Origin of the sequence: Reichenbachiella sp. 5M10, from assembly GCF_002742335.1 — a bacterium.
Classification (GTDB): Bacteria; Bacteroidota; Bacteroidia; order Cytophagales; family Cyclobacteriaceae; genus Reichenbachiella.
Genome location: NZ_MDGR01000007.1, coordinates 346,028 through 461,370, shown reverse-complemented (window position 1 = coordinate 461,370; position 115,343 = coordinate 346,028). Strand labels below are relative to the sequence as shown.

The following is a 115,343-nucleotide window of genomic DNA, read 5'->3' as shown; positions in this document are numbered from 1 at the left end:
CCAATTCAAAAACTTTTTCATACCAGCAGGTCCCCTGCCACATGTCGTTGACGACCAACGGCTCGATTCGTGCTGTATGAGGGAGTTGGACTTTGGCCCAGCCTTGTTGTCCGGTGCTATCACTAGTGAATGTCCAATTTGAATTAAAATCTGTCACACGTCGAGTAGTGATCTCCGGTGAGGAACACTGTACAAGTAGGAGAACCGCTAGTGCCGAAATTGCCGTTGTTAGTCTTTTCATCTTTTCAAAAAAATAGTAATCGTATCGAACACAATGATCTCTCATTATGCAGGGACGGAATTGTACTAATCCACCAAAAAACGACAATTCTATTACATCTCTCCATCCATGTATCAGAAACAGCGAATAAACAACCTGTCTCTCTCGATCCAAGACTGAGCTCATCACAATAAACGTACAGCAAACGTTTATGATATTTTGTGTAGTTTTGGCCTTGAATTATGAATGCAGCACAATCCCCTACCCATTCGGAATCTTATCAAGAAGCTACCCCCATCTTGGTCGCAGTAGACAATGTCATCTTTGGATTTGACCCAGACGAAGAGAAACTGAAAGTACTGCTCTTCAAAAGGCAAGTCGCTCCTCAAGCAGGGACCTGGTCGTTGATCGGGAGTTTCATCCAACCCCAAGAATCGGGCGTACAGGCTGCAGCACGTATTCTTCAAAAATTCACAGGGCTTGATGAAGTCTATCTCGAGCAGTTTCACGCCTACACACAGCCTAGCCGTGACCCAGGGGCACGTGTCATCTCTATCACCTACTACAGCCTAATTCGGATCAATGAGCAAAATGACGAGCTCGTCAATACCTACCAAGCCCGATGGTTTGACCTGACAGACATCCCCCCACTCGTCGTAGATCACAACCACATGGTACAAGATGCACTGACACATCTACAGGGCAAGATCAAGCGCAAACCGATTGGTTTCAACCTCCTTCCTGATGAGTTTACCCTACCCAAGCTGCTCAAACTCTATATGGAGATTTACCAAGCTCCCATAGACGACAGAAACTTCCGAAAGAAAATACTCTCTACAGGAATACTGGATCGCTTGGACAAAAAAGACAAGAGTGCTTCCAAGAAGGGTGCGTTTCTCTATCAGTTCAACGAAGAGAAGTACTTTTCTCTGGTCGACGATGGGTATGATATCGCATTTCTATGAAGCCTCCTACCTCCCAAGCGCACATTGAAACGCTAGGCTGTCCACCCCCTCTTCCTGTCAATCTCTGACACCACTCCCTCTCTCTGACACTAGACACTCACTCGTCCCCTATACTACGGGCCCTCTTTCCCTTCCAAAAACAAGCCTATACAGCGCCCAATGAGTGATTGTACGATTTTGTACCCCATTCTGAATTTCTAGATTTTTGATTCTCACTAACTATGAGTCAGAAAACTAAATATTCATACTATGTATAAAATTTTATCAAAAAACGTAAAAATCAAGAGTACTTGGGCGGCAGGAGCCCTCATACTATTCGCTTCCGTATTCGTCTCATGTAGTGAAGACGAAGGCGACACTACAGCCCCCATCCCTACGATCACAGCTATCAGTGTAGAAAGCGGAGAGCCAGGTGACGCGATCACGATTACTGGTACAGATCTCGACGATGCAGAGTCGGTGACATTCGGCGGTGTCCCCGCTACAATCACCTCCAATAGCACTACAGAAATCGTCACTTCCGTACCTGAAGATGGTGTGACAGGCAAAATCAGAGTCACTACACCTGGAGGAGTAGCAGAGACTCAAGTGGATTTCAGTGTGATCGTCGTAGGAGCGGCTGTCGTGTCAGAAATCAGCCCCAAATCTGCACAAATAGGTGAACAAATCACCATCACGGGTACAGACATGCTGACCGTCACCTCTGTCAAAATAGGTGAAGTAGAAGCCACCGTGGCAAGCACGACAGAAACTACCGCAATCGTCACTATCGCAGAGGGATCAGCCCTTGGTCTCAGCACCCTCACGATCGTCAATGACGGAGGGACAGCGACTACCTCGACAGAGATGCACAAATTCTATGTGATCAAAATGATTGACGAGATCTACCAGGAGACTTTCGACAGTGAAGATCCAAACGTGATCGGTATGACTGGTAGTGCAGACGTAGAAGAATCAACCGTGCATGGGCTCAGCATAGATGTATCCGAAGACGCTACGGATCTACCACCAGCGATCGACGGGACGTTCTTTCACATGGAAGGATACAGCAGCACAGAGATCAGTACCAGCTACATGGCACAACTTGGATTGCGTACGCAGGACGTGGGTACATTTGCGGACTTCTTTGGTGACAACCTCGATGCAAAAGATGTGTATTTCAACATCCAAATCAACTTTGGCGAGTTGCCAGAGGGCTACACCGAGTCCGAAGGCGCTGTAGTCGCTGGTTTGAGATTCAGGTTCGAAGGCGATGATTACGAATGGCAACCTACCCTCCAAGAGATACACGACATGGGCTATGAAGCGGATGAAAATGGCTGGTACAGCCTCTCTGTCCCTGCCACGGCTTTCGATGACGATGCAGCAATTGGCACTTTCGATTTCAAAGACATGACCAGGTATGCAGTCGCCCAAAGAAGAAACTACGGCACGGGTACTGCCTTGCCTCTAGGACCAGACACTGGATCTATCTTAGCGACTTTGAGCTTCGATAACGTGAGCATCTCAATTGGTGGTCCATTGAGCTACTAAGTTCAGCTTCGAAAACACAATAAGTTGGTTTAACTCTATGCCGGGAAGATTACTTCTCGGCATTTTTTATACCTCGTAGCAAAAGCCCATCACAAAATTAGGAATCAAGGATTGCAGGCCAAAACCGCAGGCCTGCTACCTACAAAGAATCTCTGTACCAACAGCGACGGGTGTATGGATGGTAATCCCTAGACATATGAGCTCTTTCCCTCTCTCCGTCCCCATATGAAAGAAAGAATACCTCCATCTCTCCTCCGTCCTATCCTTTGGGTCATCGAGCATACTCCTAAAAATCTATCCCATAAAAAAAGGTTGTTGATCTTTCGACCAACAACCTTGAAATAATACACTGAATAAAACGTAGCTATTTCGTGCGCTGCTGCAGCTGGTATGTATACAAAGAGGGTACAGTAATCATTTCTTCGTTGGTCTCCTCTATGTACGGATTGGGCTGGTAGTCAAGCACTATCTCACGGTTGGCATGTATACCAATCAAACGTACCGAGGGTCCATCCTTCATACCATCGAGCAAGACAGGTTGCGGATCATCCATTCGGTTTTGAAACCGCACATCGATGTTCCAAAAGGTCGTGTAGGCTCCATGCGAAGGTTTCCAATACCCTGCTCCACCTCCAGCGAACAATGGGTATTTCTCTCCATCCAAATCGACATAGACTCGGATATCATCAAACAAGTTTTGGTGATTGGCTCCTGAGTGCTGATCCAGTATCGGATCTCGATACACGGTACATTGAGTGTAGACACTCTTGGTAGCATGCGTATTGAAACTCAACGGATGAATCACCCGATTGTGTACGCTGAGATCACGCACGAGGACGTTGTGCACCGAACCCATCGCCACGCTATAGTGCGCTTTCTTGTCACCGATCGTTGTGATCTCCTCGATGGTCACATTGGAAATTTGTTCGGTGAGGATACCGCTGTCCGCATTTTTGATCTTGACATCCCTCACCCACCCATTGAACAGGTTGGTGAGGTAGATGGCATTGTAGCCATCCTCGACGTGGTGTGCGATGTTGGGCGCCATCGGAAACTCAATGTTGAAATGCTCTATACCCACTTCCTCCAAATGCTGCCACTCTACCATCTGTGGCTGCCATGCCTCTTGGATGTCGTGGAGCAGAGGGTCTTTGATCGATACTTTGTTCCCTTCGATGGTCGTGATTTGCACCTGCTGCATCACAAGCGCATGACTGGGGTACTTCCAGTGATGCGACCCGATCTTGACATCTGCTGAATCGTACATCGATTGGATCAGCGAACCATCCTTTCCTTCTTTGTTGTACCACTCGAGCTGCACCACATCACCTACGTGTAACTTACTCGCTGATGCGACAGTAATCTCATGCTCTCCTCTCTTGCCCTGCAGCAATTTGGCAAGTACTTTGGGCTTCTTGTCGTACTTGTCGAGATAGGATTTGACCCGTGCGCCAGGCACAGCGACCCAGATCATCCCGCCAGACCAGGCATATTGCGAAAACGGCAAATCCAAATTGTTTTGTGGCTCACGCTGGCGCTTGTCCAGTGCCACCAAGTACTCTCTCAATTCCGTCAAGGGCTCTGGGTCCTCAAAGTAACTCATCGGACGTGGGTAGTACAGCGTCGTACCTGCTACTCCACTGCCTGCTCCACGTAGGACGATATCACTACGAGTGAGGTAGAGGATGTCGCTCAGAATGAACCGACCACTCGGAAACTGCAGCTGTACCTTACCCTCCACGTCATTGGCTTTCGCCAAAGCAGAAAAAATAGCCTGGGTATCATCGAGTCCATCGTCTGGTACTGCCCCAAAATCCAATACATGAATCACTGTAGATTCTGTCTGTGTTGGGATCTTCTCCTCACCAAAACGATACCCTGCATAAGAGTAATCTGGAAGATAATTATGAGCTTGTACCTTGGGGTCGGATAGGATTGCGGGTAGGTTTTGAGCCATCGCTGCACACGAAAGCGCCAACAACCCTACCCCCATGAGTAAATATGCCAATATTCTTTTCATCCGCTGTTGCTATTGTTTGATCAATTTAACAATTTGAAAATCAGCGCTATGGGTCCAGATTCTCAAAAGGTAAATGCCCTGTGGGAGTTGCGAGGTTTCTACGGATGCTAAGTACTGCCCCTCAGGGTAACTACTCAACCGTCGCTCCTGTCCCATCAGGTTGACCAAGGATATACGAGATATGGGAGCAACTGACTCAATCGACAAATGGTCCCCAAATGGATTGGGATAAACCATCACCTGCAACTCAGGCTCCACCTCCAGCACCTCTTCTATAACGATGCTCAGCATACTGGTAGACTCACTCCCTAGGTCGTCGATCGCTGTGACTCTGATCGTGTATGCTCCAGGATCCATACCAAACAAATCTGGGTCCAAATCACTCCGCTCTCCCCAACTGTAGGGCACGGACGTTTCTTTGCGCTGCAAGTCTTCGTTGAGATACAACAGTACCTCAACGATACTTCCATCTGCATCTGTCGCCACAGCATCCACCTGTACATCACTCCCGACCGCAAAGTGCTGATTCGCGGTGGGACTAGTGATGCTCAACTGAGGAAAATCATTGACCAACAACGTGTGTTCGATCGTAGTGGACAATTGATCATTGTCTATCGCTTCGAGTGTCAGTACATAAGTCCCACTCACGAGTGCGTCGAGCTCAGAGAGTCCTTCCCACCGATAGGGTGGCTCGATCAGCGTACTGACCTCCTGCCCATCGAGCGTCAGCGTCACCGAAGCAATCGTGCCGTCCTCGTCACTCGCGATTGCTTCGACAATCAGCGGTGTCCCGCTTTGATGAACCACCTCATCCAAAGGCTGCTCAAACGCCACCGTAGGCGCCTGTCCTACATAGATGAGAATCGAGTCCACAGCCACATTCCCGTCATTGTCCGTCGCTTTGATTTTCAAGGGATAGGTACCTCCTGGCAAATCAAACAACACGGGATCAAGTACTTCTTCTTCTCCCCAATTGTAAGGTGCCGCATTGATCTCCCGCTGGATCACCCCGTCAAAGTAGAAAATCACTTCGTCGACCGTCCCATCTGGATCAGCAACTGCTACTTTGACTTGCAGATCATCTCCGATTTCCAACTGCCCCCCATAGGCTGGACTGAGCCAAGCAATCGTTGGTTTGGAAGCTTCGTCTGCTTGTCGAAGCGCCAATTGTGCTTCGAACAATGACGCAGGAGACACGCGTTGTCCCTCCATCTGGTGGATCCCCATATCTATTTGGTTGACTACATCATTGGCCTGAAAACCGATAAAATGTGGGTGCGCATAGGTATTACCGTTTCGGTTTGTGGCATTCCAATAGTCATAAGTCTTCGGCCCAGAGGCTTTGTGGACATAGTTCCAAAAAGTAAAATCCTGTCCATGGTGCGGGTAACTTTCATATGGTCCTCCATTTTTGTCCATCACTCCTCCATCTACATCATCCATGAGTGTCGCATAAGGTTGTCCACTATGGCTATCGATAGACTGATCGGTGAGCATCTTGTGTCTGAGGTAGACCGTATTGACGCCTGAGTAGCCAGTCCCTGGGCCGTGGTGCTGTCCGACTTGGTCATCACAGTCTTTGACCAACAAACCGTACCCACGCCTCGTCAAAAATGACGCGTGCCCTTTCTTGCCTGAGAGGACCACATTCTCTACAGTCACACCAATCGATTCACGGACATCCATGACTTGGTTCCAATGCCTGAACTCACAATTCCTCAACCAAGCGTTGCGCACATGGCTAAACTGTACAGCATTCCAAGCATAGTCGTGAATGTCGTCCTTGTGATGGTAGAAATCCTCGGGATAGTTTTCCCAATCGCTAGTAAACAAAATGTCTTCGACTCCCACCTCCTCAATCAACGAATAATGTGCCACGGTGTACTTCGAACTCAACAACGGCAATCCCGTCTGGACTGGGTTTTTAAAAGTAATTTTGGAGCCATTGATCTCACTGATCTCATGCAGCTCGTAGAGGCTCATTCCTCCTCCATATCCAAACAAGCGTGTCCAACTCTCGTCCAACTCGAGTTCGCCAAAATGTGCCTCCGCAAAAGCTGTACTCTTGTGTGAGATCAGTACCACTTCCCCTACTACGAACCCACTCGCATCCTCCACTATGACGGAGTGAGCTCCCTCAGGTACGGGTTCGGTGATGAAGGTATTGCCACTGACAGCACTGGTATTTGTCTCAAAGAGAAACTGCCAGTGGCCGTTCTGGACACGACTCTGGTCCATGAATATCTCCGTCCCCCCCTCTGCAGAGCCCGATCCTTTGAGTACGATGCTGTCCCGGCTCACCAGGATTTTTTTGTTGGTATCATGGTCTTCACTCACGATGAATTTCCCCACAGGGAAAAACACCACCGCGGGTCCATCACTCGCTTGTGCTGCATCGATGGCCTGCTGTATCGCTGCATCGTCGTACAACTCGTCATCTGCTACTGCACCATAGTCTGTGACATCAAAATACGTCCAATCGGACACGTCTGGGATTTCCTTTTCGGAAAAATGATACCCCGCATACGAATAATCCGTCAATTCAGGAATGACTCCCTGGGCCCTGTCCTCTTGATAATCTATCCAAATCTGGGGGGTCTGTGCTGTTGCGACTACACACCAGCCCATGACCACCACCATGCTGCTCCAATATTTCATACTCATGCTGTTTAATTCTTTCTCCATTATCCGTACAGACGGATAGGTATCACTTCTTGATTTCCAAGTAGGTCCCCTTGAAGTTTTGGTTGTACACTCCCATCACCAATTTCTCGCTTTTGGGATGAGGCACCACCTCGATCGCTGCTCGTCCATTGGCCATATTGATCACCTCACTACCTGTAGGTGTCCCCTGATCCTTGATCAGTTCGCCTCCTGCGAGGCACTGAAAATAGGCCCTGTCCTCATAATCCAAACACCGCAGTCCCTTGGCGTCTACCGCCTTGGCTGTCACGAGGTAGTTGCCATTGTCTAGCAACTCGGCCGATAGCACGATCTGATCTGGCGCACCTGCCTGTTCAAAGCTGTAATTGACTATCAGCGAATCGACCGATACGACTTTCTTGCCTTGGTACCCAATCGCCTCGAAGGTGTTTTCGCCTGCTTGAAACTGCACATCCCAGTTGAGTCCGCAAGCAGGATACTGACTCATGTCTCTGGTTTTCTTGCCGAGGCTCTGCCCATTCACAATCAATTCTACGGTCTCGTTGTTGCTGAATACAGAGATGTTTTTGGCCTTGCCCTCTGGACCAGATCGCTCTGTCCACGTGTGTGACTCGATATAGACGAAGGGCTCATCTGACCAGTAGCTCTTAAACACATAATAAGCATCTTTGGGTTTGCCCGAGCGATCTGCCAGCCCTTTTTCGTTGAGATACGGGATGTCATTCTCAGGACGTAGTGGCGTGCCAAAATCCTTGAACGCCCACTGAGCAGAACCTGCAAATTGCTCGTGAGACTCAGAAATCGACAGATACCAGTCAAACAAGTCCACGATGTAGTTTTCGCTCCAATCTCCATCGTTGGCGATGTTGTGGTATTCTACCTGATTGATGGGCTCTTCCCAATCTCCAGCACTGATCTCTCCATCGCCGGTGATGGGGTTTTCGCTGTGGCGACCGACCATACTCGACCCTCCATACTCCATGTGCAGGAAGTGATCGTACTTCGCCAGTGATTTTTCGAGCGCATTCTTATATCCCTTGTAGGTCCCTGAGTACCATCCCGACCAGATCGACGGACTGAATACATCGACGATATCTGCTCCCGCGTAGTACTTGCGAATAGACGTCTTTCGACTTGGATCTAGTGCATGGGACAGGTCGTTGAGCTCAGTGAGGAAGGCATTGAGCTCCTGCTCGTCATCGCCGTTTTCAAAATCCGGCAACCAATAGATTTCATTGCCAAGTGACCAGAGGATGATGCTCGGGTGATTGTAATTTTGGTCAATCATCTCGGTGAGCAGGTTTTTGGTATTGGTCTTCCATGTCTCGTCTCCGACTCCTCCTCTGCACCATGGCAATTCGTCCCAGACAAGAATACCTAATTCGTCACAGGCCTTGTATATCTCCGGGTCCTGGGGATAGTGCGCTAGTCGGACAAAATTGGCTCCCATGCCTTTGATCATCTCCATATCCTGACGGTGCATCTCATTGGGGAGGGCAGCACCGATCCCTGCAGACTCCTCGTGACGGTGCGTACCACGCAGCAGCAGACGTTTGCCGTTGAGATAGAACGGACCATTCTGTGCAAACTCAAACCATCGGTAGCCATAAGTGTCTTCTACTTGATCGACAACTTTGCCGTTTTGCAAGAGTTGTATCTTTACATTGTACAGCTGCGGATTAGCCACGTCCCACAATCTTGGCTTGGTGATTTGAAAATTGGTCACTGTCTGTCTTTGTGTGGCTGATTTTTGATCGTAGACGACTCGCCCCCTTGGGTCGATCACTTGGATACGGGTCTGGTAGCCCTCCGTGAGGTTTCCTTCTAGGTCTACAGTGATGCCGGTAGTGGCCCTTTTGGCACTGACCTCTGGTGTCGCGATACTCACATCTGTGATTCGCAAGGCATTCGTCTTGACCAACCACACGTCTCTCGTGATCCCTCCGTAGATGAAAAAATCTGACTTTTGTGAAGGAATGACCTGTGGATCATAGCCATTGTCTACACGCACCATGACCGTATTGGCGCCCTGGACAAGGTATTCAGTCATCTCCGCTTCGAACCCGATGTAGCCTCCGATGTGCTTGGTGACGAAGTGCCCGTTGACATAGACATCCGTCGTGATATTGGCACCCTCGAAGTACAGAAAACACCTCTCGCCTTCGCTCAAATCACCTAGATCAAAAGTCTTGCGATACCAGCTCGCATCCCTACGGTAGCCAGGTGTTTGATCCATCACATCGGTGGCGTTCCAGGTGTGGGGCAGATCTAGTGTCACCCATCCGGTCTCTTGATTCGCCTCTGCAGTACTTGGAGCTGCCTGCTCCAAATACTCCCACGAAGCATTAAAATTGCTCTTCTCTCTCTCCAACGCCAAGCTGCTCTGTGCAAACAGTATGCCCAGCAAAATCCATATTGATCTCTTCATATCCATTACTTTATCCACCTAGAGCAGGTTTCCCCACCCGATTCGTTCTTTACTTTTGACCCGAAGGAGTCGATCGGTATAGCGCCTCCAAAAAATAATAATCTGCATAAGCAATCGGTTCGTCTATTTCATCATCCTTAGGATAGTTGCCCGTGCTGTGTCCTAGCAAAAACGGCACAGTCATCTCAGTCGGCAAGATATAAGCCTCTGAGTCCAGTGACTCCATGATCTGTTGGGCGAATGTCGCATATCGCTCATCCGTCGTGTACTCATCCAGTTCGAACAAGCCCGAAGCAATCACCGCGGCAGCCGAGGCATCTCGTGGAGCATTGGGGATGTTGGGATCTTTCATATCCCAATAGAATATTTTGTCCTCTGGCAAGTTGTCCTGCGTCATGATGAAATTGGCGATCTTCTCGGCTTGCGCCAAAAATATAGGGTCCTGTGTGTAGCGATAGACCATCGTAAAACCATATAGTCCCCAGCCCTGACCTCTCGACCATACAGACTCATCATGAATCCCTTGGTGGGTGATCTTCTGTACAGGCTGTCCCGTCTCCACATCATAGTCTACGACATGGTAACTACTGTAATCGGGACGAAAATGATTGCGCATCGTTTGTGTTGCATGAGAGACGGCCGCTTGATGGTAGCTGCTATCACCTGTCAAACGTGTCGCTTGAAAGAATAGCTCTAAGTTGAGCATGTTGTCAATGATGACGGGAAATTGCCATTTGTCCTGACCAAAATCCCAAGACTTGGTACAGCCTATCACTGGATTGTAGCGGGTCATCAAGGTGTTGGCGCTTTGGATGAGCACCTCTTCGTAGTGTCGCTCTGGAGTAATCTCGTTGACTTTGCCAACACTCGAGTAGACTTTGAACCCCATATCGTGAGTACGCCCGTTCCATTGTTCTTTTTCCATATATGGCACCCATGCTTTGGCTCGAGCCAAATACTTGTCCTCACCGGTCAATAGGTAGAGGTATGTGAGCGAACCCGGGAAAAAACCGCTGGTCCAATCTGAGGAAGGGACTCCTCGTACTTCTTTGTTCTTTTCCAAACTTCGAGGAAATGCCGTAGAGTCTACCGCGTAATTGAGTAAGTAATCAAACCGAGCACTGAGGCTCGGTTTGATTGGTAAAGAATTTGTGTTTCCGTCTTCATTACTCCCACTCTTGTCCGCTGCCTCTTCGCAACCCAAGCAAAGTGACAAAGCCAGTACAGCTAAAATTCTTAAATTCATCATCAGTAATTATCGTTTTGATACAAGTTTTCGTTTCTATCTACGTCTGCCTGATACTTGGGAAACAAGTAATCCTTGGCAGGGTTGAAGTTTTGAGGTTCTCTTCCACTCGCCGCGAAAACGATGTCTCCCAGCTTCCTTCTTTTGACGTCATACCAGCGGACACCTTCGAAGGCCAACTCCAAACGTCTCTCGTCCAATGCCACATCTCGAAAAGCATCTTGTGACAAGCCCGCGCTCACATTGGCAGGCACGGGACTATCATTGGCAGCATCACCATCCAGCTCTCTACGTGCTCTACGGCGTACCTCGTTGATGTAGCCTTCTGCCTCTGCATTCGGTCCAGCATTCATTTCGTTGAGTGCTTCGGCAGCTATCAGTAATACCTCTGCATAGCGCATCACCGGAAAATCCACATCAGAGTCTCTGCTATTGTTGGCCGCTAGCGTACCCGCTTCGCCTGTAGCTCTAAAATACTTCGCAATATGTGGACGTGCAACATTATTGGCAATACTACCCCAATCTGTATAGGGTGTCTCAACCCCCAAATAGATGATCGAAGTATCGAAACTCACCGCACGGCGATAGTCCTGAGCATCCCACGAATCATACACGTCCAATAACGGTACGGCAACACTCCAGCCTTCGCCTGTCTCGTAGCGCTCGTCTCCTCTAGGTCCAGTCACTGACGCGATATAATCCGTCGCTGCATTGCCCCCCCCAAGTGAACTCGGGTTACCGGCAGCATCGTTTCCTTGGAAATCGATTTCGAAAATCACCTCGTTGGATGCTCCCGCTAAAGAAGAGTTGTAGAGATCCGCATAGTCTGCCTCAAGGTTGTACATGAACTTGCCGCTGTTGTCAATCACATATTTGGCTTCAGCATACGCGGCATCCCAATCCTCTATCGTCAAGTACACAGAAGCTAAAAAACTCGCAGCGGTACCCTTGCTTGGTCTGGCCCTTCTGAGCGCCACATCCGGGAGCCACATCTTGGCATACTCTAGATCCTCTATAATCCCCGCATACACTTCATCCACAGGAGTCTGAGGTAGTGTATATGCCAATTCTGCATCTGCAAAGGCAAAATCAATGTAAGGAATCTCGCCAAACAATCGAACAAAGTTGTAGTGAATGTATGCGCGCAAAAAACGTCCCTCAGCAATCACAGGATTGATTTGATCTTCGTCTGCTTGGACACTCTCTCCGCCCTCGATCGCGTAATTGACAGCTGCCAATATCTGGTAACCCATCGGCCAAAAACTAGCCACCATCCCGTTGTTGGCACTCATGGACATCTGATCCACCTCGATGCGACGAGAAGAAGTCGTCGCGTCACCTATAGAAATCATGTCGCCTCTCAACATCAACGAAAGTGAGAGTTTTCTGCCCATGAAATTTTCGTGGGCGAGCAAGGAGTAGCCTCCATTGATGCCGTTGGCGACATCTGACGGAGTCTTGTAGGTTGCCTCTGGAGACAGCAGCCCCACGGGCTCCTCCTCCAAGGTGCCGCATGAATAGGCACCCATCATGAGTAGCGACAGACATGCGATCAATGTATATTTCAAATTTTTCATTTTCTTCAATTTTAAAGTCCTAAGTTGATTCCAAAAGTGTAGGCACGAACGTTTGGATAACTCGCATAATCCAAACCTATGTTTCGGTTGCCGTCAGCCCCGCTACCTCCGTTCTGGTACCCTACTTCTGGATCCAGTCCTGGGTAATCCGTCACCGTCAACAAGTTCTGCCCACTCACATACAGTCTCAATGAGCGAATGAAAGTTTTGTCTAACACTGTCTTAGGAAAAGTATAGCCCAGCGTCACGTTTTTCAATCTCATGTAACTCGCGTCATAGATATACTTGGACGATACACGGTACGCACGTGACGAAGAAGCCTTCGCGATATTGGTATTGGGATTACTTGGTGTCCATCGGTCCACTGCAGATGCCGCAGCGTTGCTCTTGCCAGACATCGTCTCTAGCTCCATATTGGTGAAACTCAACATGTCATTGCCATGCACACCTTGTATGAAAATATTGAGATCGAAGTTTTTGTAGCCAAAACTATTGTTGAATGACCACACGAAATCTGGGTGCGGATTGCCTATGATTTTTCGATCATCGGCACTGAGCACACCATCAGGTGTACCGTCTGGTCCAGAGATATCTGCATATTGCTCACCTCCAGCCTCTTGTTCGAACCCTGATCCAGGAGTGAAAGCATCTCCCGTCTGGTAGATTCCTTCATATTCATATCCGTAAAACACCCCCACAGGCTGTCCTTCCAGCAACAACTGTGACGAACCATCCAGCAAAAAATGACCAGGCTCCTGCCCATAAAACTCTACCGAATCTGGCAATTCCATCACCTTGTTTCGGTTGGCCGAAATGATAAAGTCCGAATTCCAAGTAAATTCTCCGACGAGATTTTTGGTACTCAACATGAACTCAAAGCCTTTGTTGCTGACCTTGCCGATATTTTGCAACTGAGTAGGTGGGCCTACATACGAAGGCAACTGCCTCTGAAACAACAAGTCATGCGTGACTTTTTGATAATAATCCATCACGATATTGACTCGGCCTTCGAAGAGTCCAATATCCAATCCTATGTCTGCCTGTGTCGTAGTCTCCCATGTCAAGTTAGAATTGGCCAATGACCCCACTACAAGTGCATTGTCTCCTGGCACGATCGAGTAGGTCGGCTCTAGACTCGCCAAAGACTGGTAAGGGCTAATGGCTTGATTTCCTGTCAAACCATAGCTACCTCTGAGTTTGAACTGAGTCAAGAAAGCAAGGTCATCCATGAAGCTCTCTCCCTTGATGTCCCAAGCCACCGCCCCTGAAGGAAAGAAGGCCCACTTGTTGTTTGCTGCAAAGTTGGATGCTCCGTCGTATCGTCCCGTGAAAGTCAACACGTATTTGTTTTGCAACGAATAGTTGGCTCTTGAATAGAATGACTTAATCGTAGACTCTGTCAAACTAGAAGTCGGTACATTGGCATTGGCTCCTTGATCGAGTGCCCAAAACCTCCCTGCATCAGTGATGTACCCTTGGCTAGAAGCATACCATGATTCAGACGTATTTTTCTGGTATGAATACCCCGTCACCCACGTCAAGTGATGCACGCCAAATTCCTTGTCAATGGTGAAGTAGTTCTCCGAAATGACAGACGACTGCTTTCGAGATTCGATCCCTCCTAGTCCACCAGCACCCTCTCCACGAATCAACGCGGTAGGCCAATATTCACCATCTCTCCAGTTGGTCGTCCCAAGCCCGAGAGTTGTCTTGAAACTCAACCATTCGGTAATTTTCAAATCCGCGAAGACATTGCTCTGAAAGCGATCTGTCACACGCTCTCTATCATATTCGGTAGCCATCGCTACGGGGTTGTCGAGTTGGTCACCGACCGTCGATCGCGTATACATTCCGTTGACATCATAGACACCTAGGTCTGGATTGAATCTCAAAGCCGAACTTGTCACACCTGCTTGTCCAGTGCCTCCAGATCCCTCTTGGGTACGTACACCGATGCTCGTACCTCGTCGACCATACATGCTCATGCCGACTTTGAGGTAATCGGTCGCATCGACACTCACGTTTCCGTTGAGAGAGTAGCGCTTGTACTCCGAACCTACGACTACTCCTTCTTGATCAAAGTAGGTGCCAGACAGGTAATACCTGACATTGTCTGCTCCACCACTCACCGAGATTTGGTTGTTAGAAATGAGCCCTGTTTGGTAGATTTTGTCTTGCCAATTGGTGTCAGAACCTAGATTCGTATAGGGCCCAAACTCATTCATGTAGTCTACGAACTCGTCAGCATTGAGCAAATCCAACTGCTTGGTCGGCGTCTGAGAACTATACGAAGAATTGATGTCGATTTTTATTCTTCCTTTGGATCCTTTTTTGGTGGTCACCATGATGACTCCATTGGCACCTCTTGATCCATAGATCGCAGTAGCCGAAGCATCTTTGAGCACTTCGATCGACGCAATATCTTCTGGTGGAGGCATCTCTCCACCGACAAACCCATCCACTACCGTGATCGGATCACTGCTGGCGTTGATGGAAGTCCCTCCTCTGATTTTGACATTGAAACTGGCCCCTGGCTGGCCGCCATTGTTAGAACTGATCTGTACACCTGCCGCTCTACCTTGCAAGGTCTGAGTAGCGGACAGAGCAGGATATGCAGCGATGTCTGCGGACTTGACTGACGATACCGACCCAGACAAATCACTCTTTTTGACTGTACCATAGCCTACTACCACGACTTCTTCGAGTGCGGTGAAATCTTCCTCCATCGCTACGTCAAATTTCGTTTGATTTTTGACTGCCAACTTGACCGTCTTGAACCCCACAAATGAAATGACCAGCACGTCTTCTGGTGCTGCGGTCAATGAAAATGCACCGTCAAAGTCTGTGACGGTTCCGTTGCTCGTCCCTTCGATCAATACGGCGGCTCCTGGTACGGGAGACCCATCGCTCATCGAGGTGACTACCCCTTGTACTGTGTTGCTCTGTGCTTGTGCTGCGGTGGTGACCGCTACCATCACGAAGACGGCTAGACCAAGCTTCAAGCGCTGTAGTAAATCTTCTTTCATAAGATTGTTTTTTTGTTAAATGAAATAAATAATGACAAGGGACATCATCACGATGAAGGCGCCCAATATCCATTCTTGCCAATGCTTTTTTAGATTCATGCTTTCTAAAAATTTACAAGGACAATTCTATACTTATTGCAGTCACCAAAAATTCAGAAACGGTACACTATCGTACAATTCCATCGGTTGAATCGTCATTCAGCCTATTTTTACTGCCTTCTTATGATTTCAATTTGAACTTATCAGCATATTGAGTGGGGGTGCATCCGTGGTATTTTTGGAAGCATTTGCTGAAGTACTTGGGATTTTTGAAGCCTACTTTGAAACTAATCTGACTTACGGTGATTTTGGCTTGCTCCAGTAAGCTCGCTGCACGTTTCATGCGCATCGAGTGGATAAATTCGTTGGGGGTGAGATTAGTCCAAGCCTTCACTTTGGTAAACAACATCGTCCGACTCACACCGAGCTCAGTACAAAACAGAGCCACATCGAAAAACTGGTTTTCTATGTTCTGATCCACGATCTCAATGGCTCGTTTGAGCATTTCTTCGTCTAGCGACGAGATGGTCAATTCGCTCGGAGCAATCTCGGCATTGGACTGAAAACGTCCCTTGAGGTTGTCCACAAAACGCAGCATATTTCTTACTTTGAGGTGGAGTTCTTTGGTATTGAAGGGTTTATTGATGTACTCATCTGCACCAGACTCCAAACCCTCGTACTTGAAGATCAGGGAAGTTCTTGCCGTCAGCAAGATAAACGGGGTATGGCTAATTTTGAGATTGGATTTCGCTTGTGCACAAAATTCGATTCCGTCCATCTCTGGCATCATCACGTCACTGATGATCAGGTCCGGCACCTCTCGCACGGCCACTTCCAATCCCTTTCGGCCATTTTCTGCCTCTAGGATGTTGTAATCTGCCGCCAAAATATCTCGGATGAATCGACGTACCTCCGCATTATCCTCTACCACCAGTATAGTCTTAGCGGATGGGTCTTTGGGCTGTACGATCGCATCTTGAATCACGTCCGACCAATCAGTCGTGACCTCTGGCTGATAGTGATCCAATGACTCACTGTCCTTAAAATCCTCCATGATCTCATTGGGCTGCAAATGCTCCTTCCCCAACAAGAGCCTTACACAAAAGGTACTACCCTTCCCGAGCTGACTCTCCACCTCAATCTCCCCATGATGTAGATCAACTATGCTCTTGGTCAGCGCCAAACCAATCCCAGTCCCTCGCTGGGATTGGCTCTGCGACGTATGAGCTGGCAACTGAAAAAACCGATCGAATATTTTGTCTTGCGTATCCTGCGGAATCCCCTGACCACTGTCGAGGACACGTATCTCCACGGCCCTCTCCAATCGCTCCACAGTCACGGTCACCTGTCCTCCTTCTTCGGTATATTTGAAGGCGTTGGACAAGAGATTGTAAATGACTCGCTCCAATTTGTCACGGTCAAAATACACGCGAATATCCTCTTCTGAGGATCGAAAAGTATAATCATACTTGCCGTTGCGGGCATAGGTATTGAAAGACAAACAGACTTCTCGTACGAACTTGACCAAATTACCCTCAGCCGTCTCCAGTGGTGCTTGTTTGTTTTCCATCTTGCGAAAGTCCATCAACTGATTGATGAGTTTGAGCAACTGCCCTGCATTGTGCTGCATGACTTTCATCTGTTTGTAAATCGTACTACTCCCCTGATAGTCTCGCAGAATCTGCTCCAAAGGCCCCAAAATCAAGGTCAACGGTGTTCTAAATTCGTGCGAAATATTGGTAAAAAACTGCAGCTTACTATCCGTCAGTTCCTGCTCCTTTTTGTGCAGTTCCAATTCTAGATTCAAGTCATACTTGAGCTGAGCACGAGATCTTGTGATCCGAAAAAACAAGAACAATGCTCCTACAATCACCAATGCATAGAGCACAAAAGCCCACGTAGAGCGCCATGGCGCTGGGTTTACTCGGATATGCAGTTCTGTCCATTCCTCCGACCACAACCCATCACTATTGGCCCCTCGTATCTGAAACACATAGTCTCCTGGATTCTGAATCGTATAACTGGCCGAATTAACCATCGTATGCTTCCACTCTGACTCCAACCCATCCATTCGATACTGAAACTTGTTTTTCTTCGAATTGACATAACTCGGCAGAGCATACTCTATGGAAAAATTGGACTGGTCATAATCCAGCTCAATCTCCTGGGTCATCGCCAGGGTCTCCCCCAATATCTGCGTCGTATCTCCTGGGTGCACGACAGCATTGTTGACGGTGAGGCGATTGAGCACAACGGCCGTGGCAAATTGATTTTGCTTGAGTTCTGCTGGGTCAAACCATGTGATCCCTTTGGGCGAACCAAAAAACATCATGCCATCCTGTGTCACCAAGGAAGACTTGTTGTTGAACTCATTTGAATTGAGCCCATCCGATTCGGTAAACAGTTTCACTTGTCCACTCTTCGGATCGAGGCGTGCAATTCCATTGTTGGAACTAACCCAAAGGTAGCCTTCCTCATCCTCTTCGATCGAGTGTATGATCTGACTCGGGTTGGACAATTCACCAAACAAGTCCACCCATTCAAAATGTCCTTCTACCAGACGGTACAGTCCTTTTTCTTTGGTAGCCGTCCAAATCGTGCCGTCCTTGGATTGATAGATAAAGAGGACGTCTTGTCCATTTTGCAGTTCGGTATCATAAAAGTAGTACGCAAACGAAGCATATGGATCCGCTGCCTCAGCAGTGGAAAAGTTGAGTCCATTTTGGGTAGCTACCCAGAGGTTCTGATCTCTATCTACAAGCAATGACCGCACCTGGTTGTCAGACAACCCGTGCGGCTGACTGTCATCCTGTTGTACCCATCTGACATTGTTGGTTTCAGGATCATAGACATTGAGACCTCCACCGAAAGTTCCTATGGCCCATCTACCATGACGATCTTGTGCCATGTCGTAGACGCTGTTGTGACTGAGACCAGTCTCTGTCGAAAGCATGAGCAGCTTGCGTCTCATATGCAAATCCCAAAGTGTCACTCCCGCATCGAAAGTGCAGATCCAAATCGATTCCCCCTGACGATCCCAACGGAGGTACTTGACATTGTCGCTAGCTAGATCTCCTTGTACTGTATTGATATACGAAAAATCTCCTGTAGATCGGTCGTAGAGGTTGACCCCTCCTCCCTCGGTCCCGATGATGAATCTCTGCCCCTCTTGCAAGATGGCACTCACGACATTGTTGCTCAATCCACCGCCATCCGGATTCTGACTCAGCGCATTGAAATTGAAGTTGACCTCATGCCACATGTTGAGCCCTCCAAAATACGTGCCTACCCAAATGGCACCGTTGCTGCTACAGTACACTTTTTTGACTTTGTTTTCGGAGAGGCCGTCTACATCCAATGGGTCGGCCAAACTCGATTGCATCTGACCATCAGGCATCAGGCGATTGAGTCCATGGTAGGTTCCGATCCAGAGAGACTCATCGGCACCTACCGCCAGAGAACGGACGTTATCATGTACGAGTGCGGGGGTCGTTTGCGTACTGAGATACCCCAACAGCTCCCCCGACGAATCTATCTGGTAGAGTCCAAAGTCCCGTGTCCCCACCCACAAATCACCTTTCTCATCTTCGATGATTTCTTGGACAAAGATCGGATCCTTCGATCCCTGTCGCAGTGCAACCGCACTAAAAACAGGGGATTCGTCCAGTGGATTTCTCGTGACACAAAGTCCTTGGTCAGTTGCTACCCACACATCGCCACGACTATCGCGGTAGATATCCAAGATATAGTCACCTGGTATAGTCTGACTCACTCCTGATATATGACGAATGGTTTTGATCTCTTGGGTACTGGTATGTAGGAGATTGAGCCCCTCCTGTGTACCTACCCATACCCAATCGTCGGTCACTAGCTCGAGGGTTCGAATGGTATTGTTGGAGAGCACATGGTCTTCCTCGCTGGACAAGTAGCGGTCAAAACGCTCCTCTCTCTGTAGGTAGCGGTTGAGGCCGTTGTATGTACCGATCCAGAGGTCCCCTTTGGAATCTACTTTGATATCCAAGATGTCATTGTTGGAGATACTCGTGGAGTCTGATGGATCGTAGCGATAGACCTGAAAGCTCCGACCATCGTATCGGTTGAGCCCATCTCGCGTACCCAACCATAGCAGACCAAAATGGTCCTGAGCGATGGCAATCACTCCGCTTTGGGACAGTCCTTCCGCCGAATGAAAATGTTTGAAAGCGAGCTTACCTTCTCCAGCCATACACCCCCAGGTGTACAGCATGAGTACCCACACGGCTATGCATTCCTTCATTCCTCTCACGCTTACTTAGCTCTCATTAGTCTCCTAGAATAAAAAAGGCGACTGCATCACGGGAAAGCAGTCGCCATTCCAAGCCTAAAATTGGCGAAGATTGAGGTAAATACCGTACGATTTAGGGGGTAATTCCGTACAAAAATCCTCCCAAACCTCTATTTTGGATTACTCTGCTACAACAGAATGGTTATAAACCATTGCTTGCTGTGCGACTACCTCTGCAAACCCTTCAGCAGTTTGAAACTCCGTCGTAGTAGGCTCCCATCCTGCCACGAAGAAATACTTCGGTGTATCGACAGACTGGAAAGACACATAGTAGGTTTCCGTGACACCTTCTCCTTCGTTGGCTGTTTCGGCAGCTGACACAAAAGATGTCTTCGGTACAATCACAGCCATACCCAAGTTATCCTTGTTCTCAGATTGTTGGTCAAATGTATAGATGTAATTGTTGGTCTCGGACTCTCCTTTGATCATCTCATCCGAGTGTTTGTTGACGATACCGGTCACCCAAGTGATGTCCTTTTGATCACAGAGTATCTCTTCTTGGTAACCATACTGTCCAGCCCAGATCGTGATACGCTCCGTGACTGCTAGACTTCCTACTGGCGTATCCCACCCCTGATGTCGTACATCAAAAATCGTTCGTACTGGTCCCTCGATGAGCACTTGATACTCACCACTTGCGGTATTGGCCAATCGCACTAGCGAATCCTCATACATCATGGCGACAGCTCCTGCTCCAAGGCTATTGCCCACCTTGAGCACATCCATACCCCAGGCATCCTGCTCGTGGTAGTTTTGACCCTTTGTCCCAGCCACATGCAATGTCATATCTTCGGTAGTTTTGCCATATATATCCTTGCCGTTTCTGGAGTCAAAGTACAAGCGAAAGCCTACTTTATCGTTTTCCCAAGCGGGGCCTTCCATCTGATACATCATCGGGTACTTCATCGCGATATTGTCTGGGTGTCTCTCCTCTTGATCCTTCTCTACAAATGCATCCGAACGGTTGTAGTCTACCCCTAGATACACACTTGTACGTGTCGCAAAATTCGGGTACTCTTGGGTTGTGACCAAGTCCAACACCAAGTCTGTACTAGCCTTTGTAGACACCAACAGAGCAATCTGATCCCAGTTGCCGTCCTGATCCAGATCATCCAATTGCTGAGGTACAACCACTCCATGATCCGCCAGCAATGGGAATACACCTTCATCCAGTGCACCCAACTTTTGCTCGATCAGCGCTCTCTCGATCACGACAGGCATTTCCTTGACATCTTCAGACAAGGTGTTTTTGAGCGTCACAGTCACCACTGGAGACTGACATGCTGCCAACCCCAGTAGTGCTAGTGTTATGATTCCTATATACTTCATTAGTCTTCGTTGCTTGGTTTGCCGATCGTCGCGAGGATCCCCCCATCGACATAGATCACTTGTCCATTGACAAAATCACTCGCCTTGGAACTCAAAAAGATCGCTGCGCCCTCCAAATCAGACGGGTCTCCCCATTTGCCAGCAGGCGTACGTCCCACGATGAAGTCATTGAACGGGTGTCCATCGACTCGAATAGGAGCAGTTTGGCTCGTCGCAAAATACCCAGGCCCGATTCCGTTGGTCTGGATATTGTGTTTGGCCCACTCTGTCGCCATGTTTTGCGTCAGCATTTTCAGACCACCTTTGGCAGCTGCATAGGCACCTACGGTATTTCTACCGAGCTCACTCATCATCGAGCAGATGTTGATGATTTTACCGCTCTTGCGAGCGATCATACCTTTCACCACATGCTTGGATACGATGAATGGGCTTACCAAATCCACCTTGATGACCTGCTCAAACTCCGCTACTTCCATCTCTTCGAGCGGCACGCGCTTGATGATCCCAGCATTGTTGACCAAGATATCAATGTCCCCTACTTCCGACTGGATTTTAGCGACAGCTGCTTTGACAGCTGCTTCGTCCGTCACGTCAAACTTATAACCGCTGACCTTGATACCTTCCTTTTCGTATTCTTTGATCGCATTGTCGATCTTTTCTTGCGATGAGTTGCCGTTGATCACGACCGTCGCTCCTGCTTTGCCAAGTCCCATCGCCATGGCCATCCCTAGACCATGTGTAGCACCCGTCACGAGTGCTACTTTTCCCTTTAAATTGAATAAATCCATGCTTCTTATCTTAATTCATTGATTGGACAAACATCCATATCTGTGTAGTCAAGATTCTCTCCTGCCATACCCCAGATGAATGTATAGTTAGATGTACCTGCACCTGAATGGATCGACCATGGAGGAGAGATCACCGCTTGCTCGTTTTGCATCCAGATGTGTCTTGTCTCGTCAGTCTGCCCCATGAAGTGACACACAGACTGCTCTGGAGGTACTTCGATATACATATACACCTCCATACGACGATCGTGCACGTGAGAGGGTAGGGTGTTCCATACACTACCTGTCTTGAGCTCGGTCATCCCCATCTGTAGTTGGCATGTATCTACCACACCGCCTATGAGCATTTGGTTTACTGTTCTCGCATTGGCGGTTTCGAGCGTGCCTAGCTCTAGCTTTTTCGCCTCTGCTTTGGTGACCTTCTTGTTGGGGAATGCATGATGTGCGGGTGCTGAGTTCAAGTAGAACTTCGCTGGGGCAGATGCGTCTTTGCTTTCGAAGATCACTTCTTTGGCTCCCATACCTACGTATAGTGCATCCTTATAGGTCAATTCGAAGGCCTCTCCATCTACGTATACCGTACCGTCCCCTCCGACATTGATCACACCGAGCTCTCTCCTTGCTAGGAAAGTCTCCGACTTCAACGGATCGATGGTTTCCAAGGTCAATTTCTTAGAAGCAGGCACTGCAGATCCAGCGATGTATCGGTCATAGTGTGTATAGACCAAAACAACCTCATCCGGCTTCATTAGATTGTCGATCAAGAACTCATTTCTTAGTTCTTTGGTGTCCAATTTTTTTACCGCATCTGGACTCGATGCATATCTTACTTCGTACGAAACACTCATGAGCTATTTCTTTTTGATTTTAAATTCCTTTGCACCAAAGGTAAATATTAAAAATACAATCGATTGTATTTTGTGTTGCTTTTTTATTTTATCTTCGCAACACCAATGAAAAAGAAGGCCACCATACACGACATAGCCCGTGAACTCAACATCAATGCCAGCACGGTCTCTCGGGCTCTAGCCGGTAGTCCACGGGTCAAAGAAAAGACCAAGAAGCTCATTCGAGACAAGGCTGCAGAAATGGGCTATGCACGCAATCATCTGGCCTCAAACCTTCGCACCCAAAAGACCACCACTATAGGTGTGATCGTACCCAACATCTCTCGGCACTTCTTCTCCACTGCCATCGGAGGTATGGAAGCCGTCGTCTCTGAGCAAGGCTACAACCTCATGATCTGTCAGTCACACGACAGCCCAGAGCGCGAAGCACAACTCGTCGATACACTCCTCGCCAATCAAGTCGATGGCATCATCTTGTCGATCGCTACCGAGCAGAGCGACGGGAGTCACATACAACGCATCGAAGCAAATGGGAAGCCGGTGGTGTTTTTTGACCGTGAATGCAAAACCATCTCAGGACACAACGTGCTCATAGACGACTTTTCGAGAGCCTATGAAGTAACCGAAAGCCTGATCCAAAATGGCTGCCGCCATATCATACACTTGGGAGGCAACAGTGAGGCCAGTATTTATCAAGAAAGGTTAAGAGGGTATAAAGAGGCGCTGAAAAAAAATAACATCAAATTTCAGGAGGATTGGGTCTTCAAAAGCCGCCTCAAACAACAAGACGGTCAAGAGATCGCCCAGCAACTGCTGACTAAGGGACAAATGCCTGATGCTATCTTCTCTGCCAACGACGTAGCAGCCATCGCAGCGATGGAAGTCCTTCAGAAAGCAGGCATCCGAATACCCCAAGAAATCAAGGTCTTTGGATTCAGTGGCGAACCCATCTCAGCCTACACCTCCCCCGCACTGAGTACTGTCAACCAAAACCCTAACCTCATGGGACAAAAAACAGCAGCACTCCTCCTCGATCAAATCAATGGAAAGGAGCTACCCGCCAACCAAACCATCATTCCCTCTGAGATCATCGTCAGACAATCCTCATTAAAAACAAGCTAACAACGTCTAGGTTCTTGGTTCTGAAAGTCTAAGTCTAGTATCTAACACTAATGTTCACAGTACATCAGATTCTCCTTGGTGATGATATCCAACGGCAAGCGCTGCTCGGGATCTACCTCCATGTTGAGTAGCAGGTGTTGATGCAGCGTCTGAATCGCTCGAAACCCCTGTTGCTTTGGTTGCTGATGGATCAAATAATTGATCGTCCCCTTCATCAGATAGTTCTTATTTTCCTCGATCAGGTCATAACCGACCATGCGTAATTTCAACTGCTGCTGCACCAGACCTAGCGAACGAGCCAACAGGTATGCTCTCGAATTGGGTACAAAAACCCGTACCGGCTTGTCACTCGCCTTCATATGATCTACCGCATCTGCCAAAGATAGCCCATCCTTTTCGAGATTGATCATGATGACATCTGGCCCATTTTCGACTTCTGTCAAGAAATCTTTCAGGCCTTGAATACGTGCCATGATGGTTTGATTGTGCAAATCTGCTTTGTGAAAAGTCGTCACATACAAGGCATAGTCCTCGGTATAGCCCTCGTGCAAAAGCCCCGCAGACATCCTCCCACTCTGGTAGGCATCCTGGCCTATGCGCGAAATACAATTGGGTAGCTGGATTTTGGAATCGACCAAAACCACCGGAACCTGACTCTCATGGAGCAATTGGATCACCGCACTGTCCTGTCCGAGAAATATAGGAGCCAGCACGATCCCGTCTGGTTCCTGTGCAAGTACTTCGCGCACCAACTGCTCTATGCGTACAGGTGAGTCTTCCTCCAAACTATAGTCATGCAAGGTCACCTGCAAAAAGTCGTGCTCTCCGACTGCCTTCTCTACCCCCTGACGGTGTTTGATCCAATACGGGTTTTGCTCCGGCAAGATCACCGCCAAATGATAGGTCTTGTTGAGCTTGAGGTTTCGAGCATACACATTTGACGAGTAGTTCCCCTCCTTGGCAATTTGTAGCACTCTTTCCTTGGTTTCTTCCGAGACACGTCCCCGATCGTGTAGCACCCGATCCACTGTCCCTATGGATACCTCCGCCTGTTTGGCAATCTCCTTAATAGTAATTCTCGGTTTCATATGAGAGCTAAAATGAACAAAATTATTTTGAATTCCAGTGCAATATAGTACATTTGTCAAAACCATGTTAACGTACACGCAATCACAACACTCTTCACCGAGTGTTTTTTAACTCTAGATTGCGGTAACGTACACACAAAAGAAAACATCATGAATACAATAGAGCATAAAGTAGTCGTCATCACCGGTGGAGGTGGAGTACTCTGCAGCACCATGGCGAGCCAACTCGCAGGCCTTGGAGCCAAAGTTGCGATCCTAGACCTGAAAAAAGAGAATGCAGAGCAGGTTGCCAAAGCTATCCGCCAAAAAGGTGGACAAGCCATCGGTGTAGAAGCCAATGTATTGGACAAAAAAAGTCTCCTAGCCGCACATGCTGAAGTAAACACACAGCTCGGTCCTTGCGACATCTTGGTCAATGGAGCAGGCGGCAATCACCCCAAAGGCACTACCTCCAAACCTTACTTTGATCCCAATGACCTAGAGTCTACCGAAGAATTGACAACTTTTTTCGATCTCGATCCAGAGGGAATCAAGTTCGTGTTTGACCTCAATTTCATCGGGACCCTCCTGCCCTGTCAGATTTTCGCCCAAGATATGGTCACCCGTCAAGCTGGCATCATCGTCAACATCTCATCGATGAACGCCTTCACACCACTCACTAAGATTCCAGCCTATAGTGGAGCGAAAGCCGCCATTTCTAATTTTACGCAATGGCTCGCCGTGCACTTCTCCAAAGTCGGCATCCGTGTCAATGCCATGGCGCCTGGTTTTTTCCTCACGGAGCAAAACCGCAGACTCCTCACCGAAGAAAGTGGTGACCTCACGGCACGTGGCAACACCATCATCGATCACACGCCGATGTCTCGCTTTGGGACACCTGAGGATTTATTAGGAACTTTGGAATGGCTCTGTGGGGATGGGTCCGCCTTCGTGACGGGTGTGACTATTCCTATTGATGGAGGCTTCAGTGCATTTAGTGGTGTGTAACAATGAAAAAGACTACAATGAAACTAGAACAAACCTGGAGATGGTATGGTCCCAATGATGGCGTCAGCCTCTCCGATATCCGACAAGCCGGTGCGACAGGCATCGTCTCAGCACTACATCACATCCCCAACGGAGAAGTATGGACAATCACTGAGATTCAAAAACGAAAAGAAGAGATAGAAGATGCAGGGCTCACTTGGAGCGTGGCAGAAAGTGTCCCGGTACACGAAGACATCAAAAAACGCAGCGGCAATTTCGAGAACTATATCGAGAACTACCGACAGTCCCTAATCAACCTCGGCCAATGCGGTATCGATACCGTATGCTACAACTTCATGCCCGTACTCGACTGGACACGTACCGATCTAGAGTATGCCTTCGGAGATGGCTCTACAGCACTGCGCTTTGACGTGACGGCCTTTGCGGCCTTTGAGCTGTTCTTGCTCAAACGACCCGGTGCAGAAGCGGCCTACACTCCTGACCAAATAGCGAAAGCCAAGACCTACCACGAGGCAATGAGCGAAGCGGACAAAACGAAACTCGTCGGCAACATCATCGCGGGGCTACCCGGCGCTGAAGAAGGCTACACCCTCGATCAGTTCCAAGCCGTGCTATCCTCCTACGATCACATCGATGCAGCGACTTTGAAAGCCAATCTATTTCAATTCCTGGCAGCCATAGTACCTGCTGCTGAGTCAGCGGGCGTACTGCTATGCATCCATCCTGATGATCCCCCATTCCCAATTTTGGGGCTCCCGAGAGTGATGAGTACGGAGCAAGATGTACATGACCTCTATGCAGCGGTAGACAGCCCGCACAATGGCCTCACCTACTGTACTGGGTCCTTCGGAGTGCGCGCGGACAATGATCTCGTGGGCATGGTCGAGCGCCTCGGGCATCGGATACACTTCATCCATCTGCGTGCCACCAAACGCGACGCGGAAGGCAACTTCCATGAAGCGGATCACTTGGACGGAGACGTAGACATGTATACTGTGATGAAAGCGCTCGTCGACGAACAAGACAAACGTACGGCACAAGGCCGCAAGGATCTACGCATGCCATTCAGGCCAGATCATGGGCACAAAATGCTAGATGACCTGACCAAGCAAACCAATCCGGGCTACTCCGCCATCGGCAGACTCCGAGGACTCGCCGAACTGAGAGGACTAGAACTCGGAATCAGACGTAGCAAGGACCAGTAAGTCCTTGCTACATTAGTACCTCAAACCATTTATAAAAGTACAATGTGATGAAAAAATTCTTAGGCTCAGACTTCCTGCTCACCAACGACGTAGCAGCCGAACTCTACCACAACTATGCGGCAAAGATGCCGATCATTGACTACCACAACCACCTCTCTCCCAAAGATATCGCCCACGACAGGCACTACCTAAACATCACCGAAGCATGGCTCGAAGGAGACCACTACAAGTGGAGAGCCATGCGTGCCAATGGGATCAACGAAAACTTCATTACAGGTACCGCGGATCCAAAAGAGAAATTCTCCAAGTGGGCAGAGACCGTCCCCTACACCCTGCGCAACCCGCTCTACCACTGGACACATCTGGAGCTACAGCGCTATTTTGGCGAAAGCCAACTGCTCAACCCACAATCCGCTGATGCGATCTACGAGTCCACTTCGAGCCAACTGCAGCAAGCAGACATGGGCTGTCAAGGTCTACTGATCGGGCAACAAGTCAAGGTGGTTTGCACCACAGACGATCCTACCGATAGTCTCGAGCATCACCGAGCCATCGCTGCAGCCAACATTCCACTGAAAGTGCTACCGACTTTCAGACCAGACAAAGCACTCAACGTCTCTGACCCCAAAAGCTACAACGCCTACTTGGACCAACTCGCCGAAGTATCTGGTTCATCGATCCAATCCCTCAGCGACTTGCTGCTTGCCCTTCAAAACCGCGTGGACTACTTCGACAGTCTAGGTTGCAAACTGTCGGATCTGGGATTCAATACCATCCCGATGTACAACAAGAAAGAAACGAGCTACGAGGGCTACTTCGAAACGGTCAGAGCAGGGCAATCTCTGTCCATCGAGAAAGCAGAAGCCCTACAGGCCTACATCCTCCTCGAACTCTGCAAGATGTACCACACCAAAGGCTGGGCACAACAGTTTCACCTAGGCGCACTCCGCAACAACAACGCCCGTGCACTCCGCGAACTCGGACCTGACACTGGTTATGATTCGATGGGGGATTTCAAACAAGCCGAATCGCTATCGACATTCCTCAACAAACTAGATGACACCAATCAGCTCGCCAAAACCATCCTATACAACCTCAACCCGAGCGACAATGAACTCTTCGCTACCATGGTCGGCAACTTCAACGACGGCCAGATCATCGGCAAGATGCAGTTCGGTACCGGATGGTGGTTTTTGGATCAAAAGACAGGGATGATCAATCAGATGAATGCCCTCTCCAACATGGGACTGCTCAGCCGATTCATCGGGATGCTCACGGACTCTCGAAGCTTCCTCTCGTTCCCTAGGCACGAGTACTTCCGCCGCATCCTTTGCCAACTCATCGGACAGGATGTAGCCAATGGTGAGATTCCACATGACATGGATCTACTCGGACAGATGGTCGAAAACATCTCGTACCACAATGCCAATGCCTACTTTGGTTTTGACAAAAAATAGCAAGAAAACCCTATATTCATTGACTGATCACCTCAGTGTATCGGTCAATGAATAGAAGTTGTGAAAAAGTGAAAACAATAAAATACAATCGATTGTATTTTCGATTGTATTTAGCATAAATTGCACCATACAGCTAAAGTCGGCGCAAGGAAAAGCAGGAATAAACAGGCCTTCGCCTCCTTTTACCCTTGTCATCAAGACAAAAACGATGCTCACTGTGAGCATAAAAAGAAGAAGCATGATTGTCAAACGAAACATAGACTGAGTGAACATGAAGATCAAGAATCACTGGTGGATAATACTGAGTGCGTGCCTACTGATGGCCTGCACCAAACAAAGCGACACACGCAACCTAAAATTGGCGCACAGTCTCAATGCCCAACACCCAGTACATCTGGGCATGGTCGAAATGGGCCGCATCCTAAAGGAAATCTCGGATGGCAAAATGACTATGGAGATCTACGCCAACGGCCAACTCGGACAGGAACGTGACCTACTCGAACTCCTACAGATCGGTAGTCTCGATATGACCAAGGTATCCGTCGGGGCCTTGGAAAATTTCGTCCCTGAGATGAAGGTCCTCACTCTCCCATATATATTTAGAGACTCAGCCCATAGATGGAGTGTACTCCAAGGCCCTATCGGCAAGCAACTCCTCGAAAAAGGCAGCAAGTACTGGCTCAGAGGACTATGCTTCTACGATGCAGGCAGTCGTAGTTTCTACTCCAAAACCAAACCCATCCTATCTCCGGATGACCTAGCAGGAATGAAAGTTCGCGTGATGAATAGCCAGTCGGCCTTTGACATGGTCCATGCTCTCGGTGGTTCTCCTACCCCGGTATCCTTCGGCGAACTCTATACAGCACTGCAACAAGGTGTCGTAGATGGCGCAGAAAACAACGCGCCGAGCTTTTTCACCTCCCGCCACTACGAGGTATGCAAGTACTACTCGATAGACGAGCATTCTACTATCCCCGATGCACTCATCGTGAGCACCTACCTATGGGAGAGCCTCTCTGAGCAAGAACGCTCTTGGTTACAAGAAGCCGCTGACCGATCTGTCAACTATCAAAAGAAAGTCTGGGCTGCCTCTGTACAAGAGTCCCTGACCAAAGTACAGGCAGCAGGTGTAGAGATTTTTCATCCCGAAAAATCCCCCTTTGAAGCCAAAGTACAAGGGCTCTACCAAGCCTTTGAGACAGATCCAGAGCTCAAGCAACTCATAGAAGAAATTCAAAATCTAGGCAAATAAGAATACGAGCATGACGATAAGACAAAAACTTGATTCATACTTAGAGATAGTCCTCAGCCTATTGCTAGGCTTGATGGTGCTCAATGTACTGTGGCAAGTCGCCTCACGGTTTCTACTCAACGACCCCAGTGCTTTCACTGACGAACTCGCCCGCTACCTGCTGATATGGGTAGGCTTACTCGGAGCAGCCTATGCCACAGGCAAACGCATGCACGTGTCGATAGACCTCATCACCCGCAAGCTCAACGAAAAACAACAAGTCGTACATTTTCGACTGATCCGATTCATCATCCTGTGCTTTGCAGTGTTTGTATTGATTCTAGGAGGGACTCGACTGGTGTACATCACCTTCATCCTCGGACAGACCTCCTCTGCCATGCAGGTATCACTGGGCTATATCTATCTGGCCTTGCCACTGAGTGGCCTGTTGATCTGCTATTATACGATTTGTGACCTTTTGAACATCGACTAAGCCATGGAGCATTTAGAAATATACACGCTTGTTATCAGTTTCATTCTTTTCCTCCTACTCGGTGTGCCCGTCGCATACAGTGTAGGACTCTCATCGCTACTGACCATCTTGGTCAACATCGACACCATGCCGGCCTTCACAACCATCGCACAGCGCATGGGGACTGGCCTAGATAGCTTTTCACTTTTGGCTATCCCCTTTTTCATCCTTGCCGGACAGATCATGAACCAAGGAGGGATTGCTCAGCGTCTCATTGCATTCGCGAAAGCGCTCGTCGGGTCACTCCCTGGAGGACTAGCCTATGTCAACATCATCGGCGCGATGCTCTTCGGCGCGATCTCTGGGTCTGCCATGGCAGCCGTATCCGCCATCGGCGGGACTCTCGGGCCACAGATGGAGAAAGAAGGCTATGAAAAATCATACGGCGCGGCAGTCAACATCGTCTCATCGACGACTGGACTCGTCATCCCTCCCTCCAACATCCTGATCGTCTACTCACTCGCCAGTGGCGGAGTATCGATCGCCGCACTGTTTCTAGCAGGCTATGTGCCGGGCATACTGATGGGACTGACCCTGATGATCATTGCAGCGGTCTATGCCAAAATCAAGAACTATCCGCGAGGTGCAAAATCATCGATAGGCAATGTCCTACGTACCTTCGTCGATGCACTGCCTAGCCTCATGATGCTGGTCGTCGTGATCGGTGGTATCGTCGTAGGGATATTCACCGCGACCGAAGCGTCTGGGATCGCAGTACTCTATACCTTCGTGCTCTCGCTGATCTACCGAGAACTCTCCATGGACAAAATCCGTCAGATCGCCATCAGCTCTGTGAGTACCACCGCAGTGGTGACCCTACTGATCGCCTGCTCGATGAGTATGTCATGGATCATGGCCTACCAAAACATCCCACAGGCCGTCACCGATGGGATCCTCAGCGTCTCTGACAACCCCATCGTCATCCTGCTGCTGATCAACATCATCTTGCTCGCCGTAGGAATATTCATGGACATGACCCCAGCGGTATTGATCTTTACACCGATCTTCCTACCCGTAGTAGAGACCATCGGGATCGATCCAGTCCACTTTGGGATCATCATGGTTATGAACCTCTGTATCGGGCTATGTACCCCACCTGTAGGCTCGGTACTCTTCGTCGGCATAGGCGTAGCAGGCATCCCACTAGAGAAAGTCATCAAACCGCTGATCCCGCTTTTCATCGCAATGATCGCCGTACTGATGCTCATCACCTTCTTTCCGAGCATCACGATGTTCTTGCCCAACTGGATGGGCTAACCCTCCGCAGATACAAAATCAAAAGTCCCCCACCAAGACAGCCATGTTTAGATGCGGGGACTTTTTTGTGCATTACTTTCTGATTCAGAGTGGTTTTGGTCGGGACAAAACCAGGTTGACTCAGGAAGCTACTTTACAAAAACCCAACGGCTAGGGCTAACCATACCCAATTCAAACCACCCATAAATCAATCTATTACAAACTTTACCTAACGGAAACTTTCTTCCCCCTACATCGCATATTTTGTGAGATCATCATAGAATAAAAACTCGAACTAGTGGGAGTTTGACATGGTAGTCAAATGGATTAGATTTGGATGAAACATGATGGACCTGCTACGCTTTGTACATCTGTCACTCCTCTAATATGCATACAACTCTCAGGTACTTTCTATACGGGCTATCCTTTGTGATCCTGACTGTTTTCACGCAAATCGGAGGCATTGCTCTGCTCGTAGGAGTATTTGCATGCAAACACATCAAATTTCGTTTCAACCGATTGGTACTTCCCTTAGCTGCATATGCCATATTTACTTTTGTCATTACTCCGATCGTAGCTCCTCTATGTGGACGAGAACGAGTGAAAAACTCAGACAAAATAAAGCCCACATCGTTTGCTACCATTTTGCTCAACAGAAACTATGTAAAGCCAGCACTCAACACCTTACTTTTCAATACTGCAGAACAACTACCCTCTGATTTTGAGCTCAAATACTTAGACGCCAACTTTCCGTTTATAAACAAGTTTCCTCTTTTGCCACACCTAAGTCACAGCGATGGGAAGAAAATTGACATCAGCTTGATGTACCAGTCTTCGGACGGACAACAAACGAACCGCAAGCCAAGCCGCACAGGGTACGGTGTTTTCGTAGAACCCACTGCTTCCGAATACAATCAAACCCTAGAGTGCAAACGAATGGGCTACTATCAATATGATTTTCCCAAATATCTGACATTGGGAACCGTCAACTCCGACATTCGATTCTCTACACAGTATACCAAAACCCTCATCGAAGCACTGCTAAAGTCTAGCCAACTTCAAAAGCTCTTTGTTGAAAAACACCTTACAAGTAGAATGGACCTGTCCGACTCAAGAATAAGGTTTCAAGGGTGTCGAGCAGTCCGACACGACGATCATATTCATATCCAAATCAAGTAAAAAGAGATGTCTCGCACGGATCAAATGGTGCTGTTTCTTTAGTCAATGCATACTCTCTACACCGCACTACCCTTAGGTATAACGCAGCGATCCTGAGACGCAAAATTTAAGTTGACTTTTCGGGTGGTTTCAATATAAATTTACTCTCTGGGTTGTTCGTATCGCTTTTCGATAAGAGCTACGAGCAAGCCCTTCCATCATAAAATCCTAAACAACCCTATGAAAAAACAATCGACCCTCGCCATCCTTTCGGGATTTCTCATTCTATCTGCCTGTCAACCCAACAAACAAGCCCCGGAAACCGATACTGCATCCGAAAGCCTCGACATGATCGATGAAGTCGACGATTTGGCTCAACATACAGCCGATGACACCCCAGTAGAAAGCAACTGTATCTTCGACGATGACTACTACGGACTGACGACCGAGTGGGCCGAGCAATCAGGCCTCACCAACTACCGATGGGATAGCCTCGACCAACGACTATTGATCCCCTACGAAGGAGACACTCTCCTGATCACCAAAGGAGGCTGTGACCACTTTGGCATATCTGTCCAGCTCAGACTCTACCAAGACACAACTTCCATGACTCAGCCCAATACCTGGGTCATACGGTCTATGGAGCTCGCCCAACTGCTCAATTATGTCCAATACACCCAGGTATTGTCAGGGATAAACGACCCAGCTTTGTACGAAGAGTCTGGTGTCTACTTCATAGACATCCCTGATGACAACACAGAAGACAACCAGTACTACACAGGGATCAAAATCGAATCCTTTGACGAATATACCGCGCTATCCTTTGGCTCGTACATCAACTAGTACAAGAGATACAGACACAAAAAAGGGCTATCAACAATTGATAGCCCTTTTTTGTGTCTTGCTATTGCAAATAGCTATTGATACGGCTCTTTTTCAAGATATTTCACATATTCTGATGTTATCTTTTGATCTGCATCCACATTGTTGATCAGTTCCAAAGCCTCTATTTTTCCTTCCATTCCCTTGCGCTTGGCATACGCTCCGAGTGTTTCGTTGGGAGCCTTCTCATATCTCAATCTCTTGTTGAAGACACGAGCCCTCTCCTCTTCGGTGATCGTCCTGAACGTTCTGATGGAGGTATTCATGGTGTCCAAAGCAGCCTCATCCTTTCCAGAACCAGTAAACTGCAACACCCCTTCGGCACCTTCCATTTTCAACCACACCAAGACCGTCTTCTCTTCTCGTCCGTCGTAGTGCTCTACAGTCAATTCGATTCCTTCCATCCCATTGACTATCAACTTCTTGTCCACAATCAACCCGAGTCCTTTCTTGTTCAGGTCCTTTGTGTAAGCCTTGTAAGCCTCCTTGGGTGTCTGGTGCTCTCCGTCAAAGGTCAGCACCAAAGCAGCACCCTCCTTGCTATTGGAAGCTGTCAAAGAAGCCGGAGTGTTTTTTGTACTCCACTTCGCAGGCAACTGGTAGGAAAAATTCATGTCCGGATGCAAGAACAAGTTGTCCTCAAGTACCACACCGTTTTTAGGGTTTTGACCAACCAATAGCCCATCAAGTTCAGGCAGCAAGGAACGCTGTACGAGTGTAGAATCAAAGTCCATTTCTCCAAGTGTCTCGTGTAGGTTTTCGACACGCTTGGCCGTGACCGGGTGATCATCAAACAAGTGCATGCCATGATCGACCGAATCAAGTGTCATAACAAAGTGATCCAATTTGGTCAAAGCAGAAACCAGTGCCGTCGGGTCATACCCAGCATCTGCTGCCAGTTTCACTCCTCCTTTGTCAGCTTGATTTTCTTGTCCTCTGTCAAAAGCTGCACCGACCACTTCCGAAGAAAATTTAATCGGATTGTTCATCAATTCTCCGAGTGTCTTGCTCAACAAACTCCCCACCAAGTTGCCAGGTAGTTCCAAGACAACAGGCACCATACTACGTCCTAGCTTCTTCTCACTGTGTTTGAGCAGTACGTGGTTGAACTCATGGCCGAGCACGCCCGCCAACTCATCCTCGGTATCGATGATGGCCAACAATCCACGCGTCACGAAGACATATCCACCCGCTGTAGCGAATGCATTGGGTTCTTCTACATCAACGAGATAATATTTGAAATCATAATCGTTTTTGGGCATAGCAGCCTCTAGCTTCTTGCCTACACTCTTGACGAAAGTCAACAACTCTTCGTCTTCGTAGATCCCCATGGTACTTTTGACCTGTTCGAAAGTCATCTTCCCGATCTTGTCCCCAAGAGAATGACTCTCTTGTGCGACAGCTCCCAACGAAAAAAGAATGCAAAGGCTTAAAATGGTGCGTCTCATGAAATTAAGTTATGTAGATGAATGATTCAGAAAGCAAGATATGACAAAATCAGAAAGAGCACTCAGCAGTCTCCTACTTTTTCCTACAAAGTGAGGATTGCCTCTCAAAATTGGTGGACAAAATGCAAAGCTCCATCCACCTGTGGCCACTGTAGCTCATGCCCCTTGGCAAACAAGCCGTAAATCGACGAGCCACTTCCCGACAAGGAAGCGTAGTGTGCTCCTTGGCGGTAAAACTCCTCTTTGATCTCTGCCAACACAGGATGCATCGCAAATACGGGTGTTTCGAAATCATTGACCAAGACCTCTCTCCACTGCTCTATAGGACCAGAGAGAATATCACGCGGGAGCTCTGCGGGAATTCGTGGGGTGATCCCACCAAATGCCTGCCCTGTATGTATGTGTACCGGAGGGTAAAGTACCGCAAGTTGATAGGCACTCAGATCGACAGCAATCTCCTCCATCACATCACCAATGCCACTGACAAGCTGTGTCTTGTTCTCCACAAAAAAGGGGCAATCTGCTCCCAATTTTTTGGCATAAGCCTGTAGTCTATCGACATCCAAATCCAGCACAAACAGATCGTTGAGAAGCCGTAGTGCAAATGCCCCATCGGATGATCCTCCCCCCAGTCCCGCTCCCATAGGGATGACCTTGTGGAGATGAAAATGCACTGGGGACAAGTCAAAATCAGCTCGTAACAATTCGTAGGCTTGCACGACCAAGTTGCCAGATGCATCCCCCGGAATGTCTAAGCCAGAAGAAGTAAACGCAAAGGAATCCGAAAGAATGACCTCCAAGGCATCCGACCAATCGATGGGTACAAAACACGAAGTGAGGTTGTGATAGCCATCGGGTCTCTTGGATAGGATATTGAGACCGAGATTGATTTTGGCGTTGGGAAAGGCTATCATCTGAGGCTAAATTCAATAGCCGATAGACTCGCGTCTATCGGCTAAAGCTTGACTTATTTTTTCAATTGCTCGACTAGTCGGTCTGTAATTCCCGATGTAGAGAATCCACCATCATGCATCAAGTTTTGCATGGTGACCATTCTGGTCAAATCCGAGAACATCGACACGCAATAGTCCGCACATGCATCTGCCGAAGCATTGCCTAGTGGGGACATCTTGTCCGCATAGTCCATGAACACGTCAAAACCACCCACACCAGATCCAGCAGTCGTCATCGTAGGAGACTGAGAGATGGTATTGACTCTGACTTTCTTCAATCGAGCAAATCGCTCTCCATAGCTCCGAGCAATAGACTCTAACATAGCCTTGGCCTGTGCCATGTCCGAATAGTCTGGGAAGGTACGTTGTGCTGCGATATACGATAGCGCAAGGATTGAGCCCCACTCGTTCATCGCGTCTTGCTTCTCAGCGACAGCCATCATTTTGTGAAACGAAATCGCAGAGATGTCCATAGACTTAAGCATCCAATCGTAGTTGAGATCACCGTAGTCTTTGCCTTTTCGCACGTTGGGACTCATCCCGATTGAGTGCAATACAAAATCCAATTTGCCTCCCAAAACTTCAGTAGATTTAGAAAACAGGTTTTCGACATCCTCTACAGACGTGGCATCCGCAGGGATGATTTCTGCACCACACTGCTCAGCGAGCTGGTTGATTGCGCCCATTCTCAACGCGATCGGTGCGTTGGTCAAGACGAAAGAAGCGCCTTGCTCCTTGGCTTTGAGAGCTACTTTCCAAGCGATTGAGTTTTCGTCCAATGCGCCAGATATGATTCCTCTTTTTCCTTCTAAAAGATTGTTAGCCATTTGATTGATATTTTATAAAATTGATTGTTCGTTTAAAGCGTTTTGCGTCGCAAAGATATTAGATTCTTTGACTTGACGTCTAATTCTGTGCGATCAACTCCCGCGCACTGCTACGTGCCGTATCCGATGGATTGTCTCCGCCTATCATCTTGGCGATCTCCTCCAATCGAGCTACCTCATCGAGCACCTTGATTGCACTTTGTGTTTTATCGGATTGGTTGTCTTTGTAGACAAAATAATGTTGATCTCCCTTGGCCGCTACTTGTGGCAAATGGCTGATAGCAATCAGCTGATGACTCTTCGCCATTTTCTTCATCATTTGTGCCAGCTTGATTGCAATTTCTCCTGACACTCCGGTATCGATCTCGTCAAAAATCACGGTAGGCATGGCTGTTTTGCTGGCCAGTACATACTTGACACAAAACATGAGTCGCGAAAATTCTCCCCCAGAAGCCACCTTGCCTAGAGGCTCTGGTGAGATGCCCTTATTAGCAGTAAACAAGAACTCTACCTCGTCTATCCCCATCCTCCACGGCTCGACGCGCTTGTATGCAATCTCCACATAGCCGTCTGGCATACCGAGCTCTTTGAGCATTTCTGTCAGTTCACCACAGAACACATCGATGTGCTCACACCGCGCCTCGGACAATTCCTCTGCAGCGAGATGCATGGCCCTCTTCTGCTCCTCTACCTTGGTTTTGAGCTGGGCGATTTCTTCATCTAGGTTCAGTACTTGGCTGGCTTGCTCTTCGAGTTTGGCCTGGATTTCCAGCAAGCCTTCGACCGAATTGACATGGTGCTTGGTCTGCAACTGAAAGATCAAATCCAGACGCTGCTGCACCTGTACGATACGCTCAGGGTTGTGCTCGACTCCTTCTTGTACCGTACTGAGCTCCGTGATCACATCGATGATCTCGGTAGCTGCCGAATCTAAGCGCTCACTCAGCTGCTCCAACCCACTGCTGTACGAGGACAACTTGCGCAAGGTGCTCACCGTATTTTTGAGGCGATCATTGATCGAGAACTCCTGTTGATCGTACTCATTGGCAATTTGCGAAAGTTGCAGTTTGATCTCTTCGGCATTTTCCAACAAGGAAAGCTCCGCCTCTAGCTCTGTTTGCTCGCTAGCCTGCAACTCTGCCTTCACCAATTCATCTAAGAGAAACTGTTTGTAATCCGAATCCTCTTTGGCATGCGCCGATCGTGACAACACATCCTCTAGCTTAGTCTTGGTTTGATTGTATTGGGCAAACCAAGACTCGTAGCGCTTGAGCAGGGGCTTGCATTGTGCATAGTCGTCAATGACTTGCAATTTCACTTCCTTTTTGCTGAGCTGAATGCTCTCGTTTTGGGAATGAATATCTATAAGCCTCAGCCCCACTGCTTTGAGCACATCGAGCGTGACGGGTAGGTCATTGATGAAAGCCCTCGACTTGCCTTTGGGACTGATCTCGCGACGAATGATCGTATGCTCTTCATAATCCAAGTCGTGCTCTTCAAACCACTCTTCCAATCCGAGTGCCCGAATATCAAACTCTGCCTCGACTATGCATTTGGTCTCTTGATCCAAAAGAGACTTGACATCTGCACGATTTCCCAACAAAAGCCCCACTGCTCCAAGCATGATAGACTTACCTGCACCTGTCTCTCCAGTGATCATATTGAGCCCCTGGTGTGGCGCAATATTCAACTCACGTATCAGTGCATAGTTGCTAATGGATAGAGTAGAAATCATGAATAGTTATGGATGAAAAGGACGATAATATTAAGTAGCGAATCTAAAAAATAATTGCCTCTAGTTGGTCAATATCTTCTTGAATTCCTCTGTTCGTGCCGGGTCGATGGTCTTGAGCACGTCGTATGCTTCACGGCGTACACTCATATTGCCCTCCGAAAATGCACTAATCAACTCTTCGGATTTGGTATCCAAAAAAGAAATCACCATAATTGATCGTGGCTTGGATTTATTGACTTGATTGATTTTTTTGAGTGCCTCCAGCATATTGGTTCGTGCCTCCTCAGGCTTCTCTGCCAAGATATCCAACCCATGCCGATGATAGAGGTACATCGCTTCTCGAAAATCCTTGATCACTTGATCGATGGAGTTTTCGGCCCACCAGTATCGGTTTCGTACGTTGCTAAACTGATCCCAACCCCCGTATCCACTCTGCTGTGCAGCGTTGACAATCTGCCAGGCCATCTCAAACTGACGATCTCCTCCCCACTTCTCAAACGAATCATTGTCATAGCCCAAAATCATGTAAGCATAGTAAGCTAGCATCGAAGTGATGTTGGTCGTATAGGTGTTCTCGGTATAGTTGAGCGGTTGAGACTGTGTGTATTCGAAATCAAACTGCCGGTCTGCAAAATTGATCATCGATGTTTCGTAACTCGTACCATATACAGGACGCACCGAGATGACCTGCACACTAGCCTTGAAGTTGGCCACATCCGGCTGACTTTCCATGTTGATCATGAGGGCACACTTGACTTTCTCTTCGTTGCTGTATTCACTATCAGTCCATTTGCGATCGTTGATGAATCGGGCAAACTCCGTCTCCATTTCTTCGAACACTCGTCTTTCGGTGGTCTGAAGTTGCTTGGCATTGACAATCACACGACAATCCAACTCCTGAGCCACAGCACTCATTCCTATCCCTACGGATACTACAAATATCATGTATTTAACCCAGCTCATAGATCGCATTTACAATATCCTTGGCAACTTCCGTTTTGGATTTGACCTCAAACTTGAGGCTATCACCGCTGGGTTTGAAGATAGTGATTTTGTTGGTATCATGCGAAAACCCCGCCCCTTTGTCGTTGAGAGAATTGAGCACGATCATGTCAAAATTCTTTTTACTAAGCTTTTGCTGAGCATGGGTACTTTCATTTTCTGTCTCCAGCGCAAACCCCACATTGAGTTGATTTACTTGCTTTTGCAGGCCCATTTCCGCAGCTATGTCACGGTTTTTGACGAGTTCGATCATCATGGTCTCGCCTGATTTCTTGATTTTTTGATCTGCCACCGTTGCAGGCTTGTAGTCCGCTACCGCTGCAGCAAAGATCGCTACGTCACACTCAGCATACCTCTCTGCTACTGCCTCGTACATTTCATCTGCCGTCTGGACAGCTGTCATAGCGATGCGATCGGACAATATGGAGTACTTGCCTGGTCCGGCAACCAGATCTACTTGAGCCCCTTCGCCTGCTAGTTGATGCGCTAGCGCCAAGCCCATCTTTCCTGATGAGTGGTTGCCAATGAAACGCACTGGATCTATTTTTTCGTAAGTAGGACCTGCGGTAATGAGTACTCGTTTACCTTCGAACCTTTTCTCTGTGGAAAAATGACTCTCTACAAAATCAAAAATGTGCTCTGGTTCGGCCATACGACCTGTCCCCACTAGTCCACTGGCGAGTTCGCCGTGCTCAGCCTCAATGATGGAAATCCCCATCCGCTGCAGCTTTGTCATGTTCTCCTGCGTCGTAGGGTGCTGATACATGTCAAGATCCATAGCTGGAGCTACCGCTACAGGACATTTGGCTGACAGGTAAGTGGCGGTCAGCAGATTGTCACAAAGACCGTATGCAAATTTGGAAAGGGTGTGAGCGCTAGCAGGTGCGACGAGGATGAGGTCGGCCCATAGGCCCAATTCGACGTGATTTTCCCATTCACCTGCTGCATTTTTGACAAACTCTGTCGCTACAGGATGTTTGGATAACGTCGATAAAGTAAGTGGCGTGATGAAAGACTGGGCAGATTGAGTCATGATGACCCGTACTTCCGCACCTGCCTTGACCAGTAGTCTGACGAGGAGTGCGGATTTGTATGCGGCGATACTGCCGCATACTCCTACCAAAATCTTCTTTCCCTCCATGAGGGGCAATTATATATTGATGCCGCCTTCTTCGCTATCAGCGTCTCTGAACATAATCTTCTCTTCCAGAAACTCTTCAATGGCTACTTTGCTTGGCTTTGGCATTCTTTCGTAAAACTTAGAGATTTCGATTTGCTCTCTGTTTTCGAAAATCTCTTCCAAGTTGTCCACATTGGAAGCGAACTCGGCAAGCTTGCCGTTCAATTCTTCTTTTACATTCGAAGAAATTTGTCTCGCTCTTTTAGAAATCACTGCGATCGTTTTGTACACGTTTTCTGTACCTTTTGATAGTGCAGCTACATCTCTAGTTTCGATTGAAGGATTTATTGCCATGTTATGATCTGTTTGATAATTTTTCTATTTGATTGACCGAATCTATATAATACTTTTCGGCCTGCTTGATAAATTTGCTATTGGGGTAACTATCCAATAGGTCCTGATACAACTCGATAGTCGTTCGGAATCTTTCGATTTGCTTGGCACGAATACTCTGCTTTGCATAACTATACTCCGCATCTACGGCGAGGTATTTCACTTCTTCGTTGAGTTTAGAGTCTGGAAACTCATCCTCAAATGTCTCAAAGGCTACTCTAGCCGCTTCCCAGCGCTCCAACTTGTGGTAGTGCTTGGCGTTTTCAAAAGCCTTTTTCTCCAATTTGACCTGCATCTCATTGATCATGTCGTTGGCTTTCTGGGTATAGTCTGTGTACGGATTGCGATTCAAAAATATCTGAAAAGCATCCACCGCACGGTAGGTACTCGTCTGATCCAAGTTGTAATCTGGCGACTGTAGATAGAGTGAATAGGCCTCCATATACGAAGACTCGATCGCCCAATCACTCCGCGAATAGACTCTAGCAAACTCCCCAAAATAACTCGCACTCAAAATGTATTGTTTCTGATGATAGTAAGAGTATGCACGGTAAAAACTGGCTTTCTCCCCATCTACGGTACCCTTGATGATCGGCAAAACCTGGTCCAAGAGCACACTAGCTTTGTAATACTCCCCTACTTCATAGTATGCGAGAGCAGCTTCATATTTTCCTTGCCAGTCTGTGCTTTTTTGGAGTTTGCGAAATTCGCTACAAGATGTAACCAAAACCAACCCCAATAATGCCACAAAAACCCCTGAAATCCCTATTTTCCGCATAAGCCTGCAAATATAGTATGCTTTAAAACAATATCCTCAATTAATTCGGACCGAAAGGCTGTCGCTTTCTAGCCTACCAATGCAATTATCGTTCAGGGCGTTGCACATTATTTCTTTGTAGGGCCTTCTTTTGTTCTGGCGACAGCCGCTTGTCTACTTCCCTTTTGACGGTTTCAACCATTTCATCACTGACAGGTACTCCCTCCATCTGACTCGATGTCTTCTTTTCGAGGTTGCGAGTGAGGACATCCTGCTTGGTCGGCTTCTCGTCTACGCGCCAAGTGAAGCCTTCGAGATGATGCTGCGACTTGAGCAGTTCTAGTGGTGGAATGAACTTCGCCTCTGGCTGGTTGTAAAAGGTTATGTTCTGCATCTGGTTGTTTTCAAATAGAATTTTCATCCTACTACAAAAGATCTTGTTCATCCCTATAAACAAACTATCGCCCTCCAGCACAAAATAATGACTCTCGCCATTGCCCTCTACATCCATCGATTCGATATGACCCTCGTCATCAAAATTGCCCACCATACGCCGTCCTTTGATCTGATTGTACTGCCCCATCGTATCCAGAGACGCCATGAAAGACTGTCTACGGAGCTTCATTTTGTATAGTAGGTCATTGCGAAAGGTCAAATCAATCGAGTCAGCCATCATCTGACTTTTTTCGTTCCACAGGACTGGGTCGCGGTACATGTGTATGGTCGAATCGGAGAGAAAATAAGCCACCGAGTCGCACTTACCTTGTAGCGCTTCTTGGTAAATCAATATCCCATGGTAGCCCAGCACCCTTTCTTTGTCTTTGTCCACGTTTTCGATGGCCACCAGGGTGTCCGCCGACATGAAGAGAGTGTCTTGATCTTGCATGATTTTCTTCATGACGGGCTTTCCATACACCTTACTGACACCTTTTTCTTTGTCATAGACAGCCTCATCGCCATAGATGACGATATCATCCTTCTTGGATGTCATCACTACATCGCCTTTGGCCGTATAGTATTTTTTCATCTCGTCGATGAAGATGTCGTTTCCTACAAGGATATAATTGCGCGTTTCGATGGTGCCTTTGGCAAAGGTGGTTTGTTCCCGTTGGGTACGGTAGGTTCCGCCCTTGGAGTCGACAGTCGTTCCTTTGCGATCATCGATGTACGTTGGTCCCTTGGATACTGCGACTTTGCTCCGCGAGAAGTATTCCAAACTATCCGTCCGCAAGTTGAAGTCTGGAGACACCAAGAGCACGTCATTGTAAAAATACGCCATTTCTGTCCGCGAATAATAGATTCCGTAACTGCTCGTCAGAGTGTTGTGTTCATCTACCAACTTGCCGTCATTTTTAAACTCCGCTACTTCGGTAGTCATATGATAGTCCAAAAAATCCGTATAGAGGCGCTTTCGTCCTCGACGATAGACCACATCCTCCCTCAGCAGGGCCGTTTCATCGTCTCCTTCGTAGATGAGTTTTCGGGCTGTGATCGTCACGGAGTCTCCGTCCTTGATACGTACACGCCCGTAGGCTTCCATTATATTTTCCTTAGTATAAAAGTAGGCTGAGTCACAATACACAATGGTTTCATTTTGTGTAAAAACCACCTTACCAATGAGCTTTTTAAACTTCTTACCCTCTACTTTCGCATTGGTCAATTTATCAGCTTTGTATCGGATTTTATCTTTCTTTTGGGCGTGCACCGTCTGTGTACCGAGTAGTATACCCACCCCCAGAAGAAGAAGTTTTATTTTGTGCATATTCATGTCAAATAGATCGCAAAGCTAATTCGTAACACTAACGAAAAAAACCTAAGTTTGATCTAAAAATAACTCTCGTGGTGGATCTCCCCGAAAAATTCGAAGCATTTGTAACCAAACACGCCCTGTTTGGCAAGAAAAACAAACTACTGGTAGCCGTCAGCGGAGGCATAGACTCTGTCGTACTCTGCTACCTACTGCATGACTTGCATTATGATTTTGCGATTGCACATTGCAACTTCGGTCTACGGGGTCAGTCCTCCGATGAGGACGAGACTTTCGTCAAAAATTTGGCCCAAAGCCTAAACACCCCCTACTACACCGAAACCTTCGATACTCTACAGCATGCCTCGCGCGAAGGCGTATCCACTCAGATGGCAGCTCGTGATTTGCGCTATGCATGGTTTGAACAGCTACGCAAGACAGCGCACTACGACTACCTCCTCACCGCTCACCATGCCAACGACCTGCTCGAAACCAGCTTGTTCAACTTTACCAAAGGCACGAGCATTGCTGGCCTACGCAGCATCCGCCGCAAACACAAAGAAATTGTGCGCCCACTTTCCTTTGCTCGCAAAGAGGATATACACGACTATGCCAGACACTATCAGCTCGTATGGAGAGAGGACAGCTCCAACGAAAGCAACAAATACCACCGCAACAAAATTCGAAACATCGTCATCCCTGAGCTCAAAAAGATCAACCCCGCTCTCGAGAAAACTTTCCTCCACAACCAGGAGCGCTTCGAATCATTGGAGCTCTTGCTCAAAGCCAAAGCGAAAAAAATCCTCAAAAAATTCTACAGCACCTCTCCAGAAGGAGTCGAGCTGCTCGGCATGAGCTGGTTCGATGTGAAAAATGGCGGGTTCGTTATCCTTGAAGACATCTTACGTCCCTACGGGTTCAACATTGACCAATGTCGCGCCATCATCGTGGCCCTGCGCAGCAGCATCCCAGGCAAACGCTTCACTTCGGACCAAGCGGTCTTGGTCGTCGACAGAGACCAGTTGGTGATCACTCCAATAGAAGAACCAGAACTTCCCGCCCTGCAAGCTACTATCACGATGGATCAAAAGGAGCTCGTCGTGGGTGAAGAGCGCTACACCTTTGCCTATCGAGAAACTCCCCTTGAAATCAGCCGAGAATCTAAGCTTGCCTATCTAGACGCAGATCTGCTCTCCTACCCCCTCAAGGCACGATATTGGCAAGAAGGAGACCGCTTTGTCCCACTCGGAATGAAGTCTCAAAAAAAGGTAAGTGATTTTATGATTGATGAGAAAATTCCCGTAAACTTGAAAACAAGGGTGGTGCTCTTCGAATCCAACCAAGACATCATCTGGATCTCTGGCATGAGGATCGACGACCGCTACAAAATCACAAAAAACACGAAACGAGTATTCATTATAACGCAAGAAAGAAATGTATAATCCCTTCAAAAAAAGGTATAATTCGGACGAACTCGCACTCTTTAAATTTCTTTCGGACATCAAGCAATTCGAACACCTCAACGAAGACGAGCTCTCCCTATTCACTCCCTACATGTATTTGAGAAAATACAAGCAAAACGAAGTAGTGTTCTTCAGCGGGGACCCCAGTCATGCCCTATACATCGTCAAAAAAGGTACCGTCTCACTCTCGATCAGCATCAAGGACGAGTTTGAAGAGCTCGCACAAGTCGATTCAGGACACTGTTTTGGAGACAATTCATTCATCGATGGAGCCACACGCATCTACAACTCCCTCGTAATCTCCGAACAGGCCGAAATCTACGTCATCCCACAGATCAACCTAATGGACATCTTGGAAAACCACCTAGAAATCAAAGCCAAAGTCATGGCCTCCATCGTCGCTCTATACAACGACTACAATCGCAACATCTTTAAAGAGTACAAATCAAACCTCGGATTTTTCCAACTAGGAAACGTCTACCGACACAATCCATAATTATCCTTATAAATGCCTCATTTACTCTTTAAACGGTCTTTTTTTGACTACTTTCGCCACGAGGGCATTCAAACGAGATTCTATTAATTTATAAATAAACATCAAAATGAAAGTAACCGTAGTAGGAGCTGGTAATGTAGGTGCCAGCGTAGCTGAATACTGTGCCATGAAAGAATTGGCGGACGAAGTAGTACTTCTTGACATCAAAGAAGGATTTGCCGAAGGAAAAGCAATGGATTTGAACCAGTGCGCGACGTTGAACGGATTCAATACCAAGGTAACTGGTACCACTGGAGACTACAGCAAAACTGCCGGTTCGAAAGTAGTTGTCATCACATCGGGTATCCCAAGAAAACCAGGTATGACTCGTGAGGAACTGATCGGTACCAACGCAGGTATTGTCAAAACAGTCACTGAGAACCTCATCAAGCATTCTCCTGATGCGATCCTCATCGTAATCTCTAATCCTATGGATACTATGACGTATCTATCTGCTAAATCAAGCGGCCTACCGAAAAATAGAGTAATCGGAATGGGCGGTATGCTCGATAGCGCACGATTCAGATACAGACTATCTGAAGCACTAGAATGCAACCCCAACGACATTCAAGGTGTAGTGATTGGCGGACATGGTGACACCACGATGATCCCATTGACTAGACTTGCCACTTACAACTCTACTCCAGTATCTAACTACCTCTCTGAGGAGAAACTAGAAGAAGTAGCGAAAGCAACTATGGTAGGCGGTGCAACCTTGACTGGCCTACTCGGCACCTCTGCATGGTATGCGCCTGGCGCTGCGGGTGCAGCGATGGTAGAAGCGATCGTCAGAGACCAAAAGAAACTGATGACTGCCTCTGTGTACCTCGAAGGTGAGTACGGACAAAACGACATTTGTGTCGGCGTACCTGTGATCGTAGGCAAAGACGGATGGGAAGAAGTTGTAGACTACAAACTCAACGACGAAGAAAAAGCCAAGTTCGAAGCAAGTGCGGCAGCTGTAAGAAAAATGAACGACGCATTGGAACTTTAAGCCTTCCAATCACACTATAATCCAAAGCGTCAAGGACAGCCTTGACGCTTTTTTTATGCACCCATCACGACATGTGCAATATCTGCACTGCTTCTGACATTCTCCAATCAAAAATCCTCAAACAAGCCCCCCTGAAGCGACAGAACTCTTTCCATGATTATTTTGCCTTCTGTAGAATCAGCTATTTTCTGATTCTGTTTGTTGTCAGATATAACTTCTGTTCTAAAATTAATTTGTCTGCACTTGTCACTATAAGGTGAATGTGTAGTAAGCTGACGCCCCAATGAATCGTGTACTAAAGTAAAACCTCCAATCCCTGTTTTAGATTGATAGGCCATGGAAAACCCTCCATCTATGACAATAAGCTTTGAATTACCTTTGATGGGGTTTTCACCAGTCCTAACAGACACAGGCATATGCCCATTGATGACAACAGATTCTTCGCATTTCAGACCAAATTCTCCAAGAATTCTCCTGCAAAAGTCTTCCTCTTCTCTAAAAGAAAAGTACGCGTTGGTCCGCTCTTGATGTGTCTGTTTTACTTTGAGAAAATATCTCTCAAAAGTGGCCATTTTGGCTTTCCCAAACAGAGGAGAAAAAGGCCCCGCCCATAAGTACCACATCAGGTCTTTGGCGTAAGCATGATCAGGATCTGCTTTTTTTGACCATGCCTCTTTTACATTCTCATCGAAAAAATCAAACAACGCCTTCCCTCTCAAAGACCCTTCCCCTAAATCCACACTCAATAATTCGCCACTTGAATCAACGGGGACACAGCCATGAAAAAAGAGATTATTGTTGGACACTTTGTACAAAGAACCGCTATTGAATAAAAAACGAGCATGTGACCTCAACCTTATACTCCCCAAAAAAGACTGTTTCAACTGATGCAACAATTCCTCTTCATCTGCATTGAGTTGGTAAGGCTGTTGTGGATCCACAGTAGGGAAATAGCTATCCTCTAATGGATATTCTTGTCCATCGACTCGCAAGATCCCTCTGTCCAGGTCCAAAGCATCCAACAAGAGCCTAGAAGACATCGAAAACTCTTCTCTTCGCTTGATCAATGCCCCCTCCAGTTTGAATTGAATGATAGCGATTGCCTTATGCATGATTTTATTAAGAGCAAATTCGGCAGAACCTAAAACTTCGCCACTTTCAAGTCTTGGCTCAAAGGTATAAGCCGAATCTCCATTATAATATTTCATTGCGAATGTTGCCAAAGGAATCAGGTGAATCCCATATCGATTGAGGGTCTCAATATTCCCATACCTCAGCGAGACCCTCAGCACATTGGCTATACAAGCATCAGAGCCACATGCTGCCCCCATCCATACTATGTCATGATTGCCCCATTGCACGTCACAATCTTGATAATCAATCAATTGATCAAGTATCAGATCAGCACCAGGTCCGCGATCGTAAATATCACCTACTACGTGAAGTTTTTGCACGCAGACACGCCTTATTAACCCCACCAACTCACTGATAATTTTTCCGTCCAGAGACAATTCAATAATGGACTCTACGAGATAGGTTACGTATTTTTCGTCAGACTCCACTCGTAGGACCATATCTATGATCATGTCCTGAATATCTATTGACAATTCGGATCTGATTTTGGCAATGGGATACACGGCAAGTTGTACTTTCAGAACCTTGAGCAAATTACACATGACAAGCACCAAACGTACCTGCCTCTCCTCCTTGTTGTTTTTAACATCATTGAGAGCTTCATTGGGGGCGTAGATCATCCCCAACAGATCGTTTCGTTCACGATCAGCAAGCATGCCCAAATTCTCCCTTACGATTTTCTCAATCGTTCCAAAGCCATTTTTCAATAAGTAGTCAAAGGTCTCATTGGCTCCATGCAGATCACTGACAAAAACCTCTGTCCCTTTATTGAGTCCAAGAATTGACTTTAACCTAAGAATTTCTACTTTCTTCTTCCCTAAACCTACGGCTTCCCCTTCCAGAAATCGAAATGGAGTTTTTAAGTCTACTGACATCTTCATCTAAAAAGAATAAAGGGAACTACCCATAGGTAATTCCCTTTAAACACGATATAAACAATTTAATTTTAAGGATTTTGATCCACTTCAATATTATTAGTCAACTCATTGAGTGGAATATAAAAGATGTTACGATTGTCACTCCACGGGATCACTTGATCGGTTTCTCCATTCAACAAATGAACACCTGGGTAACTTCTATCAATGTCCATTTTATTTCTCACCAAATCCTGTGTTCTAAAACCTTCCCAAGCCAATTCCAGTCTTCTTTCATTCAAAACCACTTCCAAAATATTCGTAAACCCTTTAAAATCAGCTGAAGTATAAAGATCAGTCCCCGTGAGGCCCGCACGTTGGCGAATGGTATTGACATCAGTCAAAGCCTTATCGATATCGCCCTGATGCGCATAGGCCTCTGCACGGTTTAGGTATACTTCACCCAACCGAATCATTTGTGGAGAGTTTAGAGTCACCACGTCATCTTGATAAGAAAACTTAGTAATGAAGTATTTTGGATAACCATTTCTTTCTTTGACGGTCACCCCGTCGTCCTCATAGTCAGGTTTAATAAAATCGTTCCTTACGTCTTGAGGATACTGACCCAATAAGTCTCGTAGAGATTCTGAAGGGTATATCTCTCCCCATCCCAACCCTTGATCAGTAAGGTACATAGAACCAACTGCCGCTAACGTCTTGTCATCCTGCAGTAACTGAGCGACATACCAAATTGCCTCTGTGGAGGAAGCACTATTGTAAAAAGCATTGACATAATTGCTCTTTGGCTCCAATTCAAATGCTCCATTGGCAATCACTTCGTCAGCATAGTCAATAGCGTCTTGCCATCTTTCCATGTGTAGATACACCCTACTGAGCAAGGCTTGAGCTGCTACCGCTGAGCCAAAAGCACTACCCCTACTAGCTCCCATTAGGTCTACTGCAAGGAGTAGATCTGCCTCAATTTGATCATAACATTCTCCTACGGTAGACCTAGCCATCAGTGGCGAATCTTCTACGGATGTTTTTAGGATCACGCCATCATTGTCACGACCATGCGAGTACGGCATAGCAAACAACTTCAGCAACTCTAGATGCATAAAGGCACGAAGAAAATAGTTTTCCCCTAGCAATTGTTTTGAATCTTCGTCCTCAGGATCACTCAATGCTGCGATGATCTGATTTGCGCCATTGATGATTCTGTAAGAAGAAAACCAGAGATAACTTGTATTGTTCATAGAGGCAAAATGTTCTCTAGTAAACACATAATACAATGGGTCAGTAGTAGATCCACTTAGCATTACATTGTCACTGGCATACTCAGACAAATGATGATAGTGACGTATCCAATAGTTAGCAGTATTGTCTGCACCATAATAAGTGATCACATCTTTCATCATGGCATAATTGCCATCTGTAGCGGCCAACAGCCCCTCATAATTGTTGGACAAAGATTCCGCCACTATACCTTCACTCGGCAGCTGGTCCAAATCACAAGAGACAGCAAATAGGGCCATTAAACATATTATTAGTATTCTTTTCATCTTTCTTGCGATTAAAATTTAGCAGTCAGTTTGACTAGATACTGTTTACTGATAGGATACTTGAAGTCCTGAAAACCAGGCAACTCATATTCCGATGCAGATATTCTGGTTTCTGGATCTAAACCTGAAAATTTAGTCCAAGTAAATAGGTTATCTGCGCTCAACGAGATATTCAAGGACTGTAGTCTGAGCGCTGAAATCATGTCTCTAGGAAAAGAATACCCAAGAGATACGTTTCTCAAGCGGATGTAATCTCCGTCCTCCAAATACCGGGAAGACACTGCATTGGACTGCTGATTCCCTCCTCTGACTGGCAATGGATGTGTAGCTTCATCTCCAGGCTTTTCCCACCTACTCCAGTCATCTTGAAGATTCATCAAATTGTACTCTGGATAAGCCCCATCGCTATCGAAAAGTTGTCGAGAACTGTGATACACCTTGTTTCCAAACTGATAAGAAATCAGCACATTCAGCGAAATCCCTTTGTACCCAAAGCTGTTGGTCCAACCACCATAGAATTTAGGAAGCACATCTCCTACAGCCTGGTACTCCGCTTCAGAGTAAACACTAGTCGCTTCTCTTGATACCACATTGCCATCCGCATCTCGATTCACCTTTTCCCACAGTGGACTACCATCATCTGGGTTCACCCCAAGCCATTTAGGAAGGTACCACTGTCTGAGAGAGTTGCCCACTTCAGACACCTGCTGGGCCCCTGTACCAAAGAATAGCTCCCGATCATCTCCCAAATCCATTATCTCACTTTGATTCCAAGATACGTTGAACCCGGAATTCCAAGAAAACTCACGAGATGGATTGATGATATCAGCACTAACAGCAAACTCAACCCCTTGATTTTTCACTTCTCCAGCATTCCTTAATTGTTCTTCATAGCCAATCGACAAGGGCAATTGAACTCTAAGTAGCATGTCTTTTGTGGAGTTACGATAATAATCCAAAGTGAAATTCACTCTATCCAAAAGGACCAAATCTACACCTACATTTCTAGAAATGACCGTTTCCCAAGTGATCTGTCTATCTGCCAAGAGCGGAATTGTACCTGCTGGACTTCCGTTGTAGTTTGTTGATAAATCATAATAAGACAAATAAGGAAAATAAGTACTCCCCACATTATCGTTACCTACTTCTCCATAGCTCGCTCTTAGCTTCATGAACGTGATTACATCTTTCGAGAATATGCTTTCCTCACTAATCACCCAGGAAGCCGAAACACCTGGAAAATACCCCCATCGCGTACTAGGAGCAAATTTTGAGGAGGCATCTGTTCGGAAAACACCCGTCAAAAAATATTTACCTGCATATGAATAACTCAACTCCGAAAGAAATGATACTCTCGTACTCGTCACATTGGACCCGCCTGTACTTACAGGTTCCGCTGCTGCATCCAACACATTCAACCCAATAGGGATATTTCTAGCAGACGCATTGAGTGATTCTGCATAATAGCTAGCACCCTCTACTCCAACAAAACCTCCAAAGGAATGTTTTCCAAAGTCCTTGCTGGCCCTAAATATTAGGGTAGAAATGGCATCCCTCGATTCATTATCCGAACTCGTAAGTGTTCCCTGACTTGCCTTTCCGTCTTTTGATCGAGGATCCAAGAATGTCTCATATCCCGAATTATAGATGGACACCATCGTTCTAGATTCCATAGTCAACCAATCTGTAAAATCAATAGTCAAAAAAGCATTCCCAGTTAAAGCTAGAGATTTACTTTTGTTGTAGTTATACTGAGCCGTGTGCAGCACGTTTCTCTTGTCTCTACCGTACCACTCTAGAGAGGTAGTGTTATCTATATATTTGATAGACCCATCATCCGCATAAGGGTCATCCCATGGCAAATTCAAAAATGGGTCATAACGCCAATCCCAAAAATCCTGATTGCCTTCGCTCTGAACTACAGAAAAATTGGTTTTTAGATTAATATTTTCTTTGAGTTGAAAACCGAGATTAGAACGAAAACTGATGCGTTCATAACCTGTATTCACTAAAGTTCCGTCTTCATTGTAATAATCCAATGACACAGCGTAATTGGTTTTTTCTCCACCGCCTCTAGCCGCTACGTAATAATTCTGAAGTACTCCTGGTTTATACACTTCATCAACCCAATCAAAATTTCGATCTTCTAGATAATTTGGTCTTTGATTGAGAAAACCTGCAGTATTATCTCCCCACATAATCCTTTGAAGTTCATACAAATCAGCTCCATTCATCACAGAGAAATTCCCCGTAGTAATTCTTTTTTGCCCCACAGTAGCCGAAAACTCAATTTGAGCATCCTCTTTAGAACCTGTTTTGGTTGTCACGATCATCACTCCACCAGAGGCCAGCGATCCATACAGTGCTGTAGCTGCAGCATCCTTCAATATCGTTACTGATTGGACATCATTGGGTTGATATGTACCTCCTATCATGCCATCAACGACCACCAAGGGGGCACGGTCTGCGGTCAATGAATTGACCCCTCGAATTCTTATCTCTGCTGCTTGTCCCGGTGCACCAGAAGAGGTAGTCACACTCACCCCCGCTACTTTGCCTTGCAGCATACTTTCAACATTAGAGGCAGTTACGTTCTGTAGTTCAGTATCATCCAGAGTACTGGCCGAGGCAGAAACCTCCTGTCTCGACTTTACAGAATACCCCATAATCACTACTTCTGACAACTCCGAAACATCAGAAGGTAAAGAAACATCGATTACCGATCGACCATTTATTTCTTCTCTCTGAGTGACAAACCCGACAAATGAAAAGATAAGCACATCGCTATCATTTGCTGCTATAGAGTAGTTTCCATCTAGATCTGCCACTGTCCCCACAGCGGACCCTTCCACTACGATCATTGCCCCTGGCAAGCCCTCTCCATCTTCGTCCGATCTCACTTGCCCAGTGACCAATGACTGAGCTCTCAAGTCCGTCACGAAAGCAAGCAGACAAAGGATCAATATACCTTTTGTAAATGTTTGCATCATACAATTAGTTACGTTTAACTTTCACTTCCTTTTATTTTTGAATCACCAAATTAAATAATATTTATTTAACTTTCAATTTCTTTCTTAAATAAAATACTACTTTGCCTTTTCTTATTAATTAATCATTAACAGACTCCTTATAATATATAGTAGTTATGAACATTATCAAATCTTCGTCTGGCTGGCTAGTATATGCTTTCGCTACGACTGTTTCTTGGGGCATCTGGGGAGCACTAATAGAATCTCCAGAAAAAAATGGATTCCCTGCGACCATGGGATACATCGCATGGGCACTCACTATGATCCCCTGCGCAATCGTTGGTCTCAAAATCACCAATTGGAAACTGGAAACTTCTCCGAAAGCAATCGTTTTAGGTATGGCAGCAGGACTCACAGGTGCTGGAGGGCAAATTATATTGTTTCAAGCATTAAGAGAAGGGCCAGCCTACATTATTTTCCCCATCATATCACTCTACCCCATCGTCACTATCGCCCTATCCACCACCCTCCTCAAGGAATCAGCAACCCGAAGACAGGCATTCGGAATCTGCCTAGCCCTGATCGCTATTTACCTATTATCCTATAGCAATGGTGAAAAAAAACTCACAGAAGGACACACCTGGCTAATACTTTCCGCATTGGTATTTTTAGCATGGGGACTCCAAGCCTACGTTATGAAGTTTGCCAACCAATCCATGAAAGCCGAAAGCATCTTTTTCTACATGACAATTTCAGGCCTAACCCTAATCCCTATAGCCTATTATATGACAGACACATCGCAAGAAATCAACTATGGCTGGGACGGGGCATACGCCGCATTTTTCATTCATTTGCTCAACTCTTTTGGTGCACTAGCACTCGTCTACGCACTTAGACACGGCAAAGCCATCATCGTCGTCCCCCTTACCGGCTTATCCCCACTAATCACCATCACTCTCTCCCTCATACTGTACAACGTATGGCCCAGCCCTACCCTGCTCGCAGGAATGCTAGTTGCCCTAGTAGCCATGTATCTATTCTCCAAATAAGCCTGCGTTTTCACAGCTTTGATACAGTTATTTTAACCAGCAAGACAACAACTTTAAATAATTATTAATTTTCGTTTGCTTTCTTTTTAAAAGTTAATAACTTTCGAAATCTAATTATAAGGTTTACCAAAGAAAACCTTGACATACTAAATCTTAAATTCAAAATCACATGAAAAATCTTAACTTTAAAGGATTATTGACCCTCAGCTTGGCACTAACTAGCTGTATCCTCTTCTCTTGCAGTGAAGATGAAGACAAACTCCCTGCACCAGAAGCAGGCTTCACTACAGAAATCTCTGGCAAGACAGTAACTTTCACTAACACTACAGCAGGAGAAGAAACTTCCTACGCATGGGACTTTGGAGATGGCGATACCTCTACTGAAGAATCCCCGTCACACACCTACGAAGCAAACGGTAGCTACGTAATCACCATGACCGCCACCAACGAAAGCGGATCAGATGAATCACAAGCTGCTGTAGACATCATAAACATCACCATCGATGGAGACGTGAGCGAATGGGCTGATATACCTGCTTTAGATTTTGAAGGAGATGGAACATTTGTACAAGTAAAAATGGAAAACTTGGGCAACCAAAAACTATACGTCTATGTAGAAGCCACTTCTGAACACACCTCATTCATAGACTTCTGGATCAACACCGACTACCAAGCAACAACTGACTTAGAGCAAGATTCAACTGGATTTTACTCCCTTAAATACCCTGGCTCTACCAAAGGTCTTGACTATCTATTTGAAGGCTTCTTTGGAACAGCAGACGGAAGAGAATTCCATGAAGGAACTGTAGACGCAGCAAGCCTTGGTCTTTACACTCTATACATGTACCCTAATGATGATGATGACCTCCTAACTAACAACAACGTATGGGGCACGTGGGAACAACTCCAATACAGCACATTTCTCAATCTAACAGACATGGTATCAAAAGAAGGAAATGTAGCCTATGAGTTTTCACTAGACCTTCAGTCTATAGATCCCAACAGAATTCCAGAGCAAGGAGACGCCATCGAATTTTTCTTTGACGCACTAGACAACTCCCCAACCTCTACCGAGGGATGGTGGGCTTCACAAGGACACTACCCTACGAATCAAGAACAAGAGGGAGCTCTACCTGCCACTTACATCTTGAAATAACCTCAACTTCACTAATGCAATGTCATGACCAAGCATCATGACATTGCTTTTTTCATTTTTTTTCAAGCAGCGTCAATCATGCAAAAAGGTCTAATCACTCTATTCATCACCTCCATCATAAGCACCTTCACCTCATTGGGTCAATCTGTAACTTATGAAAGCCACGATCTGATCATCCCCAACCCTGAAAGAGGCTTTTACCACCACACAGAGGTACACACCGGCGGCAATTACAATTTTCTAGATCTGGAAACACTATCCAGCTACCAGTCCAACGAATCCATCACACAAATCCTGCGCGTAATCTACCTAGAGGAGTTTCGTAATTCACCCATTTCCAACGAATACCTCAACAACATCCGAAAGGACCTATCTACCGTAAGATCCGCAGGACTCAAATGCATCATTCGATTTGCCTACTCCACAGGAACCTCCGCCCCATACAATGACGCAACACCTGAAATCGTACAAACCCATATCGAACAAATCAAACCTATACTCCGAGAAAATGCAGATGTAATCGCAGTAATGCAAGCAGGATTTATAGGCACCTGGGGTGAATGGTACTACACTGATCACTTCGCTACGAGTCCAGGCGTGATCAATGAAGACAGCTGGAACGACCGCAAAGAAGTAGTTTTCGGTCTACTGGATGCACTCACACCCGACCGCATGCTACAAATTCGTACGCCAGGCTACAAAATGAAGATTTTTGACTCTGAAGAAGCCATCGACGAGAGTATCGCCTTTGAAAACACCTACAGAAGTAGACTAGGCCACCACAACGACTGCTTCGTAGCATCCTCTTCTGACTTTGGCACATATATCAATCCTGACCTAGAAAAACCTTACCTCAACCAGGAAACACTGTACACCCCTATGGGAGGAGAAACCTGTGCACTAGCCTCCCCCTACTCGGATTGCGACAATAGTTCCAACGAACTGGCTCGCTTCCACTGGTCCTACATCAATAGAGACTACAATGCGGATGTACTCAACGAATGGGACAACCAAGGTTGTTTTGATGAAATCACGCTAAAAATAGGCTACCGCCACGAGCTACTCGCTGGCACATACACCGAAAGCGTACAACCTGGAGGAACTTTTTCATTTGATCTAGACCTCCAAAACACCGGATACGCCAACCCTTACAATCCTAGAGATATAGAAATCATTCTCAGAAATCAAGACAGTAAAGAAGAATATGTCATCGAGCCAGATACCGACATAAGAACTTGGCCTTTAGGAGAAAACATCAATTTGTCCCTGAGCGCTGGTATCCCAAATGAAATGACAGAAGGCAATTACGACCTACTTCTCAACCTTCCAGACCCTTACGAAACCTTACATAACGACCCTCGCTACTCTATCCAAATGGCCAACACTGGAGTTTGGGAAGCGGAAACAGGCTACAACAAACTAAATCATACGGTAATCATCTCAGCAGATGCCAGTCAACCCAACTATGATGGAGACTTGGAGTTTGCTATCGCAGGACTCACCGAAAGCATCGATACCAATGGCGAAATATTGGGATCAGCCAGCAGCTCCGACCTAATGATCTACTGGGGTAGAGAAAGTAGCGGCCTAAAACGCATCATACAAAGAGCCGAAAACAGTGGCGAATACACTACAGTAGCTACTCTACCTGCAGATCAGGACTACTACTTAGATCCAAATATCTCTCCAGAAACATCCTACACTTACAGATACTACCTGCTATCAGGAGATCAAATCTCTGCTTATTCGGAAGAGGTCTCGTTAGCAACTAATGATATAAACAGCTACAGCATCAACATAGATGGCAACAAAGAAGACTGGGGTACACTACCCATTCTTAGCTCTGCATCTAACACTGGACAAAGCTTCAGCATGCGCACCTACTTCGACATACAAAATCTTTACATACTCATCGAAGGAGCCGTCACAAACTACAAAACATACATCAACACCGACTATGACCAGAACACAGGCTATCAAGAAGAAAATAGTCCCCTACAAGGAGCCGACTACTACCTATCTGGACAAACATTGTACGAGTTTGTAGGCTCGGAATGGCAAGAAACTGAAGCAGTAATAAACAGCGCTACACAAGGCAATATTCTAGAGCTTTCACTGAGTCAGAAAGAACTCAAAGACATAGAAGCACAAACCTCTATCCCGTTTTTCACTACACTAAACGACGACAACACTCAACTAGGCAGCACTAGCGGAAATCCTTCCTTAGCATTTCGTAACACCCCACCAGACACCCCCACAGGCCTGACTATTGAGAAATCGGAACAAATACCAAAATCCAGACTCCTGATAAGCTGGGAAGCATGCAGCCACTGTGATGGATACATATTGGAGCGATCCACTGACGAGAACAACTATATCGAGATTGGTCAGTTTAACGCAAACAACACCGAAACCAGGGATGACAACTTACTAGACGAAACAACCTACTATTACAGACTATACACCTACAACGAGCTAGGCAATTCATCCTACAGCGAAACAATAAGCGGCAAAACAGGAGAACCTATTTTAGAAATTGGAACTAGTCAAAATTTCACCCTCTACCCAAACCCGACCACAGACTTTATTCAGCTTTCAGAAGCTTTCGAAAGAATCGACATCTACTCTCTTTCAGGTATGAAATTGATTTCAAGCACAGATAGTGCTCAAATAGATCTTAGTCAATTACAAGCAGGGGTTTACATTTTAAGGATAAAAGACGGACAATCCACAACAGCAATAAAAGTGATCAAGCAATGATCACTTTTACTCCTGCATCTTCTAGACGCTTACGATCTTCATTGTCCAACTTATCATCAGTAACCACTACATCGATTTTTTCTACCGGGCAGATATACGCAAAACTCTTCTTCTTGAATTTGCTAGAGTCCGTCAACAATATCACCTCATTAGCAATTTCAATCATCAATTCATTTAAGTGTGCCTCTTCAATATTGGGCGTATACAAACCGCTCCTCGTATCAAACCCATCAACACCCAAAAAAGCCTTGTCAACATAAAAATTTCTCAACCCTCGCTCCGCCATCGGTCCCACAAGTGACTGGGAGTTTTTGCGCAAATACCCACCCGGAATCGTCAAACTTACATTTGGATGATTGATCAAAACGCTCGCTATATTCAGAGCATTGGTAATCACCGTCAACTCCTTGCTCTCATCAAGATTCTTTACCATCTCAGCAGTAGTAGTTCCCGAATCAATCAACACAATTTCAGAGTCATTAATCAGTTTAGCAGCAGCCTTACCGATCTTCACTTTCTCTTGATAGTTAAGCTTATCTTTTTCCGATAGGTTATAATCTACCCCTACCCTACCCTCTATCTTCATCGCTCCTCCACGAGCACGTATCAATAAATTTTTCTGTTCTAATTGGTCTAGGTCGTTTCGAATAGTAACCTCACTCACCCCAAACCGGGCACTAAGTTCTTCTACAAATACTTTTCCGTCAGTATTGATAGAAGTCAAGATGTCATTTCGTCTAGATACTGTTGAACTTCTACTGTTAATAGGCATGATTTCTTATTTATTGCAAGATAGAAAAGTTTGAGAACGTAAAACAAGCATTAAGCATCAATGAAACTTTTCAAAAGTTAAAAAAGTAAATATGAAAGTATTTGAAAGTTTAAACTTTGTGTTTAAATTTGAATCGACTTAATAAAATAAGCTTACATAAGAAAAATATCGTTTATGGACTTTTTAAATATTGATGTAAATACTCTGGAATCTTTAGGCGGCATTCACACCGCTCGAGAAATCGCCCAACAACCGATGGTTTGGAGAGAAATCTGGAGTGTTGTACATAAGCAAAAGAAAGAGCTTGGGGATTTTCTAAACAGTGCTGACTTTGATAAAACCATACTAACTGGCGCAGGAACAAGCGCATACATCGGAGAATCTCTAGTTGGCACATTTTACCGACACAGCAAGGACAATGTATCCGCAGTACCTACAACCAATTTGGTTTCACATCCCTATGATTATCTTTCGAACGACGAATCACTGCTTTTAATTTCATTTGCACGTTCTGGCAATAGCCCCGAAAGCAAAGCTGCAGTAGAGCTTGCGGATAAAATCAGTAAAAAATGTTTTCACCTAGTCATTACCTGCAATCCAGTGGGCGACCTAGCCACCTACAAAACCAAAGGTGAAAAGTACGTATTGACACTACCGAAAGAAACCAATGACAAAAGCCTGGCTATGACTAGCAGCTACACCGGCATGTTACTCTCAGGAATATTGATTGGCAGATTGGAAGAAATAGATTCTCTAAAACCACAAGTAGAACTGGCTAGTCAATATGCCGAACAAATTTTAGAAACACATTTGGACAGTATTAAAGAAACTGCTTCTCTCCCCTTCAAAAGAGCTGTATTTCTAGGTTCAGGCCCTCTACTAGGTACTGCTACCGAATCTCAACTAAAACTGCAAGAACTGACAGATGGTGCCATTATCTGTAAAGAAGAGTCGTTCTTAGGTTTTAGACATGGTCCAAAAGCAGTCGTAGATGGAGACACACTCATTGTATATCTTCTATCGAACAACAAATACGTGAGTCAATACGAACATGATCTAATTTTTGCCATGGAAAAAGGCAAGAAGGCCCTCTCACAAGTCGCAATCGCAGAACGACTCGATTTCGATTTAGATGTGAATTTAAGTATTCAATACGCGAGTAACGGAGACACTCTTGACGAAGAGTTTCTTACCTTGCCTTCTGTTCTCCCTGGACAACTCCTAGGCTTTTTCAAATCGTTGGACCAAGGACTCCAACCAGATGAGCCTTCATCTAGCGGAGCGATTTCACGTGTGGTACAAGGAGTCAATATTTACATGCTACCACAATCAAAATAAACAGATAGCACAATGAAAAAAGTACTAGTTGTTGGAGAACTTAACGTCGACATCATCTTAAACAAAATAGATGGGTTTCCTGAAGTTGGCAAAGAAATCTTGTCAAAACAGATGACTGTAACAATGGGTAGCAGTTCAGCTATCTTCGCAAGCAATCTATGCTCGCTGGGTGCAGACGTTACTTTCTTGGGAAAAATAGGTACAGACCAATTTGGTGATTTAGTAGAAAGCTCACTTCAAAAGAAAGGTGTCAGAACAGATTTTTTGATTCGATCAGATGAGTACCAAACTGGATCTACGATAGTTCTCAACTATGACCTAGACAGGGCCAATGTTACCTACCCTGGAGCCATGGACCATCTCAGCGCCAAGGAAGTAAGAAATGATATCATCACAGAAGCAGGACATCTCCATGTAAGCAGTATTTTCATGCAACCGGCTCTTAAGTCTGGGGTTTTGGATCTTTTCAAAAGAGCCAAGGCTTTTGGTCTCACCACATCTTTGGACCCCCAATGGGACCCTGCAGAAAACTGGGATCTCAACCTACAAGAACTGCTCCCTTTTGTTGATGTCTTCCTTCCTAATCGAGTGGAGCTTCTCAACCTTACAAACACAAAAACCATAGAAGAAGGGATCCAAAGCATCCAAGATTACGCCCACATAATAGCCTTGAAAGATGGAGCCAATGGTTCGCTACTCATCAACAAAGGACAAATAGAGAGATTGCCTGCATTCTTGAATAACGAAGTTGCAGATGCAATTGGGGCTGGAGACAGTTTTGATGCAGGCTTTATCTTTCAGTACATTCAAGAAAAATCCCTCATCGAATGTCTAAAATTTGCCAACTTGACAGGTGCTATCAACACAACAGAAGCTGGCGGCACCACCGCTTTTGAAAATAAAGATAGAATTACGGAAATAGCACAAAGACGCTTTTCCTATAGCATATAAAAAGGCTATGCGCTCAGTTACAATTTTTACAAGTAACCAGACCGCATCTAATTGACAAAAGTACCCATGGAATAAACCAGATTGATCTATCAGGTTTAGTGAACTCCGTGTGACCACTAATAACAAAATACACATGAAACTACAAGAACAACTCGCTCTTAACAAAGAAGAGGGGCAGGCATTGCTCGCTACCAACTTCTATAATTTCGAAACGCTCTCGGCAGTATTGACGGCAGCAAAAGACAACGACAGCTCGATCATACTACAACTCTCCGAAAGCTCGATCAATTACATGGGACTGGAAGTCGCTACTGGCCTAGCTAGAGCTGCAATGAAACAATACGGCGTAAAAGCATGGCTACACCTTGACCATGGCAGTGATGTCAGCCTAGTAAAAAAATGTCTTGACGCTGGGTTTGACTCTGTAATGATCGACGCTAGTGAGAGACCCTTTGAAGAAAATGTGCAAATCACATCTGAAATTGTGAAGTACGCAAAACCGTTAGGTGCTAATGTAGAGGCAGAATTGGGATATATATCGAAACTAGGCCAAGAACAAAAAATGATTTACACACAGCCTGAAGAAGCCAAACAGTTCGTCGAAGAGACGGGTATTAATGCATTGGCGATTGCTGTTGGTTCTGCGCATGGATTCTACAAAGAAACACCTGAACTACAACTGGACTTGATCGCACAAATCAACGAAGCTACTGATGCGGCATTAGTACTCCATGGCAGTTCTGGAATCCCCCATGATCAACTCCAACAAGCAATCAAACGAGGAATCACCAAAATCAATCTGGCTACAGAGATCAAAAATATCTTCATGAAAAAACTCCAGTTCACATTGGCTGATTCTGATGAAATCGATTTGAGAAAAGTATTCCCAAAAGCTACTCAATCAGCCATTGAACTGGTAAGTGACAAACTCAAAACAATCAATTTCAAAGCATAAATGAAGCAGATATATTTCGTCATAGCGTTTTTAATATATCAACAGAGTCTGGCTCAATCGCCAGACTCTCTTCTACTTAAGGACTACCAACCCGTCTCTATATACAGTATCCCCAAAACCCAAATAGAGCAACCCATGTGGCCTGTGATAGACATACACTCCCACCCCTACGCCAAGAGCGAAAAGGAAATCAATCAATGGGTCAACACTATGGATCAAATGGGCATAGACAAAACAATTGTACTGACCATGACGACAGGATCAGCATTTGATAGTCTTGTCCAAGCCTATTCAAAATACCCTAAGCGCTTTGAACTATGGTGTGGTATAGATTTCACGGGATACAATGAAAAAGACTGGTCCCAAAAGGCCATTGCAGAGCTAGAGAGATGTCATGCAATAGGTGCCAAAGGCATTGGAGAATTAGGTGACAAAGGCCAGGGATTGCTCTATTCAAAACCCACTCCAGCACCTGGACTACACGTCCACGACCCGCGCCTTCAGCCTGTACTCAAGCGTTGCGGAGAGCTCGGAATGCCTGTCAATATCCACGTGGCAGAACCCAAATGGATGTACGAACCCATGAACAAGCACAATGACGGCCTAATGAACGGTTTCAAATGGCGAATCGACACCACGCAGACCTCTCTCGATCACCAAGGACTCATCAAATCTCTGGAACAAGCAGTAGCCAACAATCCACAAACTACATTTATTGCTTGTCATTTTGCCAATTGCGGATTTGATCTATCAATCCTCTCATCCTTGCTGGATAGTTATCCCAACTTGTATGCAGATATCTCCGCTCGATTTGGAGAAACAGCAAGTATACCACGCTACATGTTGCAGTTTTATCAAAAACACCAAGACCGACTTCTGTTCGGTACCGATATGGGAATGGACCCAGAAATGTACCAACTGATCTTTAGAATTTTGGAATCCAAAGATGAACATTTCTACAGTCCATACTACGCCAACTATCATTGGCCCTTGCACGGTTTTGGACTTCCTAAAAACGTACTTAAGAAACTCTACTATGAAAATGCTCAGAAACTTCTTTCGCTTTAGTTTACCCCTCATCATATTTCCTTTTCTATTCAGCTGTAATAACACTGACCATATAGTGATCTCCCATGGAGATCTCACCATGAGCATTTCGGATCAGTTATTTACCCAACTCCATTCTACCCAAACAGAGAAGAAATTAACCTCTATGGCTGCTACAGAATACCTCATACTGGATGAAGGAACCCTAGCATCATTCCCTGTCTTTAAAAGTAGCACAAGAGAGACTACACAGCTGGGAGGAGGCAGAGTTTACACCATTCAAGGAAAGAATGAAGGCATTAGTAAAACCCTAACCATCACCGCATACGACCAACATCCTGACCTCCTCACCACTCAGGTGACTTACATCAACTCTTCCAACAAAGACCTACCTATCAAGGCATGGGCAAACCAAGGGTATTCCTTCCGTTCGAAAGAGGAAAAAATCCCGTTCTGGGCTTTCCAAGGCTCCTCATCAAGTTCCCGATCCGATTGGATCAAACCCATCAACCCTGGCTACTATCAGCAAAATTACATGGGGATGAACAACTCCGATTATGGCGGAGGTATACCCGTCACAGATATCTGGAACCCTGATATCGGCATAGCCATTGGACATACCGAGCTCTCCCCCCAACTCGTCTCACTCCCCACCGAAATAAAAAAATACAGCAAGCAGGTTTCAATATCGGTCCGTAAGGATTTCTCACACCCACATTACCTAGCTGCGGGAGACACACTGAAGACTCTCGAGACATTTGTAGCCTTACATGACAAAGACTACTACAACGGGCTCCGCAAGTACGCCCAGCTGATGGAAGCGAAAGGGATCAAAATGCCAGAGCCCGAACCAGCAGCCTTTGAACCTATATGGTGTGCTTGGGGCTATGAAAGAAACTTCACATTAGACGAAGTGGTTGGCACATTGCCCAAAGTGAAAGAGTTGGGAATCAAATGGGCTGTACTAGATGACGGTTTCCAACAAGCAGAAGGAGACTGGCACGTCAATGAACTGAAGTTCCCCGGAGGAGATACTCAAATGAGGGCTTTGGTAGATCAAATCCATGCCCACGGCCTGAAAGCCAAACTTTGGTGGGCTCCTCTCGCGGCTGATCCTAGCAGTCAATTGCTAGAAAACAACCCAAACATGAGACTCTATCTCAGCGACTGGGCACCACAATACATCACCTGGTGGGATGCTTACTACCTCTCTCCTTCCCATCCTCATACTATCCAGCACACCAAGGATGTCGTAGATCTATTTCTCAACCAATGGGATTTTGACGGGCTAAAAATGGACGGCCAACACATGAATGCCATTGCCCCTGACCACAACCCAGAAGCTCAACTTTCTTCGCCTGAAGAAGGCCCTGAGAAACTTCCTGATTTTTTTAGATTGATCTATGACGAAGCACTGGCTATCAAGCCACACGCTGTGATTGAAAACTGTCCCTGTGGCACTTGCATGTCTTACTTCAACATGCCTTACATGAACCAGTCGGTATCATCGGACCCTTTGAGTTCTTGGCAAATCAGATCAAAAGGAAAGACCTACAAGGCACTCATACCTCATACAGCTTACTATGGTGACCATGTAGAATTGAGCGATGGTGCAGACGATTTTGCAAGCTCCTTTGGTATCGGCGCAGTATTGGGGACCAAATTCACCTGGCCCAAAGACAACCCAACTGCCTCTGACACTTTCCTTCTGACAAAAGAAAAAGAGGAGCAATGGAAGAAATGGTTTTCCCTTTACAACCAAAAAATGCTATCCAAAGCCTCTTACAAAGGAGGCCTATACGATATCGCCTACGATCGGCCAGAGACACATACCATCCAAAAAGGTGACACGTTACACTATGCATTTTATTCAGACGAGTGGAGTGGGAATGTAGAATTGAGAGGCCTAGACAAAGGACAATATCTCATACGCGATTATGTAAATAACAAAGAAATTGGCGAGGTTTCCGCTCAAGCCAACACCGTCAATTTAGAATTCAAAGATTTCATCCTATTAGAAGTTTATCCGAAATAATATGAATATCATTTTCCCAAGACCTTTTGCAATAGCCATAGATGATTTAGGTTGGCTAAAAGGATATGACGAAGGCGAAGAAGGCTATGGCCCCTATCGACTCGGCATAGATCGTCTCACTACTATGGCAGACTATGAGGCTGTCGTAGACCTAGCTCAAAAAGCCGGCGTCCGACTCCAGGGGCTTTTCATCCTGGGCGAGATGGACCGAGAGAATTTCCTTGGCCAATACCCCACCACCACCCATTTTAGAGAAAATTGGGACAACACGGACAACGTCTCCGACTTACAACAAGAGATGATGGGATACACCAAGAAACAAAGTGCCCATCTAGAATTTGGGCTACATGGTGTAGGGCATGAATTTTGGCCCGAAAAAGGCAAAAGAAGGAGGGCGGAATGGTACAACACAGATGACGATCACCCATGGCCAGAAGAAGAAATTCGAAACCACGTCGAATGTTTTGTTAGAATCATGAAGCAGTACGGCATCTCCAAGGAAGAAGGTCATTCATTCCCCGAAAGTTTTGTACCGTGTGCCTACAGCTACTACTGGAACCCCGAAGGCAACTACAGTTTAGGCAGTGTATTGGGAAAATACGGTGTTCGTTTCGCCAATACAGATTTCTCACAAATACCCGAATGTAACCCTCCCAAGGAAGACAATGGTGGTGGCTTTGATCATAGTGTCCATGTAATGAACCGCTACAACTACGGCAACCTTTGGTGTGCCGAAGGCAAGCTACCAGACACCCCCTTGACTGAGCAGCCCACAGACTATATCGAAACACACTGGCCCAACTTACTCTATAGCAAAGAAAAAACACAACATGAGGTCACCAGTACATGGGTGAATTACTATCAAGCAGTGCAAAAAAGCAACAATAGATACTGTGCGAAAAACACCGAACAAATGCACTCACAATGGCTCTACAAAAAACACACACGTGTAACAGAAAGCGAGCCAGGACAAGTACTGATCGATAACACCGATATGCCTGACCAAGTACTTATGACACTTGCTCCAAGCAACATGGTACTGAAGCTCAAAATCCAAGAGGGTCAACATATATCCAAGGCAACTATAGATGGCAACAGCATCCCTGCTTACTTCGAAGATGCAGGCTATGCATTTATTTATCTACCTCCATTGGAACAAAAAAAATACCAGTTAAACTACGAAACAGGTCATACTCTACCTACTCAAACCGTATGGCATGACAACACAAGCAACATCCTCGGCATAGCTCATACCGAAAAAGAAAGTACCATCACTCTAAGATGGTATGGTCAACAAACTTTACGATTGATTACCAATCAAAAACCCAAACTAGTTTCATCAGATAATGAACAGTTGAAAGTCTTAGATTGGAAATTGGAAGAGGGTTATTTGAACATTGACCTGTCTGCTCACGACATGCAGGGAGAGACAGGAACCGTTCGAATAGCATACTAGACAAGAGCTAAATGCTACATTAATTATATTTATTTAGAGTGAATAAAAAGGCACCTCGCACGGTGCCTTTTGTTTTTATACTACTTTTCGATTCGCACCATTCGATTGTATACTTGTTTGTCAGCAACCGATATTCGGGTCAAGTACAAACCAGGCATCAAAACCTCCGAAACACGGAAAGTTACGACCTGACTCCCCGCCCCCTTCAACTCACTATAGACAGGAGCGACCTGCTTACCTCCTAAATCATAGAATCTAACCTCGACCTCCGACATCTCGTCCAATGAAAGCGCTATATTCAATTGGCTTTTAGAAGGATTAGGATAGACATCAATACTGCTTGACAGTTCTTCTTCAAGAAAATACTCCCTGCCTCTACTCCCTGCGGACCCTACAACATATGGTGCAGCCGAACCACCCGTCGTAGGGATGTATCCAGAAGCAGACCAGGCCGAACTGATCATTTTCGCAGCTACCCTAACGGTCGATGACAAGCTACCTAAAGAGGATTTGCTGATAGCCAACTCTATCACTGACCCGCTCTTTACCAAATCAACTGCACCTAAACTCGTCCATGACCACCCCGATCCCTGTCCATTGTGAGCAAAAAGCGTCCCATTCTCCACCATAAAATCAAAGCCTGTAGACGGCCAGTCTGTATACAAATACTCATTGCTTCCCGCAGTAGCACTATTGTCACTATCTATGAACACCTCGTAGTTGGTATCAATACTGCCAGTCACCAGTACATATAGATAATCCGAATTATCGGCCACTTTCAACCCCGTAGGGCCTCCTGATCCTGAAGTAGAAATACTTGACACACTAGACCAATCTCCAGTGTTTCCATCGACTGTTATGGAGAGTGAACCTCCTCCAGATCCTCCTCCGGATACGTTCGTTTCGAAAGCGCCGATATCAACTCTTGAACCCTGAACTCTGGCATTGCCCTCCAGATCGAATTGACCTGCCCCACTGTACGATGGATCACCAGCATTCACTGCCGGTGAAGTAGTACTGATTCGAAAGTCCGCTCCTCCCGCATTGACAAAAAGCGGATTTTGAGTGACAGCATTTGCATCTCCAGACACATTGTAAAACAAACTTGATGTACTGCCATTGTCTCTCCAGTACAAATTATAAGACTGTGTCTTGCTACTACTACTCGTCCCTCCCATCTGCACCATAGCCAACCTACCATTGGTCGGATAGAGAATATTATTCTTAATCACACTTCCAGAGTTGTTTTGTAGAGCAATCTGACCATTGTCATAAGTACCTGTTCCACACTTGTAGAAAGTGTTATTATAAACCTCTGAGTTATTGACAGAGCTCGTAGTATTAGATCCCAAGAACAACCCCGAAAGACTACAGTTATAAGCCAGGTTACTCCTCAATATATTACCATTGGCGGAGTTACCAGCCACTTCACAACCTATCGAGTAGCCTACCTTGTAATTATAGACGATATTATTCTCGATCAAATTATAACTTCCTCCGTCTGTATAAATCCCGCCAGCAGCATCCAAGCCTGCTGGCCCGGCATAGTTGCTTACTGTATTGCCTCTGATCACTCCACTTCTCGCATAATTCACACTGGCCGGTGCACCAGTCCATGAGAAGTGCCCTGCGGCATCTATCCCGATATTGGTATTGCTATTCAGCGTATTACCCTCTACCAAAAAGTATTCTACATTCCCTGCCAGAGTCACACTCTCACTGTAGCCAGTGATGCAATCATGCACACTATTGTCTCCGATATATACATTCTTAATCGAAGTAGAAGTGGATCCTACTACAGCAATAGCATGTGCCGATTTGCTTGGATCTGGCATGGTAGTCTTGCCTGTAGTCCAGCCAATGTCGTAGAATTCACACCCTGTCACACTGGATCCATCACCGTAACCGTGAATTTTTATACCATCGGCATAATTGCCCCAGTTGTTTCTAAAAACCAGATTTTGCACCGATATGTTATTGGAATTGTAGACCTCCAGAATGATAACACCATTGCTGGCTGCAGAAGAACTCCCTTCCATATAGACTGTCCCATTATAGCTCTTGAGTGTCACATTGGACTTTCCACTTAGGACAAATGGACCCGTATACGTGCCCGCAGCGATAAAAATCACATCTCCTGAGGATGCGCCAGAACAAGCACTTGCGAGTTGACTGGAATTGGAAACGTACACATCTGCTGCCTGAGTACTCACAGCACCCAATAGCAAAACACATACAATTAGATTGCGTAATTGATAACAATTCATAAATATTATAATTTAAAGTTGAAAAATAGAGGGGCTTGACCCCCTCTTAGATAGTAGTATGAAGTAATTAATGAGCAACTCTGAGCAACTGATCTTGAATTCCTTGCCCAGTTGTCAATTGCAAAATATAAAGCCCCTCTGTAAGCGATTGATAGAGGTCGACACCCAACACATTCTCCCCATCACTTACCACTCCATCAAAGAGCAAAGCCACTTGTTTTCCCGTGAGGTCTAGAAGCGTCATCTGCACTTTTTGTTGCTGTGTGGTACTAAAACGAACAGAGAACTGACCTTTGGCAGGATTAGGATATATTACCATCTCCTCACTATGTATCCCCTCATCTGTAAAGTCATTCATCCATCGCGCTGAGCTCCCCGTGACAAATGCTGCTGCAGCACCTCCAGTGGTAGGAATATAACCACTAGCCACCCAGCTAGAACTCATCATTTTTACACCTACATTGATAGTAGAAGAAAGTGTCCCTAGACTCGACTTACTTACTCCTAATTCAAGTACAGTCCCCGTCTTCACCACATTCACGCTACCCAGATTGGTCCATGACCACCCTGAACCTTGTCCTGTATGAGCGTACAGCGTTCCATTCTCGATCATAAAATCAAAACCTGTTGAAGGCCAATCTGTGTGCAAGTATTCGTTGCTACCAGCTGACGTACTATTATCACTATCGATAAACAATGCGTAATTGACATCTAACGATCCCGTCACTAACACATACAAATTGGAAGCATCCTCTGTCACCTTCAGGCCTGTGGGACCTCCTGTACCTGTTGATGAAATACCCCCAACAGAAGACCAGTCCGCGGCACTTCCATCTATAGTAATAGAAGTAGAACCTCCTCCTCCAGTCGTTGTAATAGAATATGGCGAGGCAGCTCCCCCAGTCGTTGGGATATAACCGGACGGTGACCAAGACGAATTGATCATCTTAGCGCTGATATTGATAGTAGTAGCCAGACTGCCTAGCAATGCTCGACTCACCTCAAGTTCCAATACAGAACCTGTTTTCACCACATTGATCGTTCCCAGATTGGTCCATGACCAGCCAGAGCCTTGACCACTATGAGCGAATAGTTCGCCATTTTCTACCATGAAATCAAAACCAGTAGAAGACCAGTCTGTGTACACATATTCGTTGTTACCAGCAGTCGTACTATTATCTGTATCGATGAAGATCTCGTAATTAACATCAATAGTACCCGTTACCAGAATATATAGATAGTCCGCATCATCCGCGGCTTTCAAAGCTGTAGGACCACCCGAACCAGAGGTAGAAATACTGGCTACTCCAGACCAATCAGATATATTTCCATCCACAGTGATGGAAGCCGGTCCACCACTAGAAGTCTGAGTGGTCGCATTGGATTCATTGGAGTAAGATGAATCCCCCCCACTGTTATATGCTCTTACTCGATAGTAGTAGGTAGTCGACTCGCTCAATCCTGTATCGGAATAGCTAGTCACCCCTGACCCTACCGTAGCTATCTCGCTGTAGCTTCCGCCTGAGCCCGTTTTCCTTTCTACCCTGAACCCAGACTCATCCGAGCTGTTATCCGTCCAGCTCAAATCAATGGCTGAGGTAGATGAAGAAAAAGCTGACAAAGCCGAAGGAGAGACAGGTGCACTTTGACTGACTGTAATCGTCGCAGTAGCGGTATACCCCCCGTCCAGCGTAGTGACTGTGAGTATTGTAGAGCCCGAAGCTACAGCAGTAATCAACCCAGCAGATGAAACAGAAGCCACTGACGCATTGCTCGAACTCCACGACACATTCTGATTCGTGGCATTAGATGGAGCAACGGTAGCAGCTAATTGTTGCGTTTGCCCGATGTTCATGCTGACACTCGTCGAACTAAGACTGACACCAGTTACATCTACGGCCGTTCCTCCTCCGCTTCCTCCATAGGTCGCCATATCTGACGCACTCGATGGTAGTTCCGCATAGGTATTATCCAATGTGAAACCGATTTTGAAAGGCATCTGCAACTCTGGCATAGAAGCCTTATCAATAGCGATTTCATACACGCCTGCGGTCACAGACACATTGATGTAAGTATTGCTCATCCCAGACCATGTCCAGCCACTGCCTGTGGATTTATACTGCAGCTCACTTTCGATCATGTAGTCAATCCCAGAATTCGTCCAGCTGTTATAGGGTGCCATTCCTGTAGCACCATTGTTATCCGCATTGATCAACAATCGACGAATGTGTGAAGTCAAGCCACTTCCCTCGATCAGTACATAAATTTGGTTTTGCCCCTCTGCCACCTTCATCGTTGTTAGATCTCCGCTACCGGTTGCCAAAGCTGGCACTCCCGCCCAATCAGCACTACTTCCATCTACAGTGATACTGCTAAATGTACTGGTCGTAAAGGTCAAATCACTAGATGAAACCGTCTGCCCATCACTGGAAGTCACCTGATAGTGATAAACCGTGCCAGGAGTCAACCCTGTAATTGTCACTGCATGATTGGTGATCATTGGAGTATTTGTCTCACTACTACCATAGCTGCTAGTCAGACCAAAATCCACCCTACTATCAGCGGGCGTATTGGAAGTCCAAGTAACCGTCGCTGAAACATTGGTCGGACTGACTTCTACATTAGATATAGCCAAGTCAGGCAGCGTAGCAAAGGTATAGTTAGTACTAGAAGCCGTCACGCTCTGGCTATTGGCCGAAAGAACTTGATAGTTGTAAGTCGTATTCGCCGTGAGTCCTGATAGATCAACCGAGTGAGAAGTCGTCGTACCACTAGAAGAAGTTGATAGACCATAACTGGTTGTCAATCCATAGTTGACCGAACTACTAGAACTCTGATCTGTACTCCACTCAATAGTCGCTCGATTTCTACTGACGTCCACGGATTGAACACTAGAAAGAACCGGAGGTGCATTGGCATCTGTGGTAGTAAATACCAAATCCCCCGTTTCAGAGGTTTTGTTACCCTCATCAGAAGAGACCACTTTGTAATGATAAGTCGTGCCAGGAGTAAGTCCTGACAAACTAAGCGAATGGGAGGTTTTGAGTGAAGCGCTGGATTCACTACTGCCATAGGCACTGGTCAACCCATATAACACTTGGCTTGATGCGGGCACATTGGTATTCCATTCGATCTCCTGAACATAATCTGACACACTAGTGGCAGCCACACCAGTAATCGCAGGTCCATCAGAAGGCACTTCAAAACTGATCCCAGATCCACCAAAATTAGCCACTCTAAACCAGGCCCAAACTTCCTTTCCCTGATTCTCAGGTCCAAAAACAAAGTCCTTTTCAAACTGGATTTCATAGCGATTGTTATCCTTGGCTATCTTCACAGGCCACCCTCTGTTGGTGATCGCGTTGGGGAAGGCAAAAACATCCCCAGACCCACGATGTGGAAACAAATTGACCTGCTGATCACTCTCAAAATACACTTTCGCCTCTGGAGACACCGGCCAAAACACATCCCATCCTTCAGATCCATTTTGATCAAAATCGAAATAGATGTGTTCACCAGTCAGACTGAGCGCAGTACTACTTTCCACCATCATGAAGAAGCGATCATTGATGAATTTGGTGTATACCTTCGTGATGGATTTCCCATTACTACCTGATGCATCCTCATAGATGGGTGTTTCGCCACTCCACTCAGAAAAATCTCCATCTGCTGCAAAACCAGAATAAGCACTATTGCTATGAAATCCTTGCAGGTTCGCGCTAGGCCTTCCCTGACTATCTAGCCAATCCTTAGCCACAGTAGATATCCCGGAATTAAAGTGAGTAGAATTATGAACAGCATAGCCCATATACCCGCTGTTGTCCACTACCTCTCCCATCCACTTGTTAATTTTGGTCCCGGCAGTCACCAAAAAATCAATGATCAGGATATTGAAACCATTGTTTGCATCTGCCTGTGCATCCATATACTCCTTCCAATAGCCCCCGAAATTATCTCGGATCTGATAATCCGGACTACTCGAGTCAGTATTCCAGTTACTAGCAAAAGCTGAGTTCTCATCATAAAACATGGAACCCGAGTTGATGTATGGGTTGTGGTACCAAGACTCAGTCACGAAAATATTCATTGCCTGACGGTACCTGTCTGCGAACTGTGAAGTCCCTTCCTGTGGGTTCATCATCCAATAGCCGCGGTTGGAAGCCACCACCTTGGTAGGATCGACTGCCTTGATCATTTCGATCAGCTCCACCATACCTTTTGCTGTCCAAGCAAAGTTCCCTCTAGGCCCCCATGACAAAGACGGACTAGCACCTCCCACTGGGTCTGGTGTATCGAAAGTATCCAGAAACACACCATCGAACCCACAATCCTGCACCAATTTTTCGATCCTAAAGGCAATGAATTTTCTCCACGCTGGATCACCAGCATTGATATAACCTCCTCCGTAAGTAGGGTTGACATCTACTACATTGTCTCCCGACTTCCAGTATCCACCATACATATACCTACTGTCCGTCACCCATGTACCTTGTTGATCCATGTACCACGGCATCACTCCTTGGTTTCGCCATTTCAATCTGGAGCCGTAGCTGGCGTAATCTTCGGAAACATCCACATTGGTATAGCCCTGAAACCCATCGTCAAAGGTTCCATCTGGATTCACACCACTTTGTTCAGTGTCAATGTAAGCACCTGAAGAAGTAAAATCCCATGGGTTCGGTCCCTTGACTGGACCTGACACACCGGAGTAGCTGTCTGGTAACAATCCTAGATCTATTCCCTGTTGAACAGTCATATGCCCCGAGGATCCTGGGATAATTGTACTTAACATTTCTCCAATGGAAATGTAAGAAAGTACAATGACGTCATCAGCTGTTCCGGTCACTCCATCAACACCACGCTTCAACTCCTCTACTTGAGAAGGAGTCATCGACTCCATGTAAAATTCATTGCGACCTACATTGACCACCCGTAGTGTGGGTTCCAAGATGACCAAATCAAAAGTCTTGAGGGTCGCCATCTGTGTACTGTTGACCGTCCCGTACCAAAAGGCAGGTCGTGCATTCTCATCTAGCCCAGGCACCTTTCCATAAAACGGTGTCTGGGCCAATGCGCAATTCGTCATGACTAGCACCACTAGTCCTAATAGTAATTCCCTCCTACTTTTTAGTAAGAGTTTTAGTTGGTTAGGTAATGATTGAATCATACTCCTAAAGTTTTTAGTTAAAAATTTATTTCATAAGCTTTCCATTCTTTTCACAAAACCTTCGTTCACTTGCTTTAATTATTAATTAATAAATATAAGAAAATATTATCCCTTCGTAAAGTTTTTATTAAATATGTTGAAATTTTCAAAAACTTACGAAACACACCCAAACAACTCATAAAAAAAGCCTACACACTTTCGCATGTAGGCTACCCCCATAATTAACATCATTGTTTACTTTCGATTACCAAAGATTCATCAAGAAATCAAGCCCCTCTGACATTACCCACTTCTTGACTCCCTTTTATAACTCTAATTTCAAATTTGGATACTTCCCCTTCAGCTCTTGAATATACTCTTCCGATTTGACTTCATTGACTTTCAGTTCCCGCTGAATCCCTAGCATACCCCAATCATCGTACTCAGGGATCAAGAGTGGTATTTTCCTAATAAACCAATATTTATCTTTACCGTTCACATTAACCTTTTCCAGACTAGACACGGGTTTTCTTTTTTGAATCAGCCCTTTCTCATCCTGCCAGTATTTTTCAGCTACTTCTTTTGGAAAAAAAGCAAAATCATCTTTCCCCAACACCTCTTCCACACTCACCCCGTAGTCTTCAGCAACCGAATGATTAACCAGATAAAAGACACCGTTTGGATCCTTCACCTCCACCTTGTCCTGTAACTCATTGAGTATGTTTACAAAAAGTCTATTTTGCTCTTCCGCCCTCACAAGCGCAGCTTCAGATGCCTTTCTTTGGTTCTCTATTAACTGCCTTTCTTGCTCCTTGTTCAGATCCTCTGTCGCTTTGATATCCGTGATATCCCTAGAGATCCCAAAAGTCCCTACCACCTCTTCATCAGCCCCATAGAGAGGCAGTTTATTGACAAGAAAATATCGATCGCCATTCTTCTGCACTTGGTTAATCACGGGTTTTCCAGAAGAAATAATTTCATTCTCCTCTGTCAGAGACTCAAACGCCGAATCTCCAAGAAGCTCCAAATCTGATCTACCCAACAACCTTTCAGAATCTTCTACTGCGTACAGCTCTTTCATAGACTGACTGACTCGTGTAAAACGACTCTCCCTATCCTTGAAGTAGATAAAGTCAGGCATATTCTCCAACAAGGCATCCAACAACCCCTTTTCTTGCTCATAAGCCTCCTTCATTTTGAATATGACTTTGTTGTCTACATTTTTATCAGAGAGCTTCAACATACTTACACCGTCTTTGAAACTCTCTGCTATTTCTGACAAGCCCTGCACCTTGCTCTCATTAAGCTGCATACCTCTAGAAAGCTGAACTGCGGATGCTGCTATTTGCTCAGAACCCGCAGCTGTCTCCTCAGCTATCACCACGACACCCTCCGTCAGAGACAACACACTCTTCACATCCCGCTCTTGCTCCCCTGTCGCCTTGAGGATTTGTTCAGAAAAACTCAATGTACGAGTAGAAGCCTGCTGTATCTCCCTAAAAGTCAATGAAGTAGATTTAGCCATAAGTTGTCCCTGACTCACACTCTCGTTCATTTGTCGAACAGCTTCTGCTGCGGACCCTGTATCTTCCTGCACGCCATCTACCAAAGATTCGATTTCCTTCAAGGAGTTCTTGGTATCATCCGCCAGCTTCCTGATTTCTTCGGCCACCACTGCAAAGCCACGCCCTGCATCTCCTGCCTGTGCAGCCTCTATGGCCGCATTCAGAGCCAATAAATTGGTCTGACTGGCTACACTTTTGATCAACTTGATTACGGCCAACATCTGCTGAGAGCGCTCTTGAAGTACTCGAATAGAATCATTAGCCTTGTTAGTTGAATAAGAAATCTGATCCATTCCAGATAGCACATCCCCTACCATCACCAAACCCTGTTCACTATGCGCTACCCCTTGTTTGGCAGCTTCGTATATACCTTCTGAGTTTTTTCCCATACTTTGAGATGAAGCCAAGATATTTCCTATCAACTGGGAAACCTCATCGATTTTGGTCACCTGAGACTGTGCCCCCTGGTTGACCTCAGCAATTGACGAAGCAATTTCAGATGTATTGATAGTCATTTCCTCAGTCGATCGCTTCATTTCTCCTGCAGACTCATCTATACTGTGAGCATTGATAGCCACCTGAGCCAAAAGGCCATCCATATTATCCAATGCCAAATTCAAGTTACGAGACAAGTCACCCATCTCCCCACCAAGCTCGAACTCCAAACGCTGGGTCATGTCCCCATTAGCCATGGCATTCATGATATCACTGAGAGACTCGATAGGTTTCGAGTAGGTATTTGAAAGCAAATTGATAGACTCATTCAGTACCTGCCATTCCCCATTAAACACCACACTTTCATCTCTAACATCCCCTTTGCACAGACTCACGAGTTTCTGGATGCATCCATTGACATTCTCCTGCAGGTCCTCCAAGGTGCTTTTTAAAGGATGATCTTCGGACAAAATAACATCCAATTTACCCCTCCTCATCTCCCGAGCAAAACGCGTTACTTCATCTTGCTGTTGCCTATGAAGCTGACACGCCTTCCCAATCTGATACAGTTCAGGGTGCAGTGATTTTTTGACTGCTCCAGAGTCTTTTTGCTCCACGCACTTTCTTAGCAAAGCCATCTGGCGATGCTGATGCCTTTTTTGCGCATATAAAGCCAATCCAATACAGAGCAATGAAATAAAAACACAGAGAACCTCACTGAGAAACCCTCTAAATGCCCCCTGCAAAAGCAACACTTCGACAATCCCCAGCGCCGCAACTGGCCAGAAGCCATACAAGCTCGGAGATGAATAATGAAGGATAAATATGATTCCGAGAAAAAAGGCAATAGCGCTTAACCCCAAAACCATATTCATTGTGATCATACCATCCATAGCTGATTTAGATAGTAACTAGTATCGATCATCGAAACCGAAAATAGGTTTACGACTGATCCATTTCCCACGGGTAAAGTCCGGAAAAGCAACAGGCTCACTCCCCTCCGCAATAGACTGCTCAGACAGACAAGTAACTGCCGCCCAAGAAGCTGCATCATACACATCCATAGGCATTGGCTCATTTCTCTTTAGCGCTTCTACAAAGGCATGAATCACAAAGAAATCCATACCTCCATGACCTGCTCCTTTGGTATCAGATTCATATTTCTTCCAAAGCGGGTGATCGTACTGCTTCATGTACTCGGTATCCTTCTCCCATTCATGCGCAGGACTCTTGCCTTCTATGTGAATCCCATCATTCAGATCCATCCAGACTCCTTTGGTCCCCTGCACCCTAAAACCTAAGGAATAAGGCCTTGGTAGGTTCGTATCATGAGTCAACACTATAGTTTCACCATTCGCACACTTCACCACTGTCGTGACTATATCCCCCAACTTAAATTCCACATCGGCATTCGGATGATTTTCTCCACCGTTCGGATGATTGACGATGTACTCGTGCAATCCGCGAGATTTAGTCGCCGTAGAAGTGAGGTACTCAAATCTATTTCCTCTGTTATTCCCTATATAATTCGCTACTGGCCCCAAACCATGGGTAGGATACAAATCTCCATTTCTTTTGACCGAATGATCAGTCCTCCACTTCGCCTCACTATAGGCCTTTTCTCCAAACTCGACTCCTCCTCCGTAAAGCTGCTTACCGTCATTAAATTTCACATGACGAAGATCGTGTTGGTAGCCGCCTTGCAGATGAATCACCTCTCCAAACAGATCCTGACGCACCATATTGAGCACCGCCATCACATCCCTACGGTAAGCCACATTTTCTAAGATCATAAAAGGCGTACCTGTCTTTTCATAAGCATCCACCAACGCCCAGCACTCTTTGATATCAAAAGCACCAGCCACTTCAAGGCCTACTGCTTTTTTAGCTTCCATAGCATCTATAGCCATCGGCGTATGCCACACCCATGGGCTAGATATTATCACTGCATCTACATCGCTTCGTTTCAGTAAATCACGATACGCATACGGATTATCTCCAAATGAAGCAGGCTTCTTCATCCCTGCTTCCTGTATCATCTTAGAAGCATTGGCTACACGGTCCTCGTCGACATCACAGATAGCCGTAACTACAATATCCGATCTCTTTAGTGTCAAAGCCAACTGCCCTGTCCCTCTTGCTCCTATCCCTATAAAGCCTAACCTAATTTTATCCCCTCCTTTACCTATTCCAAAAGCAAAAGAAGGACTTACCATCGCGAGCGTAGCGCTTGCAGCTGTTTTCAATACAAAATCTCTTCTGTCCATATTATTCAATTACATATCAAAAGGTTCTTACAAATCAGCCACAATATAACATTATTTATCAAAAGAAAGGAAAGGAAACTATTTATTTAATTTATTACAACGTTTCGAACGTTTTATGATATGTTTGAGCATATTTTACTTTCGAAATCTTATTAATATGATATTATCGACTTTAGACTGGTCATTTGTAATCGGTTTTTTCATTATTTCATTAGGTATTGGCATTTGGTCTGCAAAGTCAGGCAATAAAGATGCTGAAGACTTCTTTACAGCAAAAGGTAAAATGCCATGGTGGCTACTCGGAGTCTCTATGGTGGCTACTACCTTCTCCACAGACACTCCCAATTTAGTCACGGATATAGTCAGGAGAAATGGCGTATCAGGCAACTGGGCTTGGTGGGCATTTCTCCTCACAGGTATGCTCACCGTATTCGTATACGCTAGACTATGGAAAAAATCAGGAGTAGTCACAGATGTAGAATTCTACGAACTACGATACAGTGGCAAAATAGCCCGATTCCTACGAGGGTTTCGAGCCATTTATCTAGGACTCATCTTCAACGTCATGATCATGGCTACTGTTTCCTTGGCCGCTATTAAAATTGGAGGTGTGCTACTAGGACTCAGCCCTATACAAACCGTCTTGATAGCTGGTACGGTCACTGTAATTTACAGTTCTCTAGGTGGGCTAAAAGGCGTACTAATCACCGACTTCTTGCAATTCTTTCTTTCTATAGCGGGAGCTTTCATAGCTGCATTCGTAGCACTACAGCACCCCAAAGTAAACGGACTCAGCAATCTACTGGCTCATGAAAACGTAGCAGACAAACTAGACCTGTTCCCATCACCATCCAACCCAGAAGTCTTCGTCATGCTCTTTCTCATTCCGCTGCTTGTACAATGGTGGTCCGTATGGTACCCAGGAGCCGAACCAGGAGGTGGGGGATATATCGCCCAAAGAATGTTTGCCGCCAAAAACGAAGACCATTCCATCAAAGCAGTTTTGTTCTTCAATGCCGCTCACTATGCGCTACGCCCTTGGCCTTGGATTATCGTAGCACTTTGTTCATTGGTTGTTTTCCCTGATCTCGACAGCTTCCGAACAGCTTTTCCTCACGCTGAGAGCATCATCAACAACGACCTAGGCTATCCTGCCATGCTCACTTTCATCCCTTCTGGTCTATTAGGCATAGTCGTGACTTCTCTCATCGCTGCTTACATGTCGACGATATCTACACACCTCAACTGGGGCGCATCCTACATTGTAAACGACTACTACAAGCGCTTCATGAAGCCCGACGCTAGTCAAAAAGAAATGCTAAATGTCGGAAGAATCATCACAGTCGTCCTTATGGTCCTTACCATGATTTTTGCACTCTTGCTAGACAATGCACTAGGAGCATTTCAAATCTTACTTCAAATCGGTGCTGGCACAGGCTTGATCTTTATACTGAGGTGGTTTTGGTGGCGAATCAATGCTGCTAGCGAATTGTCCGCCATGTTAGTCAGTTTCCTTGTTGCCATTTATTTCAATCTCATTCACGAAGCTTTAGGTTTTGCCCCTTTGGCCGACTGGGTACAACTACTGCTTGGAGTCGGTATCACTACCGTGACCTGGATCACTGTTAGCTTCATCTCCGCTCCTACCAGCATGACCACTCTGGTCAACTTTATCAATCAAGTAAACCCAGGCGGGCCTGGCTGGAAAAGTATCGTTGCTAAAGCAAAAAAAGAAGGATTAGTACTCACCGCAGAACCACAAAAATGGAAGGTTCCTGTTGGCATATTATCCATGATCGTAGGCACCGTCGGCATCTACTCATTCCTCATGGGAACAGGTCTATACATATATGGGCGTCATCTAACTGCTAGCCTACTGATGACAGTAGCTGCAGGCTGTGGATTCGCACTTAAAAAACTTTGGGTTAAACTAAACTAAGGAAACAAATGAAACAGAAAAGCATATTAGTTGTCTGTCCCAACCCGGCCATCGACGTCTTTGCCTCAGTAGATCAATTCGAAATTGGCTTTCCAAATCGCATAAAAAAAGAAAAAAAATACCCCGGAGGAAAAGGTCTACATGTCGGCATGGCCCTTTCAGAACTGGGACTTAACGTCACCATTGCAGGGTTCTGGGGAGGGGAAAGCGGTCAATGGATCAAAAACACCTGCAATGAATACTACCCAAATATTCGCTTCATAGGCCCTGAACTAAAACAATGGTCGAGAAGTTGCTACACGTTCAAATCTGCTGGAAAATTTGATGATACCGAAATACTAGGTACAGGACCAGAAATCACCACAGAAGAGTATCAATCTTTTCTTGCCAACATTGAATCCTGTCTGTCCGATGCTAATTTCATGGTTTTGTCTGGCTCATGGCCTAAAGGGAGCCCAGAAGACGGTTACGCAGAACTCATCACGACGGCAAAAAAAGCAGGTATCAATAGCATGCTTGACTGTACGGGCGCACAACTAAAATACGCGCTACGAGCTGAGCCCTATGCTGTACATCTAAACCGCAAAGAAATCACAGAATACTATCAATGTGATTTTGACAATGCCAAGAAAGAAATTTTGCTTTCCTGTGAGCTTGCCGCCATCACAGATGGTTCCAAAGGTTTGTTTTTGCTCACTCCTTCAAAAAGCTATCATAGCCTTTCAAAAATCGACAAAGTAGTGAGCACAATAGGGGCTGGCGACTGTCTGACCGCAGGAGTCGTGGCTGGAATATCTGAAGGGTTAGACTTTCAAAAAATAGCCAACCTAGGAGCGGCCTGTGGTGCAGCTAACTGTATGAGAGAAGAATTAGGGATGCTGTACAATTCCGATGTAAAAACGCTCTATTCTGACACGAGTGACTAGATCCATACATCGGCTAAAAAACTAACACGTAAAAATGTTCCTTTGCTACAACATATAGTAATGGAACATTTTTTACCCACTACTATCAGCACACCTATCTTTGAGTTAGTTCTTCCAAGACCAAAACAAGCCAAAAACGAAAATCAAGTAGCCCCGCCAGGGATCGAACCTGGATCAATCGTTTAGGAAACGACTATTCTATCCGTTGAACTACAGGGCCAGTATATCAAATCTAAAAAGTCATCCGACCAAATTCATTTTTTCGCAAGATTTTTTGTGGATTATACTAAATTACTATTCACTACCCCTTACCGAACAACGGACGACTTATGAAAGGGCTCATCATTACTCTCGTGCTACTCCCTCTCTCCTGGATATGCCAGGGGCAAGCCAGTAGCGGCAAGACTTTCGACACAAACCTGTACTCGTTTGCCAAACTCCCTATACTCAACTGGCGCTCAGACCAACAAATCAATGATCAACCTGCATGGGAAGGTTTTCTCTTGGTCAAGGCCAAGCTCAATGGCATCTATGACATCACTGGAGGGCTACAGGACCAAGAAACCTTCAATGTCGGACAGATCGACGTATGGGGAACAGACAACCGCAAACGATTTGCCATGGACCTCAGCCAAACCCAAGTCAGACTCTGGAGCAAACGAAAAACAGAAAAGGGTGACTTTATAGGGTATCTTGAAGGAGACTTTTGGGGAGGCAATGGACACTTTCGCCTGCGCAACGCGTGGTTCGACTATCGCTTCGTACACATTGGACTGGACTGGAGTGTCTTTGGGGACAAAGACATCTGGCCCAATGTACTGGACTGGGACGGTCCTCCCTCAGGAGTATGGAGACGCGCTCCTCAAATCAAGTTTTATCACAAGGATTCAAACCAATGGACCTACGAATTTGCACTGGAAAACCCTGGCGCAGAGTTTCAGTTCAACGAAGAAGTAGCTCCCGAGATAACCCCGACCTATGCGGTCATGCCTGATCTCATCGCTGCAGCCAAAAAACAGTTTGGCAAGCACTACCTCCGCCTCTCCACAATCTACCGCCACCTCAGCTACGACTATGCCGGAGACAACCAGTCTGTCCCTGGCTATGGCGCTGCGCTCTCGGGCTATATCCAAACCCATGCGACCAAAACCAATGCGCTACAGTTTCAATTCGTCGCGGGCAAGGGCATCGCTAGCTACCTGGCCTCCTTCGGTGGTCGCAACTACGATGGCGTCCCTACTGGCAATGGCGAGATAGCCGCCATCCCCGTATTCGGCTCATGGATCTCCTACGAATACTGGTTTCTCTCTCACTGGCACTGCAACCTTGTGCTGGGACTTTCTGATTTCAAAACAGACAAGATCACCAACATCGAAATCGATGAACCTGGCTACCTCGCTACCGACACCTCCGTCAAGCTCAACCACTACTACCTCGTCCTCAACCTCATGTACGATCCCACCCCTGGACTGAGTTTTGGGATTGAGTACAACCTCGGCAACCGCGACATTCAGTACGACGGCACGATTTATACTGACCAAGGCACCCTGCAGCACATCGACCAATCCCGCGCTGCACAACGGGTCAGTTTCGGTGTCTTCTTCGACTTCTAGCCACTAAGCGTGCGACTCGATCAGTGTCTTGAGCTGCCCCTTGTCGGCTGTACCGGAGTGGCGCCAGAGGATTTTGCCTTTCTTGAACAAGATCAGCGTCGGGATGCTTTGAATCTTGTACACCTGCGAGGCTTTTTGATTCTTGTCCACATCGACCTTGATGACTTTCCCCTTGTCGCCGAGCTCTGTAGATAACTCGGCCAACACAGGAGCCATCATTTGGCAAGGTCCACACCAGTCTGCATAAAAATCCACCAACACCGGTTGGTCACTATTGATCATATCTGAAAATGTCGCCATGTATTTCTTTATTTTATTGTTCTACCAGATTGAAGCAACGACGTGCTACTCCATCACTAGACTGCAAACAAAAAAGCGTCAGCAAGAGTTTCTCCTACCGACGCTTTTCCAGTACATTTCAATTCTTTAAAACTCCACTTTGGGTGCTTTCTCTGCACCTGCATCAGACTGGAAGTAGCCCTTCTCTTTGAAGCCAAAGATTCCTGCATAAATCCTACCCGGAAAGTCCGTGACCAATATATTGTAGGCATTGACCGCATCATTGAATCGATTGCGCTCTACAGCTATTCTATTTTCTGTCCCTTCGAGCTGCGCCTGTAGTTCGGAGAAGTTCTTGTTGGCCTTCAAATCAGGGTAGCGCTCCACCGACACAAGCAGTCTCGACAGTGACGAGGACAACTCACTCTGTGCCGCCTGAAACTTCTGAATCGAAGCAGCATCCAAGTTGGATGGGTCGATCGTCGTACTTGTCGCTTTGGCTCTGGCATTGATGACCGCCTCTAGCGTGCTCTTCTCATGATCCGCATAGCCTTTGACCACACTCACCAAGTTGGGGATCAAGTCCGACCGTCGTTGATACTGCGATTCTACCTTGGCCCACTGGCTTTTGACCCCCTGTTCGCCACGGTTCATACTATTGAACGTTCCTTTGATACTGCTGTAAATCAAGAATATGCCTACAACAATGACTCCTATTATGATATACGACTTTTTACTCATGTTCTTATTGGTTAAGCAACAAATCTAGCTAATTTAGCTGCAATGAAAATCAAGAATATTAAAACTCTTTTTGTCCTGACGGGTTTCATTTTTACCCACTTTTTTGTGCTCGCACAGGACGATGTAGCCATCCCCGAACTCACCCGACAGGTCATCGACCAAACCGCCACTCTTACTCCGGCGGAGATCGGTTACATAGAGGACAAACTCGGCCAGTTCAGGACATCCACAGGCAGTGAGATCGCTGTACTCATCGTCCCAACTACTAGTCCCGAGACCATCGAGCAGTATAGCATCCGTGTCGTAGAGGCATGGGCACTGGGTAGAGAAGGGATCGACGATGGCGTATTGTTGCTCGTCGCAAAAAATGACAGAAAAGTACGTATCGAAGTGGGCTATGGGCTCGAAGGAGCCATCCCCGACATCTATGCCAAACGTATCGTAGACAACATCATCGTACCCGAGTTTCGCAATGGCAAATTCACCACAGGCATAGACGAAGGAGTAGACGCCATCATCCAGCTTGCCGAAGGCGAAGACCTCCCAGCCGTCACCCAAGCCCAGCAGAGTGGCAAAAGAAACTCCAACTCCTTTGGAGGCGTACTGATCGCCGCATTCATCGTCAGTGTGATCAGTGGCATGATCAAAAACAAGTTTGTCAAGACAGCCATCTCCATCGTACTTGCCCTCGTAGTGGGCTATATCTTTAGCAGTATCGTATTTGCAGTGATCGCATTTGTGATTTCCTTGATATTCGGAATCGGCAGCAGAGGCGGTGGAGGCAGCAGTGGTGGAGGCACCTACTACGGTGGTGGCGGATTCTATGGCAGCAGCGGAGGATTCGGCGGCGGTTTCGGAGGGGGCGGTGGCTTCTCTGGTGGAGGCGGCAGCTTCGGAGGCGGTGGCGCATCCGGCGGCTGGTAGTATTATTCCCAATCATAGACATCCTATCATGAAAAAGAAATTTACATTCTCAGAAGACGACAAACAGATCGTCAAAGAAGCTATACAAAGTCTCGAAAATGAATCTTCGGGAGAGATCGTCATCTATTTTGCACGAAACAGCGACGAGTACAACGAAGCGGCTTGGAAACTATCCGCCATCCTCGGTGTAGCAGGGTTAGTGATCCTCGGGACCATGTCATGGCTATGGCTCCTGCCCGAAAACTTCACTATACTCTACACCAGCATCTATCTATTCGCTTTGATGGCGCTCGGATTTATTCTATTGACTTTCGTGCCTTCCCTACGTCTCAGCTTCATCCCAGATGGCGTCATCGCACACCGTGTATTGACCAAGGCTCGTGACATGTTCTTGCAAGAAGAGGTCTTCACGACCATAGACAGGACGGGCATACTCATCTATGTGAGCGAACTGGAACATCAAGTCCAAGTCCTCGGAGACAAAGGTATCAACGCCAAAATCCAAGAAAACGACTGGAACGAAGTAGTCGGACTGGTAGTAGAAGGAATCAAAAGCAACCAAACAGCCAAAGGGTTGGCAAATGCCGTGCTCAAGTGCAAAGATTTGCTGCTAGCCAATGGTTTCATCGTACGAGAGGACGACACCAACGAACTCTCTGACGAGATCAGAATCGAAGACTAGTTGAGCGGCAAGATTTTTTAGACACGCTTGATGGGAATCCAAATCTCTTCTTCCGAGTCTGGATCGTTGTTCTTATACTTCGCTCCCAAGACTTCAAAATGCGGCCTATCGTCCAATTCGTAGCGCGAATTGGGCAACCATCTCCCGAAAATGTACTCAAAAACACTGTGATCTGCGCTGGACCCCTTGTAGTCGAATACCGCATACGCTCCTCCTGGCAAAACGAAAGACTCCATCCCTTCGGGGATCATCCCAAAATCAGAAACCTCAGTAGTCGCCCACTTCTCAAACTCACGCTGGGGATTAAAATTCAAGAAGTGGGTAGCATCGTATATCTGCATGGACACCACGTCCTTAGTCAAGCTGTTTTTGATTTCACTCCTCCTAGGCATGAATGAACCCCAAAGTTGCCCCGTACGGTTGTTGGCCATACTCATCTTGAGTCGCACGCCTACGAGCTTCTTCTCTTCCAATTGTTCTATTCTTGGCTGCATATCATTTTCACACTTTTGGGATTAAAACTTAAATATACCCACCCATCATCCTTCCACAAAAAAGTCCACAAGGCAAATAGCCTGTGGACTTTGATATGTTTAATTCACTACCGTCTACTATCAATGTGGCAAGTACTTCTTCACTGCTCCATAGAGGAATGCTCCAATCGTAGCGCTCAGAATCACCACCAAAAACACAGGAGCACCATGTCCCACGATGATAAACATCGGACCCGGACACGCACCCGTCATCGCCCAACCTAATCCAAAGATCGTCCCTCCAAATAGCAATGCCTTGAACCCATTTTCCTTGGGTTTAAGATTCATGAACTGGCCATTCATCCCTTTGAGCTGAAGCTTCTTGATCAATAAAATAGAGATAGCCCCCACGACTACTGCCGATCCAATCACGCCATACATATGAAAGGACTCGAACCGAAACATCTCATAGATGCGGTACCATGAGATCACTTCCGACTTACTCAGCACGATTCCAAAAAATATACCTGTCAATAAATATTTGATAAATTTCATCTTGTGTCGTGTTTTAGAGTGCCAATAAATGAGGTAAGACCAAATGCGTCATGATCAATCCACCTATAAAAAAACCAATGACAGCCACCAGTGATGGTAACTCAAGGTTACTGAGCCCCGTGATCGCATGCCCCGATGTACACCCACCTGCGTAGCGCGTCCCAAAACCTACGAATACACCACCCAACACCATCAACAGACCACCCTTGAGCGTGAACAATGACTCCCAAGAGAAGAGTTCCTTGGGCAAATAATCTGCCCCAGCATCGATAATCTGAAACTGCTTCAAGCTATCGACCGTAGACTGGGAGATCGCGACAGCAGTATCTGGTGTCAAATACTCATGTGCGATATAGCCTCCAATCAATGTCCCTAGTACGAATACCAAATTCCAGACTTTATCCTTCCAGTCCACTTTGAAATAATCCACGAATCTCCCTGCTCCTGCTATGGAACACATCGTCTCTAGATTGCTCGATATCCCAAATCGCTTCCCAAAATACATCAAGACCACCAACACCACGGCGATCAAAGGCCCAGCCACATACCAGGGCCAAGGCTGACTTATCCATTCTATCATTTTTTTCTCGTTTGCTTACTGTGGAATACACCTTTCGGCTAAAATTAGTTTCCTCCCCAAGATCGAATCAGTGAGATTCCTTCAATTCTTGTACTATACCATTGAGTGACATCCATCCGCCCCCATTGTAGGCAGTGATCCCTGCAGACTTGGCCTGAGAGGTAGCCCTCCCGCTTCGCATACCACTCGCACAGCAGAATACCACTGGCTTCCCTGCAGCTTTAAGCCCCTCCAACTGACTACCTATTCTATCCAAAGGATAATTGTGCGCTCCAGCGACATGTCCTCCCTGAAACTCCGCAGGAGACCGTACATCGACGATCACTGCACCATCTTTCAATGCTTCCACCATGACTTCCTTACTCTTTTTTCCGAACCCTAATAAATCCAATAACCCCATCATTCTATTTTTTTACTCTACAAAAATACAGTCTCCGTTTGCCCTAAAATGTAACATATGTTACGGTGGGGCAAAAACAAGAAAGCCTATTGCAAAGTTGCAATAGGCTTTCTTTCGTGTCTTGTTCGCGTAGTGGATTACTCTTCCAAATCACCAGTCCATGCCATCACACCACCTTCTAAGTTGTACAGTTCCCCGGCAAAGCCCATGCCTTCCATGAGGCCACAGGCCTGCCCACTACGGTTACCACTGCGGCAGTAGATGTAGTAGTTTTTGGCTTTGTCAAGCTTCTCTACTTCCTTAGGAAATTCTGGATTGAAAAAGTCCAACAAGATCGCTCCTTTGATATAGCCAGAATCCCACTCCTGCTGTGTTCTCACGTCCAACAAGACAGCATTGTCATCAGCGGCCAATTTCTCAGCAAATTCTTCTTCATCAATATTTTCGTACATGGTAAATAACTTTTGATTGATCCTACTTTAATGTCGAAGGGCAAACATAATCTGACTTTTTGATTCCTGTCTCCTGTATGGCTTTAAATCCACCTGCCACGTCCGCGATATTGTAAAAACCACGTGATTTTAGAATCGAGCTGGCGATGACAGACCGGTAGCCACTCGCACAGTGGATGTAATATTTCTCATTCTTGTCCAGTTCGTCCATGTGACCATTGATGAAATCCAAAGGAAACGACAAAGCTCCATCGACATGCTCTGAAGCATACTCTCCTGGCTTGCGCGCATCCATCACAGTCATGGACTCACTAGCCATGCGCTGTTCTAGCTCCTCGGCAGTGACCGATTCGATACTGTCGGTATCCTTGCCCGCTTGTTTCCAAGCTGTCATTCCTCCCTTGAGATATCCGAGCGTATTGTCATACCCTACGCGGGAAAGTCTGGTCAGGACTTCCTCTTCACGCCCCTCATCAGCCACCAATACGATCGGTTGTTTCAAATCCGTAATCAAAGCACCTACCCATGGCGCAAAACTCCCATCGATCCCGATGAATATAGCATTAGGAATGTGTGACGCCACAAAATCCGTCTTGCTACGCGTATCCAACACCAATGCACCTTCGTGGTTGGCCATCGCTTCGAAAACATCTACATCCAAGGCTATATTTCCTTTGGCCATTACCTCATCGATGCTGTCATAGCCTGACTTATTCATCATGGCATTCTTGGCAAAGTACTGTGGGGGAGGCAAAATCCCAGAAGTCACCTCTTTGATGAACTCCTCACGCGTCATGTCTGCTCTGAGTGCGTAGTTTACTTCCTTTTGGTTGCCCAGCGTATCCCACGTCTCCTTGGACATGTTCTTGCCACAAGCCGACCCAGCACCATGCGCTGGATAGACTATCACCTCGTCTGGCAAAGTCATAATTTTATCCCTCAAACTATCGAACAAATGACTCGCCAAATCCTCTCGCGTCAAATCCGTCTTCACCGCTAGATCAGGCCGTCCTACATCCCCGATAAACAAAGTGTCCCCCGAGAATATCGCATGTTCCCTACCCGACTCGTCGTAGAGCAAATAAGTGCTGCTCTCCATGGTGTGTCCTGGGGTATGTAGGAGTTTGATCCTAACATCTCCAAGCTCAAAAACCTCACCATCCGTACCGATGTGACTCTCAAAAGCCGTCTCTGCATTCGGACCATAGACGATCTGCCCACCAGTCTTCTGAGCAAGGTCCACATGCCCAGACACGAAATCCGCATGAAAATGTGTTTCGAAAATATATTTGATGGCTGCACCGTCTGCTTCGGCCTTAGCGATGTACGAGCCTACTTCACGCAGCGGATCAATGATGGCTGCCTCTCCCTTGCTCTCGATGTAGTACGCTCCCTGCGCCAAACACCCAGTATATATCTGTTCTATCTTCATGAGTCAATGTTTTTAAAGTTCTTCATTTAAACTATACAACAAAGGTACGGCTCTAACCATCTTGGGATTGTAACAATAGTTACATCAAGAAATAAGTTTGCTCATTCTATTATTAACCCGCCATTAAAAATGTATTAACTATAGATTGTTTAGCTCTATTCCATGAATTAATCCATGGAATATCATGATTTAGATCAATACATATGCAGGTTTGGATCTAAGCTCTTAAATTTAAACAACCATTGCCTACCGACTACCTAAACCTACAAGCATGCCCTTTAACAAAGGTAAATTTATATTACTCTGTGCACTCGTATCACCAATTCTTAGCTTAGCACAAACATGTCCAGCCATAGATGGAAGTGACCTCTCTCTCGGAGGGACTTTCAACATCTCTACAGATTGTAGCATTACAAATACCGGAGATGTCCTTTCCAATGCCAACATTGTTATTGAAGAAACGGGTTCTTTGACAATTACTTCTCCTACCTTTATTCAAAATGGAGGATTGATCACCGTGCAAGGGGATGATACTTCCCCTAATGGTTTAGTAGAAATAAACGGCAGCTTTTCAATCGATTTTGGAGCGAACATTACGATAGAAGAAGGAGCGCAATTCACTATAGATGGGGACACTTTCTTTGGCAATATATCTTCCACAATGCTCGAGTTAGACGGCACCATGAATATCACGGGAGGTCTGCAAACAGGTAGCTTTGGGATTTTATCGGGAAATGGGGCTCTAATAGTAGATGGAGTCATCACCAATAGTGGGACAGATGACTCAGGGTACTATGGTACAGTATCCTGCAATGGCGGGGCTTGTTCTGCACTACCCGTTGAGCTCATTTCCTTTAGTGTCAATGCCTCTAATCACTATGCTTATCTTGAATGGGTCACAGCCACCGAAATCGATAACTTAGGGTTTGAAATACAAAAAAGCACGAATGGCTTGCAATACGAAACGATTGGATTTATCGAAGGAAACGGCACAACCAACCAAAAACAGTATTATTCTTTCACAGACTTGAACTTCAACGAAAGTGCGTACTATCGATTAAAACAACTTGATTACCATGAGACTCATGTATTTAGTCCAACGTTATTTCTTCAAGCTCCTTCTCAAACAAACATCACTTTGTTTCCTAGTACTGTAAGCCGAGAGGTTCAATTTTCTTCAAGTACCAATCCCTATACAATGATGCTTACCAACTCTTTTGGGCATGTGATCCTATCCCACAATTCACCGGCATCAATAGAGACGATTGGTAATATGATCAATCAAAAAATTCCTTCCTTGCCATCGGGACTCTACTTAGTTAAGCTCTCTTCTCCTACAGGTCAACAAACATTGAAGTTCCTTAAAAATTAGATGCTCTACTGTAAAAACTCCTTCATCAGGACGTTGATCTTACCGAATTCTGTCAGGAAACCATCGTGTCCATAGAGGGATTTGATTTCACGGTAAGTGACCTTAGGGATGTGTGAGGCGATCCACTCTTGTTCGTCACAGGCGAATAGGATGTCAGAGTCTATAGAAATCTGGAGCACCTCCGCTTGGATCAGTTGCAGTGCCGCCTCTACCCCGCCGCGATCACGGCCGATATCATGCGAGTCCATTCCCTTGGTCATCGACCAAAGCAGGTAGCCTTGAAACTTGCGATCGATCAGTTTCTTGCCCTGGTACCTCATATAAGAGTCTGCCCGAAAATCATCCATCTTGGATATCTCGTCAGCTTGGGTCTGATTAAAGATCGTATGGTTGCGATAAGACAACATCCCAATGGCACGCGCCGCAGCGACTCCATGTTCACCCGCACGCATATCGTGGTCTCTCCAAGTCGGATCAGCCTCTATGGCAATGCGTTGCGCACTGTGTACAGCCAGTCTCCATGGCGACTCTTTAGGCCCAGTCACTACTAAGATCAGTTTTTCGAAGAACTCTGGTTCTTGTACCGCCCATTCGTAGGCCTGAAAACCACCCATCGAGCCACCGAGCCCTATGGCTACTTTTTTGATTCCGAGATGATCCCTCAGCAACTGGTGCGCAGCGATCATGTCACGTATCGTGTACATCGGAAAATCCGAATAATATGGTGCCCCCGTCTCTGGGTTGATGGTCAGCGGACTAGAGGTCCCGTAGGGTGAGCCGAGTATATTGGCACATACAATGAAATACTTCTGAGGACTGAGGGCTGATTCGTCCGTGAGGATATCGCCCCACCAATCCGCCAAATTAGAATTGGCAGTAAGCGCATGAAATACCCAGACCACATTGTCCTTGGCCTCATTGAGTTCACCCCACGTATGGTAGGCAATCTCCAAAGCAGGCAACTCCCCTCCCCGCTCTAGCGGAAAGTTTTTTTCAATCTTCAGTATTTGTGGCTTGTCACTCATAAATTTACGCGACCGCAAACCTAAGTAAATGTATGATAATAGTCATCGCTCTTCCTTCAATTTCAGGGAAGAAAAAGCCATATTTGCACCTTGCTCAAAACAGGGCAATTCGTCAATTGATTAGATAGAAGATGAGTAAAGTCAATAAGCATTTCGAAACAGAAGCCATTAGGACACAGATAGAAACAACTCCAGAAAAGGAGCACTCTACACCGATGTACTTGACGTCAAGCTTTTTGTTTGACGATGTGGAAGAAATGCGCGCGACTTTTGCCAGCGAAATCGATCGCAATACCTACAGCCGATTTACCAACCCCAACACCAGTGAACTCATCGATAAGATGTGCAAGTTGGAAAAAGCAGAGGCGGGATTCGCTACCGCTACTGGGATGTCGGCGATCTTCACCACCTTCATGACGATATTGTCAGCGGGTGATCACATGCTCTCCGTCCGATCGATCTTCGGCTCGACGCATACGATTTTCAGCAAGTTTCTGCCCAAGTACAACATCAGCAGTGACTATGTCGACCTCAACGACACCAGTAGCTGGGACGCAGCTGTCAAACCTAACTCTAAGTTGCTATACCTAGAGACACCTACTAACCCTGGGATTGAATTGATCGACCTGGATTTTGCGAGCGCGTTTTGCAAAAAGCATGATCTGATATTGATCGTAGACAATTGTTTTGCTACACCATATATTCAGCGTCCAATCGAGTTTGGGGCAGATTTGGTCATCCACTCTGCCACCAAGTACATCGATGGTCAAGGTCGCGTGATGGGTGGCATGGTACTCGGTCGCAAAGACTTGATCGCAGACATTTTTACTTTTTCGAGAAGTACTGGACCTTCCCTGTCTCCTTTCAACGCATGGATTCTATCCAAGAGCTTGGAAACCCTCGCCGTGCGTATGGATCGACACAGCGAAAACGCACTCAAACTAGCTGAATATCTAGAAGCACATCCGCAGGTAGAATGGGTACGTTATCCTTTCCTTCCTTCACATCCGCAGCACGAAATTGCCAAAAAACAGATGAGTACGGGCGGCGGTATGGTTTCGTTTGGAATCAAAGGAGGCTTAGAAGCAGGCAAGACTTTCTTGGAAGGTGTAGAGATGTGCTCGCTCAGTGCCAATCTGGGTGACACGCGTACCATCGTAACGCACCCTGCCTCGACGACTCATGCCAAACTCACCGATGAAGAGCGTGAAGCAACAGGCATCACCGCCAACTTGATTCGTCTCTCCGTAGGGCTAGAACACATCGAAGACATCCAAGCGGACCTAGACATTGCTTTCGCAAAGTGTAAGTAAATCTCATAAGTACTATTTAACAATATTGATTTTTGATCATCCATTTGTTTTTCCGATTCAAAAAAGCCTTATTGTATTCTTTATTAGGACTTTAAATCATGTCTCATGAAAATCACACTTGACATACAGGACAATAGGTTTGACACCTTTATGGATTTAATTCAGACCTTAGATTACGTATCTATCAACGAAGAAAAATCTGTTCCCGAATGGCAACAACAAGAAGTTTCTAAGCGCCTAGAACTTGTCGATAGTGGAGAAATGAAAACGAGGAGTTGGGACAGTGCAAAAAAGGATTTGTTTAAAAAATAGGCAGCATGGCGTACGCTGTAGAAATCACAAAGGCTGCTGAAGAAGATATTCGTGATGCCTATTTATTCTACACCGAACAAAACAACGGGTTAGGACATGCCTTTGAAGTTAGACTCCAACAAGCCATAGATAGCATCCATACATTTCCGTTCAAATCACAAACCCGATTCGAGCAAACCCGAATCATCTACCTGAAGAAATTCCCCTACGGTGTTCATTTTCGAATCGACAAGAGTAATTCTACGATACTAATCGTAGCTGTATTTCACACCTCCAGAGATTCTGATCTTTGGACAACCCGCTAGCAGCTACGCTGCAGCCTTTGCAGGCAAACCTAAGGCTTTGAGCATACGCCCATGTGCCAATAGTGCCGATCTAAATGTCGGTTCTGCGTAGTAAGGATAATTGTACTCTGCAGCAGTTTCTTTGACAATCTTAGCCAGATGCTTGTAATGCACATGGCATATATGCGGAAACAAATGGTGCTCGATTTGGAAATTCAACCCACCAGCGTACCAATCCAATATTCGGTTTTGATTCCCGAAATTCACAGTGGTGTACAGTTGATGTACCGTCCACGAATACTCCATGTTACCGTCTTTGTCTGGTGCTGGAAAATCCACTTCATTCATCAGGTGTGCAGGCTGAAAAATCACCGCCAAGCCCATACCTGCCACAAAGTGCATGAGCATAAACCCACCGAAAATCTGCCATCCCGTATACGAAGTGAAATAGACCGGTACACCGATCGCATAGATATAATACACGACCTTTGTTAGGATCAATATCACATACTCTCCTGCAATACTCTTCGTGTTTTTGGCCAACAAGCCTTCCTTGTTGTATCGCGTGATCTTAGCAAAATCCTTGAACGTCACCCAAAAGAAAGTCCCCAGCCCGTAGAAAAACCATGCATACAAATACTGGTACTTATGAATAGGCTTCAACTTCGTCCCTGGAGAAAATCTCAAAATAGCCTTCGGCTCTATATCTTCATCATGCTCTTCGATATTGGTATAGGTGTGGTGCTTGACATTGTGCTGGATACGCCAGTTGATGGCATTGCCTCCTACGAGGTTTAATGTATAGCCGAGGATTTTGTTGACCGTACGGTTAGAAGAATACGCCCCATGAATCGCATCATGCATGATCGACAACCCGATTCCAGCCATTCCCATCCCCATGATGATCATCAGGCCTAAAGCTACGAGACCTTGTGGTTCCATTAGAATGACCACAAAGTAGGGCACAATAAACATAGACAACATCACTACCGTTTTGATGTACAACGTCGCATTCCCGTGTTTGGAAATCCCGTTTGACTGGAAGTATTCGTTCACTCGTTTGTTCAATGTCTGAACGAATTGTTTCGAAGTAGCATCTTCATGATTGAATGATACCTTCTCCGCGGTAGCTCTCTCTTGCATAAGCGGCAAATTTACGTCTAAATACTATGAGAACCCACCCACCCCTTCATTATTCTCTTGAGCTGGACAAGCCCGACATGGTGAAATTTGATATGTTTGCCGTCGGTCCAACACACTACTCATGAGCCCACTATTGGTATTTCTTATCATCGCTGGATATTTCGCTGTTTTGATGCTTATCGCAAAATGGACGAGTCAAGACATAACCACCGAGTCCTTTTTCACTGCCAACCGTCAGTCTCCTTGGTACTTGGTAGCCTTTGGGATGATTGGGGCTTCCCTCTCTGGGGTCACCTTCATTTCCGTACCTGGGGAAGTAGGTAGTAGTCACTGGTCCTACTTCCAAATTGTCTTGGGTTATCTTCTTGGGTACTTAGTCATTGGCAAGGTGCTCTTACCTCTCTACTATCGACTCAACCTAGTCTCAATCTACCAGTACCTCCAAGGTCGATTTGGCCAATCCTCCTACAAAACCGGCGCATTCTTTTTCTTGATTTCTAGAGTAATTGGAGCTGCTTTCCGACTATTTCTCGTTGCGACCGTGCTTCAAGTCGCCTTTTTCGATGCGTTTGAGATTCCTTTTGCAGCATCTGTGTTTGTCACTATTGCACTCATATGGCTCTACACGTTCAAAGGAGGTATCAAAACCATCGTATGGACCGACACTCTGCAGACGCTATTCATGTTGCTCGCCGTTGGCATCAGCATCTGGATCATCGGTACGGATCTTGACTATTCGCCTAGCGAGCTGTTCGCCACGATCCAAAATAGCACCACATCGAACATCTTCATTTGGAATTGGCAGTCACCTCACAACTTCTTCAAACAATTTTTTGCTGGTGCGTTCATCGCAATCGTGATGACTGGGCTAGATCAAGACATGATGCAAAAGAATCTCACATGCCGATCCCTCCAAGACGCACAGAAGAATATGCTCTGGTTCAGTATCGTCTTAGTTTTCGTCAACTTGTTCTTTTTAGGACTAGGAACCTTGCTTTACCATTACGTTGATGTCAAAAATATCGATCTTACACAAACCACCGACGCACTCTTCCCATATCTTGCGATCAACCATTTTGGTTTACTTGGGGGAATCGTTTTCTTATTGGGTGTCACTGCTGCAGCCTATTCCAGTGCAGACTCGGCACTCACGGCATTGACCACCTCATTCTATATTGACTTTTTAGAAAAGAAGCCTGACGAATCAAGCCACACACAGCGCAGATGGATCCATCTCGGTTTTTCTGCACTGATCTTTTTGGTCATACTCATCTTCAAAGCCATCAATGACGACAGTGTCATCAATCAAGTGTTTCGAGTGGCTGGATACACCTACGGCCCCTTGTTGGGCTTGTATGCATTTGGACTATTCACCAGGCGCCCCGTTCAGGACCGATGGGTACCCGTGGTCTGCCTGACAGCCCCTGTACTGACGTTTTTCATCAACAAATACTCCGAAGTTTGGTTTGGAGGGTATCAGTTTGGCTTTGAACTGCTCCTACTCAATGGACTACTCAGTTTCATAGGACTCGCTCTGATCAGCCATTCGTCCAAAGACTAAGTCTAAATCCCCAGCTCAACAGCAGGGTCCCAGACAATGGACTTGAAATGCTGGATCTTATCTTTCTCTACAGTGAGCCCTTCTTCTTCAAGCAGTTCTTGCATGAGGGTCGGAGTAGCAAAATGCGCTTTCCCTGTCAGTAGCCCGTCCCGATTGACCACACGGTGAGCTGGGACATCTGGCACCCCGTGCGCTGCATTCATCGCCCACCCTACCATGCGCGCACTGAGTTTCGTCCCTAGATAATTCGCAATCAGGCCATAACTCGTCGCACGCCCACTTGGGATCAATTTGACCACCTCATACACGTCCTCAAAAAAACTATATTCCTTCGCCATCCTTACCTATACAACCCTGCTTTATTCAATGCACGCTGGTACCGCAGTGCATTGCTATTGTGGTCTTTCAGATTCGTGGCAAAATTGTGATACCCTGAAAAATCTTCCTTGGCACACATATAAATGTATCGATGCTCCTTGTAGTTGAGAACAGCGTCTAAAGAACTTATGCTCGGCATATTGATTGGCCCGGGGGGAAGACCTGTATACTTATACGTATTATATGGAGACTCTATCAGCGTATGCTTGGTCAAGACTCTTTTTATTTCAAAGTCTTGCGCAGCAAATACCAGCGTCGGATCTGCCTGCAGCGGAATCCCTCTTCTCAACCTGTTGAGATACAACCCTGCCACCACTGGGCGTTCGTCAGACATAATCGTCTCAGCCTGCACGATAGAGGCCAGTACCGATATTTGCTTTGGGTTCAAGCCAATCGAATCTGCCTTAGACAATCGCTCGACCGACCAAAATTTATCGTACTCCTTTTTCATTTTCATAAAAAGAGCCAACGGAGTAGTATTCCAGTAGACCTGATAGGTATTGGGTATAAACATCGACACAATCGTCAAACTGTCAAAACCATTCGCTTCGATAAGTGAGTCATTGCGGAGCACTGCTTCGAAATCCTCCTCCGTCATTTCCAAGTTCTTAGTAATTTTTTCCGTCAGATCAGGCACTACCAAGCGTACATTATTGAATGTCACATTGACAGGAGTCTGCTGCCCAGAGCGAAGCAGTCGGATCGCTTCCATATTGCTCATGCCCGGTTCCATGAGATACAACCCTGGCTTGACATGCTCATCATAACTCATCATTTTGGCCAAAAAACTAAAACTGATGTAATCATCCAAATATTTACCTCTTCCCAATTCGTCTTGCACGTATTTGAAATCCGATCCTGTCGGAATGACCAAGGGCTTTGGTTGTCGCTCATATAAGAAATTGGGCGCATATACCACCTGATGAAAATAAAAACCAAAAGAAGAGAGCATCACCGAAAATGAAACAATAGCCGCCCCTAAAATCACTTTTTTCTTATCCATAAGGACGCAAAAATAATTATTTACTCCTAGCAGATTCATTTCTCGAAGTATTTAATCCATAATATTAAAACGATACAATTGATTAATTTTGATCCTTATGAAAACAGAGTTTATCAAACTGTACCAGGAGAACCCTGATCCTCGAAAAATATCACAAATCGTCAACGTCCTACGCAAAGGTGGCGTCATCATCTACCCAACAGACACGATCTACGGGATGGGGTGTGACATATTCAACTCCCGAGCCATCGACCACATCAAGCAACTCAAGGACATTCGCTCCAAAAAAGTGGACTTCTCATTCATATGCTATGATCTGAGTCACATTTCCGAATACACCAAATCACTGGACACCTCTACTTTCAAGCTCATGAAAAAAGCGCTACCAGGGCCTTTCACTTTCATTCTAAACTCCAGTACCAAAGTCCCTAAGATGCTCAACGCATCCAAAAAAACCATCGGTATCCGAGTCCCAGATCATAATATACCAAGAGAAATTGTCCGCGAACTTGAAAACCCCATCATCACAACATCCATACATCATGACGATGAAATATTAGAGTATTCTACAGATCCCGAATTGATCTATGAAAAATTCAAGGGCAAAGTGGATATCGTCATCGACGGAGGCTATGGACAAAATATAGCCAGTACAGTCATCGACTGTACCGAAGGGGAGGCTATGGTTGTCAGAGAAGGAATGGGAGACATATCCGATTTTCTATGAAGACGATCATTGACAGTCACTATTTCCCATGCATAGCTTACTTCTCATACCTTAAATCACTGGATGAAGTATGGATAGAGACGCAAGAGCACTTTCAAAAACAGACATATCGCAACCGATGCTACATCCTTGGATCCAACCGCATACTCCCCCTTGCCATCCCGATGATCGGTGGCAATAAGAAAATAAAGATGGAAGATATCCGAATCGAATACACTCACCGTTGGCTCAATGATCACTGGCGAGCCCTACTTTCGGCCTACAACAAATCCCCCTTTTTCGAATATTACGAACAATATCTACACGACATTCTGTTCAAAAAACACGAGCGACTACTCGAACTCAACAATGAAATTCTGTCATTCTGTCTCAAAGCACTACATATTGACACGAAAATAAATTTCACAGAAACCTACGAAAGTAATTCGGAGAACCAATTCAACGACATGAGATCCGCTATTCACCCCAAAAAGCCATATATTTGGTCCAACATCAAAGATCCCGTCTCATACCCGCAATTGTTTGGTAAAGAATTTGCACCCAACTTGAGCATATTGGATTTACTGAGCAATACAGGGCCTGAATCCGACAAATATTTATGAAACTAAACTGCGACTATACAGGTTAATATAATTGATCGTTTTTAAGTTATTGTTTAGTTTTAATTAGATTAAAAATAGTTTTACTACAACGAAGTAGCACATGGAAGCAAAATTTTCGAATCGAGTAAAAGAGGTGATATCACTGAGTCGCGAAGAAGCACTCAGATTGGGGCACGATTATATCGGTACAGAACACCTCATACTTGGCATGATACGCGAGGGTGAGGGAGTTGCTATCAGCTTGTTGAAGAAGTTAGGCGTTTCACTTGACGAACTCAGAGCATCGATTGAAAAAGCAACAAAAGGTTCTGCTACCAACAATGTAAAAAACCTAGCCAATATCCCTTTGACACGACAGTCAGAGAAGGTATTGAAAATCACATACCTAGAGGCAAAAATATTCAAGAGCCAATTGATCGGTACCGAGCATCTTCTGCTCTCTATACTGAGAGATGAGGACAATATCGGTACACAAATTTTAGACAAATTTGATGTCGCCTACGATGTAGTCAAAGAGTTGCTCGAGTATCAAACTGAGCACCCAATGTCCTCTTCATCGGACACAGACGAACCAGAAGACGATTCTAGGCTATTTGGTGCTGGTGGCAGTGGCGGATCATCGAGCAAGGATCCATCAGGCAAAGGAGGTGAGAAATCAAGAACTCCTGTCTTGGACAATTTTGGTAGAGACTTGACCAAAATGGCTGAAGATGACAAACTCGACCCTATCGTAGGTCGAGACAAAGAAATCGAACGTGTCGCTCAGATCCTGAGCCGTAGAAAGAAAAACAACCCGATCCTAATCGGTGAGCCAGGTGTTGGTAAAACAGCCATCGCTGAGGGACTTGCCCTTAGAATCATCCAGAAAAAAGTCTCTAGAGTATTGTTTGGCAAACGAGTCGTAACACTCGACTTAGCCTCACTCGTTGCAGGAACGAAGTACAGAGGCCAGTTCGAAGAGCGCATGAAGGCCGTAATGAACGAGATCGAAAAATCTCCAGAAGTCATCCTGTTTATCGATGAACTACATACGATAGTAGGAGCTGGTGGTGCTTCAGGATCACTTGATGCCTCCAACATGTTCAAGCCAGCACTTGCTCGTGGAGAAATCCAATGCATCGGAGCGACTACATTGGATGAATACAGACAATACATCGAAAAGGACGGAGCGTTGGCGAGACGATTCCAAATGGTAATGGTAGATGCTACGACGAAAGATGAAACCGTACAAATCCTAAATAACATCAAAGATAAATACGAAGATCATCACAATGTCAACTACACCAAGGAAGCTATCGAAGCATGTGTAAGTCTATCCGACAGATACATCAGCGATAGATTCCTTCCAGACAAGGCTATAGACGTCATGGACGAAGCGGGCTCTAGAGTCCATATCAATAACATCTATGTACCAGACGAAATCGTCAGTCTAGAAGAGTCCATCGAGGCAGTCAAAGTCGAAAAAAATCAGGTCGTCAAAAGTCAGAAATACGAAGAAGCCGCGCAGTTGCGAGACAAAGAGAAAAAACTCATCGAGCAACTCGAGCTAGCTAAGGCCAAGTGGGAAGAAGAAACCAAGTCTCAGCGATTCGAAGTATCCGAAGAAAACGTGGCTGAAGTCATCGCTATGATGACGGGAGTACCTGTCAAGCGAATCGCACAAAAGGAAAGCAAGAAGTTGCTCAGCATGAAAGAAGACTTGCAAAAACAAGTCATCGGACAGGATGAGGTAATCGCCAAATTGACCAAAGCGATCCAAAGAACTAGAGTAGGATTGAAAGATCCAAACAAGCCAATTGGTTCGTTTGTATTCTTGGGACCTACGGGTGTCGGAAAAACCGAATTGGCCAAAGTACTCTCCAAGTACCTCTTTGACAAAGACGATGCCTTGGTCAGAATTGACATGAGTGAATACATGGAAAAATTCTCTGTATCAAGACTCGTGGGGGCACCTCCGGGATATGTAGGCTATGAAGAAGGGGGACAACTTACTGAAAAAGTGAGAAGAAAACCTTACAGTGTGGTACTATTAGACGAAATAGAGAAAGCACACCCCGATGTGTTCAATATCCTTCTTCAAGTATTGGATGATGGCATATTGACCGATGGATTGGGGCGTAAAGTTGACTTTAGAAACACCGTCATCATCATGACTTCTAACATAGGAGCACGAGACCTCAAGGATTTTGGATCAGGTATCGGTTTCATGAACAAAAACAAAAAAGAGAACTTGGATGATATCATGAAATCAACCATCCAAAGTGCTTTGAAAAAGGCATTCTCTCCAGAGTTTTTGAACAGACTAGATGATGTGATTGTCTTCAACTCACTGGAGCGTGAAAACATTCACAAAATCATCGACATTTCGTTGGACAAACTACTCGAGCGCGTGATAGAGCTAGGGTACAACGTAGAGTTGACAAGCAAAGCCAAAGACTTCTTGGCAGATAAAGGATACGATCAGGCCTTTGGTGCTCGTCCACTCAACAGAGCCATACAGAAGTATCTCGAAGACCAAATAGCGGAATTCATCCTCCAGGGCAATGTACAAGAAGGAGATACGCTCCTAGCTGATCACAGCGAAGGTGCGGAAGAACTGGATATATCCGTCAAAAAGCAAAAAGCTAAAAAAGAAAAGAAAGAAGAATAAACTTGAAGTCTATTCCTTCTTGAATTCAAACACAGTTTGAAACACAGAAAACCTGTTAGCTACTAACAGGTTTTCTGTGTTTCAATACCCTCCTGAATACTTACGGGCAAACCACTCTGTACTGGCTAGAGTCAAAACCAACACCCAGCACCACCACAGATTGATTGCAGGGTACACATCTTCCTCAAAATGGACACGTCCTTTGAAAGCAAAATCTTCCACATCTCGGTACAGTTTGGCCTGATCGCTAAGCGTATAAAACACCCCGTCATTAGCCTCAGCCAAAGCTCGCATCAAACCAAAGTCTGCCACTTGATCAAATTGTTCCAGCTGCTCGTCTCTAACGATAAAATCCCCATTCACCCTGTCCTTTTTCTCAGTCCATATAGCTTCATACTGATACTTCCCTGCCTCCAAATTGGCAACTTTCAACAGTGAGTATTCTGACGATGGCACAAATGCATATTCTTTACTCAACCCATTCTCAGACATGATCCTCACTTGTAGCTCCTCTCCGTACACCCTCTCATAGATTTCATTGTACAACTCTGACTGAAACTCAACTATTTGGTTTGTACCGTACTCGTTGCGCACTGGATAGAACTTGAACTTACGCTTGTCGACCTTGGTACTCAGGTATTGAACCAACTTGAGAAAGAATTCATCAAAACTATCTGTATTTTCGTACGAAGCGTACTCCTGCAATCGCCACTGCCATATCCCATCAGCTAGCAAATAGGCATGTTTCACGTCCGAATGTAGAGTAGTATACAGTAGGGGGCGCTGAGTAGTCACGGCTCCTACTCGTTGATGCAAGAGCACCTTGGCGTCAGCAGGTATGGTTATTTCCCCGTAGGGAGCCAATACAGGAACAAACTCCTGCCAGCGCTCATTGAGATCCGAAGTCACAATAAACAAATCCATGTCTGGATTGAGCTGTGCTGTAACTAGGTCCTTTTGATTCCTGCGCTGCGCAATAGCCAGTTCTGACGGACCCAGTGGCAATGCATTGAAATTCGTTTGAAACCCTAAGACATAAAACATGGGCACCTTCTGTTCAATCAATTCGTTGACAACTTTCTGTGTCCGTCGACGACTATCAAAGGCATTGTGTACAATAGCCAAGTCCACCTTCTCTATCGGCATCTCACTCAGACCTGGCACGAAGAGCTTCACTTCAAAATTCTTATTCTTTTCGATCACCTCACGCAGAGTCTTGAGATCTGGATGCGGGGCAGGCGCAACCAAAAGGACACTTTGTTTCCCATCAATCACATCTACATAGATGCTCTGGCGATTGTTGGTTTGAATGGATTCCTCCTCAAACCCATCGATTACCACATCCAACCGCTGCAAACCTTGATCCTTCGCCTCCACTTCAAACTCCACTTTGACCAGTCCCTCTTCTCTGTCAAAGACAAGTTGCTTTGAGGCTATTGTCTTTCCTTTTTTGGTGAGTCTAAGCGTCGTTTTTTCATCCAAAAAACCGAAATTATACACTTCTGCAACTATCGGAAAACGATTGCCTTGATAAGCGATCTTATTGAACAGTACATTTCGGATCGCAAGGTCATATTTTTGTGTTGTATCTCCTACTCCGATAGTATGCATCACAAACGGATACGATTGATACACGGGTGATTGCCCACGATTGTACTTACCGTCCGACACTAGATACATTGCTGCTAGATTGGCGTTTTCATAGCGCGCTGCGATTCGTTGCAGCGCAGCACTCAAATCGGTGGTTTGTCCGCTAAACTCCAATTGCGTCCAAGTCTCCAACTCTTGATCGAGGTTACTTTTGAGCACATCGTACCCCTTACCTTCCAAGGTTTCTTCCAAATCCGACACCGTCTGATGGATAGTTCGTACTTGAAGGGAGTCCGTGTGGTTGAGCATCGAAGTAGAATGATCCACGACCAGTACGACTTGGGGTTTTTCAACTTGCTCGATGTATTGATTGAAGAGCGGATTCAATAGAAGGATCCCAAGTGACGTGAAAATCATAACACGCAGCACAAAAAGTAATTTGTTGGTAACGGAGTTCCACGGTGTTTTTTTCGAATAGAGGAGATAGCTGATGGCACAGGCGATCAACAGGTAGAGTGGCAAGAGCCAAACAGAATATTCAAATTGAATGATGGGCAATAGTGCTACGTTTTTGGCATTGGAATCAGAAGAGTTCTCAATCATTCTCCTTCTCAGAATCATCACAACCAAGGATCATCCTGAGAAGGAGTCTCTTGCATTAGGTCAACATCGCTCCACAGATGTTCAATACCTGGCCAGAAATATATGTAGACATATCGGACCCTAAGAACACACAGGCATCAGCTACTTCTTCAGGCTGTCCTCCTCGTTTCATTGGAATGCCTTCTCTCCAACCTTGTACTACCTTTTCGTCCAACACTTCGGTCATTTCCGTCTCGATAAATCCCGGTGCGATAGCATTGCTACGGATATTTCTAGATCCAAGCTCTAATGCCACTGATTTGGTAAACCCAATAATCCCAGCCTTAGAAGCTGCATAATTAGATTGCCCCGCATTGCCCTTCACTCCGACTACAGACGACACGTTGATGATAGAACCCGATTTCTGCTTCATGAAAGTTCGAGTAGCTGCTTTGACCGTATTAAAACATGATTTAAGATTAACGTTGATCACATCATCCCATGCTTCCTCTGTCATACGCATCAAAAGGTTATCTTTGGTAATCCCAGCGTTGTTGATCAATACATCGAGCTGACCAAAATCAGCCACTACGTTACTGACCAATTCCTCTGCTGCATCAAATTTCGATGCATCTGATCGATAGCCCTTGGCTTTCACGCCAAAAGCTTCCAGTTCTGCAACCAACGCCTCGCCTTTCTCTACACTTGACAAATAGGTAAATGCCACATTTGCTCCCTGTTGTGCATATTTGATAGCAATTGCTCTACCGATACCTTTAGAAGCACCTGTCACCAAAGCTGTTTTTCCTTCCAATAATTTCATGTGTGAATTAATTTTTTGTAGTCACCTGATACGCGTATTTGGACACATCTATGCTTTTGAAAAGTCCATGATACTCATTTCATTTGATTGTTTGTAAATGGTTTTCTGTCGAAATTTTCGTCCAAAAATACATCGTTTCAATCTATCCATTGGATTTTTTATCAAAAATTCCCCCATACGCATTTGGAGCTGTATTATGACAGGCTATTTGCGTTTTAGCTTACCGATTCCCTTTTATTCTCAAGCCAAAGCCATTAAATTTGCAGCTCTTTAGAGCCTAAACGAATCAGGTCTCTTCTTATTCAGTAAAAGAATTATGGCAAACAAATATGACATTATAGTGATAGGTAGCGGTCCTGGCGGATACGTTGCAGCTATCAGAGCATCCCAACTAGGGAAAAAAGTTGCAGTGGTTGAAAAAGCAGAAATCGGAGGCATCTGCCTCAACTGGGGATGTATTCCTACAAAAGCTCTTTTGAAAAGTGCCAGTGTTTTCGAATACATTTCTCACGCAGAAAACTACGGAATCACCGTCAAGGACTCCAAAGCGGATTTTGGAGGAATGATCAAGAGAAGCCGTGGTGTCGCTGACACAATGAGCAAAGGAGTACAATTCCTTCTCAAAAAGAACAAGATCGACCAATTGTTGGGGTTTGGCAAAGTAGCCGCCAACAAGACAGTAACTGTCACAGATGCTGAGGGCAAAACCGAAAGTTACACAGCTGACAGTATCATCATTGCTACTGGGGGGCGTTCTAGAGAACTACCTACTCTACCAATTGATGGCAAAAAGATCATTGGGTATAGAGAAGCAATGACGCTACCTAAACAACCTAAGAAAATGGTCATTGTTGGTTCTGGTGCCATCGGTGTAGAGTTTGCATACTTCTACAACTCCATCGGCACAGAAGTCACAATCGTAGAGTACCTACCAAATATTGTCCCTGTAGAGGACGAAGATGTCTCAAAACAATTGGCGAGATCATTCAAAAAGCAAGGCATGAATATCATGACGAGCGCTGAAGTGACTGCTGTAGACACCAAAGGGTCGGGATGCAAAGTGACTGTCAAAACAGCCAAAGGCGAAGAGCAAATCGATTGTGACATCGTATTGTCAGCTGTAGGAGTCTCAACCAACATCGAAGGCATCGGTCTCGAAGATGTAGGCGTGATGACCGACCGAGGCAAAATCATCGTGGACGACTACTACAAAACAAACCTCCCAGGCATATACGCCATCGGTGATATCGTACACGGGCCGGCATTGGCACACGTATCCTCTGCAGAGGCGATCATATGTGTGGAAAAAATCTGTGGTGAAAACCCTGAGCCGCTCGACTATGAAAACATCCCAGGTTGTACATACTGTACGCCTGAAATTGCATCTGTAGGCATGACCGAAAAAGCTGCAAAAGAAGCTGGAATCGAAATCAAAGTAGGAAAATTCCCATTCTCTGCTTCTGGAAAAGCCCAAGCAGGAGGAAACTCAGAAGGATTTGTCAAAGTGATCTTTGATGCCAAGTATGGCGAGTGGCTCGGATGTCACTTGATCGGAGCAGGTGTGACAGACATGATCGCAGAGGCTGTAGTCGCTAGAAAATTAGAAACTACGGGTCACGAAATCATGAAAGCGATTCACCCACACCCTACCATGTCTGAAGCGATCAAAGATGCCGTAGAGGATGCGTACGGTGAAGCAATCCACCTGTAATCACCAACGAACAGACACTTCAAGCCGATTCCTTTCGAATCGGCTTTTTTATTCCCCGTGTACTACTTTATCGGGAATATCAACACGAATTCAGTTCCTACATTCTCCTCTGATTGGACTTCTACACGAACCCCATGCTCTTCGAGAATCTTGTGTGTAATAGCTAAACCTAGCCCCGTCCCTAACCCTGGCTCTTTGGTAGTAAAAAATGGGTCATGAATTTTGTCAAGATCCGCCTCCTTGATCCCGCTCCCCGTATCTGATATAGACACCCGTATATCTGATCCAGAAGATTTCGTACTCACTGTTAATTTTCCACGCTCATCCATCGACTGCTCCGCATTGGTGAGTACATTAAGAAACGCTTGATGTAGCTTCCCCTCGTTACCTACTACGACATGAGTAGTAGCGCTATAATCGGTAAATACTTCGACTCTGAATTTGAGCTTATTGTGGAGTATCGACAGGCAATTTTCTAGAATACCATGAATATCACACGACTCATCCATTGTGACCGTTTGCCTACTAAAATGGCTCAAACTCTTGACGATCTTGTTGGCTCTCGATACCCCTTCCTGAATCACCTTCATGTACGGTAGTGTTTCTTTGCGCACATCCTCTACGTCCTTGTCGAGCTCTCTCGCCAGGCCATCCACACCCGATTTGATAAAATGCAAGGGATTATTGATTTCATGTCCAATCCCAGCTGACAGCACCCCAAGTGATGCCATTTTCTCAGATTGCAGCAATTGCTTTTGGGCAGTCAAAAGCTGATCATGTTGCAAAGTCAATTCCTTATTGAGAGCTTCCAACCGCATGCGCTGGGCAGCTAGTCGTTTGTTTTTAACATCCAATATTTTGCTCTGACGATCTCTCATCTGCTTGTAAAGTACAGCGACGAAAATGGTCAAAAACACATATATCAATCCCGTAATCATGAATCGCATCGGGAAAATCTCTAAGGTATAGCTTCCAAACTGTACGTAAGCATGGAGACCATTGAACAGCACAAATAGGACAGTCAACACATACCATACAAGGGAATGACGACCATCTAGCGTTGTACTCACCAAAATCGGCACCACCGCCGCCCAATAGACCACTGCATGAAAATAGTCAGGCTTGAGAACCAAAGCCAACTGCAACATCCCCATGAGGGTGGCCAAATTGAAATGCGCGACCCATACCTCCAATATCCCACGATACAAAAAGTACATCTGCACCAACTGCAATGCGATCAATACCAAAAAGAACCACCACGGCATAAAGGTGATCTCTTTGATAAAAACATCAATGGTAAAAAAACATACGTAAAGGATAAGCAACAGAGTGTTGAACTTACCAAGTGGTTTTTTGGGCAGTCTCATATTTCGCCACATCATCAAATTGTCCTTAAACAAAATAAGAACAATGCCGCGGCTTTGCAAGTCAACAGAATGGTTTCGTTGGGAAGCAGAGAAGACTTAAGACAACACTTCCCACTTCATGATATAGCTTGCTGTGCTCTTCTCCTCGTACAATTCCATACTTGTCGAGTACTCTCCCTTCGGAGCATCCACATTGAAGCGAAAAGTACCAAGGTGGTCATTGAAACTTAGGTAATCAAAATCCCATAGCTCCACTTCCACCCAGCCTTGGGCTACCTCCAAGGTCATATCAATATCTACTTCATCTCCTGTATCGATTCGGAAATAACGATCCCCTACTGGCCACACTTTCTTACCCTCGTACTTGAGATACATTTCATCTTTGTCAATCTCATCTGGGAGTGTACACTGCACTGAGCTAATCTTAATTTGAGGCATTAGACTGTTAGATTTGTTCGAAACAAATAAACATAAATTCTATCTGAATAGATAATTTTCAACAATCAATAAAACCTGTTAAAATCTATCTACCCAAACGATCGTTTTGATAAAACTACGTAGAGACACATTGAGTATTTTTGAACGAATCATAATATTCACTTCAAAAACCCAAATATTATTCTAACAATCCCGAATTAATTCAAAAAAATCATAGATTGCCATCACTGTTGTAACAACAAACAAAATGTTAACCCAACAGTATGAGGATTCTACTTATTAAGAAAAAGCCCAGAGAGATCTGGGCTTTTTACTTTGGTATCCATTGGTTATTTCAAATAACTGAAATCATGCCCATCTTTGAGCTGCATGATAAACTCATACATCAAGGAGATCACATGTTCTACATCTTCCAGATGTGCAGTCTCTACGGTGGTATGCATATATTTGATCGGTAGTGAAATCAGTGCCGATGCAATTCCTTCCCCACTGTACGCAAACGCATCAGTATCCGTACCCGTTGACCGAGAGGTAGCCGCACGCTGATATGGGATATCTTTGCTCTCTGCTACATCCATCACCATCTTGAGCAGGTTATTCTGCACCGCTGGACCAAATGTCAACACAGGTCCTTTACCTGCCTTTTGATCCCCGTCACGCTTCTTTTCATACATAGGAGAGTGCGTATCATGACACACGTCCGTGATGATTGCTGCATTTGGCTTGATGCGTGCCGCCATCATTTCTGCCCCTCTCAATCCTATTTCTTCTTGTACCGCATTGACGACATACAATCCAAATGGCAACTTCACTTGGTTTTCGAACAATCGGCGTGCTACCTCCGCAATCATAAAGCCTCCGATACGGTTGTCCAAGGCACGACCACACAGGTATTTTCCGTTGAGTTCCATCAACTCATCATCAAAAGTGATGACATTGCCAACTTGTATCCCCAGGTCCAAGACCTCCTCTTTGGTCTCACAACCCACGTCGATAAAGATATTGTCCAAACTCGGAGTAGCCTCATTCTTATCCTTGCGTACATGAATCGCCGGCCAACCAAACACCCCTTTGACTACACCTTTATCTGTAAAAATATTGACACGCTTGGACGGTGCAATCTGATGATCCGAACCTCCATTTCTAATCACATAGATGTAACCATCATCAGAGATATAGTTGACAAACCAGGAGATCTCGTCTGCATGCGCCTCAATGACCACCTTGTATGCTGCCTCTGGATTGATGATCGCTGCGACAGACCCGTAGGTATCTGTGATGTAATCATCCGTATACGCTTTGACATACTCCAACCATATTTTCTGACCTGATGATTCAAACCCCGTAGGTGATGCATTGTCCAGGTACTTGTACAAAAACTCTTTACTACTCTTATTCATATTTCAATAAATCTCTTTGAATTCCCTCGTGCAAATTAGTAACTATTTTCTAGGCCTACGGATTATCTATGAGGCAATTGATCCTCTCCATTGAACCAATACAGTCGCATAAAAATATACAGCCAGCCAAAACCAAGAGACCGGCAGATAAAATTAACCAACTCAAGTATAAACCGCGACAAAACATATAGCAACCCAAGCAGAGAATTGCCTCATAGCCCAAATCGACAAACTGACTGATTGACCTTTACCAACAATACACCTTTGCAAGCCTCCCACAACACACGATGGAGCTTTTGGAAGCTCCTTTGCTTGTTGATACGTGGTTTCCAGCAAAAACAGAATTAGGTAATTCACCGATGATTTCAGTCTCCTAATAGTTTATCATTGGGTATAGATTTTGTAATACATTGATAATCAAGGTGAGTATACAATCTCACGTTTTTCTAACGTACTTTGAATACCACCAAAAACAAGTAGAAAAATGAATCTTCCGGCATTAGAACAAGAAATCGTCAAGAGGCTCCATCACTTGGATGTAGCCCAACAAGCAGACATCATGCAGTACATCAACAGCATGGTATCCCGTCCCAATCATGAAGAGTCTTACAGAAAAAAAGCCATTCGGGAAATTCGAACAGCTTTGAAGTCTATCTAAAAAATACTCTCTGGGTTAATCCTCAGAGAGTACTATGATTTCATCATTCTCGGCAAACTTGATGTACTCTGCCTTGTTTGGGTTGACTACCACTCCATACTGGGCGTCTACATTTTTGCTTTGTGCAAGAATTCTATACCCGATAGCTACTTGGTTCATCTTGGCGGCTGACTCGAGGACGGTATAGAAATTCACCGGTTCACCCACTGTCACGTACTCTTTGGCAGGTTTGATATATATCTCTGATCCATCCGCATCAAACAAGTCTTCAAACACTCTCATCAAGTATTTATTTTCAGAGACCTGCGTCATCATCAAACTGAGCAACTTGTCACTCACGATGAAATCATCGGCACTGGTAATGTCTGCCAATTGGCGATTCTTCATATCAATCATCTCACTGACGAGATTGAGATGCTTTTCTGTACGCTCAGCGATACTTCTGATGTGCAGCAGCGTGATGAGCGTCTGAGCATCTGCCTCCTGCACAGGGTAATGCTGCTCGTAGCACAGCAACATGATGTAATCAAAACTAGGGATATCCAAATCCTCCAATGTCTCTCTCTCTGTCGTCTCTGCTTTGAAAAACTCAACGGTGAGGTTTTTGAGTGATGGCTGTAGTTTTTCGATCACTGGAATGGGGTCCTCAAATTTAGAGACCACCTTGACCACAGAACCGTACGGTGTATACTGATCCAATTCACGAATGATATTTTTGGCTCGATGATTCCATCCAATCAAAAGAATCTTTTCATCCTTTTGACTCGGGTCATTTGGTCGCGCAAAACGACTCGAATCTATCCCAAAATCTGTACGTCCAGATGGGATCAATGTATCGTCATCTTCGGTGATACCGATGACCTTGTCTCCATGGTTGAATACCGTATCCATCGGAGGGTTGATTGCTACTGTACCGTCGCTAAACTGAATCCCCATGATGGCAGATTCCTCGTAAGCAAAAATAATATCCCTAAAGGTCTTGCCTACCAAACTCTCGGTCTTCTCATCCGTGAAGTAGATCTCATCGCCATCATAATCCATGAGCTCGATATAAACCACACTCAACCCAGACTGACGACTCGTCTGCACCATGATTCTTGAGATAAAATCATCGGACAAAATCAATTCTACTTCGTCCTTGCCGACCATCTTCGCTACTTCCAAATTTTTGCTATGGGTGATCTCTGCTGTGATGTGATAAGGTCGCTCACGCAGCTCCTCTCGTTTTGGGTTGGTCACGATCGCTACGATCGTTTTTATGATTTGTGAATCCGAATTTTCATTGTCCTTGTCTAGGATGATAATAGACTTGGACTCAAATGGGTTGGCAATGTGAATGTCATCGATATCAATCGGGTCCCCCGTACGACAAATCACTCGTGTGTTGCGTGTATCCCCTACTTTGAGTTTGATCTCATCCTCCATTTCCACTTTGTCTTTGTCTGCCAAGATCACAATCACCCCTTCCTTGAGGTTTTCGTTGGCTTCTATCAATTCAGAAATGATGGTGAAAATTTTGGATGACCATCCTAAAATCAAGGTATGATCATTCTCAATCACAAAAGAACGCCCCTTTCTTAGCTCTTCAATTTTCGTCAAGATACCATTGGATACCAAACCAATCAGTGTAGATAATACAACTACCCCGATCAATGTCACAAAAAGAAGATAACTACGCATCCCCCAATCGCTATCCGTATCCCCCAGCGTCCCTGGGTCCAACATATGGATCATGTTTTCCCAAAGGGAATCAAAAATCGTAAATGAAACAGATTGATCCGGATGTATACCGGACAAAATCAGAATCACTGCCAAAATAAAAACCAAAACCAAAGTCAGAAGAGCTAGTCCTCCAATCAATGTACCCGTACCTTTTGATATATAATTATCAAAGGAATATTTAAATCTAGCAGCTAGAGAAGCACTTTTACTCATGTAATCAGACGTACCTAAAGATTAATACCAATAATTTTCATAACCCACTCTAAGCCAAACAGAACTGACTAAACTCCGTGAATTCACTGTGTGGCAAAAATAGTTCAATATTGGAATTATAGACACTTTAATCAAATTATATCTTTGATTCTAATCTAGCTCTAATCCAGCCCTTACTCTTGTGATAAAACCTCTAAATACACCCCCTACCCCCCTCATAGCCCCTCCCGTTCTCCGTCAGGCCCTCACGCTCTAAATCATCGCATCAGACTCTTGTGTGGATAAAATGCACCAAGAATCTAGAGAACATCATGACACTTTATCTTCGTACCGCTTCCAAAGGCACGATTTCTGTACTTTAACACTCCCAAGCGAAGACTTTAGATTTTTACACCATTAAAACCTACTACCTTGCCAGGCTCAGACCCTAGACGACTAAACTCTAGATGAATGCATGCAGAGTTTCTAGATTCTAATATCCGATATAATTTTGTAGTCAATGAATCTGAACATGAAAACAACACTCCTTCTCTGTATCCTGTCCTTCTATCATCTCCACGCTATAGTAGCACAAGACTACTCACTGCATGTGAGCGAAAGCACCTTCACCATCAACGGGACACAATACATAGGCTATGAGACTGCATTCACTCTGCCCTACAAACAAGTCAAGAAGCAATGGTGGCGCTACATCAAGAAGAAAGCGCACCTGTTCAACTACAAGACCCACTACGAACTGACTATCTCTGGAACAAACGAAGAACTCCCTGTCAAATTCATCTCGCAGATGTTAGAAACCGAGTCTCAAGGCGCCCTGCTTCGTCTAGCTCCCACAGGAGGAGATTGGACCACACAGCAAGTAAGCTCCCTACGCAAGGACCTCAAGGTGATGCTCGTGGATTTCAAGATAGACTACTACACAGGCATCGTCCAAGAACAGATCAAAGAACAAGAGAAAGAGAACAAAAAAACAAGCAAATCCCTCCATCGCCTCAAAAACTCCACGTCTCCACAGGCAGACAAGCTCAAGACTCAATTGTCAAATGGGGAATTAAAGCTCGATGCGCTCAAGCAAAATTTGACCACTATAAAATAGCAAAGCCCATGCATCTATGAAGCACGGGCTTTGAGTGTATAAGTTAGTCTGATTTCGAATTAGAAAGTATAGGTGTAACTCAGGTTAAACAACCTGCCAGGCTTGTACAATGAGAAAAGTTCCTCCTCTTTCCCAAACTTATAGACCATTTGGTTTTCAGCTTTCAATAAGTTTTTGGCTGTCAAGCTTAGTGAGGACTTCCCCTCTTTACCGAGCACCTTGGATACCTTTAAGTTCAAGCTATTGAACGGCTTGGTATACACATCAGGCACGTTCGATATACCAATATACGTAAGCGTCTCTCCTTGGACGTTGTAAGACAAGTTGCCAGACAAGCCAAGTGTGTTATTCTCATAACTCAAATACCCATTGATAACATACGGCGACTGTCCTGTCATGTCTCGGTACTTTTCCACCCCTTCGTCAGAGCCCTGGTAGTTCACCTCAGTTTCATACTCAGAGTCTCCATTCTCGTTTACTACGACGGTTTTTCGATTGACACGTGATACGATCAATGATACGTTCGTTCCTACCGAAAAATTCTGCAATACTGGACTGATGAACATCAGATTCTTTCTCAATTCGAGCTCCGTACCAAACACGGATGCCTCTCCCACATTTCTCGGCTTGAGCTGTCCAGGGTTGTTTGGAAAGAAAACCAATGCGATATGATCCGAAAAGTCTTTGTAGAATGCAGATACAGAAACCATCTCACTAGCCGAAAAGAAGTATTCCCATCTCAAATCATAGTTGTAAATTTCAGCTTGTTTGATATCTAGGTTACCCGAAAATTGCGTCCTTGTGATCGGGTCTTCAATGTACGCGGACGACTTCTCTTTGAAAGAAGGTCTAGCCAAAGTTTTGTTGAAGGAAGCTCTTAGATTCATGTCATCCTGCAGCGCATAGACAAAATTAACAGAAGGCAGTAGGTTTGTTTCGTTGAGTGTTTCGGTGTTGTCCTCCAGCGACTGTGAGTTGTCCTCCATCAACCTCACCCCCGTGTAGTACATACGTGCATTCTCCACACGGACACCATATATAGATTTCAGTTTGGTAGTGATCTGCATTTCGTCCATCACATACCCCGCTAGGATGATTTGCTTCCCTTCGTAGTTGTTGTACTCGTTGCTATTGTCTTGGATGTACAATCCGTCAGGATTACTTGACGAATACAAGTTCTGATCTTCCAGCAACCAGTTGGGATCGTTGTACAACACATGAAACGACTCCAACGGATCATAATCATAGCTGTAAACATCAAACTCTCTGTGTCTGATCGTACCCAATCCACCAAACCGAATTTTATTGCTTTCGTTGAGATCATAGGTAAAGTCCAATTTGAAGCTTTCGCTGACTTCTGTTAATTCTCTCCAAAAGCGATTCATAGCTCCTCCGTTTCTAAAACCATACTCTCCATCGTCCTCATTGATACGAGTATCGCGGTAATCTGGATCGGTAATTTTAGAATACAACAAGGAGTTGGTCCAATCCATTCTAAGTTTACCGAAGTGGTGCTTACCATAGGTAATGTTATTGGTCATAGAGCGCTGTGTATACGCCAATATATCGTTATTGATATTTGTAGGATTATTGAGGGCCGTAAACTTCATCTCTCTATCCAAAGCAGTTGACACCCCATTTTGCGTATGCAAAAAATTGGTTCCGATCGTATGGTTATCAGTTTTGGCAGCTAAAGACAACAACCCACTCCAAAGCACATTATTGACTCCCAAGTCTCCCTCGGCACTAAAATCACGCTCTAGTGCAACTTCACTTGACG

87 protein-coding genes and 1 tRNA gene (2 of these 88 running past the window's edge) are annotated in these 115,343 nt (G+C 45.6%); 39 read left to right on the top strand and 49 right to left on the bottom strand.

All coding sequences use genetic code 11. From position 1 onward, the window contains the following. Positions 1-241, bottom strand: partial view of a glycoside hydrolase family 2 TIM barrel-domain containing protein gene (locus BFP72_RS01905; RefSeq protein WP_158233240.1) — the start only. 2,096 nt of this gene lie to the left of the window's left edge; the window shows 241 of its 2,337 coding nt (coding positions 1-241); it begins with the start codon at positions 239-241; its stop codon lies off the left edge, out of view. A gap of 221 nt (positions 242-462) precedes the next feature. Between BFP72_RS01905 and BFP72_RS01900 the strand changes: the two genes are divergently transcribed. Both BFP72_RS01900 and BFP72_RS01895 read left to right on the top strand, forming a co-directional pair. Beyond that, positions 463-1,185: an NUDIX domain-containing protein gene (locus BFP72_RS01900; RefSeq protein WP_099597496.1), complete on the top strand. Its 723-nt coding sequence runs from the start codon at positions 463-465 to the stop codon at positions 1,183-1,185. 249 nt (positions 1,186-1,434) lie between these two features. Beyond that, entirely contained in the window at positions 1,435-2,718 is a 1,284-nt protein-coding gene (locus BFP72_RS01895) for an IPT/TIG domain-containing protein (protein WP_099597495.1), read from the top strand. 364 nt (positions 2,719-3,082) lie between these two features. On the opposite strand, the gene BFP72_RS01890 is transcribed toward BFP72_RS01895, so the two are convergent. The 10 genes from BFP72_RS01890 to kduI all read right to left on the bottom strand — a co-directional run bounded on the left by BFP72_RS01890 (position 3,083) and on the right by kduI (position 23,007). Continuing rightward, entirely contained in the window at positions 3,083-4,738 is a 1,656-nt protein-coding gene (locus BFP72_RS01890; protein ID WP_158233239.1) for a glycosyl hydrolase family 28-related protein, read from the bottom strand. A gap of 9 nt (positions 4,739-4,747) precedes the next feature. Next, positions 4,748-7,396 carry a DUF4955 domain-containing protein gene (locus BFP72_RS01885; protein WP_158233238.1) on the bottom strand — a complete coding sequence of 883 codons (2,649 nt, stop codon included), beginning with the start codon at positions 7,394-7,396 and terminating at the stop codon, positions 4,748-4,750. Between the two features lie 49 nt (positions 7,397-7,445). Further along, on the bottom strand, positions 7,446-9,830 hold the full coding sequence (locus tag BFP72_RS01880; RefSeq protein WP_221406457.1) for a glycoside hydrolase family 2 TIM barrel-domain containing protein: 2,385 nt from the start codon (positions 9,828-9,830) through the stop codon (positions 7,446-7,448). 49 nt (positions 9,831-9,879) lie between these two features. Beyond that, positions 9,880-11,079, bottom strand: coding sequence for a glycoside hydrolase family 88 protein (locus BFP72_RS01875; RefSeq protein ID WP_099597491.1), 1,200 nt, complete (start codon positions 11,077-11,079; stop codon positions 9,880-9,882). Then, positions 11,079-12,653, bottom strand: coding sequence for a RagB/SusD family nutrient uptake outer membrane protein (locus BFP72_RS01870; RefSeq protein ID WP_099597490.1), 1,575 nt, complete (start codon positions 12,651-12,653; stop codon positions 11,079-11,081). Before BFP72_RS01870 ends, BFP72_RS01875 begins: the two co-directional genes overlap by 1 nt. Before the next feature lie 11 nt (positions 12,654-12,664). Next, a complete protein-coding gene (locus BFP72_RS01865) occupies positions 12,665-15,679 on the bottom strand; it encodes a TonB-dependent receptor (protein WP_099597489.1) in 3,015 nt (1,004 codons plus the stop codon). Between the two features lie 220 nt (positions 15,680-15,899). Next, a complete protein-coding gene (locus BFP72_RS01860; protein WP_099597488.1) occupies positions 15,900-19,994 on the bottom strand; it encodes a hybrid sensor histidine kinase/response regulator transcription factor in 4,095 nt (1,364 codons plus the stop codon). 168 nt (positions 19,995-20,162) lie between these two features. Continuing rightward, positions 20,163-21,371 carry a DUF4861 family protein gene (locus BFP72_RS01855; RefSeq protein ID WP_099597487.1) on the bottom strand — a complete coding sequence of 403 codons (1,209 nt, stop codon included), beginning with the start codon at positions 21,369-21,371 and terminating at the stop codon, positions 20,163-20,165. Further along, positions 21,371-22,159, bottom strand: a complete 789-nt coding sequence (locus tag BFP72_RS01850; RefSeq protein ID WP_099597486.1) for a gluconate 5-dehydrogenase — start codon at positions 22,157-22,159, stop codon at positions 21,371-21,373. Before BFP72_RS01850 ends, BFP72_RS01855 begins: the two co-directional genes overlap by 1 nt. Before the next feature lie 5 nt (positions 22,160-22,164). Then, entirely contained in the window at positions 22,165-23,007 is an 843-nt protein-coding gene (kduI, locus tag BFP72_RS01845; protein WP_099597485.1) for a 5-dehydro-4-deoxy-D-glucuronate isomerase, read from the bottom strand. A gap of 105 nt (positions 23,008-23,112) precedes the next feature. On the opposite strand from kduI, the gene BFP72_RS01840 reads away from it, so the two are divergent. Further along, on the top strand, positions 23,113-24,129 hold the full coding sequence (locus tag BFP72_RS01840) for a LacI family DNA-binding transcriptional regulator (RefSeq protein ID WP_099597484.1): 1,017 nt from the start codon (positions 23,113-23,115) through the stop codon (positions 24,127-24,129). A 47-nt stretch (positions 24,130-24,176) separates the two neighbouring features. Here the strand turns inward: BFP72_RS01840 and BFP72_RS01835 are convergent, their stop codons facing one another. After that, a complete protein-coding gene (locus BFP72_RS01835; RefSeq protein WP_158233237.1) occupies positions 24,177-25,217 on the bottom strand; it encodes a LacI family DNA-binding transcriptional regulator in 1,041 nt (346 codons plus the stop codon). 150 nt (positions 25,218-25,367) lie between these two features. Between BFP72_RS01835 and BFP72_RS01830 the strand changes: the two genes are divergently transcribed. From BFP72_RS01830 to BFP72_RS01790, 8 genes are all read left to right on the top strand, one after another. Continuing rightward, complete coding sequence (locus tag BFP72_RS01830) at positions 25,368-26,204, top strand: SDR family oxidoreductase (RefSeq protein WP_099597482.1); 837 nt, start codon at positions 25,368-25,370, stop codon at positions 26,202-26,204. 17 nt (positions 26,205-26,221) lie between these two features. Continuing rightward, complete coding sequence (gene uxuA / locus BFP72_RS01825) at positions 26,222-27,409, top strand: mannonate dehydratase (RefSeq protein WP_099600654.1); 1,188 nt, start codon at positions 26,222-26,224, stop codon at positions 27,407-27,409. Between the two features lie 47 nt (positions 27,410-27,456). Then, the gene (gene uxaC, locus BFP72_RS01820) at positions 27,457-28,866 is read left to right on the top strand and encodes a glucuronate isomerase (RefSeq protein ID WP_099597481.1); all 1,410 of its coding nucleotides are present in this window, start codon (positions 27,457-27,459) and stop codon (positions 28,864-28,866) included. 271 nt (positions 28,867-29,137) lie between these two features. Beyond that, on the top strand, positions 29,138-30,118 hold the full coding sequence (locus BFP72_RS01810) for a TRAP transporter substrate-binding protein (protein ID WP_099597479.1): 981 nt from the start codon (positions 29,138-29,140) through the stop codon (positions 30,116-30,118). A gap of 10 nt (positions 30,119-30,128) precedes the next feature. After that, positions 30,129-30,590 (top strand): TRAP transporter small permease, encoded by a 462-nt coding sequence (locus BFP72_RS01805; RefSeq protein ID WP_099597478.1) that lies wholly within the window; start codon positions 30,129-30,131, stop codon positions 30,588-30,590. A 3-nt stretch (positions 30,591-30,593) separates the two neighbouring features. Then, positions 30,594-31,886 (top strand): TRAP transporter large permease, encoded by a 1,293-nt coding sequence (locus BFP72_RS01800; RefSeq protein WP_099597477.1) that lies wholly within the window; start codon positions 30,594-30,596, stop codon positions 31,884-31,886. Between the two features lie 366 nt (positions 31,887-32,252). Next, a complete protein-coding gene (locus BFP72_RS01795; protein ID WP_099597476.1) occupies positions 32,253-33,044 on the top strand; it encodes a hypothetical protein in 792 nt (263 codons plus the stop codon). Between the two features lie 219 nt (positions 33,045-33,263). Continuing rightward, a complete protein-coding gene (locus BFP72_RS01790; RefSeq protein WP_099597475.1) occupies positions 33,264-33,866 on the top strand; it encodes a hypothetical protein in 603 nt (200 codons plus the stop codon). Positions 33,867-33,940: 74 nt separating this feature from the next. On the opposite strand, the gene BFP72_RS01785 is transcribed toward BFP72_RS01790, so the two are convergent. The 9 genes from BFP72_RS01785 to BFP72_RS01745 form a co-directional block, all read right to left on the bottom strand. Further along, positions 33,941-35,353 carry a M48 family metalloprotease gene (locus BFP72_RS01785; RefSeq protein ID WP_099597474.1) on the bottom strand — a complete coding sequence of 471 codons (1,413 nt, stop codon included), beginning with the start codon at positions 35,351-35,353 and terminating at the stop codon, positions 33,941-33,943. A gap of 104 nt (positions 35,354-35,457) precedes the next feature. After that, positions 35,458-36,267, bottom strand: coding sequence for a 4-(cytidine 5'-diphospho)-2-C-methyl-D-erythritol kinase (gene ispE / locus BFP72_RS01780; RefSeq protein WP_099597473.1), 810 nt, complete (start codon positions 36,265-36,267; stop codon positions 35,458-35,460). Positions 36,268-36,320: 53 nt separating this feature from the next. Then, entirely contained in the window at positions 36,321-37,133 is an 813-nt protein-coding gene (locus tag BFP72_RS01775; RefSeq protein ID WP_099597472.1) for an enoyl-ACP reductase, read from the bottom strand. Positions 37,134-37,212: 79 nt separating this feature from the next. After that, complete coding sequence (recN, locus tag BFP72_RS01770) at positions 37,213-38,868, bottom strand: DNA repair protein RecN (RefSeq protein WP_099597471.1); 1,656 nt, start codon at positions 38,866-38,868, stop codon at positions 37,213-37,215. 60 nt (positions 38,869-38,928) lie between these two features. Further along, on the bottom strand, positions 38,929-39,813 hold the full coding sequence (locus tag BFP72_RS01765) for a DUF4835 family protein (RefSeq protein ID WP_221406456.1): 885 nt from the start codon (positions 39,811-39,813) through the stop codon (positions 38,929-38,931). Between the two features lie 4 nt (positions 39,814-39,817). Further along, positions 39,818-41,011 carry a bifunctional phosphopantothenoylcysteine decarboxylase/phosphopantothenate--cysteine ligase CoaBC gene (gene coaBC / locus BFP72_RS01760; protein WP_099597469.1) on the bottom strand — a complete coding sequence of 398 codons (1,194 nt, stop codon included), beginning with the start codon at positions 41,009-41,011 and terminating at the stop codon, positions 39,818-39,820. A 9-nt stretch (positions 41,012-41,020) separates the two neighbouring features. Further along, positions 41,021-41,344 (bottom strand): DNA-directed RNA polymerase subunit omega, encoded by a 324-nt coding sequence (locus BFP72_RS01755; RefSeq protein ID WP_099597468.1) that lies wholly within the window; start codon positions 41,342-41,344, stop codon positions 41,021-41,023. Position 41,345: 1 nt separating this feature from the next. Next, complete coding sequence (locus BFP72_RS01750) at positions 41,346-42,161, bottom strand: outer membrane protein assembly factor BamD (protein ID WP_099597467.1); 816 nt, start codon at positions 42,159-42,161, stop codon at positions 41,346-41,348. 85 nt (positions 42,162-42,246) lie between these two features. Continuing rightward, positions 42,247-43,902, bottom strand: a complete 1,656-nt coding sequence (locus tag BFP72_RS01745; RefSeq protein WP_158233235.1) for an OstA-like protein — start codon at positions 43,900-43,902, stop codon at positions 42,247-42,249. Between the two features lie 77 nt (positions 43,903-43,979). On the opposite strand from BFP72_RS01745, the gene tilS reads away from it, so the two are divergent. The 3 genes from tilS to mdh all read left to right on the top strand — a co-directional run bounded on the left by tilS (position 43,980) and on the right by mdh (position 46,879). Then, positions 43,980-45,329 (top strand): tRNA lysidine(34) synthetase TilS, encoded by a 1,350-nt coding sequence (gene tilS / locus BFP72_RS01740; RefSeq protein WP_099597465.1) that lies wholly within the window; start codon positions 43,980-43,982, stop codon positions 45,327-45,329. Further along, positions 45,322-45,846, top strand: a complete 525-nt coding sequence (locus BFP72_RS01735; RefSeq protein WP_099597464.1) for a Crp/Fnr family transcriptional regulator — start codon at positions 45,322-45,324, stop codon at positions 45,844-45,846. The genes tilS and BFP72_RS01735 overlap by 8 nt, the downstream gene beginning before the upstream one ends. 106 nt (positions 45,847-45,952) lie before the next feature. After that, positions 45,953-46,879 carry a malate dehydrogenase gene (mdh, locus tag BFP72_RS01730; RefSeq protein ID WP_099597463.1) on the top strand — a complete coding sequence of 309 codons (927 nt, stop codon included), beginning with the start codon at positions 45,953-45,955 and terminating at the stop codon, positions 46,877-46,879. Between the two features lie 107 nt (positions 46,880-46,986). Here the strand turns inward: mdh and BFP72_RS01725 are convergent, their stop codons facing one another. From BFP72_RS01725 to BFP72_RS01715, 3 genes are all read right to left on the bottom strand, one after another. Beyond that, complete coding sequence (locus tag BFP72_RS01725; protein WP_221406455.1) at positions 46,987-48,888, bottom strand: fructose-bisphosphatase class III; 1,902 nt, start codon at positions 48,886-48,888, stop codon at positions 46,987-46,989. Positions 48,889-48,959: 71 nt separating this feature from the next. After that, positions 48,960-50,402, bottom strand: coding sequence for a RagB/SusD family nutrient uptake outer membrane protein (locus BFP72_RS01720; RefSeq protein WP_158233234.1), 1,443 nt, complete (start codon positions 50,400-50,402; stop codon positions 48,960-48,962). 38 nt (positions 50,403-50,440) lie between these two features. After that, positions 50,441-53,419 (bottom strand): TonB-dependent receptor, encoded by a 2,979-nt coding sequence (locus BFP72_RS01715; RefSeq protein ID WP_099597460.1) that lies wholly within the window; start codon positions 53,417-53,419, stop codon positions 50,441-50,443. Positions 53,420-53,574: 155 nt separating this feature from the next. On the opposite strand from BFP72_RS01715, the gene BFP72_RS01710 reads away from it, so the two are divergent. The 3 genes from BFP72_RS01710 to BFP72_RS01700 all read left to right on the top strand — a co-directional run bounded on the left by BFP72_RS01710 (position 53,575) and on the right by BFP72_RS01700 (position 58,363). Continuing rightward, the gene (locus BFP72_RS01710) at positions 53,575-54,447 is read left to right on the top strand and encodes a DMT family transporter (protein ID WP_099597459.1); all 873 of its coding nucleotides are present in this window, start codon (positions 53,575-53,577) and stop codon (positions 54,445-54,447) included. A 169-nt stretch (positions 54,448-54,616) separates the two neighbouring features. Then, the gene (locus BFP72_RS01705) at positions 54,617-55,603 is read left to right on the top strand and encodes a PKD domain-containing protein (protein WP_099597458.1); all 987 of its coding nucleotides are present in this window, start codon (positions 54,617-54,619) and stop codon (positions 55,601-55,603) included. 78 nt (positions 55,604-55,681) lie between these two features. After that, positions 55,682-58,363, top strand: coding sequence for a DUF4832 domain-containing protein (locus tag BFP72_RS01700; RefSeq protein WP_158233232.1), 2,682 nt, complete (start codon positions 55,682-55,684; stop codon positions 58,361-58,363). On the opposite strand, the gene agaR is transcribed toward BFP72_RS01700, so the two are convergent. Further along, complete coding sequence (gene agaR, locus BFP72_RS01695; RefSeq protein WP_099597456.1) at positions 58,353-59,135, bottom strand: transcriptional repressor AgaR; 783 nt, start codon at positions 59,133-59,135, stop codon at positions 58,353-58,355. The two genes, BFP72_RS01700 and agaR, sit on opposite strands and share 11 nt — an antisense overlap. A gap of 174 nt (positions 59,136-59,309) precedes the next feature. Here agaR and BFP72_RS01690 point away from each other — a divergent pair, with 174 nt between their 5' ends. From BFP72_RS01690 to BFP72_RS01665, 6 genes are all read left to right on the top strand, one after another. After that, complete coding sequence (locus tag BFP72_RS01690) at positions 59,310-60,473, top strand: SIS domain-containing protein (protein ID WP_099597455.1); 1,164 nt, start codon at positions 59,310-59,312, stop codon at positions 60,471-60,473. A gap of 12 nt (positions 60,474-60,485) precedes the next feature. Next, positions 60,486-61,424 (top strand): carbohydrate kinase family protein, encoded by a 939-nt coding sequence (locus tag BFP72_RS01685; protein ID WP_099597454.1) that lies wholly within the window; start codon positions 60,486-60,488, stop codon positions 61,422-61,424. Positions 61,425-61,557: 133 nt separating this feature from the next. Continuing rightward, entirely contained in the window at positions 61,558-62,379 is an 822-nt protein-coding gene (locus tag BFP72_RS01680) for a class II fructose-bisphosphate aldolase (protein ID WP_099597453.1), read from the top strand. Beyond that, positions 62,380-63,447: an amidohydrolase family protein gene (locus BFP72_RS01675; protein ID WP_099597452.1), complete on the top strand. Its 1,068-nt coding sequence runs from the start codon at positions 62,380-62,382 to the stop codon at positions 63,445-63,447. Then, positions 63,416-65,461 (top strand): glycoside hydrolase family 36 protein, encoded by a 2,046-nt coding sequence (locus BFP72_RS01670; protein WP_099597451.1) that lies wholly within the window; start codon positions 63,416-63,418, stop codon positions 65,459-65,461. Before BFP72_RS01675 ends, BFP72_RS01670 begins: the two co-directional genes overlap by 32 nt. Before the next feature lies 1 nt (position 65,462). Continuing rightward, complete coding sequence (locus tag BFP72_RS01665) at positions 65,463-66,917, top strand: hypothetical protein (RefSeq protein ID WP_099597450.1); 1,455 nt, start codon at positions 65,463-65,465, stop codon at positions 66,915-66,917. Between the two features lie 80 nt (positions 66,918-66,997). Here the strand turns inward: BFP72_RS01665 and BFP72_RS01660 are convergent, their stop codons facing one another. From BFP72_RS01660 to BFP72_RS01645, 4 genes are all read right to left on the bottom strand, one after another. Then, complete coding sequence (locus tag BFP72_RS01660) at positions 66,998-69,184, bottom strand: choice-of-anchor Q domain-containing protein (protein ID WP_099597449.1); 2,187 nt, start codon at positions 69,182-69,184, stop codon at positions 66,998-67,000. Between the two features lie 67 nt (positions 69,185-69,251). After that, complete coding sequence (locus BFP72_RS01655; protein ID WP_158233231.1) at positions 69,252-74,270, bottom strand: fibronectin type III domain-containing protein; 5,019 nt, start codon at positions 74,268-74,270, stop codon at positions 69,252-69,254. 385 nt (positions 74,271-74,655) lie between these two features. Continuing rightward, the gene (locus BFP72_RS01650; RefSeq protein WP_158233230.1) at positions 74,656-77,214 is read right to left on the bottom strand and encodes a methyl-accepting chemotaxis protein; all 2,559 of its coding nucleotides are present in this window, start codon (positions 77,212-77,214) and stop codon (positions 74,656-74,658) included. Between the two features lie 27 nt (positions 77,215-77,241). Then, positions 77,242-78,597 (bottom strand): Gfo/Idh/MocA family protein, encoded by a 1,356-nt coding sequence (locus tag BFP72_RS01645; protein ID WP_099597446.1) that lies wholly within the window; start codon positions 78,595-78,597, stop codon positions 77,242-77,244. 157 nt (positions 78,598-78,754) lie between these two features. Between BFP72_RS01645 and BFP72_RS01640 the strand changes: the two genes are divergently transcribed. Together BFP72_RS01640 and BFP72_RS01635 are read left to right on the top strand one after the other, a co-directional pair. Continuing rightward, entirely contained in the window at positions 78,755-80,536 is a 1,782-nt protein-coding gene (locus tag BFP72_RS01640) for a sodium:solute symporter family protein (RefSeq protein ID WP_099597445.1), read from the top strand. Positions 80,537-80,544: 8 nt separating this feature from the next. After that, positions 80,545-81,462, top strand: coding sequence for a 1-phosphofructokinase family hexose kinase (locus BFP72_RS01635; RefSeq protein WP_099597444.1), 918 nt, complete (start codon positions 80,545-80,547; stop codon positions 81,460-81,462). Positions 81,463-81,610: 148 nt separating this feature from the next. On the opposite strand, the gene BFP72_RS01630 is transcribed toward BFP72_RS01635, so the two are convergent. Beyond that, a tRNA-Arg gene (locus BFP72_RS01630) sits at positions 81,611-81,682 on the bottom strand. Positions 81,683-81,791: 109 nt separating this feature from the next. Here BFP72_RS01630 and BFP72_RS01625 point away from each other — a divergent pair. Continuing rightward, the gene (locus tag BFP72_RS01625) at positions 81,792-83,075 is read left to right on the top strand and encodes a hypothetical protein (RefSeq protein WP_099597443.1); all 1,284 of its coding nucleotides are present in this window, start codon (positions 81,792-81,794) and stop codon (positions 83,073-83,075) included. 3 nt (positions 83,076-83,078) lie between these two features. Here the strand turns inward: BFP72_RS01625 and trxA are convergent, their stop codons facing one another. After that, a complete protein-coding gene (gene trxA / locus BFP72_RS01620) occupies positions 83,079-83,375 on the bottom strand; it encodes a thioredoxin (protein ID WP_099597442.1) in 297 nt (98 codons plus the stop codon). Between the two features lie 126 nt (positions 83,376-83,501). After that, entirely contained in the window at positions 83,502-84,095 is a 594-nt protein-coding gene (locus tag BFP72_RS01615; protein ID WP_099597441.1) for a LemA family protein, read from the bottom strand. A 42-nt stretch (positions 84,096-84,137) separates the two neighbouring features. On the opposite strand from BFP72_RS01615, the gene BFP72_RS01610 reads away from it, so the two are divergent. Together BFP72_RS01610 and BFP72_RS19370 are read left to right on the top strand one after the other, a co-directional pair. Continuing rightward, complete coding sequence (locus tag BFP72_RS01610; protein WP_099597440.1) at positions 84,138-85,019, top strand: YgcG family protein; 882 nt, start codon at positions 84,138-84,140, stop codon at positions 85,017-85,019. A 28-nt stretch (positions 85,020-85,047) separates the two neighbouring features. Further along, positions 85,048-85,701 (top strand): TPM domain-containing protein, encoded by a 654-nt coding sequence (locus BFP72_RS19370; protein ID WP_099597439.1) that lies wholly within the window; start codon positions 85,048-85,050, stop codon positions 85,699-85,701. A gap of 17 nt (positions 85,702-85,718) precedes the next feature. On the opposite strand, the gene BFP72_RS01600 is transcribed toward BFP72_RS19370, so the two are convergent. The 6 genes from BFP72_RS01600 to BFP72_RS01575 form a co-directional block, all read right to left on the bottom strand. Then, positions 85,719-86,195: a GyrI-like domain-containing protein gene (locus BFP72_RS01600; protein ID WP_099597438.1), complete on the bottom strand. Its 477-nt coding sequence runs from the start codon at positions 86,193-86,195 to the stop codon at positions 85,719-85,721. A 120-nt stretch (positions 86,196-86,315) separates the two neighbouring features. Next, positions 86,316-86,729, bottom strand: a complete 414-nt coding sequence (locus BFP72_RS01595) for a DUF6691 family protein (protein WP_099597437.1) — start codon at positions 86,727-86,729, stop codon at positions 86,316-86,318. A gap of 13 nt (positions 86,730-86,742) precedes the next feature. Next, complete coding sequence (locus tag BFP72_RS01590) at positions 86,743-87,309, bottom strand: YeeE/YedE family protein (protein ID WP_073120306.1); 567 nt, start codon at positions 87,307-87,309, stop codon at positions 86,743-86,745. 67 nt (positions 87,310-87,376) lie between these two features. After that, the gene (locus BFP72_RS01585) at positions 87,377-87,712 is read right to left on the bottom strand and encodes a rhodanese-like domain-containing protein (protein ID WP_255397143.1); all 336 of its coding nucleotides are present in this window, start codon (positions 87,710-87,712) and stop codon (positions 87,377-87,379) included. A gap of 134 nt (positions 87,713-87,846) precedes the next feature. Next, the gene (locus BFP72_RS01580) at positions 87,847-88,161 is read right to left on the bottom strand and encodes a rhodanese-like domain-containing protein (protein WP_099597436.1); all 315 of its coding nucleotides are present in this window, start codon (positions 88,159-88,161) and stop codon (positions 87,847-87,849) included. A gap of 22 nt (positions 88,162-88,183) precedes the next feature. After that, positions 88,184-89,593 (bottom strand): rhodanese-like domain-containing protein, encoded by a 1,410-nt coding sequence (locus tag BFP72_RS01575; protein WP_099597435.1) that lies wholly within the window; start codon positions 89,591-89,593, stop codon positions 88,184-88,186. A 271-nt stretch (positions 89,594-89,864) separates the two neighbouring features. Here BFP72_RS01575 and BFP72_RS01570 point away from each other — a divergent pair, with 271 nt between their 5' ends. Further along, the gene (locus BFP72_RS01570) at positions 89,865-90,965 is read left to right on the top strand and encodes a T9SS type A sorting domain-containing protein (RefSeq protein WP_099597434.1); all 1,101 of its coding nucleotides are present in this window, start codon (positions 89,865-89,867) and stop codon (positions 90,963-90,965) included. Between the two features lie 5 nt (positions 90,966-90,970). Here BFP72_RS01570 and metX read toward each other — a convergent pair whose 3' ends face one another. Beyond that, the gene (gene metX, locus BFP72_RS01565; protein ID WP_099597433.1) at positions 90,971-91,990 is read right to left on the bottom strand and encodes a homoserine O-acetyltransferase; all 1,020 of its coding nucleotides are present in this window, start codon (positions 91,988-91,990) and stop codon (positions 90,971-90,973) included. A gap of 131 nt (positions 91,991-92,121) precedes the next feature. Between metX and BFP72_RS01560 the strand changes: the two genes are divergently transcribed. The 3 genes from BFP72_RS01560 to BFP72_RS01550 all read left to right on the top strand — a co-directional run bounded on the left by BFP72_RS01560 (position 92,122) and on the right by BFP72_RS01550 (position 93,920). After that, entirely contained in the window at positions 92,122-93,303 is a 1,182-nt protein-coding gene (locus BFP72_RS01560; RefSeq protein ID WP_099597432.1) for an O-succinylhomoserine sulfhydrylase, read from the top strand. Positions 93,304-93,408: 105 nt separating this feature from the next. Then, positions 93,409-93,615 carry an addiction module protein gene (locus BFP72_RS01555; protein WP_099597431.1) on the top strand — a complete coding sequence of 69 codons (207 nt, stop codon included), beginning with the start codon at positions 93,409-93,411 and terminating at the stop codon, positions 93,613-93,615. Positions 93,616-93,620: 5 nt separating this feature from the next. Next, positions 93,621-93,920 carry a type II toxin-antitoxin system RelE/ParE family toxin gene (locus BFP72_RS01550; RefSeq protein WP_099597430.1) on the top strand — a complete coding sequence of 100 codons (300 nt, stop codon included), beginning with the start codon at positions 93,621-93,623 and terminating at the stop codon, positions 93,918-93,920. 3 nt (positions 93,921-93,923) lie between these two features. Here BFP72_RS01550 and BFP72_RS01545 read toward each other — a convergent pair whose 3' ends face one another. Continuing rightward, on the bottom strand, positions 93,924-95,042 hold the full coding sequence (locus BFP72_RS01545; protein ID WP_099597429.1) for an acyl-CoA desaturase: 1,119 nt from the start codon (positions 95,040-95,042) through the stop codon (positions 93,924-93,926). 121 nt (positions 95,043-95,163) lie between these two features. On the opposite strand from BFP72_RS01545, the gene BFP72_RS01540 reads away from it, so the two are divergent. Then, the gene (locus BFP72_RS01540) at positions 95,164-96,603 is read left to right on the top strand and encodes a sodium:solute symporter (protein WP_099597428.1); all 1,440 of its coding nucleotides are present in this window, start codon (positions 95,164-95,166) and stop codon (positions 96,601-96,603) included. A 2-nt stretch (positions 96,604-96,605) separates the two neighbouring features. Here BFP72_RS01540 and BFP72_RS01535 read toward each other — a convergent pair whose 3' ends face one another. Together BFP72_RS01535 and mltG are read right to left on the bottom strand one after the other, a co-directional pair. Then, a complete protein-coding gene (locus BFP72_RS01535; RefSeq protein ID WP_099597427.1) occupies positions 96,606-96,941 on the bottom strand; it encodes an MGMT family protein in 336 nt (111 codons plus the stop codon). A 2-nt stretch (positions 96,942-96,943) separates the two neighbouring features. Beyond that, entirely contained in the window at positions 96,944-97,984 is a 1,041-nt protein-coding gene (gene mltG / locus BFP72_RS01530) for an endolytic transglycosylase MltG (RefSeq protein WP_255397142.1), read from the bottom strand. Between the two features lie 97 nt (positions 97,985-98,081). Between mltG and BFP72_RS01525 the strand changes: the two genes are divergently transcribed. The 3 genes from BFP72_RS01525 to BFP72_RS01515 all read left to right on the top strand — a co-directional run bounded on the left by BFP72_RS01525 (position 98,082) and on the right by BFP72_RS01515 (position 101,963). Further along, complete coding sequence (locus tag BFP72_RS01525; protein ID WP_099597425.1) at positions 98,082-98,711, top strand: L-threonylcarbamoyladenylate synthase; 630 nt, start codon at positions 98,082-98,084, stop codon at positions 98,709-98,711. Then, entirely contained in the window at positions 98,708-99,313 is a 606-nt protein-coding gene (locus tag BFP72_RS01520) for a WbqC family protein (protein ID WP_099597424.1), read from the top strand. The genes BFP72_RS01525 and BFP72_RS01520 overlap by 4 nt, the downstream gene beginning before the upstream one ends. Positions 99,314-99,413: 100 nt before the next feature. Next, positions 99,414-101,963 (top strand): ATP-dependent Clp protease ATP-binding subunit, encoded by a 2,550-nt coding sequence (locus BFP72_RS01515; protein ID WP_099597423.1) that lies wholly within the window; start codon positions 99,414-99,416, stop codon positions 101,961-101,963. An 81-nt stretch (positions 101,964-102,044) separates the two neighbouring features. Here the strand turns inward: BFP72_RS01515 and BFP72_RS01510 are convergent, their stop codons facing one another. After that, positions 102,045-104,156, bottom strand: a complete 2,112-nt coding sequence (locus tag BFP72_RS01510) for a VWA domain-containing protein (RefSeq protein WP_099597422.1) — start codon at positions 104,154-104,156, stop codon at positions 102,045-102,047. Positions 104,157-104,211: 55 nt separating this feature from the next. Next, positions 104,212-104,958, bottom strand: coding sequence for a 3-oxoacyl-[acyl-carrier-protein] reductase (fabG, locus tag BFP72_RS01505; RefSeq protein WP_099597421.1), 747 nt, complete (start codon positions 104,956-104,958; stop codon positions 104,212-104,214). 316 nt (positions 104,959-105,274) lie between these two features. Between fabG and lpdA the strand changes: the two genes are divergently transcribed. Then, positions 105,275-106,669, top strand: a complete 1,395-nt coding sequence (gene lpdA, locus BFP72_RS01500) for a dihydrolipoyl dehydrogenase (RefSeq protein ID WP_099597420.1) — start codon at positions 105,275-105,277, stop codon at positions 106,667-106,669. A 62-nt stretch (positions 106,670-106,731) separates the two neighbouring features. Here the strand turns inward: lpdA and BFP72_RS01495 are convergent, their stop codons facing one another. From BFP72_RS01495 to BFP72_RS01485, 3 genes are all read right to left on the bottom strand, one after another. Then, complete coding sequence (locus BFP72_RS01495; RefSeq protein WP_158233229.1) at positions 106,732-108,036, bottom strand: sensor histidine kinase; 1,305 nt, start codon at positions 108,034-108,036, stop codon at positions 106,732-106,734. 96 nt (positions 108,037-108,132) lie between these two features. After that, entirely contained in the window at positions 108,133-108,474 is a 342-nt protein-coding gene (locus BFP72_RS01490; RefSeq protein ID WP_099597418.1) for a hypothetical protein, read from the bottom strand. Positions 108,475-108,803: 329 nt separating this feature from the next. Continuing rightward, positions 108,804-109,874 carry a M42 family metallopeptidase gene (locus BFP72_RS01485; protein ID WP_099597417.1) on the bottom strand — a complete coding sequence of 357 codons (1,071 nt, stop codon included), beginning with the start codon at positions 109,872-109,874 and terminating at the stop codon, positions 108,804-108,806. A 484-nt stretch (positions 109,875-110,358) separates the two neighbouring features. On the opposite strand from BFP72_RS01485, the gene BFP72_RS19070 reads away from it, so the two are divergent. After that, positions 110,359-110,532 carry a hypothetical protein gene (locus BFP72_RS19070; protein WP_158233228.1) on the top strand — a complete coding sequence of 58 codons (174 nt, stop codon included), beginning with the start codon at positions 110,359-110,361 and terminating at the stop codon, positions 110,530-110,532. Positions 110,533-110,547: 15 nt separating this feature from the next. On the opposite strand, the gene BFP72_RS01480 is transcribed toward BFP72_RS19070, so the two are convergent. Beyond that, the gene (locus BFP72_RS01480) at positions 110,548-112,392 is read right to left on the bottom strand and encodes an NAD-binding protein (protein WP_158233227.1); all 1,845 of its coding nucleotides are present in this window, start codon (positions 112,390-112,392) and stop codon (positions 110,548-110,550) included. A 586-nt stretch (positions 112,393-112,978) separates the two neighbouring features. On the opposite strand from BFP72_RS01480, the gene BFP72_RS01475 reads away from it, so the two are divergent. Further along, positions 112,979-113,563: a hypothetical protein gene (locus tag BFP72_RS01475; RefSeq protein WP_099597415.1), complete on the top strand. Its 585-nt coding sequence runs from the start codon at positions 112,979-112,981 to the stop codon at positions 113,561-113,563. Positions 113,564-113,622: 59 nt separating this feature from the next. Here BFP72_RS01475 and BFP72_RS01470 read toward each other — a convergent pair whose 3' ends face one another. Continuing rightward, on the bottom strand, positions 113,623-115,343 hold the 3' portion of the coding sequence (locus tag BFP72_RS01470) for a TonB-dependent receptor domain-containing protein (RefSeq protein WP_099597414.1). Its footprint extends 1,087 nt past the window's final position; the window shows 1,721 of its 2,808 coding nt (coding positions 1,088-2,808); the start codon falls outside the window, past its right edge; its stop codon occupies positions 113,623-113,625.

Bases quoted from the DNA above. Each gene is read 5' to 3' on its own strand.
- agaR (WP_099597456.1), bottom strand. From the start codon at position 59,135: ATGCCTATTAACAGTAGAAGTTCAACAGTATCTAGACGAAATGACATC.
- BFP72_RS01670 (WP_099597451.1), top strand. From the start codon at position 63,416: ATGAAAATGCTCAGAAACTTCTTTCGCTTTAGTTTACCCCTCATCATA.
- BFP72_RS01665 (WP_099597450.1), top strand. From the start codon at position 65,463: ATGAATATCATTTTCCCAAGACCTTTTGCAATAGCCATAGATGATTTA.
- BFP72_RS01890 (WP_158233239.1), bottom strand. From the start codon at position 4,738: ATGAAAAGAATATTGGCATATTTACTCATGGGGGTAGGGTTGTTGGCG.
- BFP72_RS01835 (WP_158233237.1), bottom strand. From the start codon at position 25,217: ATGAAACCGAGAATTACTATTAAGGAGATTGCCAAACAGGCGGAGGTA.
- BFP72_RS01540 (WP_099597428.1), top strand. From the start codon at position 95,164: ATGAGCCCACTATTGGTATTTCTTATCATCGCTGGATATTTCGCTGTT.
- BFP72_RS01785 (WP_099597474.1), bottom strand. From the start codon at position 35,353: ATGAGACGCACCATTTTAAGCCTTTGCATTCTTTTTTCGTTGGGAGCT.
- BFP72_RS01580 (WP_099597436.1), bottom strand. From the start codon at position 88,161: ATGTACGAAAATATTGATGAAGAAGAATTTGCTGAGAAATTGGCCGCT.
- BFP72_RS01830 (WP_099597482.1), top strand. From the start codon at position 25,368: ATGAATACAATAGAGCATAAAGTAGTCGTCATCACCGGTGGAGGTGGA.
- BFP72_RS01720 (WP_158233234.1), bottom strand. From the start codon at position 50,402: ATGGCCCTATTTGCTGTCTCTTGTGATTTGGACCAGCTGCCGAGTGAA.
- uxuA (WP_099600654.1), top strand. From the start codon at position 26,222: ATGAAACTAGAACAAACCTGGAGATGGTATGGTCCCAATGATGGCGTC.
- BFP72_RS01850 (WP_099597486.1), bottom strand. From the start codon at position 22,159: ATGGATTTATTCAATTTAAAGGGAAAAGTAGCACTCGTGACGGGTGCT.
- BFP72_RS19070 (WP_158233228.1), top strand. From the start codon at position 110,359: ATGAATCTTCCGGCATTAGAACAAGAAATCGTCAAGAGGCTCCATCAC.
- BFP72_RS01675 (WP_099597452.1), top strand. From the start codon at position 62,380: ATGAAGCAGATATATTTCGTCATAGCGTTTTTAATATATCAACAGAGT.
- BFP72_RS01805 (WP_099597478.1), top strand. From the start codon at position 30,129: ATGACGATAAGACAAAAACTTGATTCATACTTAGAGATAGTCCTCAGC.
- BFP72_RS01590 (WP_073120306.1), bottom strand. From the start codon at position 87,309: ATGATAGAATGGATAAGTCAGCCTTGGCCCTGGTATGTGGCTGGGCCT.
- BFP72_RS01765 (WP_221406456.1), bottom strand. From the start codon at position 39,813: ATGATATTTGTAGTATCCGTAGGGATAGGAATGAGTGCTGTGGCTCAG.
- kduI (WP_099597485.1), bottom strand. From the start codon at position 23,007: ATGAGTGTTTCGTACGAAGTAAGATATGCATCGAGTCCAGATGCGGTA.
- BFP72_RS01725 (WP_221406455.1), bottom strand. From the start codon at position 48,888: ATGTCAGTAGACTTAAAAACTCCATTTCGATTTCTGGAAGGGGAAGCC.
- BFP72_RS01490 (WP_099597418.1), bottom strand. From the start codon at position 108,474: ATGCCTCAAATTAAGATTAGCTCAGTGCAGTGTACACTCCCAGATGAG.
- BFP72_RS01880 (WP_221406457.1), bottom strand. From the start codon at position 9,830: ATGAAGAGATCAATATGGATTTTGCTGGGCATACTGTTTGCACAGAGC.
- BFP72_RS01860 (WP_099597488.1), bottom strand. From the start codon at position 19,994: ATGAAGGAATGCATAGCCGTGTGGGTACTCATGCTGTACACCTGGGGG.
- fabG (WP_099597421.1), bottom strand. From the start codon at position 104,958: ATGAAATTATTGGAAGGAAAAACAGCTTTGGTGACAGGTGCTTCTAAA.
- BFP72_RS01790 (WP_099597475.1), top strand. From the start codon at position 33,264: ATGAAAAAACAATCGACCCTCGCCATCCTTTCGGGATTTCTCATTCTA.
- BFP72_RS01795 (WP_099597476.1), top strand. From the start codon at position 32,253: ATGCATACAACTCTCAGGTACTTTCTATACGGGCTATCCTTTGTGATC.
- trxA (WP_099597442.1), bottom strand. From the start codon at position 83,375: ATGGCGACATTTTCAGATATGATCAATAGTGACCAACCGGTGTTGGTG.
- BFP72_RS01600 (WP_099597438.1), bottom strand. From the start codon at position 86,195: ATGCAGCCAAGAATAGAACAATTGGAAGAGAAGAAGCTCGTAGGCGTG.
- BFP72_RS01875 (WP_099597491.1), bottom strand. From the start codon at position 11,079: ATGATGAATTTAAGAATTTTAGCTGTACTGGCTTTGTCACTTTGCTTG.
- BFP72_RS01560 (WP_099597432.1), top strand. From the start codon at position 92,122: ATGAGTAAAGTCAATAAGCATTTCGAAACAGAAGCCATTAGGACACAG.
- BFP72_RS01635 (WP_099597444.1), top strand. From the start codon at position 80,545: ATGAAACAGAAAAGCATATTAGTTGTCTGTCCCAACCCGGCCATCGAC.
- BFP72_RS01685 (WP_099597454.1), top strand. From the start codon at position 60,486: ATGAAAAAAGTACTAGTTGTTGGAGAACTTAACGTCGACATCATCTTA.
- BFP72_RS01545 (WP_099597429.1), bottom strand. From the start codon at position 95,042: ATGCAAGAGAGAGCTACCGCGGAGAAGGTATCATTCAATCATGAAGAT.
- ispE (WP_099597473.1), bottom strand. From the start codon at position 36,267: ATGATAGCCTTTCCCAACGCCAAAATCAATCTCGGTCTCAATATCCTA.
- BFP72_RS01690 (WP_099597455.1), top strand. From the start codon at position 59,310: ATGGACTTTTTAAATATTGATGTAAATACTCTGGAATCTTTAGGCGGC.
- BFP72_RS01705 (WP_099597458.1), top strand. From the start codon at position 54,617: ATGAAAAATCTTAACTTTAAAGGATTATTGACCCTCAGCTTGGCACTA.
- BFP72_RS19370 (WP_099597439.1), top strand. From the start codon at position 85,048: ATGAAAAAGAAATTTACATTCTCAGAAGACGACAAACAGATCGTCAAA.
- BFP72_RS01715 (WP_099597460.1), bottom strand. From the start codon at position 53,419: ATGATGCAAACATTTACAAAAGGTATATTGATCCTTTGTCTGCTTGCT.
- BFP72_RS01755 (WP_099597468.1), bottom strand. From the start codon at position 41,344: ATGGCAATAAATCCTTCAATCGAAACTAGAGATGTAGCTGCACTATCA.
- BFP72_RS01520 (WP_099597424.1), top strand. From the start codon at position 98,708: ATGAAGACGATCATTGACAGTCACTATTTCCCATGCATAGCTTACTTC.
- metX (WP_099597433.1), bottom strand. From the start codon at position 91,990: ATGAGTGACAAGCCACAAATACTGAAGATTGAAAAAAACTTTCCGCTA.
- BFP72_RS01865 (WP_099597489.1), bottom strand. From the start codon at position 15,679: ATGAAAGAAGATTTACTACAGCGCTTGAAGCTTGGTCTAGCCGTCTTC.
- BFP72_RS01475 (WP_099597415.1), top strand. From the start codon at position 112,979: ATGAAAACAACACTCCTTCTCTGTATCCTGTCCTTCTATCATCTCCAC.
- BFP72_RS01585 (WP_255397143.1), bottom strand. From the start codon at position 87,712: ATGATGGGGTTATTGGATTTATTAGGGTTCGGAAAAAAGAGTAAGGAA.
- BFP72_RS01660 (WP_099597449.1), bottom strand. From the start codon at position 69,184: ATGAATTGTTATCAATTACGCAATCTAATTGTATGTGTTTTGCTATTG.
- BFP72_RS01855 (WP_099597487.1), bottom strand. From the start codon at position 21,371: ATGAAGTATATAGGAATCATAACACTAGCACTACTGGGGTTGGCAGCA.
- BFP72_RS01775 (WP_099597472.1), bottom strand. From the start codon at position 37,133: ATGGCTAACAATCTTTTAGAAGGAAAAAGAGGAATCATATCTGGCGCA.
- BFP72_RS01800 (WP_099597477.1), top strand. From the start codon at position 30,594: ATGGAGCATTTAGAAATATACACGCTTGTTATCAGTTTCATTCTTTTC.
- BFP72_RS01710 (WP_099597459.1), top strand. From the start codon at position 53,575: ATGAACATTATCAAATCTTCGTCTGGCTGGCTAGTATATGCTTTCGCT.
- recN (WP_099597471.1), bottom strand. From the start codon at position 38,868: ATGATTTCTACTCTATCCATTAGCAACTATGCACTGATACGTGAGTTG.
- BFP72_RS01750 (WP_099597467.1), bottom strand. From the start codon at position 42,161: ATGCGGAAAATAGGGATTTCAGGGGTTTTTGTGGCATTATTGGGGTTG.
- BFP72_RS01885 (WP_158233238.1), bottom strand. From the start codon at position 7,396: ATGAAATATTGGAGCAGCATGGTGGTGGTCATGGGCTGGTGTGTAGTC.
- BFP72_RS01640 (WP_099597445.1), top strand. From the start codon at position 78,755: ATGATATTATCGACTTTAGACTGGTCATTTGTAATCGGTTTTTTCATT.
- BFP72_RS01650 (WP_158233230.1), bottom strand. From the start codon at position 77,214: ATGATCACAATGAATATGGTTTTGGGGTTAAGCGCTATTGCCTTTTTT.
- BFP72_RS01510 (WP_099597422.1), bottom strand. From the start codon at position 104,156: ATGATTGAGAACTCTTCTGATTCCAATGCCAAAAACGTAGCACTATTG.
- BFP72_RS01700 (WP_158233232.1), top strand. From the start codon at position 55,682: ATGCAAAAAGGTCTAATCACTCTATTCATCACCTCCATCATAAGCACC.
- BFP72_RS01840 (WP_099597484.1), top strand. From the start codon at position 23,113: ATGAAAAAGAAGGCCACCATACACGACATAGCCCGTGAACTCAACATC.
- BFP72_RS01625 (WP_099597443.1), top strand. From the start codon at position 81,792: ATGAAAGGGCTCATCATTACTCTCGTGCTACTCCCTCTCTCCTGGATA.
- mltG (WP_255397142.1), bottom strand. From the start codon at position 97,984: ATGGATAAGAAAAAAGTGATTTTAGGGGCGGCTATTGTTTCATTTTCG.
- BFP72_RS01745 (WP_158233235.1), bottom strand. From the start codon at position 43,902: ATGCACAAAATAAAACTTCTTCTTCTGGGGGTGGGTATACTACTCGGT.
- uxaC (WP_099597481.1), top strand. From the start codon at position 27,457: ATGAAAAAATTCTTAGGCTCAGACTTCCTGCTCACCAACGACGTAGCA.
- BFP72_RS01610 (WP_099597440.1), top strand. From the start codon at position 84,138: ATGAAAATCAAGAATATTAAAACTCTTTTTGTCCTGACGGGTTTCATT.
- BFP72_RS01485 (WP_099597417.1), bottom strand. From the start codon at position 109,874: ATGAATAAGAGTAGTAAAGAGTTTTTGTACAAGTACCTGGACAATGCA.
- BFP72_RS01495 (WP_158233229.1), bottom strand. From the start codon at position 108,036: ATGAGACTGCCCAAAAAACCACTTGGTAAGTTCAACACTCTGTTGCTT.
- BFP72_RS01535 (WP_099597427.1), bottom strand. From the start codon at position 96,941: ATGGCGAAGGAATATAGTTTTTTTGAGGACGTGTATGAGGTGGTCAAA.
- BFP72_RS01810 (WP_099597479.1), top strand. From the start codon at position 29,138: ATGAAGATCAAGAATCACTGGTGGATAATACTGAGTGCGTGCCTACTG.
- coaBC (WP_099597469.1), bottom strand. From the start codon at position 41,011: ATGGAGGGAAAGAAGATTTTGGTAGGAGTATGCGGCAGTATCGCCGCA.
- BFP72_RS01555 (WP_099597431.1), top strand. From the start codon at position 93,409: ATGAAAATCACACTTGACATACAGGACAATAGGTTTGACACCTTTATG.
- BFP72_RS01870 (WP_099597490.1), bottom strand. From the start codon at position 12,653: ATGAAAAATTTGAAATATACATTGATCGCATGTCTGTCGCTACTCATG.
- BFP72_RS01595 (WP_099597437.1), bottom strand. From the start codon at position 86,729: ATGAAATTTATCAAATATTTATTGACAGGTATATTTTTTGGAATCGTG.
- BFP72_RS01680 (WP_099597453.1), top strand. From the start codon at position 61,558: ATGAAACTACAAGAACAACTCGCTCTTAACAAAGAAGAGGGGCAGGCA.
- BFP72_RS01615 (WP_099597441.1), bottom strand. From the start codon at position 84,095: ATGAGTAAAAAGTCGTATATCATAATAGGAGTCATTGTTGTAGGCATA.
- lpdA (WP_099597420.1), top strand. From the start codon at position 105,275: ATGGCAAACAAATATGACATTATAGTGATAGGTAGCGGTCCTGGCGGA.
- BFP72_RS01900 (WP_099597496.1), top strand. From the start codon at position 463: ATGAATGCAGCACAATCCCCTACCCATTCGGAATCTTATCAAGAAGCT.
- BFP72_RS01735 (WP_099597464.1), top strand. From the start codon at position 45,322: ATGTATAATCCCTTCAAAAAAAGGTATAATTCGGACGAACTCGCACTC.
- BFP72_RS01895 (WP_099597495.1), top strand. From the start codon at position 1,435: ATGTATAAAATTTTATCAAAAAACGTAAAAATCAAGAGTACTTGGGCG.
- BFP72_RS01525 (WP_099597425.1), top strand. From the start codon at position 98,082: ATGAAAACAGAGTTTATCAAACTGTACCAGGAGAACCCTGATCCTCGA.
- BFP72_RS01645 (WP_099597446.1), bottom strand. From the start codon at position 78,597: ATGGACAGAAGAGATTTTGTATTGAAAACAGCTGCAAGCGCTACGCTC.
- BFP72_RS01550 (WP_099597430.1), top strand. From the start codon at position 93,621: ATGGCGTACGCTGTAGAAATCACAAAGGCTGCTGAAGAAGATATTCGT.
- BFP72_RS01655 (WP_158233231.1), bottom strand. From the start codon at position 74,270: ATGACGAATTGCGCATTGGCCCAGACACCGTTTTATGGAAAGGTGCCT.
- BFP72_RS01575 (WP_099597435.1), bottom strand. From the start codon at position 89,593: ATGAAGATAGAACAGATATATACTGGGTGTTTGGCGCAGGGAGCGTAC.
- mdh (WP_099597463.1), top strand. From the start codon at position 45,953: ATGAAAGTAACCGTAGTAGGAGCTGGTAATGTAGGTGCCAGCGTAGCT.
- BFP72_RS01515 (WP_099597423.1), top strand. From the start codon at position 99,414: ATGGAAGCAAAATTTTCGAATCGAGTAAAAGAGGTGATATCACTGAGT.
- BFP72_RS01570 (WP_099597434.1), top strand. From the start codon at position 89,865: ATGCCCTTTAACAAAGGTAAATTTATATTACTCTGTGCACTCGTATCA.